Source organism: Spirochaetota bacterium (genome assembly GCA_026415295.1).
Lineage (GTDB): Bacteria > Spirochaetota > JAAYUW01 > JAAYUW01 > JAOAHJ01 > JAOAHJ01.
On sequence record JAOAHJ010000023.1, the window covers coordinates 1 to 115,343 of the forward strand.

Consider the following 115,343-nt stretch of genomic DNA (forward strand, 5'->3'; position numbering starts at 1 on the left):
TTTTATTATCTCAAGAAAAACATCATCAAAATCATCATTTAATATATTTAAAGATTTTATCTGTTTTTTATCCTCTTGTAATAAACCAAAAAAATAATATAAAATAGAATCATCATTAGTTGTTAAATATACCGAAAAATCACCATTATCAGAGATTTCAGTTCTAATAGAAAATTGGTTTTCTAATTTTGTTATTACTTGATCCTTTAAAGGTTCAGAAAAAACAATTTTATAAATTTTTTTAATAAAATATTTCTTTAAGTTATCAACTGTATCCAAAATTAAAAGTTTGCCATTTTTTATAACAGCAACTCTATCACACACATTTTCTATAAACTTCATATCATGTGAAGTAACTAAAATAAAATTATTTTTTTCTTTAATAATATTTTTTATCCACACATACATTTCTCTACATGTTTCAACATCAAGCCCAAGAGTAGGCTCATCAAGAAGAACTATTTCAGGATCTGTAATAAAAGCACATGCAATAGCAACTTTTTGTTGGTTCCCTTTTGAAAGTTTGCCTGCTTCAATAGTTAAATAATTCTTCAGATTCAAAGTTTCAACCAAAAAATCTATATTATTTTTTATCTGCTTTTTCGAAAATCCTTTTAAACCAGCAAAATATATCATATTTTCAACAGGGGTTAATCTCCAAAATATATTTCTTGCACCTTCTAAAACTGCACCCATCATTTCTTTAACTTTTATTCCATTTTTTTTATTATTATAACCTCTGATTAGTATTTCACCACTATCATATTCTATAATATTAGCAATAGACTTAACTGTAGTAGTTTTCCCCGAACCATTAGGACCAAGAAGCCCAAGAATTTCTCCTTTATATCCATCAAATGAAATGTAATTTACTGCAACAATTTCTGTTTTTTTTGAATTATATTTTTTATAAAGATTTTTAACTTCTAAAAATTTTTCCATTTTTTAATTCCTTTAAAAATTCTTATTAAATCATAAATAATTTAATTTATTTATAAAAAATATTATAAATTACAAACAAAATAAAATAATATTGTTTAATTATAATATACTAAAAAATATATAAAAAATTATAATTATTTTAATTTTAAAAAAAAAGTATTACTCGCTATTAAAGCAAGTAATACTCTTAAAATATTTTCATAATGATCTGTTTCTATATTTAAATATTTATTTCAAAAATATTTTAAGATATTTATAATCTTCTATAAATAAAATTTTAGTGATAATTAAATTAATTAATAATCATATTTAGTTACTATATAATTATTTAAGATAATCATCAAAAATGTATTTTAATTATTTATATTGCTCTTCAAATATTTTTCTTAAAATAGGAGATTCATAGAGAAGATTTAATGTAAAAGTAGCATGATCCTTAGCATAGCCATTGCCAATAAGCATATCAACATCTTTACCAACACCCTCTGCACCAAGTGCTGCTTTTGTAAAAGATGTAGCCATAGAGAAGAAGTAAATAATTCCTCTATCTTTAGTACATAAAATTGAACCCATCTCTGTATTTTCAACATTAACACAATTAATAACAACATCACATAACTCGCCTGATGTTTCCTTTGAAACAGCTTCAAGCATATCAAGAGGATTGGTAGCATCAACCATCAAAACAGCATCATAGAATCCTGTTTCTTTTGCTCTTTTTGTGGAGCTTTCAGTATGAGTAATACCTATAACTTTTCCAGTAACTCCAGCTCTCTTTTTTGCTTCATAACCACACAATACTCCAGATTTTCCACCTGCACCTATAATCAAAACTTTATGACCTGGTTTAACTAATCTTGCTACTTGTGGAGCAGCACCTGCAACATCTAAAGCAGCTAAAGCTACAGATTGTGGTAAATCATCAGGTAATTTTGCCCATATGCCAGACTCAAATAAAATAGCTTTGCCTTCTATATCAACCTGATCTTTCTCTTTATTTACTTTTAAAATTTTATCAATTTTGAGTGGAGTTAAAGAAAGTGATACAAGAGATGCTATCTTATCACCTTCTTTCAAATCAATTTTACCTTTTAATTTTTCCCCTATTTTTTCAACAATGCCTATAAACATACCACCAGATCCAGTTACTGGATTGTGCTGCTTTCCTCTTTTGTTAACTGTATCAAGAATTATCTCAGCAATTTTATCTTCATCACCATTAGCTTGATTTTCTATCTGTGTAAATGAAGCTGAATCAACATTTAAGGTTATAACTTTACATAAAATTTCATTGTCATAAACCATATCTACATTATTATCAATTTTCCATGCTGTTTGAGGAAGAACACCCTTTGGTTCTATAACCCTATGAGTTCCATATTTATTACCTGCTGGCATAAAATCTCCTTTTTAATTATTTTAATTTTTATTTTTTTTTGTAAATTTATGAAGATTTTTATTTAACCTATTGATAACATTTTTTTTAATTTTTTCAATTTTTTTGAAATATATTTTGACAAAAAAGAAGTTATAATTATTCTTTAATTAAAACAACACTAAAATAGAATAAATAAAAAAAAAGTAAAATTTTAATTATTATTATAAAAAAATAAAATCATGAAAAGACTATTATAGAAAAATATTATGAAATTTATTGTATATTAAATTAAAAATTGACAAAATTAATTTTATATATATATTTTTGACTGTATGTTTAATTTAATAATTGATTTACTAAATTTTTAAAATTAATATATTATTTTTAGCTAATTGATTATTTTTAAAATCAATCAGAGGAGGAAAATGTGGAAGATAATTTATATAAAAATATAGCTAAAATAATGGAAAATTTTAGTAATTTAAATATTGATTATCTTGAATATGAAGGTGAAAATTTTAAATTAAAATTAAAGAAAAATCCAGTAAAAATTGTTAATCAAAAATTTATAGAAGATCAAAGTTTTTTGGGTTCGGAAATTTCTAAAGATCAAGTCTCTCAACAAATAACAACTCAAAAAAATGGGCAACCAATAATTCCTGAACTCGATGAAAAAAATATAGATAATAATTCAATTCATATTGTAAAATCTCCAATTATAGGAACATTTTACAGATCACCAGCACCAGATAAACCACCTTTTGTAGAAATTGGAAATAAAATAAAAAAAGGTGATATTTTATGTATCATTGAAGCTATGAAGGTTATGAATAAAATTGAATCAGAAGTTAATGGGGAAATAGTTGAAATACTTGTTGAAAATGGAAAACCAGTTGAATATGGAACTCCTTTATTTAAAATTAAAGTTTACTAACTAATTCTTAATCGATTAGTACTTTATTAATAAATAAATTAAAGGAGTTTTATGTTTAACAAAATATTAATAGCAAATAGAGGAGAGATAGCTGTAAGGGTCATCAGAGCTTGCAAAGAGTTAGGAATAAAAACAGTTGCAGTTTATTCTACTGCTGATCGGGATTCTTTACATGTTAAACTTGCTGATGAAAAAGTTTGTATTGGAGATGTATCACCAAAGTCAAGCTATTTAAATATTAATAATATAATCTCTGCAGCTTTACAAAAAGGTGCGGAAGCTATTCATCCTGGTTATGGATTTCTTTCAGAAAATCCTGAATTTGCTAGTATTTGTGAAGATGTTGGTATAAAATTTATTGGACCTAAAAGTGATGCAATAGAAAAATTAGGTAAAAAAGACCTTGCAAAAAAAATAATGATGGAACATGGTGTTCCTGTTGTACCTGGTCCTGCAAAAGGTATAACAGACCCAAATGAAGGACTTAAAATAGCAAAAGATATAGGGTTTCCAGTAGTTATTAAAGCAGTCAGTGGTGGTGGTGGAAGAGGTATAAGGTTTATATTTGATGAAAAAGATTTTGTACCTATTTTTCAAGAAGCTTCACATGAAGCAGATATATCTTTTAATGATCCATCACTTTATATTGAGAAAATGATTCAAAATCCTAAACATATTGAATTTCAGATACTTGCAGATGAACATGGAAATTGTATTCATCTTGGAGAAAGAGACTGTTCGGCACAAAGAAGAAAACAAAAAATTATAGAAGAGACTCCTTCAACTGCTATTTCCAATGAACAAAGAAAATCTTTAGGTTCTAAAATAGTTAAAGCTTTATTAGATATAGGATATACTAATGCAGGAACTGTAGAATTTTTATATGAAAATGGTGAATTTTATTTCATGGAAGTTAATACAAGAATTCAAGTTGAACATCCTGTTACTGAAGTTTCAACTGGAATAGATATAGTTAAAGAACAGATAAAAATTGCTGCTGGAGAAAAACTCAAAATTAAACAATCTGATATAAATTTAAACCTCAATGCAATTGAATGCAGAATAAATGCTGAGGATCCTGATAGAAACTTTATGCCTTTTGCTGGCAAAATCGAAAATATTATTTTCCCGGGAGGTCATGGTGTAAGAGTTGACAGTGGAATATATCCAGGTTCTGTAATTTCACCATACTATGACTCTATGATTATGAAATTAATATGTTTTGGAGAATCAAGAGAAGTAGCTATTGCAAAATCTATAAGAGCTTTACAGGAAATTTATATCGAAGGTATTAAATCAAACATAAGCTTTCTATTAAAAATATTAACTTCTGACAAATTTTTAAAAGGGGATTATACTATAAATTTTATAGAAAAAGAATTGTTAAAAACAAACAATTAATTTAAATATAAAATATTAAAAAATTATTAAAATTTAATAATATAAACAATAAATTAAATTATATAAATTTTTAATTTAAGAGAGATATTATGGCTAAATCAATAGAAAATTTTATTAAACAGATATTTGGAATAAAAACAAAAGAAACAAAACCAACTATACCAGATAATGTTTTTATTCAGTGTCCAGATTGCAAAAAAATGGTTTATAAAAAGAAAGTAGACAATAATTTAGGATTATGCCCAGAATGTGGTTTTCATTTCAAAATATCAGTAGAAGAATGGATAAATATACTATGTGATGAAGAAAGTTTTCAACCAATTTTTGACGATTTAAAATCTATTAATATTTTGAATTTTCCAGAGTATACTGAAAAACTTAATTCACTTTATTCAAAAAAAATAAATGAAGGAATAACATGCGGTAAGGCAAAAATTGATGGAATTAATGTTTTAATTGGAATTATGGATGCAGATTTTATTCTTGGATCTATGGGATCAGTAGTAGGAGAAAGAGTAACTCTTCTTTTTGAAAAGGGCATCTCCCTAAACCAACCTGTCATTATATTAACAAGATCAGGTGGTGCTAGAATGCAGGAAGGGGTTGTTTCATTAATGCAAATGGCAAAAACATCAGCTGCTATTAAAAAATTTTCCGACTCAGGAAACCTCTATATATCGATATTAACAGATCCTACAACAGGAGGGACTACAGCATCTTTTGCTATGCTTGCTGATATTATTCTCGCTGAACCTAAAGCTTTAATCGGATTTGCAGGACCAAGAGTAATAGAACAAACTATTAAACAAACTTTACCCCCAGGTTTTCAAACAGCAGAATTCTTGCTTGAAAAAGGTTTTGTAGATATGGTTGTTACAAGACCAAACATAAAAAATACTATTTCAAAAATATTAAAAATTCATAAATATAGATAAAACAGTTACATAATTGAAACTATTTGAATTTCTGTAATATTAATAAAATATAAAAAATTAACATAAATATTAAAAATTTTAATAAAAAAATTAAAAATTATACTGATTAAATAAATCATTAAACTTAAGGGTATTTTTATGGATTCAATTAAAAACATAAAGAAAACAATAAATGAACTAAAAGAGATTGCAAAAAATCAAGGAATAGATCTTTCAGAAGAGATTAATAATCTAGAAGAAAAACTAAAAACATTAAATAAATTAAATAGAGAGAAATTAATAAAAAATAAAGAAAAAATTTCACCATGGCAAAGAGTTCAAATAGCAAGAAAACTTGAAAGGCCAAAACCACAAGACTATATTAACTTTTTAGTAAAAAATTTTACTGAATTTCATGGAGATAGATATTTTGGTGATGATAAAGCTATAATTGGAGGAATAGGATTTTTAAGAGATATTTCAATCACTGCTATTGGAACATTTAGGGGTAAAAATTTAAAAGAAAATATGGATTGCAATTTTGGAATGCCTCACCCAGAAGGATACAGAAAATCATTAAGATTAGCTAAACAAGCTGAAAAATTTAAAAGACCTGTTCTTTTTTTTATTGATACCCCTGGAGCTTACTGTGGAATAGAAGCTGAAGAAAGAGGAATAGCTGAAGCTATAGCAAAAAATTTATATGAATTCTCTACATTTAAAGTTCCAATTATATCAATAATAACAGGCGAAGGTGGTTCAGGGGGAGCCCTTGCTTTAGCTGTATCAAATCAATTGTACATGATGGAAAATGCAGTTTTTTCTGTTATATCCCCTGAAGGTTGTGCATCTATTTTATTTAAAGATGCATCCAAAGCAGATATTGCATCTCAATCCTTAAAACTCACATCATATGATCTTTATGAATTAGGAATTATAGATAAAATAATAGAAGAATCAGATAATTTTGAAAATAATCCAGAAACTACTTTCAAAAAATTGGAAGAAACAATTTACAATGATTTGCTTGAATTAATGCTCCTTGAACCATCTCAATTAATAAATCAGAGGTATGAAAAATATAGAAAAATTGGATTTTTTGAAAAATTCGAAACTCCCCTTAGAGAACATAATGGTTTAAAAGAAAAGAAACAAAGTTTAACAAGAGAAATAGGAAGATTTTTTGGATTTAAGTAATTTTTTTTTGTTTTATTAATAACTTCTTCACAACTTTATCAAAAAAATAGTATATAACAAAAAAAACAGCTATTATAATCATTATTTTATACATTAAAATTTTAATAAAGTTAGGTTCATTTATATGTATAAAAATTGATCCAACATAAGCATAAAAAATAGCTTGCCCTATTGCACCAAAAACAGTAGTTAAAAAGAAATCTTTAATTTTAATACTTGATAAAGATGAAACGATATTTAAAGAATTATAGGGTGTAATAAAAAACAATCTAGCCCAAAATATATAAAATGCACCATTTTTGTTTATTTGGTTCATAATATAATTAAATAATTTTATCTTTTCTTTTATTTTATCAAAAAATTCTTTCAAAACAAATCTTGCAAATGAAAATGCAACCATAATATTAATAACAGATCCGATATACGCTATTAATGAACCTAAAACAATTCCATATAAAAAACCAGATATAATAGAAAATTGCGCAATAGGAATAAAAATAAAACCTGAAAAGAAATATAAACAGATTATTATTATAAAAGAAATCAATTTTTTATCTTTTATTAAATAAATCTTAGAAATCAAAAAATTTAAATCTATTAAATTATATTTTTTTATTAAATATAAGATAAACAAAATAACTGAAAAAACTATCAGAAAAATAAAATGCTTTTTCATTTAATAATAAATTTTTAACCTTAATCTTATTTATTATTTATATTTATCAATTTTAACAACTTTATATTTCTTTCTATCCTGTTCATTTATAAATGTTTCATTAATTTTTTTATTTAGTAAAGATTGACCTAAAGCAGTTTCATAAGAAATAATATTTTTAGATAAGTCCACATCCCATTTGCCCAGAATAGTATAAACAATCTCTTTATTTTCATCTAAATTTAAAAGAGTAACTTTTGTTCCAATAGAAATCTTAGAAGTATCTATATTATTAAAATCTATTTCTCTCGCTTTATTCAAATCTTCTTGTATTGTCGCTGCTTCTTCATTCAATTCTTGTAATCTTTCCCTCGCTGCTATATATTCTGCATTTTCTCTTAAATCACCTTTCTCTTTAGCTTGCATCATTTCGTTATTTGTTCTTGGAATTTCAACTTGAATAAGATTTTGCAAGTATCTTTGTTTCTCAATTATAGATTCTCTTGTAACGAAAAAGATATTTTCCTTTTCTTCCTTTTCTTCTTCTAGCCCAAGTTCTTTAATATATTCTGTAAAATACTTAGATAAAATAATTTTAAACTCTACTATATGCTCTGCTTTCATATCTTTAATTCTAAAGAATAATTTAGGAATCTTTTTTAATGTATCAATATTCTTTTTTTCAGTATATATTTTTTCAAGTTCTCCATCTTTAAATAAAATTTCAATTATAGAATTATATATCTTTCTATTTGCAACTGTATTTATCTTTTGAATTAAAGCTTTGTTAATATTATCAAGTAAATTTACAAGAAGAAGGATAATTTCCTCTTTATTTATATCAAAACCAACTGATAAATCTTTAAAAAATAAATTCTTACAATACCATATAAATAAATCTGGATTTTCTCTATAATTTTTTAAAACATCTTTTATTATTTCATTGATAGCTGATTTCTCTTCCTTAAAAATTAAGAAGTTTAATGCATATTTTGAACCATATTTTTTAAGATAATTTATAAAAATATTCTTCCAATCAGAAACATATCTGTAAATATTGTCTAAATAGATCTTTTCAAGATAAGGATCAGAAATACTAAAATAAAATTTATTATTAGCTTTTAATTGTTCAAACAATTCTTCAATAGAAAAAGGAAAATTTATATTCAAATCTGGATACATTTTTTTTAAATCTTTAAGTATTAAATATGCAATAACAAAATTTTGTGATACTTCTAAATCTGCACTTATTAATTTATTTAAATAACCTATCATAAAAGAAAAATTTTCAGAATTTAAGTCCCCACCACTATCAATAAATTTTTTGAGCACTTTTGCTTTATCAAATATATCTGATGTTGATTTAAACTCTTCCAATATAGAATCTTCAAAAGAAACAGGTTTATCTCTTAAAAAATATTCATTGTTTTTATCAAAAGATTTTGTAAATAATGGGTCATTTTTTAATATTTCTTTTGCTCTTTCCCATAAACTATTCCAGTTTTTTTCTTCTATGATATTATTCTTAATTAGATATTTTTTAATATCTTGAGAAGTACCTTTCCCTCCAATTGATTTTAGTGTTCTTTTAATAACCTCTCCAGGGTTATTTTTAATTAATTCATTGAGCTCATTCTCTTTCACCTTCTTCATAACTGAAAGATCATCTGAAGGAAGAATAACTAAAGATTTTATAGCCATATCTATATCCATTTGATGATCCTTCTTTATATCAAAATCTATAACTAAAAAATTATTTTTAATATCTTTAATATATCCAACACCAAGTTTTGAATGAAAAACAAAATTGCTTTTGTCAAAAGAGATATATTTCTCAAATATTTCAATTGCATCATAAAGATTTTTCCAAGTTTGATTTAATTGGCTCTTTTTTAAGCAATCTTCAAAATTGGAGTTATTAGTATAAATATTTCTATATGCATTAATAATCTTTTGCCTTAATTCAGTAGCTTTTATATCTTTAAATTTTTGTGGTATATATTTATAAATAGTCTTAATAGTTTTTATAATAATGTCCCAGTTTTTTCCCTCTTCTGCTTTTAATATTAACCCTTCTCCTAATTTTAAAGCAAGACCACTGCCAATATTGATTATATTATTATTATTAGTAATAGTCATAGAGCCTATTTTTTCTAGATAATCAAAAAGAAAATCATTATTTTTTTGACTACTCAATTCTACAATTTTATTCCAATAAGTTTCTATTTCCGATATATTTTTATTTTTTATAAAATATTCAAGAATTTTCCTGTAATAATAAATAGATTTTTCAATTATTTGTTTATCTTCAAAGTACTTTGCTAGCCTTCTTGTAGTTTTTATCTCTGAATAATCAAGTTTAGCAAGCTTTTCAAGATAAGGAATAATTTTATCTTCACTTTCTTTTTCCAACTCAAGTATATTTATATATTCAGTTAGAAGATTTTTTGATGATCCATATTCTAAAAATTTTTCACATAAAAATTTAGCAATATTATTTTTTTTATTTTCTTTAAATATTGAAATTAATTTTTCACAATTAGAAAAGTCATTAAATCCAGTTTTTAGATATAATATTTGAGATATATATAAAGAAATAATAGAATTTGGAAAAACTTTTAGAGAATTTTCACAAATATCCATAGCTTCATCAAGCTTATCTTCTTTTATAATTCTATCAATTAAATCATCATACTTTAAAAAAGTATTTGTTGTTATTTCAGAAATTGAAGTTCTAGCCCATTTTTCTTGTTTTATCAAATCACTCAAATTTTCTAAAACATTAACCATTTTTTGCTCCTGTTAACTAAAAATAGCTTTAATTTTATCATATATTATAGAATCTATATTTTTTATTTTATTAAAATATTGGTCTACTTTATTTAAATCATTTTCCTGGTAAATATAATACTCAATTAAAATTATATAGTTTTTAATTAAAAATGATTTTACTATATCATTTTGCTTTTGATCATCATAAAAATATCTTTCTAATGATACAATATTACTTTTTATTTTCTCAATTTCTTCCTTTTTCATTTCTCTTATTAAGTTAAAAAAACCATCAATATAACCATAAACTGGAATCCAATAATTAACAGCATGCTCTGGGATTTTATCTTTTACTATTTTGTCAATAATTTCAAATATTTTATCACACGAAATATCATCTAACTGTAAATTGTAATAATTTTCAAAAAAAAATAGCTCTTTAAAAAGTAATTTTGAATAATTAAGTTCACCCTTTAAATAATAAACATCAGCAAGATATAATAAAACTTGGGGGTCATGATTTAAGCTATATGTGTATTTTAAGATTTTAATAGCTTCATCAAAGTTTCCAAGTTCTTTATAACATATATATATCTTTATTAAAAGATCTATATTATTATCCCTAAACTCTCCCTCCTCTCTAGCTTTTAGAAAAGATTCAAGAGCTGATTTATGTACATAATAAGAAACAGACTCAAACTCAACAAGTTTTAATACATTACATTTATCAATATATGAACAAAAATTTTTCCACTCTTTTAATAAATATAATCCTTTTTCATATGGATCCTTTATTTTATTAATATAATCCGTTCTATTTATCCAATATTTAATGATCTTATGTTGTACAACAATATTCTCAAAATTATTTTCTTCTTTTATAATTGCATCTATAAGATTATAAGCCTCTCTAAAATTACCATCTCTCAAATATTCATTTATTATTTTACTATCAGACATCTTAAACTAATAGATAAAATTTTTACAAAAAGAAAATAAACTAATTTTTAATTTTGTCAATAATTATAATTATTCTTGATTCATAAAAAATATTCAAATTTTCTGGATTTCCTATCAACATTTCAATTGATTTATTTGATAAAATAAGATCAGTGTTATTTATTCCATAAGAATCTAGGGCACTTATAAAAAAGGGATTTTCTCCTATTAATTCAATAAAATTTTTCAATGCTTTATGATCATATATATATGTAATGTAACCAAATTTAGTTATAAAATTCCATTTAACATTATCAAAACTAAAAAATACTTCCCTATCTTCATTTAATAGCTTCGATTTTAATGAAGGTTTTAAATTATAACCTCTTGCATCTATAACAAGGCCTGTAAATTTTGTTGTATGAATAAAGCTACTCTTATTCCTTATTTGAACAAAATAATCTCTCTTTAAGTTTAATGCTTCGTAAATAGAATAATCTTTTAATAAAAAAGGAAGTTGAAAATTTACTGCTCTATAATCATCTTTAGAAATGATATTAGATTTTTTAGAATAATGAACATATTTATTTATATTTATCTGTAAGTCAGGGTCAATTTTTATCAAATCCAATATATTATATCTTGAATCATATATTTGATAAACAATTAAATTAAATAAATTCTTAAATCCTTCTTCTATGGCTTTCTGGGTTGTTATTAATTCATTTGATGCAAAATTCAAAATATTTTTATCAAAGTAAGCTGCGCCTGTTGATTCGTAATATTTATATGTCCAATTTATATTACCATTTTTTGATTCCTCAATAACTTCATAATTTTCAAATCCAACTATACTATTAAATATAATTATGCTTAGTAACAATATTTTTAGTAAATATATTTTAATTCTCATAACTACTTTAATTTTCGACAAATATTTAAAAATAAAAGTTTTAATAAATAGAAAAGAGAATTATTTTTAAAAATATTTTTATTTTATTACCATAATAGTAATTTAATTTATTTATTGACTAATTTTATTATAAATATATTATTTATATGTAATATTATTAGGGGGACAATATATGAAAAAAATTTTATTAGCAACTGAAAAACCTTTTGCTAAAGTTGCAGTAGATACTATTAAGGATATTTTTAAAAAGGCTAATTATGAATTAATACTTTTAGAAAATTATAAATCTAAAGAAGAATTTCTTAAAGATGTAGAAAATGTTGATGGATTAATTGTAAGAAGTGATATTGTTGATAAAGAGGTAATAGAAAAAGCTAGAAACCTTAAAATAATTATCAGAGCAGGGGCAGGTTACGATAATATAGACCTTTCTGAAGCAACATCTAAAAATATAATAGTTATGAATACTCCTGGCCAGAATTCTAATGCTGTTGCTGAACTTGTTTTCGGACTTTTAATAACTTTAATAAGAAAAAAATATTCAGGAAAATCAGGATTCGAACTTAGAGGTAAAAATATTGGAATACATGCTTATGGAAATGTTGGTAAATATGTAAATTTAATTGCTAAAGGTTTTGGAATGAAAGTTTACGCATTTGATCCATTCGCTGATGAGAATAAAATGAAAGAAGATGGAGTTATTAAAGTTAACAATGCTCAAGATTTATATAAAAATTGTTCAATTATCTCTCTCCATTTACCCAAAACAAAAGAAACTATTAAATCAATTAACTATGATTTATTTAAATTAATGCCAGAAAATGCTGTTTTAATAAACACTGCTAGAACTGAAATAATTAATGAAGATGATTTAATAAAAATTATGGAAGAAAGAAAAGATTTCTATTATGGAGCTGATGTTGAACCAGAAAAAAAACAAATATTCTTAGAAAAATTTGGTGATAGAGTTTTATTCACTGAAAAAAAAATGGGAGCACAAACAGAAGAAGCAAATATTAATGCTGGAATAGCTGCAGCAAATCAAATGGTTGATTACTTTGAAAAAGGAATTACAAAATTTAAAGTTAATTAAAAACTCAATTAATAAATACGATACTTAAATATAAATATAATTTATCAATTTTGTTTTTATTTAATGAAAATTAAATTTAAATTTATTTTTATCTTAATTTTAATTCTTTTACCTTTATTATTTTTCAGTTTGTTTTTATTAAAAATTAATTTAAATGAAATTTTTTATAAAAATATTAATAATAACAATAACAATTTAGATAATATTTTTATTTATAATGAAAAAGATTATGAAGATTATATAAACTATAAAAAACAAGATAATTTTAAAACCCTTCTTAATATTGATAAATTTAATATTTATATTATTAAATGGGGAGATACACTTCTAAAAATTAAAAGGAAATTTAAACTTTCAAATAGTGAATATAAAAAACTAATAGAAATAAATAATATAAAAAATGAAAATTTAATAATTTCTGGACAGAAACTTAAAATACCACAAAAATAAATTCAAATCATTAATTTATTTAAATAAATTCTAAAATCTTCTCATTCTATAAACGAACATATATATGATTCAAAAATATTCTTTATCAATTCATCATAATATATTCTTTTTAAATAATTTATATAAATAAGAAAAGATAAAAGCTTATACATCCTATTTAAACCAAAACTATTTATTTTTTCTATATCATATTTTATTCTAAATCTATTATAATTAATACCAATCTTATTAAGATATTCAATTAAGTTCTCTTCTTTATTTCTCTCTTTTATAATAAATTCCCCGACAACTATTAATCTTTTTACATCATTAATCAGATAGTAAAATAAATTATAAAAACCATCTATATTAGATGCAATATTAAAATATAAATTAAAAAATTGGACTTTTTTTTTCTTGTAAAGAAAATCAACTAATTGATAAATATAAATTTCTCCAGATAAATAAAGAAATTTATTTATTATATCTTTAGTTACACTTCTTATGTTATTTTCCAAACAATATATTTTTATATTTTGTAATATGACACCTAATTCAACTGTATAATTTATAAAAAAAGTTAATATATATTCTACATTTTCATTTTCAATAAATAAATTATTTCTTTTAAAGTATCCTGATATTAATGAATTTAAATTTATATACTTAGGATATATTATATAAATAATATTTTTATCATTAACAATATCCTCATTGGTAAAATTTTCAGTAAAAAATATAAATTTATAATCATCCTCTACTTTATTTATAAGACTCAATATTTTCCTATCAGGGTTACCTTTAATAAAAAATATTTTTTTTAATTCAAATATGTTTGTGCCAATTATTTTTTTGTCAAATTCTTTTTCAAATTCTTTCATATTGTTTTCTCTTAATATTTCAAACTCACCAGCAACCACTAAGTTTTCAATAATACAATTTTCTATAAAATTTGATGAATTCTCTTTAAAGTCATTAAAGATAATTATTTTAGAATTTTTAATAAGTTCTTTTTTTTCTATAAATAACTGTTCTTCAACTATCATAATTGAATTTTTTACTCCATTTTTTAATTGCTTTCCTCTTTTTCTATTTTAATATCAAGAATTTTGGCTTTTTTATATAAGCCAGTTCTATCTATTCCAAGTGATTTAGCAGCTAAAGAAACATTTCCATTAAACTTTTTTAACCTAGCAATAATAACCTTTCTCTCAATTTCTTTTTTTATTTCCTCAAGTGATTTTTCTGATTCTATTAAATCATCTATATCCACTATTTTATTGTTTCCTATTAAGCTCTTTACAAGAAAGACATCTACAATTTTAGATGTAGAAAAAATATTTACCCTCTCTATAAAATTTTTAAGTTCTCTAATATTTCCTGGCCAGTTATAATTTAATATAATATCTAATGCATCTTTTGAAAAATTTTCAAATCTTAATTCTCCTTTTTCCTTTAATTTATTTAAAAAATAATCTATAATTAATTTTATATCCTTTTTTCTTTCCCTTAATGGTGGTAAATAAATTGGAATAACATTTAATCTATAGAAAAGATCTTCCCTAAAATTTCCATTTTTAATCTCTTTTTCAAGATCTTTATTAGTAGCAGAAATTATTCTTACATCAACCTCTATAGTTTCAAGTCCACCTATTCTTGCAAATCTTCCATCTTGGATAACTCTTAATAGTTTAACTTGGGTATCTAAACTCATGTCCCCGATTTCATCAAGAAAAAGAGTCCCTTTATCTGCCATTTCGAACTTTCCAATTTTCCTTTCATAAGCATTAGTAAAACTTCCTTTCTCATATCCAAATAATTCAGATTCTATTAAAGTAGGTGGTATTGCTGCACAATTAATCTCAACAAAATTCTTATCAAATCTATCAGAATTTAAATGAATGAGCCTTGCAACAAGCTCTTTCCCAGTACCATTCTCTCCAAATATAATTACTTTTGAATCTGATTTAGCAACTATTTTAATTAATTCCTTTATTTTAATTATTGATTCATCTTCACCTATAAATTCATCAGGTAAAAATTTCTCCTCTTTTAACTTCTTGTAATCTTCTTTTAAACTTTTGAAATTTAAAACTTTATTTACTGTTGTAATTATATGATCATAATTTAGTGGTTTACTAATAAAATCAAAAGCGCCTAATTTTATAGCTTTTATAGCATTATCAATTGTTGCTTGTCCAGTTATAATTACCACTTCAATTTCTGGATACTTATTTTTGATTTCTTTAAGAATATCAAGTCCATTCTCGTTTTTAAGAAATATATCTAAAAAAATAATACCAATTTTATGCAAAGAAATTAACTTCTCAAGCTCTGAATAATTTTTAGCAACGCAACAATTATATCCATCTGTATTTAAGATTTCATATAGCAAATTCCTGATATCTGGTTCATCGTCAACTATAGCAATATAGAAATCACCTTTAAACTTTTTCATAGAAAATTAACTCATTACTCCAAGATCTATTTTAAAATGAACACCAATTTTTCTATCATAAACAATTTCAATATTATAGCCATATTTACTTAATATAGATTTAATTATAGATAGACCAAGACCCGTTCCATTATCTTTTGTAGTATAAAAAGGTTCAAAAACTATATTTGAAATCTCTTTTGGAATTCCAGGTCCATTATCATAGTAATTAATAACTAATTTATTATTTTCTTCATTAATTTCTATCTCAATTTCTAAGCTTTTTCTTTTAGCTTCTATTGAATTTATTATTAAATTAGAAAAAATTGAATTTAAACTTTGTCTATTTATAAATATTTTAATTTCATTTTTATCATTAATTTTATTTTTTAATAATATTTTAACATCTTCTGATTCCCATTTGTTTATTAAATCCTGAAAAAACTGAATCAATTCAATTTCTTCATTTTCTCCAGTTTCTAAATTTTCTATAAAATATAACTTTTCAGAAATCTGTTTAATTTGATTTAAATGGTTTAAAGCAACTTTTATCTTTTCTTCAAGATAAGATTTAAATTCATCATTATATGGATATTTTTTTAATATTAGTTGTAAAGAAAGAGTTATTGGTGTTAGAGGATTTTTTATTTCATGTGCTATTTTATGTGTTATTTTTTTAAATGATTCATATTGACTTTTATAAATTGAAAGAGTTTTTTGTCTTAAAAGTTCTTTTTGCATTGAATTAAAGCTTTCTATTAAATAATAGATTTCATCTTTTGATTTTTTAGTTTCAATAAGTTTAAACTCTTCATATGTAAGATTTTCAAAACCTTTCAATAAAAGATTTAGTGGTTTGTTAAATTTATTAACATAATTTATAGCAATAAATATTTGAATAAATATTAAAGGCATAAATATTGAAATATATATTAATATGTGAGCTAAAGGAGAATAAAGAAAATTATTATACTCTTTCTTGAAATTTGTATTTAAATTGAAAAAAAGACTATTTAACTTATATAAATCTTGATTAACAGGATGGAATACAATTACTATATCTTTATAAAGTGAGAGAATCAAAAAATTGTTTTCAAGCTCTATTAAATAAAAATTAAATTCAAGATCATTTTTCAATTTCAAATAGTTTTCAAATATATAATTTTTTGTATTCTCATCTAATAAATTTAAAATTATTACATCTTTATTTTTAATAAAAATTAAGTTTTTAAAATTAATTCTTGAATTATTAATAATATATTTTTTCAAAAGCAATAAATTTTTAGAACCAATTTCATTTTTATATATAAACTCAAAGATATTTTTTATTTCTTCTTTATCTTTATTGATGAATTCATTCAAATTATAATTTATTTTTTCTATATTTGAATTAATATTATAAAAATTATTTCTCTTTTCTTTATTAAAATTATAAAAAAAGTTAAAAGATGTAAAAATTATAAAAGTTATAACAAGATTTATTAAAATATAATTTAAAATTCTAAATTTAATCAAATTACCAAAAATTCTTTTTTTATATAAAATAAAACCCTTTATGTAAAAAGTTACTAGATATGAAAAAATTACACTTTCTATAACTAAAAATGAATAGGTAATATAACTTTTCAAATATATAAATCTTGAAAATCTTTTAATTAAATAAAAAAGAAAAACAAAAGTAATTAAACTTACAAATAAAAATAAAATTTGAAAAATAATGTTATTTTTGTTCATATGAAATAATGTTACTGATTAAATTATCAACCTTTATACTATAAATATTTACAAAAATTAAAATAATAGAAAATGGTGGTAGAAGTTTTATTGTATCAAAAGAAAAATAAAACTTCACATAATAACTTCCATGTTCTTTTAAGAGAAAAATATTATCTATTTTTAACCTAAAGATATATTCTTCAACCTTTTCAAAAGATTCAAAATAAATCATACTATTTTTATTATAAAGTTTAAGTTTATTATTCTCATAAGCTAAATTAAAATTTAATGAATATTTAGTAATATATACATCTCCTAATGAAAAACCTTCTGATTTTTTAAATAGTGCAAAATCATATAAAACATTTGCTTCATATCCATTAATTATTAAATTCCTAATTTCATTGTTAATTTTTTTATTTAAATAAACTTCACAATTTAGCTTATCTTTATTTAAAAGAATTTTAATAAAATCATTATCCCCAAATATATCAATAAAAAAAATCGTAGAAATTAAGAAGAATAAAAATTGTAAAAAAATTAATTTTTTTTTCATCAAAATTTTAATATAAACAATTATTTTAATACCCTTAAAATCTAAGGGAAAAACCCAAACCAAAAAAATTGTTATATAAAATTGGGAATAAAGAAAAACTATAAAAATTATTTACATAGGTTTCATTTTTAGAATTTATTTCTTTAGCTTTGTTATAAGCAAATATAGAAGAAAAAACCCTTTTACCAATATCAATGGTTAAATAAGAAATTATTACAATCTTAGTTTGTAAACTTAAATCATTAAAATTAATGTTTTCGATATTATTTAAAAGATCCAATGGTTTTTCAGCATTTGGAAATTGTGAAACAAGAATTCCAAAAAGATAAACTTTTTGCAAAAAATCAATCATTACAAAAATTGAACCTAAAAAATAATCTTTAACAAAAAATTGTCCGCTTCCTGGATAAAGCCAAGACATAAGTCCAGCAAAAAAAGGAGAAACAGAGATTTCTTTACCATAATCAATATTATTTTTCAAATTATAATTATACGCTGTAAAAGCTGAATCTATAATATTAAAAATCCTAAATCCAATCCATAAAATCCCTAAAAGACCAACATCTTGTACTCTATTAAAATCAAAACCCTTCAAATCAGTAAAACCAAAAAGATTAAAGCCTATAATTTGGTTCACAGATACCTTAAAAGAAGCTATCTTAGAAATAATGTAACCTAGAAGAAAAGTATCAATAGAGTAATAAACAAATCCTTTTATAAAAGATTCTGAATAAATAAGACCAAGACCAGGCATATACCAAGAAAGTAAAGCAGCAACTAATGGATCTTTTCTTTCTACATTTATATTATCATAATTATTTTGACTATAACATTCTATTCCTCTCAAATTTTGAGCATTTATACTATAACAAAAAAAAGATAAAATGATAAATATAAAAATAAAATAAAACAACTTTTTCTTCATTTTTCAATCCTGAAAGTTATTTTCAACAAATTTATATAAACTTTCAACTGCTTCCTCTTCATCTTCTCCTTCAGCTTTTATAGTAATTTTAGTTCCATAAGTTAATCCCAGCATCATAATACTCATTATTGATTTCGCATCAACTTCTATATTATCTTTAATAATTTTTATTTTAGATGAAAAACTGTTGGCTTTTTCAACAAACATGGCAGCAGGTCTAGCATGAACGCCATCTTCAATTTTTATAATTAAATCTTTTTCAACCATAAAAACCTCAAATAATTTTTATAAAAATAAATTTAAAAAATACAGTTTAAAATTAACAACTTAATAAATTATATAAATTATTATAATAATATCAACAAATTTTAAGTAAAAATTATTTTACTAAAATAATTTTAAAAATAATTTAATTTAAACTATCAAAAGAATTTTCAACCTGTTTTTCCTTTTTTAGAAAATCTTTCAATTTTTTATTCATTTCCTTAGCTGAATCAATGCCCAACTTTTTTAGCCTAAAATTCATTGCTGCTGTTTCTATTATAGTTGGAATATTTCTACCAGGTCTAATTGGCAATATAATATAAGGTATTGTAATACCAAGAATTTGAGTTGTATTTTCAACAAGACCAGTTCTATCATAAGCCTTGCTTTTCTGCCACTCCTCAAGATGAACTTGTAATTCAACTCTTTTTTTATCTCTAACTACACCTATTCCATAAAGTCTTGAAATATCTATAATGCCCACTCCTCTTATTTCCATATAATGTGGGGCAATTTTTGATCCATAACCAAAAAGAAAATTACCAGACATTCTTTTTATTGTAACAAGATCATCAACTATTAATCTGTGGCCTCTATGAATTAATTCTAAAGTTGTTTCTGATTTCCCTATTCCAGAATTTCCTGTAATCAAGATACCAACACCAAAAACCTCAATAAAATCACCATGAATGACGGCTAATGGTGCAAATTTATCCTCTAAATAGATCATTAAAAATTTTTTAATTTCAATTTCATTTATATTTGTTTTTATAACGCAAATATTGTTAGTTTTACAAATATCTATAAAAATTTTAGATGGTTGATTATCATCAGTAAAAATAATTAAAGAAATATTTTTGTTATTTAAAAAATTAATATTTGAATCTTTCTTCTTTTGCAAATATAAAAACTCTATTTTACCAAATAAAATAATAGAGTTTGGAATAAACCCTTCTGAAAAATTTTCCATTAAAGGAATAGGTGACAAAATATTTTCATTATCAATATAATTGTTAAGCCCTACAGAATCAGTCAAAACCGTTATATCATTGCCTTTTAGCCTAGTATAAAAGTCAACTAAAATATCTTTAATATAAAGCTTCATTTTTATAAAATAATAAAATTAAAAATATTTTATATTAATTAAATAAGGCAAATATTATACTTTTCACTGTTTTTAGTTAAAAATACCAACTTACCTGAGTCTTTATCAATAAATAATGAATAAATATTTTTATCTATTTTATCAATCTCTTCTAAAATATTACTCTCTTTAATCTCTTCTTCTTTTTCTTCTAACTTTATAATATTTTTTTCTTTTTTATAAACTTTTTTAACTAGTTTATTAGCTATATTTCTTTTTTCATAAACTAGATAATGATTTTCTTTTTTTATAGCTAAATTTACCAATAAATCATCAGTTTCAAGGTTTTCATAATTATAAAATACAATAAAATTTTTTTCTTTTTCTTTATCAAGTAGAAAAAGTGCATCATCAATAGCTAGTGGTTTCTTATATAGGGCATTTAAGTCAACTATTTCAAATTTTTCAAAATCATTTACAAAATTTTTCTGTTTTAATTCTAAAACTTTTGAAGACTCTGCTTCTTTATGATTTGTAATTTTATCTTTATATTTATTAACATTCTTTTCTATTCTATCTATAACATCATCTATTGCTTTATACATATCAGAATCTTCACCTGTAAAACAAACTGTTTTCCCTTTTCTAAAATCTATAACAACTTCAACTTGGTTTATGTATTTGTCAATAGAAAAATAAACATCAATAAAATTAATAAGATCTTCATATTTTGTAATTCTATCAATTCTTTTTTCAAAATAAGTTTTTAATTCTTCAGTAATTGTTAAATTTTTTGCATTATAATTAATAGTCATAGTCCCTCCTTAAATTATCAGTTTTTTTATTTTTTTATCTTTCTTAAGTTAGCAGGTAAAATGCCTAACTCACTTCTATATTTTGACACTGTCCTTCTTGCTATATTTAACCCTTTTTCTTTTAACTTTTGAGATATCTCAATATCTGATAATGGTCTCTCCCCTTCATTCTCTATAATATTTTTAATATTTTCAATAATATCTTTTTTTGAATATTCTATGGAATTCTTATTCTTTTTATTCTTAACAGTTTGAAAGAAAAATTTTAATGGAAATATTCCAAAATCAGTTTGTATATATTTGTTAGATACAATCCTACTTAATGTAGAGTAGGATACTCCTATTTTATCAGCAAATTCCTTCTGAGAAATCATTTTAATATATTTAATACCTTTTTTTAAAAATTCTTGTTGATACAATACAAAGTATTCTATAAAATTCTTTATTATTTCTTCCCGCAAATTAATAGAGTTTTTTATATTCTCATATTCTTTATACTTGTCCTTTAACTCTTCATTAAATACAAAAGATTTTAATTTATCATAATTATGATTTTTTAATTTAAAATAGGAATTAATTTTAATATTGAAATCACTACCATCATAATTAACAACTATATCAGGCACAATATAATTGGAGTTTATTCCTTTAAACTCACTTAATACATCAAGATCTACAATATTTTTTAAATTTTCTATAATGTTGTTAATAAAATCTTTTGTGTATCCCTTTTTTTCAAGAACTGACAATCTTAAATTAATAAAATCATCCCAATTTTCATTGATAAAATCATAGTAAATATCTGATAGAGAATCTCCTTTTAAGTGTATTTGCACAAGAAATAATTCTTTCAAATTTAATGAACCTATTCCTTTATTTTCAATAGTCTGTAAAACCATTCTTAAATTTTCAAATTTAAATTTATCTATTTCAAGGTCATTAATTATTTCTTTTTCTTTTTTAATAAATATCCCATAACTATTTAAATAAAATAAAAAAGAAATTATTATATTTTTATCATCATTATCAATTTCAAAATAATTAAGATAATCTTCTATCTTATCAATAATCGTTTCCTCATTTTTCAATAAATCTTCAATAATATCTGTAGTCGAAATCTCTTTCCTTTTATTACTATATTTAGCTTTAATAAACTCAAATTCCTCAAAATTTATCTCATCTAAATTTTCCTTTTCTCTATTTTTTTTTAAATCTTCATATAATAAATTTTTATTTTCAAGTACTTCAATAAAAGGATTTTCTTCCTCCTTCTCTTTTAAAAATTGATACAATTCAATATTATTTAAATTCAGAATATTCATAGAGAGAACAAGAGAAGGAGATAAAATAAGTTTATTTTCTAAATTTTGATTTAAATTTATCTTTTTTTCCATTTTCTAATTATTAAAAAAATTATATATAAAAATCCTCACCCAGATAAAATTTTCTTGCATCTTCATTATTTATTAAAAAAGTTGAATCACCTTCTATAAGAATTTTGCCTCTATATATAATATAACCTCTATCTACAATTTTTAAAGTTTCTCTAACATTATGATCTGTTATTAAAATACCAATATTTTTATCTCTAATTCTTTTAATTATTTCCTGTATATCTTTAACAGATATTGGGTCAACTCCTGCAAAAGGTTCATCAAGAAGTATAAAAGAAGGCTCATTTATTAAAGATCTAGCTATTTCAACTCTTCTCTTTTCACCACCAGATAAATTTTCTCCTAATTGTTTCGCAAGATATTTAATATTAAACTCTTCAAGTAGTTTGTCTTTAATGTACATCATTTCTTTTTTTGAAAGTTTTTTCAACTCCAAAATAGATAAAAGATTATCCTCTACAGTCATTTTTCTAAATATTGAAGTAGTCTGCGGTAAATATCCGATACCAAGTCTTGCTCTTTTATACATTGGATATCTAGATACATTTATTCCATTGATATAAATTTGTCCACTGTCTGGTTTTAAAAAACCAACTATCATATAAAATGTCGTAGATTTCCCAGCTCCATTAGGTCCCAGGAGCCCGACAATTTCACCTTTATTAATTTCAATAGAAATATCATCAACCGCTTGTTTATTCCCAAATTTTTTATAAAGATTTTTTGCTTCTATTTTGTTCATATAAATGAAATTATTTTATAATAATATATTCTTATAAAAAATATTATAAAAATTAAATAATTCAAATTTCATAATCAAAAATTTATCAAAAAAATTATTTAATTTTATCTTTGACTTTTAATCACTTTTAAATTTAAGAACTTCAAGACTTATAGGATTAAATTCAATAAAAATATATTTCTTTTTTTCATAATAATTTTTTTTACTATTGAAAATAAAATCAACATTACCATTTCTTACCACAATTTTATAGGTAGAGTTTTTACAAAATAAATCAAATATTTCTGAATCAATTTTAATATAATATTTCTCATTAAAAAAATCAAATTTAGTATTCTCTGAACGAATATTCATTTTATTGTTATCAATATAAAAGCTCATTTTTTGACCTGAAATAAAATTATTATCAAAAACAATTTTGGAATTATATTCTGAATTTATATAAAAACTATTATTGAATTCTATAAAAGCTTTATTTGAAATAAATACAATTTTCTTATAAAAATTTAAAAAAGAAAATTTATTTTTCGCTTCCTTAAACCTTTCATTAAAATAAAGAGTAATAATTGAATCATCATTAATAAATATTTTTTTTGATAAAAAATTAAAAAATAATTCCTTTCCTTTTATTTCAAAATCTTCAATAAACCTAGCTATAAAATCAGTGAAATATATATTTTTATTTTTAAAATCATATATAATTTTATCTAATTCAGCAAAAAAATTATTTTCATAATCTAAAATTAAAACCTTTTTTATACCATAAAGTATTGTTGATGTTTTATAATTTTCAATTAATAATTTATCTCCTTTAATAAAAATAGATTCTTTTTCTTGATAATAATCTTTATAAAATAAAATATAACCTTCCTCAACAATCAAATCATCTTTAATAATTTTAATTTTTCCTTCAAGTATAATTTTTTTAAAATATTTATTTGAAAATGAAAAAATGTTAGTTTCTTTAAATTTTTCTTTTTTTTCATAAAACCTTATTTTTTCTTCTATATTTATTTTCTTTTTGTAGTTATAACTTGAAAAATAATAATTATAAGAAAAAATACAACCAAAAATAAAAATAAAAAATATTATAAAAATAAAAAAAAACTTCTTTAAGTAAATAAAATCAAATTTTATAAATTTAATCATATAACTTTTCCTTTCAAAATATCGTGAAAATGAATAACTCCTATTATATTATTGTTTTCATCTTCAACAAGTAAAAATGAATACTTATTTTCCATTTTCTGTAAAGCTTCAAAAGCAAAACTATCATGTTTTATCCTCTTTGGTTCCCTTATCATTATTTCATAGCACCTTTTATTAACTAAATCTGGATACTTCAATAATAACCTTTTCAAATCACCATCAGCCAATATTCCAGTTATATTGTTATTTTTATCTTTAAATAAACAAACACCTCTACTACCTAATGAACTAAAATTAACCATTTGATCAAGAGCTTTTATTACAATTTCATTTTCATCAACAACAGCAAGATCAGATATGTCTGTCATTAAATCTTTTACTTTTTTTAATTTTTTCCCCAATGAACCTGCAGGATGAAATATTGCAAACTTTTCTGGAGTAAAGTTCTTTGCTTTCATTAAAGCTACAGCAATAGCATCTCCTAATACCAGAGTTAAAGTAGTTGAAGTTGTTGGAGCAAGATTCATTGGACATACTTCACATTCAGAAGGAATTAATAAAGTAATATCAGCTATTTTTGATAATGATGATTCTTTATTTTCAGTAACTGCAATTATAGGCACACCTATTCTTTTAGGATATGGAAGAATTGCTAATAATTCTTCCGTCTCTCCAGATTTACTTATTGCAATAATTAGGTCTTCTTCCATTACTACACCTATATCTCCATGAACCCCTTCAGCAGGATTTAAATAAAAAGCTGGAGTTCCAGTAGAAGAAAGAGTTGCTGCAATTTTACCACCAATATGACCAGATTTACCAACTCCTGTTATTATTAATTTTCCAGAACAATTTATAATTAATTCTAGCGCTTTTAAAAAGTTTTCATCAATATAATTAACAAGTTTTGCAACTGCTTCTCCTTCTTTTTTAACTGCTTCCTTAGCAATATTAAGAATCTCTTCTCTATTATAATTCAAATCTATTAATTTATCTTTATACATAAAATGCCTCTTATTATTTTCAAAAATAAAAATTTATCAAAGTAAGCATTAAAATATCTCTTTTCTAACAAACTCCCCTAATTTTATTAATTTAGGAATTAACTTCTCAAGGTCATCTAATAAAATTAAATTAGAAGAATCTGATTTTGATTCTTTTCTAGAAAAGTGTGTCTCGAAAAATAATAAATCCACATAAGAAGCAACTCCAGCATAGGATAGATTATCAATATATTCAGGTTCCCCCCCTGAACTTTTCGCCATTCCTGGTAATTGACAGGAATGTGTAACATCTAAACAAAGTGGAGCAAACTTTTTATATATAGGGAAATATTTAAAATCATTTACCAATCTATTATATCCAAAAAAAGTGCCTCTATCTGTTATGAAAAAATTATTATTTTGAGCCTCTAAAACTTTATTAACAACGTGTTCCATTTCAAAAGGTGATAAAAATTGAGCTTTTTTTAAATTTAATACCTTACCAGTGATTGCAGCACTATAAACCAAATCAGTTTGTCTTATAAGAAAAGCCGGAATTTGAATCACATCAACAACTTCAGATACTATTTTTGCTTGATAAGACTCATGTATATCTGTTAAAACTGGAATATTAAACTCTTCCTTAACCTTTTTTAATATATTAATACCTTTCTCTAATCCAACACCACGAAAGGAATTATAAGAAGTTCTATTTGCTTTATCAAAAGAAGCTTTAAAAATAAAATTAAAATGGTATTTATCAGATAATTCTTTTAATTTTTCAGCAATTTTTAATGGTACTATTTCATTTTCAATAACGCATGGACCTAATATAAATGCTAAAGGATTATCACCTCCTATTCTGAAATAACTACCAATATTAATTTCTCTAGATTTAATTATCATAAATTAACCTTTTTGTTTAATTAATTATTTTTTAATTATTGTATTTGTTTTTTTTATATTTCAAACCTTCTTCAATAAGATTTTTAAATAAAGGATGTGGATCAAAAGGTTTAGATTTAAATTCCGGGTGAAATTGAACTCCTATACCAAAAGGATGATCAGGCCATTCTACAACCTCAACAAGATCCAATTCCTCATTAACTCCAGATATTATTAACCCATTTTCTTGCAATAATTTTCTATACTCATTATTAAATTCATATCTATGTCTATGTCTTTCATATATAATTTCTGAATTATATACTTCATATACTTTACTATTTTTAGCTAATCTACATGAATAAGCTCCTAATCTCATTGTACCACCAAGATTCTTAACATTTTTTTGTTCTTCCATTAAGCATATCACTTTATTTTTTCCATTTGTTTCAAACTCTTCAGAATTAGCATCTTTAATATTAGCAACATTTCTTGAATATTCTATTGTCATGCATTGCATTCCAAGACATATCCCTAAAAAAGGAATCCTATTTTCTCTTGCTAATTTAATTATCTTTATTTTTCCTTCTATCCCTCTAGATCCAAAACCTCCTGGAACTATAATTGCATCTGCCTCTCTTTTAATATGATCCAAAATTTCAATATTTGTTTCAACATCTTCAGTATCTATTTTATGGATTTTAATCTTTGTTTTATTTTTTAAACCAGCATGTTTAATAGCCTCGTAAATAGATTTATAAGCATCATTTAAATTAACATATTTACCACAAAGAAAAAGATTTATTGATTCCTTTGAGTCTTTTATAGACTTAGAAATTTCTTCCCATTTTGATAAATTTATACTTTTTGGTTCAATATTAAATTTTTCAAGTATTTTAACATCAATTCCTTGATTGTAATATATAAGAGGTAGTTCATAAATATTATCAACATCAGGTGCTTCAAAAACATCATTAAAATCAACAGAACAAAAAAGAGATATTTTCTTTTTCATTTCTTTTGTAAGTTTACCAGAAATTCTTGTTAATATAATATCTGGAACTATTCCTATTTGTCTTAATATACCTACAGAATGTTGTGTAGGTTTTGTCTTATATTCACCAGCAACTTCTATTTTAGGTATTAATGTTAAGTGGATAAATAATACATCTTTTTTTCGAGAAAGAAAAAATTCTCTAGCTGCTTCAAGAAATGGTACTGATTCTATATCCCCTACAGTACCACCAATTTCAACTATATGAAAATCAGGCTTTTCCTTTTCATTTAATTCTTCAATCATTAACTGGATCTCATCGGTAACATGTGGAATAACTTGTACTGTCTTTCCAAGATATTCACCTTTTCTTTCTTTTTCAATTACAGATTTATAAACTTTCCCTGCTGTAATTGAATTTAAACTGGATAAAACCATATTTGTAAACCTAGAATAATTTCCAAGATCAAGGTCTGTCTCAGCACCATCATCGGTTACATAGACTTCTCCATGCTGAAAAGGTGACATGGTCCCAGCATCAACGTTTAAATATGGATCTATTTTCTGTAAAACTATTCTATAACCTCTACATTCAAGCAATGAAGCAATAACCGATGAAGCTATGCCCTTTCCTAAAGAAGAACATACTCCACCTGTAATAAAAATAAATTTTCGCATAAGTATATACCTGCTTTTTTATATGTTTTTAAATAAAATTATTTGCTCATTTTTTTAATTATATTAGTCGTTGAATAACCATTAATATAAGGAATAATCTTTAATTCTATTCCCATTTTATTTAATATGTCATATTCTATAAGATCTTCAGGTTTATAGTCACCACCTTTTACATGTATATTGGGTTTTATAATTCTTATAGTTTCAACTGGATCATTTTCTTCAAACCATGTAACAAAATCTACAAAAAAAATTGATGCTAAGATAAACATTCTATCTTCAATAGCATTAATAGGTCTGTTGCTTCCTTTCAATTTTCTTACTGATAAATCACTATTTAATGCTACAACTAAAATATCACCAAATTTTTTACATTCTGATAATAAAATTAAATGCCCTTTATGCAAAATATCGAAACATCCATTTGTAAAAACTACCTTTTTGCCGTTATATTTTTCTTTTAGCAATAAAGCTAATTTTTCTCTTTCAAATATTTTTGAATTTATTCCATTAATTAAATCATTCATAAATAAAAATTAACAAATAATATAATTTTGTCAAAAGTAGAAGACTACAAATTAAACAAATTAAATTATTAATAATCTATTAATATTTGATTTTTCTTTTGTTAAAACTATATTTATATAAAGGAGTATTTTATGCAAAAGAAAAAAATCTTAATGCTTTATGTTTTAGCAGGTGAAGGACACCTTGCAATATGTAAATCAATAAGAGATGCACTTAATACTTATTATATTAATGAATTTGATATTAGAATAGAAGATGCAATTCCTCCAAAAAATAAATTGTTAAAATTTATCTCTGAAGATACCTACCAATTTTTATCTTCTTATGCAACTCCCATCTACGGTTTTATTTATTATTTCTCACATTTAAATTTAATAAACAATATAAATGTATCTATGATTTCAAAACAATTAAAAAATTATATTTCAGAATTAATAAAAGAATTTAATCCTAATCTAATTATTGTATCTCACCCTCTTATAATCCAAGCAGTTTATGAAGCATGTAAGTTAGTAAATTTAAATATTCCTATAATTAATACAGTTTTAGATTTAAAACCAGGTCCATGGTACTTTAATAATAAAAATGTAATTTCAATGGTGCCTAATAATGAAATAAAAGAATTAGCCATCAAAAAATATAAAATACCAGAAACAAATATTGTAGTTATACCTCCACCACTAAAAAAAGGATTTTATGAAGTATGGTCTAAAGAAGAGAGAAAAATCCATAAAGAAAAATTAGGATTTAGAGGCGATAAAAAGCTTGTTTTACTTGCAGGAGGTGGAGTTGGTTTGCCTTACGGAGAATTCGTATTCAAAGAAATATTGAAAATTGATGCAGACATTGATATAGCTCTTGTCTGTGGAAGAAATAATATTTTAAAAAAAATTGCAGAAAAACTTTACAAAATATTCAATAAAATACCTGAAAGAGTTGTAAAAATATATGGATTTATTGATTTTATGCCAGAACTCATGCATTGCTCAGAACTTGTAATAACAAAAGCTGGATACTCAGGTATATTTGAAGCTCTTACATTAAGAAAACCTCTAATTATTTCTTATTACATTCTCGGACAAGAATCAGGAAATGCTGAGTTTATTAAAAAACATAAGGTTGGATATATTATAAAAAGTGCAAAAAAAATTGCTCAAAAAACTAAAGAAATCTTAACAAATGAAAATTTAGAATTAATGTTAAGGGAAAATATAATAAAACTAAATTTAGAAAACGGCTATGAAAAAATTGCTAACCTTGTTAAAAAACTAATCGAAAATAAAATATAAAATTTTCAATTTAATTTTAATATAAATAAATTTCTTATATATTAATCTTAAATATATTTTAAGTAATTTTTAAATAAATTATAAGCAAAAAATTAAATTAAAATTAATCAAAAGGAATATAAAAAAGGAGATCAGATGGATAAAGATTTAAAAGCATGGATAATTTCAGTTGAAATGGGACTTGGACATAAAAGAGCTGTTTATCCATTAAAATATCTTGCAAATGAAAAAATACTTCTTCTTGGAGAAGATGAAACATCAAACTTATCAGAAAAAAAATTATGGACAAGGCTAAGAAATACTTATGAATCTTTATCAAGAATTAAAAGCTTACCTTTAATTGGTGAATTTTTATTTAAAATAATTGATAAAGCTCAAGAGATCCCTACAAGATTTCAATACAAAAATTTAACAGCTCCAACTGTTCAACTTGAATTTATTTATAATTTTTTAAAAAAAGGGCTTGGTAAAACATTAATGGATAAAATAAAAAGCTACCCACTACCAATTATAAGTTCTTACCCTATCGCTGCTTTAATTGCTGATTATTATCACTATCCAGTAAATTATTGCATTATTTGTGATGCTGAAATTTCAAGAGTATGGGTAGCTAAAGACCCTTATAAGAGCAAAATTAGATATTTTGCTCCTTGTGGAAATGCTGTTAGAAGATTAAAAAGTTATGGAGTTCCTGATGATAGAATCTTTTTAACTGGATTTCCATTTCCAAAAGAATTATTAGGTAATAAAGAATTAAATATATTAAAATACGATGTTGCTCAAAGACTTCACTATTTAGACCCAAAAAACAGGTTTTTCCCTTTACATGAAAAAGAACTTGAACATTTTTTAGGAGTAGATAATTTAAAGTTTGAAAGAAAAAGAAAACTTTCAATATCATTCTGCATTGGTGGTGCTGGTGCTCAAGCAGATATTGCTGAGAAAGCATTAAAAAGCCTTAAAGAAAAAATAAATAATGGTGAGCTAAATTTTAATATAGTTGTTGGAAAGAGAAAAAATTTATATGAACATTTTAAAAACTATATAAATGAATTAAAAATTGATCCCGAGGGTACTTATATATTATACGGAGAAAGTGATGATGATTATTTTTCTAAGTTTTCTCAACTAATTAGAGTTACTGACATCTTATGGACAAAACCTTCTGAATTATCATTTTATGCTGGCCTTGGATTACCTATATTAATAGCACCAATTATAGGTTCTCAAGAATATTATAACAGAAAATGGTTACTCGAAATTCAAGCAGGCATTTTGCAAGATGACCCAGAATTTACTCACATATGGTTGTTTGAACTTCTAGAGGATGGGAGATTTGCAGAAGCTGCTTGGGATGGTTTTTTAAAAGCTAGAAAATACGGAACATATAAAATAGAAGAAATAATTGAAACAGGTACAATGATTAGAGAAACAAATGTTTTAAAAAGATAAAGAATTTACTAAAATAATAAAAAAAATTTATATTTTATTCTGTAACTCCTTTGAATAAGCATCAAGTATTCCATTAATAAATTTATAAGCATTTTTATTTGAATAAGCTTTGGAAATTTCTATAGCTTCATCTATAATAATTTTATGCTTCAATTTTTTATCTTCCATCATTTGATAAATTGAAAATTCTAGTATTATTTTATCTATTAAATCTATTTGATCAAAAATTCTTTTTGAAAATTTTTTAATAATATTATCTATTGCTTCTTTATTTCTAATTACACCATAATATAACATTTTAGAGTATTGAAAAATAAAATCATTATAACTTTTCTTTACCCATTTAAAACTCCCTATTTCATCAACAAGCTCAGGTAAAAAATAATATTGATAAAGAGCTTTTAAAACAAGAATCCTAGAGATTCTTCTATCAGGAATAATTATTTTATTTTCTTCTAAATTTTCTTTAATTTTTTCAAAATCAATTTCATTTTTATCCATAATTAAATATTTGTAAATTAATCTTCATATTTTAAATATTCATGGTTAATTTTCATAATATTATTGATCAATAACATCTCTTCTGTACCATATTATAATAGCTTCCTCTTTAAGTTTCTTGATAACATTTTCATAAGTTTTCTGCATATTTTCTTGCTCAAGATAATTATAAATTTTACTCTTAACATCTTCTAATGGAATAAAATCAATTTTATCTTTGCTAAAGAGATAAACAAGATAATAATCTTTTTCATAAATAAATACATCTGATAAATTATCAGGTAAAATAAAAATAAATTTTGATATAAACTCTTTAATTTCAATCTCAGGATAAATATTTTTTAATTCATCATTTATAACAATTTTATATTTTTCAGCAATTTTTTTTATAAGCTCTTTAATAGCTTTAATATTTGCTTTATTATACAATTTTTTATCTGACTCAATTAAATTTTTTATCTCTAATAAGGCTTTTTTAGCGTTTATCATATCCTGTAATTTATAATTTTCTGGAAGAACGGTCTTAACTAATAGGATATTATATTTATATGTTCCTTTATATTTATCCTTATTTTTCTCATAAAAACTTTTAACTTCTTCATTTGTTGGTTTTGGGGAAATTTTATTTATATATTCAAAAAAGAATCTATATTTTATAAAACCAAATTTTCTTTCTTCAAAAAATTCTTCATATGAGTCATAACCCATATATTTAAGTTGGTTAACAAATTGTTCTTTAGTCATATTATTATCTTTTAAAATTCTTTTTATATCATTTTCTACCTCTTCATTCTTAACTGATATACCAATTTCAGAAGCCTTTTGTTTAATTAGTATCTCATCGATCATTTCATTAATAACATCTATTTTTTTAAACTGAGGAATCTGTCCTTGTTTATAATAATAATACATTCTATCATATTTTTTTATAAATTTTAACCATGTAATAGGTTCAGAATTAACAGTTAATATTATAAAATCAACAGTCGATGAAAGTAATAAAATTAAAAACAGAGAAACAAACAAAATTTTTAATATTTTTTTCATAATTACCTCATAAATTTTTTTAAATATTTTTCAAAACTTAATTTTCTAATTTGTGTAATCCCCAATAACTATTTTTTCATAACCATAATTTTTATTTAAAATTAATTTTTCCATTAAATTGAAACATCCACTATCATCAGAAAAATAAATTTTAACATTTCCTCTTATATTTGAGTTATTAAAGTAATTATTTTTTTCTAAAAAATTAAAAACTATCCTTGAAGTGCTTTGAGATGAGTCCACTATTTTAACTTTCCCTTCAAAATAATTCTCTATTTTTCTTTTTATGATTGGATAATGTGTACATCCTAAAATTAATACATCAACTTGATTTTTTAGTTCACATAAATATTGGTCTATTACAATATCCATTACTTTATTATTTATCCAACCTTCCTCTATTAAAGGTACAAAAAGAGGTGTTGCTTTTTGTATAACATTAATATTCTTATTTTTACTATTAATTATTTCTTTATATTTATTTGAATTTACAGTAGCTTTAGTCCCAATAACACCAATACTTTTAGCAAAGCTAAAACTTAAAGCTTCTTCAACTGCTGGTTCAATAACTCCAATTATAGGTATATTGAATATGGATTTTAAATAATCTAAAGCTATAGCTGTTGAAGTATTACATGCAACAACAAGAAGTTTTATTCCTTTTTCTATTAAAAAAGCCGTATTCCTAAAGGAAAACTTCTTTATTGCTTCAGAAGATTTTGAACCATAAGGCAAATGTGCAATATCTCCAAAATAGATAAAGTTTTCATTAGGTAATAATTTTATAAGCTCAGAAAGAACTGTTAGCCCACCAACTCCAGAATCAAATACTCCTATAGATAAATTTTCCATCAAAAAAACATTATAAAATTAAACTATTTTGTCAAATTAAAAGTTATAAAAAATAAAATATTTAATAAAACTGTTTTTATAAATAATTATTCTTCCAACTCCATTGTTGAAACTATATTAACCCCTGAACCTTCAAAATTTTCTAAAATTATCTGTCCTTCTTTAATTGGAACCTTTAAATTAAGAGAGTATAAAGTATTTAATAGTCTGTCTATATATTTTTTTTCTATAGGTCTATTAGTTTTTACTGAAACTCTATTTTGGAATTTTGAATTTATCTTACAAGTTGCTGTTACTACTCTTTTAGGCATTAAGATTTCTTCTGTTCCATATATAATACCTCTTGAACATTTATTCCCTATAATATTTATATCTTCACTGTTCAAATCAGTCTTATTATCTGGAAAAGATATTTTTAATCTACAACCTAAAGGGCATGAAATACACACAATCTCCTTTTCCATAAGTTCTCCTTATATTTAAAATATATTTTATTCTAATCTAAATTCTAAATTGTTCTCATCATAGTTATAATTATTTAATACTGTAATCAAATCTTCACTCTTTATTTTTACATTTATCATTTCTGAAGGCTGAACATGGTTTAATTTAATAGTTTTAATAATGTTTCCATTCAGTTTTATTTCTAAATTAGCTCCATTTTTCACAACCATTGATCTCATATAAAAGTTATTATCAACTAATGGATCAAATTTATTGGGGCAAACATATCTTATATTAGATCCAGCATAAACAGGAAACTGTTTTTTCCCTTTTAATTCTCCTTTTAAATATTTGCAAACTGATTCGCCTGTCTTAATTCCCTCATAAGCAACATAATCAACTAAATCATGGACATGTAAAACATTGCCGCATGAAAATATACCATCAATATTAGTCATTTGGTACGCATCTACAAAAGGACCATTAGTATCAGGATTTATCAAAACTCCACATTTTTTTGATAATTCATTTTCCGGAATAAGTCCAACTGATAATAAAAGAGTATCACATTCAATATGAAATGTTTTTTCCTCAATATATTTACCATTTTCAAGAGGAGTAACATCAACACCTGTTACTCTATCCTTACCGTATATTTTGGAAACAACATGTGATAAGTACAAAGGTATATTAAAGTCGTGTAAACATTGAACAATATTTCTTGTTAATCCTGAAGGGTATGGTTGTATTTCAATTACAGCTTTAACTTTACATCCACTCCATGTTAATCTTCTAGCCATAATTAATCCAATATCCCCAGAACCTACAATTACAAACTCATTACCTGGAATATATCCATCAATATTAATTAGTCTCTGGGCTAAACCAGCTGTATATACACCAGCTGGTCTAGACCCAGGAGTACCAATGTTTCCTCTATTTCTTTCTCTACAACCCATTGCCAATACAACTGCTTTACTACTGAATCTTAATACCCCATGTAATTTAGAATAACAACTTAAAATCTTATAGTTATTTTCTACTTCTATATTTGTCACAGTAGTTTGAAGATAATAATCTATGTTTTCAAATTTTTTAATATCTTTTATAAATCTTAAAGCAAACTCAGGACCTGTAAGCTCTTCTTTAAAATAGTGAAGCCCAAAACCATTATGAATGCATTGATTTAATATTCCTCCTAATCTTTCTTCCCTCTCAACAATAGCAATCTTAAAATTTTCCTTTGCAATAGCATAAACTGCTGATAAACCTGCTGCCCCTCCTCCAATTACAACAACATCATAATTTTTTTCTTTCATATTTACCTCTTAATTTTTATGTGAAAATCATTTTTATTCTAATTAATTATTATTATAAAAAATTTTAACATTAATTAATATATATACAAATAAATAAAAATATTTATTTTAAAGTTTTTTGAATATAAGTCTTGAATCTCCTCCTCTTTTTGTTATTTGAGTTAGATCCATTTTTGTTTCTTCACTAATAATCTTTAATATTTTATAAGAACAAAAACCTCCCTGACATCTTCCCATGCCAGCCCTTGTATAAAATTTTATTCCATCCAATGTAATATGCCCTTTTCTAATTGCTTCCCTAATTTCAGCTTCAGAAACTTGCTCACATCTACAAACTATATTTGCAAAAGTAGGATCATTTTTATAAAGCATATCAACCTCAAAATCTTTTAAGAATCTAACTTTAGGAAAATCATCAATAAAAGGATCCCAATCTTTTTTTTCAGTGAGTTTAATATCCTTTTCTTTCAGTAAATCTTTAACATAATTTGCTATAGCAGGTGAAGCTGTTAAACCAGGTGATTGAATTCCAGCAACCTGCAAAAAATTTGGTGCTTTTTGTGACCATTTAATAAAAAAATCATTTGAGTCTAAAGCAGGTCTATTTCCTGCAAAAGATGTAATTATATCTTTTTCAGAAATTTGTGAAATAATTTTTTTGGTTAAATAAAGAATTTTTGTTAAATTTTCTCTATTAGTTGAAACATCTTCTTTATCATCTACATCTTCTGCTGTAGGACCTAAAAGACAAGTTCCCTCAACAGTAGGTATAACAAGTATTCCTTTTGATACAGAAGTAGGAACTGGAAATATAACTTTTGATGGGATATAATTAGCACTCTTGTCTATTAAAAAATATTCCCCTTTTCTTGCTTTAATCTTAAAATCTTCACCACTAAAAATATTTGAAATCTCATCAGCAAATAAACCTGCAGCATTAATTACAAATTTTGCTTTAATAACTTTACCATCTTTAGAAAAAATTGAATATATATTATTTGAAAAATTCGCTTTAGAAACATAAAAATCAGTATAAATTTCAACTCCATTTTTCTTTGCTGATTCAATTAATGAAAAAACAAATCTATAAGGTTCTATTATTCCACCAGTTGGTGCATATAAGCCACCAATAACTTCTGTTCCTAATTTAGGCTCAAGTTGTAGTATTCTATTTCTATTACAAAGTTCCAATCCTATAACTCCATTTTCTATTCCCTGATCATATAATTGATAACAAGATTTCATTTCTTCCTCTGTAAAAGCTACAACTAGGATACCACATCTTCTAAAAGGGAAATGTAATTCCTTTTGAAGTCTATCAAACATTAGATTTCCTTCTATTTCTAATTTAGCTTTTAAATATTTTGGAGAATGGTGAAACCCTGCATGAATAATTCCAGAATTAGCTTTCGATACACCAAAAGAAACATCAGCCTCTTTTTCAAGAACACAAATACTTAAATCATAGGATGATAATTTTCTTGCTATATTTGCTCCAACAACTCCAGCACCAATAATAGCAATATCATATACATCTTTCATAATAACCTCTTTTGTTTTTACTAATTTAACAAAATAAATTTTTCTTTTAATTAAATTTTATTATTATTTTATTTTAACTTATTTAATCTTGTATTTACTTATATATACCAATTTCCTAACAAAAAATAAAATTTAAAAAATTTTAAAAATACTATTTATATATCAATATATAAAAAATCTCTTTATAGATATCAGTTATAAAAGATGTTTTAATAAAAATACTATACTTATTATTAATGTAACTGGTGATATCTCTTTGTATTTCCCTTTAATTAATTTTATTAACACATATGAAATAATTCCAAAAATTAATCCCTCAGCAATACTATAAGTCAAAGGCATCATTAACAAAGTTAAAAAAGCAGGTATACCAACCTCATAATCATTAAAATTTATCTCTTTAATTGAGCTTATCATAAAAAAACCAACTATGATAAGTGCAGGAGCAGTTGCAGATGGTGGAATTATCAAAAATAAAGGAGATAAAAATAATGAAATAAAAAATAAGATTGCTACAGTTAATGAAGTTAAACCAGTTTTACCTCCTTCTGCAATTCCTGCAGCACTTTCAATATATGAAGTTACAGTGGAAGTACCAAAAATAGCACCAACAGTTGTTCCAATAGCATCTGAAAGTAATGCTTTCTTTACATTATATATATTTCCATTTTTATCCATTAATCCAGCTTCTGAAGCTAATCCAGAAAGTGTCCCAACGGTATCAAAAACATCAACAAATAAAAAAGTAAAAAATACTACAAAAAAATCTAAAGTAAAAATTTTATTAAATTCAAAATTAAAAAATAATGGAGGGGCTGGAATAGAGAAGAATTTAAAATCTGAATTAATTACAGTAAGTTTCAATGGTATACCAATTAAAGTTGTAATAATTATACCCAATAGTAATGCTCCTTTAATTTTTATCGTTATTAAAATAATAGTTATGACCAAACCTATAATCGTTAGTAAAGCAGGGCCATTTGAAATATCCCCAATAGTTTGTACAATATTAAAAACATTACCATCTTTTGGCAAAATAAAAGTAACTATTCCTGAATTCTTTAACCCAATATATGCAATAAACAATCCTATACCACATGCCGCTGCTTTTTTTATTTCAATAGGAATTGATTTTATAATAGATTCTCTAAAATTAATCAAAGATAATAAAATAAAAAAAATTCCTTCGAGAAATACTGCAGTTAAAGCTAACTGCCATGAATATCCCATTCCAATAACAACTGTAAATGCAAAAAATGCATTAAGCCCCATTCCAGGTGCTAAAGCAACTGGTAACTTAGCATACAAAGCCATAAATAAAGTTGCTATTGCTGATGATATACAAGTTGCTGTAAATACTGAACCTGAATTCATCCCTGCATTAGATAATATTGATGGGTTAACAGCTAATATATAAGCCATAGTCATAAAAGTAGTAATTCCTGCAAGAATCTCTGTCTTTAAATTTGTACCTTTTTCTTTTAAACCAAATATTTTTACCATAAAAACCTCAATTTTTATTATAGAATAATTATTTTTCTTTCTCAGATTTTATTAATAATTTTTTTTTTTTATTTTTCAATATAATTTTTTTTTAATTTAAGATTAACTATAAATTATAATCAAATTTTCTATTTTTAATTTTTAAAAATTTTATTTTTATGATAAGATTATTTTGATATAAAAAAAAATGGAGTTATAAATATATATGATAACTACTCCTTTTATTCACCTACATAATCATACTGAATTTTCTCTACTTGATGGTGCTTGTAAAGTTAAAAAACTTGTTAAAAAAACTATTGATTTTGGCATGCCTGGAGTAGCAATTACTGATCATGGTAATATTTTTGGAGCTATAAAATTCTACGAAGAATGTAAATCAGTTGGAATTAAACCTATAATTGGTCAAGAGTTTTACATTTCAGAAAATTCAAGGTTTGACAAATCAAAAGACAATAAAACATTTCATTTAGTATTAATTGCATTAGATAAAGAAGGGTATAAAAATTTAATTAAGTTATCATCTTTAGCTTATATTGAAGGATTTTATAAAAAACCTAGAATAGATATAGAATTACTTAAAAAATATAATAAAGGTCTTATATGCTTAACTGCTTGTCTATTAGGTGAAGTACCTTATTATGCTAAAATTGCTTATGAAAATAAAAATTATGAGAACAAATTAAAAAATGTAATTTCAAAATATCTAGATATATTTGGTAATGAAAGATTTTTTCTCGAATTAATGGACCATGGTATTGAAGACCAAATAAAAATAGGAAAAAAGTTTTTGGAAATTTCTGAAATATATGGTCTAAATATGGTTATAACAAATGATAATCATTTTATTTCCAAAGAAGAATCTTCTTTTCATGATTTAATGCTTGCTGTACAAACTCAAGATAATATAAATAACAAAGATAGATTTAAATTTGAATCTGATCAGATGTATTTTAAATCTTATGAAGAGATGAAAAACATATTTAATTTCTTACCAGATAATGTTAAAAATGAAGCATTTAAAAATACTATAAAAATCTTTGAAATGGTTAATTTGGAACTTGAATTTGGCAAATATTTTCTTCCAGATTTCAAAGTTCCGGAAAATTTATCACAAAAAGAGTATTTAAGAAAAATTGCTGAAGATGGGCTCAAAAAAAAATATAAAGAGATAACTGATGAAATAAGAAATAGATTTGAATACGAATTTTCTGTTATTGAAAAGATGGGATTTATTGGCTATTTTTTAATAGTTTGGGATATTATCAAATGGTCAAAAGATCATGGTATTCTTGTTGGACCAGGTAGAGGATCTGCTGGAGGATCAATATTAGCCTATGCTTTAGATATTACTGATATAGATCCAATAAAATACAATCTCTTATTTGAAAGATTCTTAAATCCAGATAGAATTTCTATGCCAGATATTGATATTGATATTCAAGATACTAAAAGAGACAAAGTTATTCAACATCTTAAAGATTTATATGGAGAAAATCATGTTTGCAATATAAACGCATTAAATAAACTTAAAGCTAAAAATGCTATAAGAGATGCAGCGAGAGCTCTTGGGTATTCTGCAGAAGAATCACTATATATTACAAAATTGATGGGTGATGATGATTTATCTACAGAATATGAATTAAATGAACAATTTAGAAATTATATTGATAAAGATGAAAAAAATAAAAATCTATTTGAAAATGCTAAGTTTTTAGAAAATCAATATAGGCAAACATCACTTCATGCAGCTGGCGTAGTAATAACTCCAGATGAAATTACTGAATTAATACCAGTATATGTTTCATCCCAAGAACAAAAAATAATCGCAAGTCAATATGATAAAGATGATCTTGAAAAACTTGGTTTTCTAAAAATGGATATATTAGGGCTGGGGAATCTAACTATTATAGAAGAAACAATTAAAAATATAAAAATAAACAAAAATAAAAATATTGTTTTATCTGAAATAAATTTAAATGATGAAAAAACATTTAATTTATTAAAAGAAGGAAATACAATCGGTGTTTTCCAGTTTGAATCAACAGGAATGATTAAACTACTTAAAAAGCTGAAACCAGATTCAATTGAAGATATAAGTGTTGCTTTAGCTTTATATAGACCTGGTCCTATAAAATCAGGTTATCTTGATATGTATATAGAAAGAAAACATGATAAAAGTAAAATTGAATATCCATTTGAATCATTAAAAAGTGTTCTTCAAGAAACATACGGAATTCTTGTTTATCAAGAACAAATAATGAAAACTGCTATGATTCTTTCAGGCTTCACTGGAGGGCAAGCAGATATTCTTAGAAAGGCTATTGGTAAAAAACAGGGAACTTTAATAGAAAAATTAAAAAAAGATTTTATTGAAGGTGCTGTAAAAAATGGGTATTTAAGAGATAAAGTTGAAAAATTGTATAATGATATAGAAAATTTTGCAAGTTACTGTTTCAACAAATCACATTCAGTTGCGTATGCTCATATAAGCTATATTACAGCTTACCTAAAAGCAAACTACCCATTAGAATATATGACAGCAATACTTAATTATAACCTTGGAATTAAAATCGAAGATTTTAAAATTTATTTAGAAGATACAAAATTGCAAAATATTAAGATCCTAGAACCAGATATAAATAAATCTGATATAATTTTCAAAATAGAAGGTAAAAACATTAGATACGGACTATCTGCAATAAAAGGTGTGGGAGAGGCTGTAGCACAATATATAATAGAAGAAAGAGAAAAAAATGGTTTATACAAAAATTTTATTGATTTTATAAAAAGAGTCAATAAATCGAAAGTAAATAAAAAAGTACTTGAAACGCTTATTTCAATTGGTTCCTTTGATTTTTGTAACATAAGGAGAGAAATTTTACTTGAAATTCTTCCAGAAATTCTTGAATATTTTGAAAAAAATGAATCAGAAAAAAATGATCTCTTTACCAGCATTGACATAAATAAAGATGAAATATTTTTTAAGAATTTAGTTAATAGTTATAAAAATAAAGTAAAATTATGGGACCAACAAAAGTTTTTTGAAATACAACTTGAATATTTAGGTGACTTCATTACAATTTCACCTTTTGACAATTATTTGAGAGAAATCTTTTATTATAATTCATATGAAATTGATGAATTAATATATGATGAAAATTATAACAATAAAAAAATTCAAATGATAGGCTATATAGAAAAAATCCAGAGAAAAAAAAATAAAGATAATAAAGAATTTTTTATAGTTTTTGTTAATTTTTATTTTTTTAAAACAAATATTTTTGTATTCCAAAATGGAGATAATAGCACTTACAACAAAATTAAAGAATTAGAAAAAGAAAATGATTATTCATTATGGAACTTTGAAATTAATATAAAAAGAATTCCAGAAAGAAAAGAAGCTATGCTTATTTTATCAAACATTCATGATAAAGATTCAATTATAAAAGCCCCATTAAAAAAAATAAAAATATTAATTGATAAAAATTTTGAAGAAATGGATATTAAAAAAATCAAAACTATTATAAAAGAAAACCCAGGAAAAACAGAAGTTTATTTAAAAGTAGAAAACGAAATTGGAATATTAAAATTGAATAATAGCTTTGATGATTCAAAAATAAGTTTATTTGAAAACATTAAATCAATCAAAGAACTCATTAAAAGTTAGCTCTTATAAAAAATCAACTTAATAGCTCTTTTTTTATAGTCTCCACAGTTATCCTTAAAACACTATCCTCTTTTATAAGTGAATCTATTTTAGAATAAGCATGTAAAATAGTTGAGTGATCTTTTCCTCCAAAAGAAAGGCCAATTTCAGTAGTAGAGTAATTTGTAAGTTCTCTCGCTAAATACATTGCTACATTCCTTGCTAAAGCAATAGATTGATTTCTTTTTTTAGATTTAATATCAACAGTCGAAACTTTGAATGATTCTGCAACTTTTCTTATAATATCATCTATAACTATAACTTTTTTATCATCAACATATTTGAGTTGATCTTTTAATATTTCAGAAGCTTTTTCTGGGTTTATTTCTGATGTATCAACTGCAAAAATATCACAGTATGCAATTATTTTTATAAGTGCAGATTCTAAATCCCTTATAGAACTTTTAACATTTTTAGCAATATAGTGTATCAGTTCATTTGAAAATTTTCTTCCTTCAATTGATGCTTTTTTGTTAAGAATAGCTACTCTTGTTTCAAAATCTGGTGATACAATTTTTACAGTTAACCCCCATTCCATTCTATTTCTGACCCTTTCTTCAAAATCTTGCAAATCTTTAGGTGGTCTATCACATGTAAATACCATCTGTTTTCCAGCTTGATGAAGAATATTGAAAGTATGAAAAAATTCTTCCATAGAAGCATCTTTCTTTTCTAAAAATTGAATATCATCTAGTAGTAAAATATCAGCTTTTCTATATTTCAATCTAAAAAATTCCATCTGCTTATTTTGTAAAGAATAGATAAATTCATTAACAAATTGATCTACAGGTATATAAACCACTTTCAAATCAGGAAAATGTTCTATAATATAATGTGCAATTGCTTGTAATATATGGGTTTTCCCCAAACCAACAGAACCATAAATAAATAAAGGATTAAAATTCTGACCTGGAAATTTTGCAACTCTTAATGCAGCTGCAGCACAAAATTTATTATTATTTCCAATAACAAAATTATCAAAGGTATATTTTGGATTTAAGTGAAATGCTTGATTATAATTTAATATAGATTCTCTATCATTCTTTTTATTATTATCTTCCTTTACTCCAATCTCATTAATTAAATTTTTCACTTTTTCATCTAAATTTTTACCTAAATTATTTTCTTTTAAATTGATATTAATTTTTTCTTTTAAATCAGAGCTAACTTTTTTTTCTTTTACTTGTAATTTAATTTTTGGATCTTTATTAATTATCTCCTTCAAATTTTCATAAAAACAAATAAAGAATTCTTTTTCAAATTTATCCTTCGAAATAATGGAAGGAAAATATAAAATAAATTCCTCACCATTTTTTTCAAATTCTATATTATTAAACCAAACATTATAAGAAAACTCATCGATTATGTTCTTTGAAATCATATAATTAATCAAATCTGAAAAAATTTTATCCTTTACCATCTCTGACATAAAAAATTCCTTCACAAGTTATTCACAATTAAAATTTTTAAAATTATAAAATTTTATAAATTTAAATTATAATATTTTATACAATCCTTAAATATCAATAATTTAAGGAATTCAAAAAAATAAAAAATAATAAATCTTTATTGATTATATAAACTAATAATTTATTCACATTTTATTCACATTTTACTTTTTATACATTGTTTAAATATTATATTATATTTAAAAAATTTGTCTATAAAATTTATTTAAGAATTATTTAAAATAAATTAAATTACTATTTGCAATTATAAAGATTTATTAAAATATATTGAAAAATATTAAGTTTTCCAGAATTTATAATTCTATAATATAATAAATGCAATTTAACTAATTAAATTCTTCATAAAACATTTTATAAAAACTAAATGTTTCATATAAATCTGCTTTAGAAATAATTTCAAACGGAGCATGCATTCCTAGAACTGGAACACCAGCATCAATAGTTGAAATTCCAAAAAAAGATATATATTTTGCTACAGTGCCACCACCACCTTCATCAACCTTTCCTAAAGTTGCATATTGCCATAAAATATTATTTTTATTCAATAAATTTCTTAACTTTGCAAAAAACTCAGGATCTGCATCGTTTGATGCACTTTTACCTCCTGAACCAGTATATTTAAGCAAAGATACCCCATGAGACAAATAAGGAGTATTTTGTTGATCAAAAACAGATTTATATAATGGATCAAAGGCTGCTGAAACATCTGAAGAAATGCAATAAGATTTTCTTAATGCTTTGCTTATACTGTATGGTGAATCTTTTTTAAATACCTTTGCCAATATAGAATAAAGATGGTATAAAATCATAGAATCAGCACCAGTCATACCACTGGAGCCGATCTCTTCCTTATCAAGTAACAAAGCTATTGATATTTTTTTAACTTTATTTGATTCGATTAAAGACTTACAAGCAAGATATGAACAAACTCTATCATCATGCCCATAACCACCTATTAAACTTCTGTCAAACCCGACATCATAAGCTTTTAGAGCTGGAACAACTTCTATTTCAGCAGATATAAAATCCTCTTCTTTAATACCATAATCTTTATTTAATTTTTCAAGTATATTTAATTTTACTTTTTCTTTAATCTTTTTATCTTTTATTGGAATATTGCCAGCAATTAGTATTAAATTTTCTCCTTCTATACCATTTAGTAATTTTTTTTCACCTTGAACCTTTTGTGCTAAATGTGGAAGAAGATCAGATATTACAAAAACAGGATCATTTTCTTTTTCACCAATAGTAATTTCTACAGATTTACCATTCTCTAAAAATACTATTCCATGCAAAGCAAGTGGAATATTTAACCATTGGTATTTTTTAATACCTCCATAATAATGAGTTCTCAATAAAGCAAGTTCACTATCTTCATATAAAGGATTCTGTTTAAGATCAAGTCTTGGAACATCATTGTGTGCAGCTATTATATTTAACCCATTTTCAAAGTCCTCTTCCCCTACTCTTCCTATTATTAAAGCTTTATTTATAATATTTAAATAAAAACCATCTCCTTTTTTTAGTTGGATATTCTCATCTTCAATGTTAATGTAAGATTTTTTTTTCAAAATATTTAGAAAATAGTTAACCACCTCTCGTTCAGTTTTACATTCAGAAAGAAATCTTTTATAATCTTCTGAAAGTTCAAAAGCTTTTTTTATTTCTACATCTTCTTTAACTTCCCAAAAATTTTTAGATTTATAAGACAATTCCTCATTAAGTTTTTCATAATAAGATTTTTCCTCATTTTTAGTTTCTTTATTATTCATAAAATTATTCTCCTCTAAAATTTTTTATATGTTAAATCTTTTATTAAAAATTATTAATTTATTATTCCAAGAAGTTTTGCTCCTTTTTCAAAAACATCCAAAGCATAATCTATCTGCTCTTTTGTATGAGTTGCTATATAAGATGTCCTAATGATACATTGATTTGGTTGAACAGCTGGAGGTAAAACAGGATTTACAAACAGGTTATTGTCTGCAAGATATCGCCAAAACTTTAAGGTTAAATCTCTATCTCCAACTTTAATCGGTATTATTGGAGTAATAGAGTTTCCAATATCAAATCCTCTTTTCAAAAAACCTTCTCTAGCATAATTTGTAATATCCCATAAATTTTTAATTCTTTCAGGTTCTCTTATCATTATATCAAGAGCTTTTGATGCAGCTGCAACAAGTGCTGGTGCAAGTGAAGCAGAAAATATAAAAGGTCTTGAAGTATGCCTTATATAATCAATAACTTTTCTATCACCAGCAATGAAACCACCTTGAGAAGCAAGAGATTTTGAAAATGTACCCATAATTATGTCAACTTTATCAGTTAAACCAAAATGAGCAGCAGTCCCTCTTCCTTGAGGTCCCAAAACACCAATGGAATGAGCATCATCCACCATAATTCTAGCATTATATTCTTGACAAATTTCAACCAACTGTGGAAGTGGTACAATGTCTCCATCCATTGAATAAACTCCATCAACTACAACCATCTTTGGTTCATCTTTAATTGATTTAAGAATTCTTGCAAGATCATCCATATCATTGTGTTTGAATTTCAATACCTTAGCAAACCCTAGTCTTGCTCCTTCAATTATTGAGGCATGATCAAGCTTATCAAGAATTATATAATCTCTTCTACCGGCTAAAGCTGAAATACAACCTTGATTTGCAAAAAAACCTGTAGAATAAATTATGCAATCTTCTTTACCAACAAATGCAGCAAGTTTTTTTTCTAATTCTTCATGTATATCAAGAGTTCCATTTAAAAACCTTGAACCTGCACATCCAGTTCCATGTTCTTCTATAGCTTTAATAGATGCTTCTTTAACCTCTGGATGCGATGTTAAACCAAGATAAGAATTTGATCCAAGCATTAAAACTTCTTTACCATCAATTATAACAACTGTATCATTTTTTGAATGATGTGCTCTAAAATAAGGATATATATTAAGTTGCTTTGCAATATCTGGATCATTATAAGCATAGCATTTTTCAAAAATGTCCATAAAGCCTCCTAAAAACTAAAGTGGTGAAAGATCATTAACAACATTTGAAATTGTACAAATATAAAAAAAGTTACTATCGAAATTTTATTTGTCAAATATTTTATTCTTTATATTAAACAGTCAGTTAAATATAAAATTGTTATCAATAAATGATTTGATTTTTTTAAGAAATGAAAAAACATTTTTATTTCTTACAAGAAAAAACGAAATAAATCCAAAATTTTTGCACTCTTCAAGAGCATCTATATCACCTTCAAAAGCAATGATTTTATCAGGTGTTAAATTATCTAATCTTATTTTTTCATTTAAATAGTACCAAAATTGAGGATCAGCTTTTGATATTTTGAAATCGGATGAAGTTAATAATTTAATATTATTTTTATAGAAATTTTTATAAACCTTTTCTTGAAGATATTTATCTATTTTTTCTTTGTGTAAATTATCAAAATTTCCCAAAAAATAGATTATCTCTAATTTGCCAAAGGAATTCAAGAACTCAACTAAACTATCCATATAATTTTCATTTATTTTTAAAATATCAATATAACAATTTATAATCTGATCCCTTTTTTTAAAATATTTTTCATTTAATCCAAAACTTATATAATTTAATGATTGAAGAAAAAAATTATCAAAATTGTATCTACCTATTAAAAAATGATAATATGAATCAGAAAATAAATATTCAACAATTGTTTCTTTTTTAACTTTACTTAAATCTTCAATACAATTAAAAAATTTTTCCCATTCAAATTCTATAAATGGATAATTTAAATCAAATATTATAGAATTTATTCTTAATTTATTTAAATAAGACATATTTAAAAAATTAGATATATAATATATTAGTTAAAAACTTTTTATATAATTTTTTAAAAATATTAATTAATTTATTTAAATTATTTCAAACAAAAATTTTAAATTCTATAAATTTTCAAGTTTATTTATTTTTTCAATTCTTGTTTTATGTCTATCACCTTCAAAGTTCGAATTTAAAAATGCATCAATCATTTTTGCAACAATATTTATATCCATAGTTCTACCACCGAAGCATATAATATTTGCATCATTATGTTTTTTTGCAAGTTCAGCCACCTGCTCATTATACAATAAAGCAGCTCTTATGCCTTTAATTTTATTTGCAGCAATACATATCCCTATTCCTGTTCCACATATTAAAATCCCAATGTTATCTTTACCTTTTAAAACCTCTCTCGCTACTTTCTCAGCTATGTCTGGATAATCAACTCTATTTTCAGAATATACACCTAGATCAGCAAATTTCAAATTTTTAGATAAAAGAAAATTTTTTATATCTTCCTTTAACTTAAACCCAGCATGATCAGAGCCTATAAAAATCATAATACCTCAACATTTTTATTAATTTTTCTTATATATTTATAATAATTAAGATTCTTTCCTAACTAAAATAATAATCTATCTTTTGAGAAAGCTCATCAACCAATTCTTTTTCACCTTCAATTATTACTCTTAAAATCGGTTCTGTATTCGATTCCCTAACATGAATAAAACCATCTTTCAAGTTAAATCTTGTTCCATCTAATTTATTTATATCTTTTATATATTCCCCAAAGTTCAAATAGATCATTCTTTCAAATCTTTCCATATGAAAATTTTCTTTTGAGTATTTTTTCTTTATCATCTTAATATTTTTAAATTTATCATACAATCTATAAAGATAATCTCTATCTTTAGCTAAAAATTCTAAAATAAAAGATGTTGCAACTAAAGAGTCCCTTGAATTAGATACATTAAAATATATTACTCCTCCATTTCCCTCACCACCAAATTTAATATTATTTTCAATCATTTTTTTTGTAACATTTATTTCTCCAACTTTAGAAAATAGTACATTTTGTCCTGCTTTATCAGCAAGTTTTTTAATCATATTTGAAGTTGATAAATTAATAACAATATCACTTTTCTCTTTCTTTAGATAATAAGCATATGAAAAAAGAAGCACAAATTCTTCTGATATAATTTCTCCATCCTTTAATAGAACTGCAACTCTATCACCATCAGGATCATACACAAAACCTATATCATAATCTTTGCCTTTCATAAATTCTGATAAATATTTCATAGTATTTACATTAGGTTCAGGTTCTCTTTCAAATGCTTTTTCTGGATTATTAAAAATAGAATCGAAGGAAACTCCAAACCTATTTAATAATTCTGGAATTGCAAAAATAGTTGTACCATTACAAAAATCACATGCAACTTTAAGTTTAGCTTTTCTTATAGAATCAACATCAAAATTATTTTCTATTTTATCAATATGGGCTTTAATTATAGAATCAATTTTATTATAATTACCAAATTTATCTAAATAAGAATAGCCATTTTGGATAATTTCTCTCTCTTTTTCAGAAATATAAACTTTAAATTTTTCAATATCATTTTCATCAAGAAAATATCCACCTTTTTTTATAAGTTTTAATGCATTATATTGAATAGGGTTATGAGAGGCAGTTATCATTATTCCACAATCAATATTCATATCCTTTACTCCAAATAAAAGAGAAGGAGTAGGTATAACGCCAAAATCAAATATATCAACACCTTTAGACAAAATTATAGATTTAATAAATTCTTTATATATAATTGAAGATGGTCTTGTATCTATTCCAATAGCAATTTTATTTGGATTCATAAATTCAATAAATGAATTAACCAAATCAAATAATATTTCAGGATTTAAATCTTCACCAATTAGACCTCTATATCCTGAAACATTTATTTTTTGAATAATTTTATCTAATGATTTCAAATATGTCCTCCCAAAAAATATTAATTCCCTTTTATAATTTTAATTCTTACTATATTGTTATTTATTTTTCATTTTTATTTTACTATATATTATTTCTTTTCTTCTTTCTTTACAGATTTTTTAGATGATTTTTTTCTTTTGTTTTCTTTTTCTTTTTGTTTAGCATTTTTTTCAATTCCTTCATATTCAACTATAATATTTTTTTTACCATCATCATCAATTAATTTTCCATTATAAAAATCTTCATCACTTTTAAAACTTGGTTTTTCTAAACCAACAAGTTCATATATTTGGTCTGCTGTTAAAGATTCTTTTTCTAATAAACTATTTGCAATTTTATCGAGTTTATCTTTGTTTTCAATTATTAATTTTTTAGTCTTTTCATAACATTGAGTAACTATTTTTTTTATCTCTTCATCTATTAATTTAGCTGTATTATCTGAATAATTTTTTTCTTTAATAAGATCTTTACCTAAAAAAACATCTTCTTTAGACTCTCCGAATTGAATAGGTCCTAGTGATGACATTCCCCATTTACAAACCATATCATGAGCAATTTTTGTTGCCCTTTCCAAATCATTTTCAGCACCAGTAAATGTTTCATTAAAAATAAGTTCCTCTGCAACTCTTCCTCCAAGAAAAGAGCAAATTGTATCTATATAAAAAGATCTTGAATAGTGATGTCTATCATCAACAGGCAAATTCCAAGTAATACCTAATGCCATCCCTCTTGGAACAATTGTAACTTTATGTAAAGGATCTAAATTTTTAAGCAAAAGATGCATAAGAGCATGTCCTGCTTCATGATATGCTGTAATTTTTTTCTCTTTATAACCTATAACAAGAGATTTTCTTTCAGGTCCTAAAAATACTTTATCTCTTGCTTCTTGAATTACCTCATTATTGATTTTTGATAAATTTTTTCTTGCTGCAAGAATAGCTGCCTCATTTACAATATTAGCAAGATCAGCACCAGACATACCAATAGTAGCTCTTGCTAACTCCCATAGATCAACATCTTTATCAAGTGGTACTTTTTTTGTATGAATTTTTAATATCTCATACCTTCCCTTAACATCAGGTCTATCAACAACAACTCTCCTATCAAATCTTCCTGGTCTCAATAAAGCATTGTCTAAAATGTCTGGCCTATTTGTAGCTGCTAAAACAATTACGGAATCAGTAGACTCAAATCCATCCATTTCTACAAGTAATTGGTTTAATGTTTGTTCTCTTTCATCATGCCCTCCGCCTAGTCCTGCTCCTCTAGACCTACCAACAGCATCAAGCTCATCAATAAAAATAATTGAAGGAGCATTTGATTTAGCTTGCATAAAAAGATCTCTGACCCTAGCAGCTCCAACACCAACAAACATTTCAACAAAATCTGATCCTGAAATTGAAAAAAATGGAACTCCAGCTTCACCAGCAACTGCTTTTGCAAGTAAAGTCTTACCACATCCTGGAGGACCAACTAGCAATATACCTCTTGGGATTTTAGCTCCTAAAGCTTGAAACTTTTGAGGTTTTTTAAGATACTCTACAACCTCAACAAGTTCTTGTTTAGCTTCTTCAACTCCTGCAACATCATTGAAAGTTACATTTGTATTTGTTATTTTTCTAGCTCTTGCTCTTGCAAAATTGAATGCTTGATTATTTGCTCCTCTTATCTGTCTATTAAACATATTAAAAATAAGTATTAAAAAAATAATAGAGGAACCTATTAAAAAGATAGTATACCAGAAACCTGAGGAATCTTTTACTTCTGATCCCTTAATTACTTCAACCCCAGAACTTCTTATTCTATTTAGCAAATCTGGATCGACATAAGGAATATATGTTTTATATCTATAATTAGAAGTTTTTGATATACAAAATATCCAATTTCCCCTTATTTCAACTTCTTTAATTTGATTATTCTCAAGATAACTTAAAAACTCTGAATAAGGGATATCTACATAATTTGTAATAGTTGTTTTTGAAAGATTAAAAAAAATAAAAATAAAAGCAGCAAGTAAAAGTATAATAAAAATAATCTGTCCAACTTTATTTTTGTTTTCCTCATTACTATTAAAATCACCCATAAAAATTAATCCCTTCTTTTATATCAATTTTTATAACAAATTTTGTTTTATTATCTACATAAAATTTCTTAGAGAGAAAATACCTCTTATTAAAGTAGAAACCTACTATCTCTTCTTTTATTACATTTTCTTTTTTATTTAACTCTTTATTTTTTTTAATATCTTTATTTTTATCTAATTTCTTAATTACTAGAACAAATTTTCTTAAAAACCATGGTATTTTAAACTCATTAAAAATCTTTTTTAACTTCTTTTTTTTATCAAAATCATAAAATATATAATCACCTTCTCTCCATAAATCAACAACCAATATACCATTTACCTTTTCTTTATCAATAAAAAATGAATCTTTTAAATTTAATATTTCTTTGCTATCAATTTTTTCTTCCTTATAATATAAATAATAATAAAAAAATTCATTTTCTCCAAGATTTAAATTTTTACAATAATTAGGAATAGAGTTTAACAATTTTAAGTAAAACATTCTTTCATAAAAATAAATATTACCTAAGGAGTAAAATATTATTATTTTTTTATCAGAATAAACAATTTTTTTACCTATATTTTTATTTTTCAAATAATTACTGAGTAATTTTTCAATTGAGTCTATAATACTTCTTGTTACACTCTCTTTATCCCTTTTATTTTTAATAATGTTAATTATTAAAAAGTAAAACTCTATTTTCTCAAGTCTAATTAATTCATCAATTTCAATAAAACTTCTATTTTTAATTAGCTCAATTTTACTACTCAATTTTTTAATAAAATATTGATTAACCTCTTCAACTATATCAACAAAATTTGAAATATGAATTTTGTAATTTTTAAATCTATCACCTATATTTTTAAGCAAAACATTCCTAATATAATTTCTTTCATAATTAATATCAAAATTTGTTTTATCCTCAAAATAAAAAATTTTATTGTCTTCCAAATATCTATAAATCTCTTTTTTTTCAATATTATAAAAAGGTCTTATAATTTTATCATCTCTTATCTTTTTTATTCCAGTTATTCCATTAAGACCAGTTCCTTTGAATAATCTCATTAAAACTGTTTCACATTGATCATCCAAATGATGCGCAGTAAATAGATAATCTATATTAAAAATTCTCATAAAATCAAATATGTTTTCATATCTAACTTTTCTTCCTATCATTTCAAGAGATTCGTTAGAATTTATTTTATATTTTTTACAATCAAATCTTAATATTAGATAATTTATTTTTAAGTTATCAAGTAAATTTTTAATATAAAGTTCTTCTTGTAAACTTTCTTCTCTAATAAGATGGTTCAAATGAAAAACAGAAATTTCAAAATTAATTTCTTTCTTTAGTTCTAAAAGACAAAAAAAAAGAGCTGTTGAATCAGCTCCTCCAGAAAAAGAAACACCTATATTTTTATTCTTTATATCTATTTTAATGTTAGTCAAGTTCTGGTAAAGTAGGTTCTTTAGAAAGCTCATCTTTAATTATTGGTTTAACCCTTATTAAGTTTTTAACTGCTTCTTCATAACCATTTAATATAAAACCTTTAATAACCTCAAAAGCATTTTTAAAAATAATATTTTCAAGCAAGTATTGCTCAACAAGAGTAAAATCTCCTAGGACATATTTAATAATCTCTTCTCTGTCAGTAATTTCATTCCCATCTTTATCCTTAGGTCTTCCAATTCCAATTCTTAGCCTTGCAAATTTATCTCGCCCTAATAATTGTTGAACTGATCTTACTCCATTATGTCCTGCATCAGATCCACTATTTTTTAATCTAATGTCTCCAAAATCAAGATCAAGATCATCATAAACCACTATTAATTCGTCTTCTTTAACTTTCATAAAAGCAGACATGAAAAGAATAGCTTCCCCTGAATTATTCATAAAAGTTAACGGTTTAACTAGTGTAACTTCTTTAGAATTATATGTAAAACTTAAATAATCACATTTCTTTTTTTTTGTAATAAAATCAGATACTTGTAATCCAAACCTCTTTGCAATATAATCTATAAAAGAAAAACCAACATTATGTCTATTTTTCTTATATATTTCACCAGGATTACCTAATCCCGCAATAAGTATCATAGCCTCTTTCTTTTAATTTAATAAAGAATAAAATACTAGTCAAATATTTCAGCAGCTTTAGCAACTTCTTCTGCAGAAGGACCTTCTGTAGTAGTTATTGTCTCTTCAACATGACCCTTAATTACAAAAATAACTTCATCTTTAGGTGATAATATCTTTATATTCTCAGGTAGTTTTAAATCATATACATGCATTTTTTTACCAATATTAAAATTATCCATATTAATAGTAATAGATTCTGGTATATCAGAGATCAAGCCTTCAATTTCAATATGATGCATAAATTTTTCAACTATACCTCCTGCTTTTTCCCCTGCAGAAACACCTTCATAAATAATAGGAACAGAAACTTTTACACTGTGCTTTGTTGAAATTTTATAAAAATCAACATGATACAATCGTGATTTTAATGTATTATATTCAAAATCTTTTATTAAAACATCATATTCTTTATTTTCCATTTTAACTTTAATCTTATGATTTTCGCCAAACTCTTTTAAGATTTTTACTAAATCATTTTCTTTCGCAACTCCATAAACATTGTCTTTAATATCTGGACCATATATCACAAAAGGAGTATAACCTTGCATTCTAAATTTTCTTAGTTGCGATTTTTTTGATATCTCTCTTTTTTTTGCATCTAAAACTGTGACTTCTTTGTTTTTCATCTTAATTCTCCTAGAAAATAAAATTAGATTTTATACCCTTAAAATTTTATATTATAAATATAAAGTTTTTCAATAGATAGATATAAAAATTCTAAATTTAGATAAATATAAATATATTTTTAATTATTTTTAACTTTGAATCTGGGGAGGTAGGATTCGAACCTACGAATGCCAGAGCCAAAATCTGGTGACTTGCCACTTGTCGACTCCCCATCTTCAATTATAAAACAATTCAAAAAATTATACTTTAACTATTGTCATATGCTTCAGATATAGCATTAGTTAAAAATTCTCTAAATTCATTTACAGTTGGATGTGCTACATCTTTATATTCACCTTTAGAGGTTCTTCTTCTTGGCATTACTATCTTTCTACCTTTATCTGTGTCATATAATGCAATATTGTGCACTACAAAACAGTTATCAAAAGTAACAGAAACATAACCTAATAATCTGTTCCTTCCATTTACTTTAGTTACTTTAATGTTAGTGATCTCCATTTTAGCTCCTTGAAATTTAGTATTTGGTAAATATTTTAACCTTAAAAACATTATTCCTTTTATCTATATTTTCAAGAGTATCAATTTCGATATCAGGACTTTTAATTATATTTATAAAAGAAGATCCTGATCCACTTAGGATACTCTTTAAAACACCTTTAACATCTAAAGAATAATGTTCCAAGGTTATATTAAAAAGTTTTAAAAAAATTGTTTCAAAATCATTATATAATTCTTTCACATATCTATAATCATATTTTATTAAATTTTTCAAGATTTTTTTTTGATTTTTTATATTTTTTAAAAAAATTTCTTTTATTTTATTTTCATTTAAATTAGCTCTTTCTTTATCAAGTTCATTGTACATAAGAGATGTTCTTGAAAAAATATTATTATTTAATATAATAAAGTAATATTTAAGGGGAAAATTTTTAATTATTTTAATTTTGTCACCAAATCTTGATATTATTGCTGGTCTGTTAAATAGAAAAAAAGGAACATCAGAGCCAATTTTTAGTAAAAAATTCTTATTCTTTAATTTTTTCATATTTATATAAGAAAAATAATTTAATATTTTTAAATATGTAAAAGCATTAGAAGAGGCCCCTCCAAGACCACCTCCAATGGGTATGTTTTTAATTATTTTAATACTCAATTTGGGTTTAATATTTAATAATTTATTTATTTTTTCTATGATGCAATTTTCAACACTTATTTTTTCACCACTACTGGAATAATAGATTATATTAAAAAAATCTGATTTCTCAACATAAAAAGTATCAAAAAGATCAATAGGTATAAATAAAGAGTAAATTTTATGAAGTTTTTTATCTTTTACATATGGACCTATAATTAGAAATAAATTTATTTTTGCGTTAGAATACCATACATAAGTATTAAAAATTTTATTATCATATTTTATGAGCATTTTTTTTAATTATACCTACTTATTATTAAAAATAATAATATTTAATCAATTTATCAATATATTTTTAAGAAGCCTTTTAATGATTAATTTAATTATTAATAGATCAATAATTTAAAATTATTATAAACTTTATTAATTAACTTTGCATTTGAAAAACTACTAAAAAATTTTTCCATCTATTATTCTATTTTTCAAATATCAAATTTTTAATTGTATTATAATATTTTTTCTCACCATTTTCGTTCCATATTAATAAAGCTTCTATTTTATTTTTATTTATAAAGTCAATAGCATGGATTTTACCCATTGCAAATATTGCTGTTGATAAAATATCCGCATCTAAACAATCTCCAAAAACAATTGTAACTGAAGCCAAATCAGAATCAGGGACTCCTGTAAAAGGATTTAATATATGAAAATATCTTTTCCCATCATAATAAAAAAACCTTTCATAATTACCAGAAGTAACTATACTTTTGTTAGTAATCTCATCAATTGCAAATATTCTATTTTCTAAAAATGGGTCATTTATTCCTATTTTCCAAATTTTTTTACCATCTGAGGAAGCCCTAATATCTCCTCCACAGTTTATTAAAAAATTATCATAATTTTTTTCCTTTAATTCCCTGAAAATTAAATCAATTAAAAAACCTTTCAAACTTCCACCAAAATTTAAAAAAGCATCACCTTTTATTGATATTTTGTCAACATCTAATATAATCTTTGACAAACTAATTTTTCTTACCTCTTCTATTAATTTATCTTTACTTGGTGGAATTGAATTAGGTTCAAAATTATTATATAAAAGTGTAAGATTCCCTATAAAAGGATTAAAATAACCATAAGTCTTATCCATGTAATCAATATTTTTTTTAAAAAAATAAAAAATATGATTTTTTATATCATTTGAAATTTTAAAAAATTCATCATCTTCTTCAACCAAATTAGAAAACCTTTTTTTAAATTCACTTTCAAGAAGGCTAATTGTTATTGCTTTATTTTTATTCAAATAAGTTAAGATTGAATCATCTTTATAAAAATCAAGTAAATCTGCTATTTTTTCAATTTTTTTAAGAATTATTGAAATATCTTCAGATACTTCTTTTTCTCTTTTTTTACTTAATATCTTTATATTTAAATATGTTGAAAATTTTATAAAATCAAAACTATATAAATTTTTCCTTATTAAATTAGAAAAAGAAAGAAAGCATAAAAAAAATATTAATAAAAAACCTATTAAAATTATTAAAATTTTCAATTTATTTTTCATATTATTTTTTAGCTCATAAAATTTTTTTATCTCATATCTTTTAATTTCTTCAATAATATCTAACTTTTTCTATTTTTACTAAATTCACATCCACAATATTTTTGCCTATAAAGGTTTAATGCTTTAGATATCTTTATAGACTTATTATACCAATTGTTTTCTGAAAAATTTTTATCTAAAAAATAAAAATTTAAATCTAATAATTTATTAAACTCTTCAATTTTATTACTAAATACTTTTTTAATTTTTTCAAAATTCTTATATTTAGAGATTGAAAGAGTTGTACTTATATAAGATTTTGAATAATAGAATTCAGATAAAATTTCATCTTTACAAAAATTATTAATAGAGTTTGTAAGTAACTTTTTACGAAATAAATAGTTTTGTTCAATTATATTTAATACAATTAAAATCCTATATTGAAAACACAATTCACATCTAAATCCACCTTCTTGTTCAGATTCATATCCTTTTATAGAATTAAGCCATTTATTGTGTTCATATTCTTTTATAAAATAATTTTTAATATTATAAAGTTCAACTACTTTTAAGAAATTTTCTTTCCTTAACAAAAATTCATTTTGAGTATCTATGTTATCACCTTGAAATATAAAGAAAATTGAAAAATATTTTCTTATTTGTGGATAAACCCCTACTAAACATGGGCCACAACAAACATCTAAAATTATTTTATTTATCATTTATCACTTTATATAATTTTTTATTTTTTCTACCACTTTCTCTATTTTAAATGGCTTTACTATAAAGTCTTTCGCTCCCATTTTTAATGCTTTTAATACATCTTCTTTCTGATTTCTTGCAGAAATCATCAAGATATTAGCATTCTGAGCAAATGGATTTGTAGCCAATTTTTCTAAAACTTCAAACCCATCCATTTCTGGCATCATAATGTCTAAAAGTATAACATCTGGTTTATCTATATTGCCATTTTCATTTAAATATTTAAGTAATTCATAACCAGAAGAAAATTCTCGAACTATATATCCCTGTTCTTCAAGCCCCATTTGTAATAACCTTCTTATATACATCTGATCGTCTACTACAAATACTTTTGCCATATTACACCCCTTCAAGCAATTTTTCAGCAAAACTTAAATCTTCTATCGAATTTATACCAATAAACTCTTTTTCATTTTCACTAATTAAAGCATCAACCTTTTTGCCTTTTTCTAAAGCAATCTTTACAAGATCTGTTAAATAATATTCTTTTTGATTATTATCATTTTTTATCTCTTTTAATAAACTTAAAGTATCTGATTTGTATATTCCTATTCCAGTATTTACTTCTCTGATTTTTAACTGGTCCTCATCAGCATCTTTTACTTCTATAATTTTTTTTATTTTTCCTTGATCATCCCTAATTATTCTACCAAAAGAAGATGGTAAATTAACTATTGTAGAAAGTATAGTAATATCATTTTTATTTTTACTATGATAGTCTATTAAATTTAGTATTGTATTTTTCCTTATAAATGGCATATCACCCATCAAAACAAGTATATCTTCATTGATATTTTTATAATATTCCTCTGCCATTCTTACAGCATGACCTGTTCCTAATTGCTCCTTTTGCAAAACATAAGTATATTTATCACCTAAAAAATTTATTACCTTTTCCCACATAAATCCTACAACTATAATAATATCTCTTTTTTCAACAAAATCAATTTCTTTAATAACATAGTCAATTAAAGGTCTCCCCTTTAGCTCTCTTAAAACTTTTGGCAAATTAAATTCTTCTGAATGTAACCTTTTACCTTTACCAGCTGCTAATATTATAATTTTCATTCTAACCCCTATTTTTTAATATTTTGAAAATAAATACTTATATAACTCAAAATTATTCTCAAATGTTCTTCTTAATCTATTAATGCCAAATACCATACCATTTATATAAATTTCAAGATGAAGGTGAGGCCTTACTCCCATATATTCAACTCCTGTATTTCCCATGTAGCCTACAATATCTCCAACCTTAACCTTATCTCCAATTTTTATATTCTCATTAACCTTATTTAAATGAGCATAAATAAATAGAATTGAACCATTAATAATATAAACTTGATTACCCCTAAAAAAGTCAAGATAAATATCATCAGTATAATTATTTTCAGCAGTAATCTTTCTATATATTTCAAATTTAAATCTATCAGAATAAGCTTCATAATCTTTTTTTATATTAACTATAATCCCTGGATATACCACTTTAACTGGTTCATTTATAGTAGCTATAGAACCATCTTCTCTATCTGAAAAATCAAACCCCCTATGAATACCATGCCTATAGTATCTTGGAGCTCCTGGATATATTGCACTGTCGTATCTAAAAGTGTAATTTTTAATCGGTTCCCCAAACTTAATATTTTGAAAAAATGATGGTGGAATTTCCCATTCAAAAAAAGTATAAATGTTCTTAGCAAATTCTCCTTTTAATTTAATATTGGCTTTAATCCTTGGATAAATATTTAATATTTCATTTTTATTTAATTTTAAAGTCTTAAGAATCCCTCCTATATTTTCAATATCAAGCTCTTTATTTAAATCAAGAAGCATATTAAAATTATAATTAATTCCTTTAATATTTAAATTTAAAATTCTATTTGGTTCATTTAATTTTAATAATAAAGCCTCACTTTTTATTTTAGTTAAATAAAAAGATAAAATTAGAAAAAAAATGGAAAAAATAAGTATAAATATCGTAAATATTTTTTCTTTATCAAAAAACATAAAAATCAATATCTGAGTCAAATTTTTGAAACTTTATAACATTTAATTAATTAAACTTAAAAAATCTTTTATTCTCTTAATACCCTCTGTTATAGTTTCCAGCTTATAAGAATATGAAAGTCTCATACATTCAGAATCTCCAAAAGCTGAACCTGGGACTAAAGCAACTTTAAATTCATTTAATAAAATATTGTAAAAATCATTATCATTTTTAATTTGTTGATCTTTATATGATTTACCAAATGTTTTAGAAATATTCATAAAAATATAAAAGGCACCATTTGGCTTTACAATCTCAATATATTTATTATCTTTTAGTTCATTTAGAATATAATCTCTTCTCTTTTCAAAAGTAGTCCTCAAAGTTTCATAAAAAGAACTACCTAAAGAAAATGCTTTCAATGCAGCATATTGAGAAATTGATGAGGTGTGAGAAGTCATATTAGCTTGTATTTTTTTCATTATATCACTTATTTTTTTAGGAGCAGCTGAATAACCCACTCTCCAACCAGTCATTGCAAAAGATTTTGAAAAACCATTAATTACAATAGTTTTTTCCCATATCTCTTTTGATAGAGAAGCAATAGATATATGTTTCATATTATCATAAATTAGTTTTTCGTAAATCTCATCTGAAATAATATAAATGTTATTCTCTAAACAAAATTTTGCTATTTCCTTTAATTCATCTAAATTATATACTGCACCTGTTGGATTTGAAGGTGAATTTAAAATTAATACTTTACAATTTTTATTGTAACTTTTTTTTAATATTTCATAATTTATTTTATAATTAGTTTCTTTTGTTGTTTTTATAATGTTTGGTTTCCCCCCACATATTTCTACCATTGCAATGTAAGATACCCAATATGGAGAAGGGATCATAACTTCAGCTTTATTATCTATTAAAGCTAAAAGTGCATTTGCTATATTTTGCTTTGCTCCACACCCAACAATAATTTCATCTGGATTATATGTTAAGTTATTATCTAATTTTAATTTTTCTACAATTTTTTCTCTTAATTCAGATATTCCTGCAACATTTGTATAATGAGTATAGTTGTTATAAATAGCTTCTATTGCAGCTTGGTTAATAGGTTCAGGTGTATCAAAATCTGGTTCACCTGCAACAAATGGAATAACATCTATCCCTTTCCTTCTAAGTTGCATTACATCATTATTAATTTTAAGTGTTTCTGAATCTGCAATTTCAGCTCTTTGAGCAAATTCATTCATAAAAAACTCCTAAAAATGATTATTTGTTTTATTTTATTAATAAGATTAATCTTTCGTTTTTATATTTATTTTTATACTATTTTTTAAATTTATTCTAAATTTTTTATATTTATTCTAAATTATATTTCCTCAATTTATGCAATTTTATTGTGACTATTTTAACATCTATTTTATAGAATCTTTAATAACTTTAGATAGTCTTTTAACTCCTTCTTCAATTTGATCAAATGAAGGATAAGAAAAATTCATCCTAAAATGATTCTTCTCTGGATATTCAGGATAGAAAGCGGAACCAATAACATAAGCAACATTATTTTCTATAGCCTTATAAAATAATTCATCACAATCAATATAATCAGGAAGAGTCATCCACAAAAATAAACCACCTTCAGGCTTAGTCCATTTAACTTCTTCAATACCCCCTAGATATTTATCAAGTATTTCAAGCATAAACTTTCTTTTTTTTGAATATATTTCTATATTTTTTCTTATCCTTTCCTCAAGAAGACCTTCTTTAATATAAGCTGCAGCAATTGCTTGATTAAAAGGAGGAGTACATAAATCCATAGCTTGTTTAGCAATAATAACTTTATTTATTACTTCTTCAGGAGCAACTATCCATCCTAATCTTAATCCCGGGCAAAAGATTTTAGAAAAAGTATAAAGAGAAATAACCCTTTTCCCGCCATCAAGTTCATATAGTGTTGGTAATGTAACTCCTTCATATCTTAATTCTCTATAAGGAAGATCTTCTATAATTAAAAAATCATATTTATTTGCAAGCTCAACAATTTTTTTTCTTTTCTCAAGGGATGTTGTAACTCCTGCTGGATTCTGAAAGTCAGGTATTGTATAAAAGAATTTTATTCTTTCAGCTCTTTTATTATAAAGTGTATCAAGTGTTTCTTCCAATTCTTTAATACATATACCATCATCTTCAAGAGTAACTCCAATAATATTAGCCTTGTATGAATTAAAAGCACTTAATCCTCCAAGATAAGATGGCCTTTCTGTAATAATTTTATCACCTGGATCAATAAATATTTTTCCTACTATATCTAATGCTTGTTGAGATGCAGAAACTACAAGTAAATTATTAACAGTTAATGGCATTTTCATCTGCTTGCTAATTCTTTCTGTTAATAATTTTCTAAGTTCACCGTATCCTTCAGTTGCTCCATATTGTAAAATTTTAGCTCCCTCTCTCTCTATTAACTTATTTATGATAGGGATAAGATCATTTACTGGAAAAGTTTCTGGGGCTGGTAATCCACCTGCAAAAGAAATAATTTCAGGTTTTTCTGTTAACTTTAGAAGTTCTCTAATAACAGATTTCTTCATTATCTTCGAAACAGATGAAAAAAATTCATCATAATTAAAGCCCATAAGTTACTCCTTAATAGATTTTTTTAAAAAACTCTTAAGTCCTAAATTAATGTTTCTGCTTGCCAATTTAAAGATATTTTTCTCGTTTAAGCTTCTTTTTGGGAAATAAACAGAAATTAATTCAAAGTTTGAAAAAAAGTTAGACTCTCTTTGAATCTCTGAGTTTATAATAGAATATTCTAAGACCAAAGTAGTCCCCTCAGGTATATAATAAGATTTTAAATGTGGATTAAACTCTTTTATATATTCTATTATTTTAATATTATTTTTCAACTCTTTTTTTAAATCCAAAAATTTTTTTGATTTGTAAACAACATATAAACTATCAGATTCTACAATTGATTCTATTAACTTTGAATTATTTCTTGCCCACATAATCAATCCATAAAATTTTGGAACATACTCTTTTGTTTCTTTAGGAATAAAATTTTTATCAGCTAACTCCCAAAAATTTTTACTATTACCAGTTTTTATAGCAACATTTAATCTACCATGCCCACAATTATATGCTGCTAAAGCAAGATCTAAGTTCCCTTTATAATAATTATACAAATATTTAAAATGTTTTGTAAACCCATAAGTCGAAGAAATTAAATTTTTTCTTTCATCAATATATTGATTGTTATTCAAACCTAGCAAAAGTCCAGTATATTCCATAAATTGCCACAAACCTGAAGCTCTAGCAGAGCTTAAAGCATGAGATTTAAATTCTGATTCAATGTATGATAAATATATAAACTCAGAAGAAAAACCTCTATCTACTAAAATATCAGAAACTATATTATAATAAATGCTAAAACTTTTTAACCTTTTAATAAAATATTCTTTATATTCATTTTCAAATTTTTTATAATATTTTCTAATTTCATTATTATTTTCATCAAAATTTATTTTTATAAAAGTATCATTTTTATAATCATAATTAAAATTCAGCAAATTGAAATAATCATGGGATTTATTTATATAATAAACATAGTATAATGTAATTATAAGTAGAAGTATTAAAAACAAAAGAAAAAATACCTTTATTTTTCTCATCTTAATCCTTTTTTTTTTAATTTGACAAACTTATTAATTATTGCAATTATTTTTTTTTTAAATATAATTTAATCAAAATATTAATAAATAATAATTTAAAATTAATAACTAATTTATATTTGCTTAATTGGAGGTAAAATGGATATAAGAAATATGAAACTTGAAAGTGGATGGTATCCAAAAGATAGTATTTCCATTAAAGAAAAATTTAAACAACTTGAATTAAATTATAAAAAATTAAAATTTGATTTTAAAGAAAAAAATAAAAATATAAACCTTTCTATTCTTCCTCATGCTGGATGGTTCTTCACTGAAGATTTAATATTTAATAATTTAAAATTAATTTCTGAACTAAATCCACAAATTGATGTTATAATTATAATTGGTGGACACCAAGATGATATGGGGGTTCCCATAATCTTAAATTATAAATATCTTTCAACCCCCCTTGGCAATATTGAATGTTTAACAGAATTAATTGATAAAATTAAAGTAACATTTAATATGAAAGATGAAAATGATTATATGTTTGATAACACTATTGAGATTTTTTTACCATTTATTAAATATTTGTTCCCAAATTCAAAAATTGTATCATATTATCCATTAGCTAATGAAAAAGCTTTTCTTATTTCAGACTATATCTACAATGAATTAAATAATAATAGATTAAACTTTATTGCAATTGGCTCTGCAGATCTTACTCATTATGGACCAAATTATGGTTTTTCTCCTGCTGGAGTTGGACCTAAATCTTTTGAATGGGCAAAAGAAAATGATTTTAAGTTAATTAATTATTGTTTAAAACTTGATTTAGAATCTATTTTAGCAAATTATAAAGAAATGAAGTTTACATGTTCTCCTAACTCTATAATTTCAATAATTAACTTTGCAAAACTCTTAAATAAAAATGAAGGATTTTTGATAGAATATTCAAACTCCTATTTAAAAATGAAATCATCTTCATTTGTAGGTTATGCATCAATTGTTTTCTAATATTAATTTTTTAAATACAAAAGTATTTTATTAAAAATAATAATAATTTGACATTTAATTAAATTTTTATAAAATTTCAAAAAAATATCTTCTATGAACAATATAGATCCAAATGAATTTATTTATCTTTATAATTCTGAGAATGCAAATTATTTTTTAAAATATATTCCAGGCTTGAACTTCACATGTCATAAAGGAAATTTTATTTTCCCTGAAAATTTAAAATGGGGCGAAATAATAACAACTAACAAAGGGTACAAATTTTTTGTATTAAAGCCTGGAATAATTGAATTTTCAATGAAAGTTAAGAGAAAAAATACTATAATTTATCCTAAAGAAGCATCAAGAATCATTTTTGAACTGTCAATATTTCCAGGCAAACAAGTTGTTGAAATAGGCACCGGCTCAGGAGCTTTTACTTACATTCTTTCAAAATATGTAGGCAAAGAAGGAATGGTCTACACTTATGAAAAAGATAAAGAATTTTTAGAAAATGCTATTAATAATTTAAAAAAATATGATTTAGATTTTAATAATATTATTTTTCATAATACTGATGCTTCAAAAGAACAAATTATTGAAAAAAACATTGATGCTGTTTTTGTTGACATTCCTGAACCATGGACAGTTGTAGAGAATGTTTACAATTGTTTAAAACCTGGATGCCCTGCTGGTTTTCTCAGTCCTTGTATTGAGCAAGTCCAAAAATGTGTAGAGAAAATGTATGAAATTGGATTTAGAAATATTAAAACTTTAGAACTTTTCGAAAGATACTTAAGAGTAAAAAAAGATATGACAAGACCCCTTGAACATATGATTGGACACACAGCATATTTATATTTTGGATATAAAATTACTATTTAATTAAGTCACATGCCTTTAAGTTTATTAAATTTAGACAGAGAACCAACCTATTTAAATTATTCTAAAGAAACTATAAAAGATTTAATGCTTGATAAAACATTTGAAAACATAATTTATGATAAAAAATATGAATATATTAAGGAGTACTATTTTAAACCTTTAAATGATTTAGAATATATTGAATACAGAAAGAATATTTTTAGTGATATAATTAGGTTAAAATTAAAAGAAAAAATTATAAAATTTAATGTAAATATAGAAAAAAGTTTAAGCTATTTTAATTTTAGTCAAAATCTTCATTACAATAATTTCAAAAAAATATTTTTTTTAAAATCAGCTTTAATATATTGCAATGAAATTATTGAGTTTGCTAATTATATTAATAATTTCGAATTTAACTCCATAGGTTTAATCAATTTAAAAAATTATTTAAACAACTATATAGAAAATGAAGGCTTTAAAAAGTTTTCAAAATATGCTTTTGATCTAGAAAATGAAATTAAAAGTATTAAATTTATACTTATTATTGATTATGGAAAAATCACTGTTAAAAAATATAAAAGTTATCCTCCTTATAAGGATAAAATTTTTAAAACATTTAATAATTTTATTTGTAAAGATAACAATATTTCTGAAATTAAAATCCTTGGTGATAATTTTATCTTAACAAATACAAATGTTAACCATATTGAAGAAAATATCTTAAAATTAGTATTTAAATTGTACCCCCAAATTTTTAGCAAGCTAAATAATTTTTCTGAAAATTATTTTAACTTTTTTGACTCAACTCTGATAAATATTTCACAAGAAATTCCTTTTTATTATTTATATATTGAAATCATTGAAAAACTTAAAAATAAAAATCTATCTTTTTCAATCCCTGAATTGAACAAAAAAAACAAAATTGAAAAGATTATAAATTCATTTGATATTAATTTAGCTATTAATTCAATAAATAAAGAAAATAAAATTGTTTTAAATAGTTATTATTTAGAAAATAATAAAAATGTTATTTTAATTTCAGGTCAAAATGGCAGTGGTAAAACTACCTTTGCCAGAATGATTGGACAAGTCCATTATCTTGCATCTCTAGGCTTACCTGTTCCTGGGGAATATGCATATATATTTATTCCAGATTCTATATATACCCATTTTGAAAAAGAAGAAAATGTAATCGATATTAAAAGTAAACTTGAAAATGATTTATATAGAACTAAAGATATTATATGTAAATTATCAAATAAAAGTTTAATTATATTAAATGAAATATTTTCATCAACTACATATTTTGATGCTCAAATTCTAATAAATAAAATATTAAATATTTTAGATAAAATTGATTGTGTTTCTATCTGGGTATCTTTTGTTATAAATCCTTTTATTTACAATCAAAAAGTAATAAGCATGGTTTCTCAAGTTAATGAAAGCAATCCCGGAATTAAAACATTTAAAATTATTATTAATGAACCAAAAGAAAAAGCATATGCTAATTTTATAACTAAAAATTATAATTTAACTTTTGAAGATATTCTTAAAAGATTTAATAGCAAAATATGAAAATAAGACTTTTATTTAAAGAAAAAGATTTCATTGAAAAATTTTTTTATAATTTAAATGACTTAAAACTTTCAGAAAAAATAAATGATGTTTCTTTGGAAAGACTAAAAGATTTAGGATTAGAAATTGTTTTATCATATATGAGTAAAAATGATAAAACAATTTATGAAGTATCTAAATTCTTATTCTGCAATATAAAAACTAATGTTGAGACAATTAGATATAGACAAGAAATATTAAAAGACATTATAGTAAATAGAGAATTGATAAGAAAAATTTATGACATTACTTTTAAAGTAAAAGAAGAAAAAATAAAAAATTGGTTAGGAATTTTTGGAATAAAAACACCGTCAAATATCGTATATAATTCAAGGGAACTTTTACAAATATTTATTTTATATTTAGAAAAACTAAGAGATATTGCAAAAGAAAATATTAATAAATTTAAATCTTCTGGATTAAAAAATTTTTTTACTATGTTATTGGAAAATTTTAGTGACTCAAATTTACTTGAATTAAAGCAAATGTTAAATAATTTAAAATTTGAAAAAGGATTATGTGCCTCTGCAAAAATTATAGAAAATATTGATCTTTTTAATTATGAATTAGTTTATCTTGAAGAAAATATGAATTTTAATATACTAAAACAGAAAAACAGTTTTTATTTTAAAATAAATCCAAAAGATGAAGCTGGAGCTAAAATAGTTGAAAGCATAAAAAATACAATATTGAAAGATATTGCTAATATACTATACAATGCATCATTAAATATCGAATTATTTTTTAATAAACTTCAAATAGAATTATCTTTCTATATAGGAGCATTAAATCTAATTGAATTTCTCGAACAAAATAATTATTACTATTGTTTTCCTGATCCATTAAACAGTATTTCAAATAAAATTGAATTCGAAGATCTATTTGATCTGAGTCTTTTTTTAGTAACTAAAACAAAATTAGTTGCTAATTCATTTAAATCTGATAATAAAAACATATTTATAATTTCAGGTGCTAACAAAGGAGGTAAAACTACTTTTTTAAGAAGCATAGGTATAGCTCAAATCCTTATGCAATCTGGGCTTATTGTGCCGGCTAAGTTATTTAAAAGTAATATTTATTCAGATATATTAACCCATTTTAAAAAAGAAGAAGATAAAAACCTTACTAAAGGTAAATTCGAAGAAGAAGTTTGCAGAATAAATAATATTATATCTAATCTTAAATGTCCTTCTTTACTTTTATTTAACGAATCATTTTCATCGACAAATGAAATGGAAGCTTCTGAAATAGCTTACAATATAATTTTAGCTTTGTCTCATTTAAATAACACCATATTTTATGTAACACATCTTCATTCTCTACCAACAATGTTAATAGATAACAACAGAACATGTTTTTTAATTGCAGAAATTTTGAACAACAAGAAAAGAACTTATAAAATAATAGAAGGAGCTCCTTCTAAAACTTCTTATGCTATTGATCTACTTGAAAATATTTTCAAATCTTTACTTAATTAAAAAATCTAGTATATTTGCAAGATAAATCTTCTTTAATAAATATTATTTTCTTTCTTTAATATTTAAACCAAATTCTCCAGTGTATTCTTCTTTTGCACCCCAAACAAAAATATATACTTTATCCCCTTCTGCTTTAACAACAGCAGCTGGTTTATTCTTATCTTGAGGAGTATATCCACCATCTCCTAAAGTTTTCGAAGTATTTGGTTCAGTATATATTTCCTTTGGATAAGCTGTATCTTTTGTTTCACCTTTTCTAACCTGAAACCAGAGAGCTTTTAATGTAAAATCTGAATTATAAGAATCATAAAGCCATATTTCGTAAGTTTTACCTTTTACAGCATCAAAGAAGAATAAAAATTCTCCACCTTTCTCCATTTTAAATTTCAATAATTTACCAATTTCTACTTTTTGAGCAGAAGTTCTACTTTGAGCTAATGTAGAAATTGAACTAAAAATAGTTAAAAGAGCAAACAAAAGTACAAAAATGGTTAAAAATAATTTTAATTTTTTCATAATAACACTCCTCCAAAATATTTTTAATAACTATCTATAACTACTATAATATATATAAAAAATATTTCAATATTTTTTATTTTTTATTAATAAATTTTAAAAATCAAATTTTATTATTTTTTTTTTTATTATTATTATATTATTTTTATTTTATATTATTGATTATTTGTTAAATTTTGTTAATATTTTTATAAGTTGATAGTTTTCTCAAATAAAAAAATATTAATAAATTTTTGGGAGGAAATAATGAAAAAAAAACAGTTTCTTTTTACTATACTGATTATAACTTTTATTTTTATTATTTCATGTAAAATGCCTCAATCATCATTTAAAATCACTTATGGCGAAAATAAAGGATCTCTTGTTATTATTGGTGGTGCATTAAAATCTACTAACAAAAGTGTGTATAACAAAATTATTGAACTAGGTGGAGGTATTTTTAAAGCTAAAGTAGCTATTTTCCCTACTGGTTCAGGCAATCCAGCAGACTCAGGTTCATATTACAAGTCTGTTTTTATGAATTATGGAATACCAAGAGAAAACATATGGGTTGTTCCTCTTGCAAAAAAAGATGATCCTTTAACAACAGAGATTAATGAAAAAAACTGGGCTGAAAATGCAAAACCTGAAAATGCTATTAAAATAGCAAATAAATTAAAAAAATACAATATTATTTTTTTTACGGGTGGGGATCAAATTAGAATTAGAGATTTATTAATGGATAGAGCTGATGGTAAATATGTTGATAATGCTATCTTAAAAGCAATAAGAGAAATCTACAAAAAAGGTGGTGTTATTGCAGGAACTTCAGCAGGAGCTGCAATTATGACAAGCCCAATGATAGGTGGTGGAAATAGTCTTGGAGCTATGCTACAAGGTTTTACCTCTATTGATAATTATGATATACCAGATGATCAAAGAGTATTTATTACAGATGGACCTGGTTTTTTACAGAAACCTGAAATTGCTATCGATCAACATGCTATAAAAAGAGGCAGATTTGGAAGATTAATTGTTTCAATGATAGCAAATAACCAAAAACTAGGATTTGCAGTGGATGAAAATACCGCTTTAATTATAAGAGGTAACATAGCTGAGGTTGCTGGAGAATCAGGAGTTTTAATTATTGACCTTTCTGAAGCTAGTTATTCAAATAGTTTTCCTCTATCAGCTAAAAATATTAAAATATCTTATATAGAAGAATTAGATATATATGATTATGTAAATAAAAAACTAATTAAAAAAGCTTATTACAAAACATTACCAACCAAAAATAATGAATATTATACTCATCTTACAAATATTTCTGCTGCAATTTTAGAAGCTGATGTTATTAAAAGACTTTTAATAGAAGATTTAGTTGATCATGCAAATAATGATTTTGTTATTGCAATTGCTTTTGATGGCCTTGGAAAATTAAAAGGAATAAAGCCAGGAACTGGCGTTAAATTAATATTTAGAAAAGGTTCTGATACAAACGGATGGGGTGGAAGAGACCTTATATCTGGTGAATGGAAGACTTCTGTATTTAATGTTTACCTTGATATTGAACCCACTCAAGTTTCAATAAAAGGTGTTAATCAATAAAAATAAAATATTTTAAAGGAGTATATTATGGTAGCAAATAATAAAAAGTATAATACAATAAACTCTTATGCAATTATTTTTTTTATTGTTATTTTTATATGGTTACTTACTTATATTATACCAGTTGGAAAATTCGAAAATAGAGCTCAATATTATTTTGACAAAAAGCATCAAGAATTGAATATTATAAATGTTATAGATCCTGATTCTTATGAAATGTTAATAGATGCTAATGGTAAACCACAAAAACTTGAAGTTCCTATTTTTGGAGAATTTACCGGTATTGGATTACTTAACTATATATTTGAAGGTGGTAAATCTGCTGTATCTATTATCCTTTTCATTCTTATTGTTGGTGGTTCTTTTGGCATTATAATGAAAACTAAATCAATTGATGAAGGTATTTTAAGTATAATCAACAAATTTAAAAGTTTTGATATAATATTAATACCTATTTTATTTTTCCTCTTTTCCTTAGGTGGAGCTGTATTTGGAATGGGAGAAGAAGCTATCGCATTTGCCATTATTGTTATCCCTATTTTAGTATCTTTAGGATATGATGCAGTACTTGGAGTATTAATAACTTATGGTGCAACACAAATTGGATTTGCAACATCATGGATGAATCCTTTTTCTCTAGTTATTGCCCAAGGTATAGCTAATGTTCCTATTTTATCAGGAGCAACACTCAGAATTATTATATGGTTCCTTTTTACAATAGGGGGAATAATTTTTTGTATTATTTATGGAAATAAAATTAAAAAGGATCCTTCAAAATCGCTAAGCTATGATACTGATAATGAGTATTTCAGAAAGCAATTAAATTCTAATAATATTGAAACTAAATTTACAATTGGTCATCTTTTAATTATTTTAACACTATTTATTGGTATTATTTGGATAATTTATGGTGTTGTTGTAAAAGAATATTATATAGGAGAAATAGCTGCTCAATTTTTTACAATAGGTTTAATTTCAGCAATCATAGCTTTAATATTTAAGTTAAATAATATGAATATAAATGATGTATGTGATGCTTTTATTACTGGTGCTAAAGATTTACTACCAGCCGCATTAATTGTAGGAATGGCTAAAGGTATAATTATCATTATGACATTAGGAAATCCTTCTTTAAGTGCAACTTCTCCAAATATATTAAATACAATACTTTTTTATACTGGTAATTCTTTGAAAAAGCTTCCTACTTTTATTACTATATTTTTTATGTATCTATTTCAATCAGTATTTAACTTTTTCGTACCATCTGGTTCTGGGCAAGCATCTTTAACTATGCCAATATTAGCACCTATTGCCAAAATGTCAAACATTTCAAGGCAAACTGCAATACTTGCATTTCAATTTGGAGACGGTTTTACAAATTTAATAGTCCCAACATCAGCTGCTTTAATGGGAGTTTTAGCAATAGCTAAAATAGATTGGTCAAAATGGTTTAAATTCATGTTAAAAATTCAAATTGCTATTTTCATAATCTGCTTTTTCATTCTTTGTTTTACAACTATTCCATTTTTTGCTAAAGCTTTAGGGAGTGATTGGATTGAACCAGAAATGATAATTAATCAACAATTAAAGAAAGAGGTAAAGCCTAATGTTTTATATGAATATAATTTACCCGAAAAAAATGAATTTTACATAAAAATAAATGTTAATGAAAATAAAACTTATGAAATATATTTAATAGACTCTTTTAATAACTCTTTCCATAAGACAAAATTTACATTAAAAGCAATATACTTCGAAATATATAATAAAAATAAAACTGAAATATATAAAGATATTTATACTGAACCCGCAAAATCAGGAGGTTATACTCCAGAATCTGAAAAACCAGCAGCTATAATCACTCCAAAAGAAAATGTTATTTATATTAGAGTTAAAGGTGATAAAGATATTTATAGTGGAACATTTGGTTTAATGATCAAAGAAAAAAAATAAATTTATCAATTAATTAAAATTAAAAATATACTTAAAAAATTAGGGTTGCCTTTCACAGGCAACCCCTTTTATTTTATTTTCATCAAATTAATATTTAATAATTTTTTAATTATGTATACTATAAATATAAAATAATTATTTAACTATTTTTAATTTTGTAAAATAGAATTTACTTTAATCACTTTTTTATTTTTAACAAAAAATTGATATGAATATATATTGCCAAATTCATCAATTCCATATCTACCATATAACCATATTTCAACAGTAGAATCATTTTCATCAAGAGAAATACTATCTGGATACCCAAGTTCAAATTCAAGATCTTCAGTAGATTTACCAAGTTCATCAAATTTTTCTAAATAGTAATGATCAAATGATTTATACTGGGAAGGATGCTGAAATACTTTTTCTGCATTAAACATTATATTCTTTGCTTCTTCAGTATTTTGAAAATACCATTGCTCAATCTTTTCATCATATTCCATTTCTATATAATTTCCTTTAAAATTGATTTTTACAACTCTATCAAAATCATCAGAATAACTATCAATTTGAACTATATAAAGATTTTTTTTAATTTCTAATATTTGAAAAGTACCAGCTCCATTGTATCTATAGCCTTCCTTTCTAAATTTCCCATCTTTAAAAAACTCTATTGTATAAAACAAATTTGAACCTGGTAATTTATAATACCACTTTCCTATAAGCTTATTTTCTACTTTTTTATTACAAGAATAAAAATTTGTAAATACAAACAAAATGATTAGAATTATTAGTATATTATTAACAATGTTATTTTTGAGTAATTTCATAAGTCCATCCTTTAATATATTATTATAGTTTTTTATTGTACTAAATTATAATTAATAATTATAAATAATTAAATTTATATTTTCTTAATTAAAAACAATTTTTAAAATAATTCAACAATATATTTTTAAATTATTTTATAAACAATAAAATAAATTTTGAATTTTATTAATAGGCTAAATATTTATCTATATTAAATTTTTTTATTAATTCAAATTATTTATTTTTTAATTTAATTTTTAATTTTCTATATATGTATTATTTTATTCATTTAAAAATATATTTAAATCTATTTATATGATACACCAGAAATTATATTTTTAAACCTAGCAGGAGATGCTCCATGTGTCATTCTCATAATTTGAGCTGGTTGTCCCTTACCACAATTCATTACACCCCAACCTACCCAATGATTTTCATTCGCAATCATATCACATGACTGCCAGAATTCAGGGGTTATTCCTTGATAAGTAGGATTTTTAACAACTTCTTTTATTTTACCATTTTTTATTACATATCCAATTTCACATGTGAACTGAAAATTAAGTCTCATCTGATCTATACTCCATGTTTTAACTCCATCTACATAAACACCATCATCTGTTGCTGAAATAATCTCATCAAATTCTTTATCCCCAGGAAGTAAAGAAATATTAACCATTCTTATGATAGGAATTGAAGAAAAAGAGTCAGCTCTATTACATCCAAAACTTCTTTCATATCCTGCATAATGACAAAATTCCCTATTTGTTAGATAGTTTTGATATAATCCATCCTTAACCAAAAACCATCTTTGAGCTCTAACACCATCATCATCATAACCAAAAGTTCCAAGCCCATTTGGTAAAGTTGAATCTGCAACAATATTTACAATATTTGAACCATAATGAAAATTTTTAAAAATATTAGTTTTTAAAAATGAAGATCCTGCATAGTTTTCTTCCATTCCGAGTACCCTATCAAGTTCTGAAGGGTGTCCACAAGACTCATGAATTTGTAAGGCAAGTTGAGAACCACCAATTATAAGATCTCTTCTTCCGTATGGTAAATCTTTAGCTGTTAATAATGATACTGCTTCCTCTCTTATTCTTTCAGCATTTTCTAAAAATTTTAAACCCTCTATTATTTCCCATCCACCTTGGCAGAATTGTCCTTCAAAAGATTGAGGATAAGACCTTCTTTGGACTATTCCACCTTCAATAGCTGTTGCTGAATATCCTCCCCCAGAGACAAAAAAAGTTTGTTTTATCATAGAACCTTCTGAATTAGCAAAATATTTTATCTCTTTCTCAAAACCAAGAGTTCCTTCTGCTATTTTTATTTTTTCATCTTTTCTTAATATTTTATCAACTTCGAGTAATAATCCTAATTTTTTATCGAATGAAACCTTAAATGGATCAACTTGAATTAATGTTTGCCAAACATCATTATAAGGTGGTTCATAAGCTAATTCAACATATTTATTTCTTAAATAAGATGAAGATTTAGCTATTTGACATGCATATTTAGTTATTCTATCTATTTCTTCTTCATTTAAAACAGAAGAAGCAGCAAACCCCCAACCACCATTAACAATAACTCTTACCCCAAAACCTAATTTAGTATAATATTTATAATTATCAACAAGGCCATTTTTAACTTTAATCCATTCACCAGTAGTTTCAATAATTCTAATATCAGCATAACTTGCCCCATTTAATTTAGCCAAATTCAATGCTCTATATAAATAATCTTTCATATTTATCTCCTTTATTTTTAAAATATTTTTCTCTTAAAACTCTATTTAATTAATTGATTATTGTTAAAAATTTGTTACTGAAGTAAAATTAAAATCTTTTATTTTAGCATATGGAACTTCAATAAAACTCATTTCAAAAAAAGAAACATTTTTTAGTTCTGAACTTAAAACTTCTATTCTTTTAATAGCTTCAATAATTGATTCAGTGAATCTTAGGTTGTTGGTTGCTCCAACAATTTCTCCATTTTCTATAAGGAAAACCCCATCTCTTGTCATTCCAGTAACTGAAAGTTCCATAGGATCTATAATATTCATATAATGAAAATTATTAATAAATAATCCTTTTTTTGTATTTTTAATAATTTCTTTATAAGCTGTATTACCTTTTTCTACTTTTGGGTATATAGGGAAAACTTCTTGAGATGGAATTGAAAACCCATTTCCTGTATTTGGGACATTTAACTTTTTAGATAAATATCTATTTGTTAAAATTGTGCAAGGAATTCCATTTTTAATTAAATATTTAGTTTGAACTGGTATTCCTTCGAAATCAAATGTATAAACTGGATTCCCATTATTTAATGGATCATCTATTAAATTAAAAAAATCAGGAAATATTTTTTTATTTAATTCTTTAACAAGAAAGGTTCTATTTTCAAGAAAATATTTACCAGAAAAAGAAAACCATAACATATAACTTAAAAACTCGCCAAAAGCATCAGGGGTTAATATTACATCATATCTTCCTTCTTTTATATTTATCTTGTTATTCATCCAATTTAATTTCTTTTTTATATTTTCATAAATCTCTTTTGGATTAAAATTTTTCTCATCGAAGCCTCCAATTTCTTCTCTTGTAAAATTTTCTCCCTTTTTAGAAGATATTGAAAAACTAAAAGTACCATTTATATTTTCTCCATAAAGATTTTTGGAGTTAGAAAAAATTAATTTTTGTTTATTATTTGAAATTATACCAGCTGAAACAATATTTTCTTCTTTAAGCTTATTAACTATTTCTGCTACATTATCGGCTTTCCATTGTGGAGTAATATTTGAAAGTTTTTCATCAAAACTAATTTTTGTTTCATAAACCTTATTTCCCTCAAGTGGAAATAATCTTTCATCCTCAGGCTGAAGATCTATAATTTTCTCCAATTTATTATATGCATTTTTAATAGAAACATCAGAAAAATCACTAATATAAATAGAAGCAGTTTTTTTACCTTTAATAACTCTAATTTCAGCTGTTAAATTTCTTGATGAAACATTTTGACTTATCTCATTGTTTCCAAATCTAGTTAGTTCTTTAAAATCCTCATAATATGTAACCTCAGTTTCATCAAATTTTGAAAATGAAATTATCTTATCAACTAATTTTTTTTCATTAAACATATAATTACTCCTTAAAATAAAATTAAAATTTAATTAAATAAAAATTCTTAATTTTTGTTTAAGCTTTTATTAAATTTGAAATTAAAATACAACAATTTATAAAAAAAACAATTAATTTTTTTTAACTATCTATATAAAAATAATAAGGCATTAAAATTAAAAGCTAAAATTTTATATTTTTTAATGAACAATAAAACTTTAATTTAAAAAGCTATATTATTAAAAGTAGAGCTAAATAATTTTGAAAAATTTTTCAAAATTAAATGAACAATTTATTGAAAAATTTTAAAAATATTTTTTTTAATTTAAAGATTTAAAAGTATATATCCGATATCTTGAATAGAAATTTTTAAAAGGAGGAATAAATGGCAGAATTTAAATTTCATTTACTATTGTAATATTTTTACTACATTTATTATTTCGTATATCTAAAAAATACTTTAGTTAAAAATTAAAAAAAATTTTAAAAACAAGGATGTAAAAAAATTCAAGGAGGAGGGTATGATAATAAATCATAACATATCTTCTTTATTTGCTAATAGGCAATTAAAGTTTAACACCTGGAATGTTAACAAAGAAATACAAAAACTATCTTCAGGTGAAAGAATCAATAATGCTGCTGATGATGCATCAGGTCTAGCAGTATCAGAAAAGATGAGATCTCAAATAAGAGGTCTTTTGCAAGCTGAAAAAAATGCTGAAAATGGAATTTCATTTATTCAAACAGCTGAAGGATACTTAATTGAAACAACTGAAATTCTTCAAAGAATAAGAGAACTTGCTGTTCAATCAGCAAATGGAATCTATTCTGAAGATGACAGAATGCAGATTCAAGTTGAAGTTGAGCAATTAGTTGATGAAGTTGATAGAATAGCTTCTCATGCTCAATTTAATGGAATGAATATCTTAACTGGAAGGTTTGCTGATGTATCTAAAGGTGGAACTCCTGTTGCATCTATGTGGTTCCATGTTGGAGCTAATATGGATCAAAGAATAAGAGTTACAATTGGAACAATGACTTCTAAAGGTTTAGGAATTAGAACAATCACAGGATCAGCTTTATCAATTTCAACTGTTGAAAAAGCAAACATGACTATAGGACAAATAGATAAAGCTTTACAATTAGTTTCAAAACAAAGAGCTGATCTTGGTGCTTATCAAGAAAGACTTGAATTCTTAAGTAAAGGTCTTTTAATTGGAGCTGAAAACATGCAAGCTGCTGAAAGTAGAATAAGAGATACAGATATGGCTTTAGAGATGTCTTATTTTACAAAAGATCAAATTTTAGTTCAATCTGCTACAGCAATGCTTGCACAAGCTAATGCTCAACCTCAATTAATTTTAAGACTTTTAGGATAATATTTTCTAGTCTGCCATTTATTCATTATAAAAGGTATAGGAGTTTCAAACTCCTATACCCTTTTATACTTTTAAAAGCTCTTTAAAATTTTTATATTTTCAACCAGGATTGGAGGATAAATTTTAATTTAATTTTTTCTTTTTTATTCTCTTTTCCTGGTTGTTAAACTGCTTTGCACGTGGGCAGTTTGCAGCCTTATAAGAGGAGATTTTACAAGGAGGGTGGTATGATAATTAATCATAATCTTTCCAGCTTGTTTGCTAATAGACAGGTTAAATTCAGAAACTGGGAGATTCAGAAGAACATTGAAAAACTTTCATCCGGAGAGAGAATCAATAAAGCTGGTGATGATGCTTCAGGATTAGCTGTTTCTGAAAAAATGAGATCTCAAATTAGAGGATTAAGACAAGCTGAAAGAAATATTCAATCAGCTGTATCATTTATGCAAACTGCTGAAGGATACTTAGCTGAAACAACAGAGATCTTACAAAGAGCAAGAGAACTTGCAATTCAAGCTTCAAATGGAATTTACACAGAAGATGATAGAGCTCAAATTCAACTTGAAATAGCTCAACTTGTAGATGAAATTGATAGAATTGCATCTCATGCTCAGTTCAATGGTTATAATATTCTTACTGGAAGATTTGCTGCTGAACCTACAACAAGCCAAACAAATTCTATTCAGCAACCTGTCTTCTTTCATGTAGGCCCAAATATGGATCAAAGAGAATATGTAACCATTGGTACTATGACTGCAGCTGGGCTAGGTATCATAAGTAGTACTGGAGAAACAATATCAGTTTCAACAGCTGATAAAGCAAATCTTTCTATTGGAGTTATTGATAATGCCTTAAGAAAAGTAACAACACAGAGAGCTAAGCTTGGAGCATATCAAAACAGATTTGAACAAGCTCTATCCGGGGTTTCTATTGCAGCAGAAAACCTTACAGCAGCTGAATCTCAAATAAGAGATACCAATATGGCTGAAATAATTTCTGAGTTTACTAAAAATCAGATAATTATCCAGGCAGGTACATCAATGCTTGCACAAGCAAATAATATACCTGCCCTGGTTCTTCGGCTTTTAGGCTAAGTTAGCGGATTTCAATCTTCCCTTCCAATTAATTTAATTTAATACCTGGGAGAAATGATGGTGATTGGCTAGCCCACATCTTTTCTCCCAAAGGAATAAATCAGGGAGGGAGGTTTTATATGATAATTAATCACAACATGTCCGCTAATTTCGCCAATCGTATGTTGAAAGCACAATACAGAGGCTTTACAAAATCTCTTGAAAAATTATCCTCCGGAGAGAGGATAAATTCTGCAGGGGATGATGCCTCTGGGCTTGCTGTATCTGAAAAATTAAGATCTCAAATAAGAGGATTGATACAAGCTGGTAAAAATGCTCAAAATGGTATCTCTTTTATTCAAACTGCTGAAGGTTCGCTCCAGGAGGTTCATTCGATACTTTTAAGGACTAGAGAATTGGCTATACAGGCTGCAAATGGAATCTATTCAATTGAGGATAGAAACCTAATCCAACTTGAAGTTGCTCAGCTTGTTGATGAAATTGATAGAATTTCTACAACAGCTGAATTCAATAAATTCAAGATCCTTGATGGAAGCTTGAAATCATTGAGACTTCATGTTGGACCAAATGCAGATCAAGCCTTCTCTATTCCTATTAGTACAATGACCTCACGTGCCCTGGGGCTTGAAGGCATATCTATTTCAACTGTAGAGAAAGCAAATGAAGCTATTGGTAGAGTTGATAATGCCGTAAATATAATTTCAACTCAAAGAGCTTCTTTTGGTGCAGCTCAAAATAGGTTGTTTCATACAGTTGCTTCTCTTGAACAAGCTGCAGAGTCTCTACAGGGGGCAGAATCTCTTATTAGAGATACAGATATGTCTTCAGAAATTTTAGAATTTACTAAATACCAGCTCTTAACGCAATCCTCAGCATCAGTATTAGTTCAGGCTAATCTGATGCCAAATATTGTGCTTCAACTGCTTGGCTAGCCATTTGGGGGGAAGTTTAATTACTTCCCCCTTATTTATTCTTTCTTAAATCAATTTTAAGAGATAATGTATAAAATTAAAAAAATATAAACTTAATTTTATCCATTTTAAACTTGATTTTTAATTATTTAATATTTATAATAATATCAAATTTGAAATTTAATAAATTTAGTAAGGTTTAAAGTCTATGAAATTAAGATTAAAATATTTATTATTATCTGTTATTTTGCCTATATCTATTATAATAATAATATTTTTTCTTCTTTATATAAATATTTCAAAAAACTTTTATTCATATGTAATATCAAGATATCAAAAAGAAGCTGAAATGATTGAGTTAACAATAAGAAAATATCTTTTTGATAAAGTTAATAAATTAATATCTTATTCAAATACATATGATGTTTATTATTTATTAAAAAATATAAACTACCGAGAAGAAGAAAAATTTGTTAATGATAAAGAATTTAATTCATATAAGATTACTACAGAAAAATTTGCAAAAAGTGATAAAGACATTCAATTCTTATACACAGGATCTCCATTAACTAAAACAGTTTATTCCTTTGTAGTTATTGGTTTACCTAAAGATTTTGATTGTACCTCTAGACCTTGGTATCAAGGAGCTATTAATAATAAATCTTATTTTATAACTGATCCATATATTTCTGCTGATGCAAATAAAACATTTATACTTTCAATTTCCTATCCAGTTTTTGAAAAAGAAAATATAATCGGTGTAGTTGCAATTGACCTTGAAGTTAATTATATTTCAAATTATTTTAATGAATATAAAATTGGCCAAAAAGGGCATATTTTTCTTTTTAATAATAATGGCAAATTAATTTTGTATCCAAAAAATAAAGAGTATGTAGAAAACAACTTGTTTATTAAATACCTTAAAAATGGACTTGAAAAATTCAACGATATTTTACTAAAAAATGAAAATGGAATAATTGAAGATGCAATTATTGATAAAGAAAAATCTTTTGTATTTTTTAAAAGTATTGAAGGTACTGAACTAAAAATTGGAATGATTGTTAATAAATCTGAAGTTTTAAAAGATTTTAATACAACTATTAAGTTAATAGTCTATATTTTTATAGCCTTAATAATTATTTTATTTATAATTCTTCAATTATCTTTCGTAAATATTTTTAAAAAGCCCATTTATAAAATTAAAAATAAGTTTGAAGAAATAGCTGAAGGTGAAGGTAATTTAACTATAAAGCTTGACCATAAATCAGATGATGAACTTGGTGAAATATCTAATTTATTTAACAAATTTCTATCTTCTTTAAATTCTATTATTTATAAAATAAAAAATGAAACACATAATTTGATTGAAAAAGCATTTACTCCTTTATCTGTTAATATTGAGGAAACATCTTCTGCAATAAACCAAATATCTTCTAACCTTAATTCTACATTTAATATTTTTAACAGCCAAATTGAAAAATTAAAATTAATAACAAATAATATAAACCAATTAACTAATTCATTTAAAAATTTATCTGATCTTATAGAAAAAGAGAATTCAAACATATCCATATCTTCAGCTTCTATTGAGCAAATGGCATCTAATATTAATTCAGTATTTAATAGTGCTGATAATTCTACTAAAAGTGTTAAAGAACTAAAAGAATCTTCAAATTTTGCCAAAGAAAAAATTGATAAAGTTCTTAACTTACTAGAAAATATTTTTAGGGATTCAGAAAAACTTTTAGAAGCAAATAAAATTATACAATCTATCTCTGATAAGACTAATCTTTTAGCTATGAATGCAGCTATAGAAGCAGCTCATGCTGGAGATGCTGGTAGAGGATTTGCTGTTGTTGCAGATGAAATTAGAAAATTAGCAGAAGTTTCTGCAGATCAATCTAAATCAATTGAAAATAATTTAAAGAATATAAAAGAATCTATAGATATTGTATATAAATCTTCTAAAGAGACTGTATCAGCTTTTGATGAAATAATTAAACATATAAATAATGTTGAAAAAATAGTAGAAGATGTAAAAGTTTCTATGGATGAACAAAATAAAGGAAGTAAAGAGATTTTAAATTCAATAAAAGAACTAAAAAATATTTCAAATAATATTGAAAATATAACTAAAAATATGGAAACTTATACAGATTATATAAATAATGAAATAGAATCCTTTTATAAATTTAATGAAGAACTAAAAATATCATTTGATGAAATAAAAACTGGAAATAATGAGATCAATATATCTATTAATAATATATCTAAACTTAGCTCTTTAAGCAAAGAAAGACTTCTTGAAATAAATAAAATAATTTCTAAATTTATTGTAGATGAAAAAAAATAATTTAAGAGTCACTAAGATTAATATTATAAAAGGTATATTATTAGCTATAAAAAAAATATTTTTATTAATTAATAAAATAATAGATAAACTTATCCTAATATATGCTGATAATAAATGTTTCCTTTGTAATAATAAAGATAAAGTTTCTTCAATTTTTAATTTTTCAATCTGTTTTGATTGTCTAAATAAAATTATTGCTTTTCATGATATTAAAAACAATTGTAATTTTTGCTATCACCCTTTACCTAATAATTTTATCTATAATCAGAAAGGATGTTCAAATTGTAGCCATCTTTTTACTAATAAAACTTCATTTTTCGTTAAAAATATATCACTTCTTCCGCTAGATTATAGTAACAGAGATAATATTATTGAAGCAAAATATTATAAAAACGATATCTATCTTAAATATATTATAGCAATTTCAAATTATATTTTTTCTAGAAATGACCATATTGTAAAATATTTTACTAACTGTGACTTTATAACTTGTGTACCAATATCTTTTAGAAAGAAAATATTAAGAGCATATTCTTTACCTCAAATATATTCAAAATTTTTATCAAAGAAATTTAATAAAAAAGTTTATAATATTTTCACTGAAAAAGGATTAAAATATACTCATTTAAAAAAGGAGAGTAGGTTTGAAATAGATAAAGATAGATACTTCCTTAAAAAAAATAAACTTAAAAAATTAATACAAAAATTTTTTCAATATAGTAAGGAATTAAAAATAATTATTATTGATGATATTTTTACAACAGGATCAACAATAAATTATTTATCAGAATTATTAGAAAGTAACATAAAAGAAATATTAAAAGAATTAAATATTAATGAGTTTACAATTAACATTTATGCTTTTACTATTTTTAGAAAAGTAAAAAATAGTTAAAAATTTATTAAAATTTTATTTTTGAACATATTTATAGGCTTCATACGCTGCTAAGGCACCTTCTCCTACAGAAATAGTTACCTGTCTCAATTCTTTTTCCACAACATCTCCACAAGCATAAATACCACTAACATTTGTTTTCATATTTCTATCAACTTTTATAAAACCTTCATCTGATAACTCAACTTTACCTTCAAATATTTTAGTATTTGGGAGGTGGCCAATAAATATAAAAACTCCATCAATTGATAAATTTGAAATTTCCTCTTTATTATCAGCTAAAATTTTCTTTATTTTAACACCTTTTATTAATTGTTCACCATAAAACTCAAGTGGAACACAATTAAATAAAATCTTAATTTTGTTATTATTAAAAACTTTTTCTTGTAATATTTTTTGACCTTTAAATCTATCTCTTCTATGAATCAGATAAACTTTTTCCGCCCATTTACTTATTATTATTGACTCTTCCAATGCTGTATCTCCTCCACCAATCACAGCAACCTTTTTCCCTTTAAAAAGTGGGCCATCACAAGTTCCACAAAAAGAGATCCCTCTGCCGATATATTCTTCTTCACCTGGAATAAACAATCTTTTTGGATAAGCTCCTGTTGAAATGATAACAGTTCTTGAGCTATATTGATTTTCATTTGTTTTTACTATCTTAATTTCTTTACTAAAATCAACATCTATAACTTCTTCATAAATAATTTTAGCGCCAAATTTTAAAGCTTGTCTCTCCATTTTTTGTGAAAGCTCATAACCAAATATAGGTTCATCGAAGCCTGGATAATTTTCTATTGACTCTGTTAAATTTATTTGACCACCTGCTGCTTGTTTTTCTAATACTAAAGTTGAAAGACCAAATCTAGCACCATATATAGCTGCTGTTAAGCCCCCAGGACCTCCGCCAATTATTATTAAATCATACATACTGTATCATCCTTGATTTTTATTAATTAATTAAAGACAGTTTAAAAGAATATAATAAAAAATTAACCATTAATAATTTTAACCCAAACTTCTCTTTCTCTTGGACCATCAAATTCACAAAAAAATATATCTTGCCATCTGCCAAGCATTAAATTTCCATTTTCAACTATTACAACTAAATTATTTCCAATTAAGCTTGCTTTAATATGAGCATCAGAATTTCCTTCGATATGTTGAAAATTGTAATTTTCAGGAATAAGTTTTCTTAAGTAATTTAATATATCAGATTTAACATCTGGATCAGCATTTTCATTGATTGTTATAGCAGCAGTTGTGTGAGGGATATGGAGTAAAATAATACCATTCTTAATATTATTCTTTCCCAAAATATTTCTAATATGAGAAGTAATACTTATCATCTCTTCTCTTTTGTTTGTTTTAATTCTAAATATTTCCATTTTTTAATCCTAATTTAAATATTAAATTCTATTATTTTATTAATTTTTTCATCTCTTCTATAGCTCTTATTAATTGAGGATCAAAATCAAGATTATAAAACATATCTACATTATTAATATTAATTTGATTAAAAATTAAATATCTTAATAAATAATCACTTAATTTCAACCCTTTACTATTTAGTTCTTTTTTAAGGTTTTCAAAATCTTGTGTAGAATAATTTTTTCCATATTCTTTAACAAATTTTTTAATATAACCATCCTGCAAAATTCTTGAAACTATTGTCTTCTCTTGATCTGTAAATTCTATTCCTTTTATTTCTATATCAGGAGATACACCTTGTTTATGTATAGGATAATTTCCTGGTGTAAAATATTGTGAAATTGTTAGAAATAAGGCACCACCATCCCTTAAATAAAATATTTGTTGAACTACACCTTTGCCAAAAGATTTAACACCTAAAATTAAAGCTCTTTTATAATCTTTCATAACTGCAGCAAAAATTTCAGAAGCTGATGCTGATCCATTATCAATTAAAACAATAATAGGAAATTTTTTGTCAACAAGTACTCCTTTATTTCCAGTATACTTTTCTTCGAGATTTTTATTTCTTCCCTTAGTATATAAAAGTAACTCATCATCAAAAAAATAATCAAGAATATTTATAACTTCATAAAGATAACCCCCTGGATTTCCTCTTAAATCGATAATCAAACCTTTAATATTTTTATTTAGAAGATTCTCTAAATGTTTCTTAAAATCTTCTGAAGATCTTTCTCCAAACTGCTCAATCTTAATAAATCCAATATTTTTGTTTAAAACATCTGATTTGACAAATTCTATTTTTATAACTTCTCTGACAATATTAAATCTTATTAATTCATTAACTCCTTCCCTTTTTATAGAAATTTGAACTTCTTTCCCAGGTGTTCCCCTTAACATACCAACTACAGCATCTAAAGAAAGGCCTTCTATATTTTTTCCATCAATTTCAATAATTTCATCCATTGGTAAAATACCTGCTTTAGCTGCTGGATACCCTGGAATTGGTTTTAAAATATAAATTTTTCCATCTCTTTCTCCCACCCAAGCTCCGATACCTCCAAACTCACCGCTTAAACTTTCCATTCTCTTTTTAAGTTCATCTTTATTGTAATAGTCAGAATATGGATCATTTAAAGAAGAAACTATACCTTTCTTAGCCCCTGAGAGCAAAATTTCATTTGAAGGAGGTTCTATATAGTAATTATTCTTAATAATACTAAAAATTTCCTGCATTTCTAATATATTATTAAAATCCGTAGAAAATTGTTTTGGTCTAATAAAATTTAAACTATTAGATAATATACTTATAAGTAATAAAATAAAAAACAAAATAGCTAATGTTTTCCAAATTTTTGTTTCATTAAAATTCATAATTATGAACTCCTTATATTCTTAAAAATAAATTATCATTATATTTCTTTTTTTAGTTTTATTTTCAATATTCATTTTAGTTATCTTTTTTATTTAATAAAAGAAAGTTTAAAATTTTATAAAAAAATTTATATTAATATTACATTATATTTTTTCTTAATCAAATATAAATTAAAATGAATATTTTGTAAATTAATTTATTTATTAAGAAAATTTAGTAATAAAAAATATCATTCTCTTCAAATATAGATTTTGGAAAATATTGAAAACTGTCCATTAGAAAAAGATCTCTTTTTATATCAGGATGTAAAACACTTAAAGAATTTATATAACTCTCTGAATTTACTACAGCATTTGGATTCAGCCATGAATATTCTTCTTTAGATTTAAGAAAATATTTTAATGCTTGATTCGCATAATCTTTATTTTTAGTTTCTTTATAAAGGTTGTAATAAGCTACACCAATATTATTATATAGACTTGCTAAATTTAATAAAGTATTTCTAACATCTGGATTACTAATATCTATTTTTTTTACTTTATATTTATTTAATTCCCAATATCCTATAGCAGCCTGAAAATAACCAATTGCAAGTTCAGGTTGATTTAGCTTTATAAAATTAAGTCCAAGTGCATGCTTTAAATTAACATTATCAAGGTATTTATTATGCAAAAATATAAATGTCTTTAATGAATCAAGATAGTTTCCAAGTTGATATTCTATCCACCCTAATATATAATCAAGATAATCAGAACTATATCCATAGTTTTTAGCTAATTTCATATATTCATATGCTTTTTTATAATCATTTATTTCAAAATACATTATTTTTCCTAAATTATAATAAGCTTTTGCAAATGTTTTATCTTCTGATATTGCAAGATTAAACTTTTCTGAAGCTAAAGAACTGTCTTTATATCCTTGATAACCAAAATTTATAATTATTTCACCTTGAAGATTATATATATATGGCAAAAGATTTTCTGTTGCTTTATTTGTTTTAACTAATCTTTCAGCAATTTGTAAATTTTTCATTGAAAGATTTACATCTTTTCTTTTAATATAATAAACACCAAGAAAATAGTAAGCCTTTGGATATTCTTTTCTTTTCTTTAAGACTAGTTCTACTATCTCTTTTCCTTCAGTATCATAATTATTTCTCATTAGTAAAAAGGCATATTCAGTAAAAACTACCTCATCAATAAAATTTTTATCTTTCTTCTTTATTTTATTATAATAAATATCACTACTTTTTAAATCTTTTAACTGAACATAATTTTTTAATATACCAAGTAAAAATTCTATCCTTTCCCCAATAACTCTATTTCCATCCTGATATACAATAATAGCATCTTTATAATTTCCTAGCCTTTCATATTTTTTAGCATATTCTAAATAAAGTCTAGGGTCCTTTGCAAACTTAACATTTGCATAAAGTGATTCCAATTGTTTCAATGCTTCATCTGTTTTCCCCATTTCAAAAAGTGCATCTGAAATTTTAAAATAAAACCTTATATCATCTGGATAAAAAACAAGTCCTGGATTTTTTAAGATATCTATGGCAATATTAAAATATTTTCTATTAATAAGTTCATCTGCATACTTAAGAATCCATTCTGGATATAATTTTGTTTTTGTAGCAATTCTAAAGTTTTCCATTGCTTTTTCTATTTTTTCTTCTTTTAAAGCTTGATAACCAATCTGGTAATATTTTTTTGCTTCTTGTGGTATATAAATATAAAAGTAAAAAAGAACAAGAAATATCATTAAAGTAAAAAATGAGATTGCAGTCCACTTTATATAAGGCCAAAGAATTTCAAATTGAGAAGGAATATATATCTGTTCTTCAACTTCTGCTTCAGGAGTAACTTTTATGTTAAGAGTCTTTTCAAGATAATTAACTACACTTTTATAAGGAGCAAAGGTAATAAGCATATCTAGTAAAGTTTTCAATTCATCAGGAGATAAAGCATCATTTAAAATAAGATTTTTTATATTTTTTGAAAGCCAAACTGGATAGGTTTTTAAAGCTGTTTTTATAGCCTCAAGATCATCATCTGTTAATTCTATATCATATTCTTGCTTTCCTGCTTCTTCCTCTGTATAAGCAATTTCAGAGAGGTCTGTAAGATCTATAACTTCATCTTTATATGATGGTATTTCTTTTTTTACAGATGTCTTTTCTTCAGCTTTTTCCTTTTCTAATGTGCCTAATTCATCAAGAGTCAATTCACTTTCTTCAATAGAAAAAGCTTCTTGTTCAGCAATTTTTTCTTCTTCTGGAAATTCAAACTTTTCTTCTTGACTCAATTCACTCTCTTCAATCTCAGCTATTTTTTCTTCTTTCAATTCCTCCTCTTTTTGAAGCTCAGATTCTTCAATAAATTGTTGTTCTTCAAATTTCGAAGTCTCTTTCTCTGGAGATTTATCAAGCTCCTCTTCTTTATATAAATCCGAAATATCAATTTCCTCAACTTCTCCTTTTACTTCCTCTTTGCTTTCAATTTTTTCCTCAATAGTCTGCTTCTCTAAATTTTCGCTTCCTATAACCTCTTCTCTTTCAGGAGCTTTTTCAAATTCCATCAAACTTTCAAGCTCCCCTAATCCACTTTCTTCAATTTCACCAAGGCTTTCTTCTTCTATTTTTTCTTCTTCTAAGCTTTCTTTTTCTTCAATAAAAGGCAGTTGTTGACTTTCAAACTCTTCATGTTTGGCACTTATTTCCTCTGTTTGTAAAGATTTTAAATCATCTCCTAAAATATTATCAAGGTTTAATTCTTTTTCTAAATCCTCTTCTATATTTAAATCTTTCTTTATTGTATCTAAAAATTCTCCAGATTCTTTAGAAATCTTCTTTTCAATATCACTAATGGTTCCTTCTCCTAAATGCTCTAAAATTTTATAAACCTTGTCTATTCCCATAAAGATTAACCCCTATACCCCTAAATTTTAATAAAATCAAAAAAAAAATAAAGTTTATTTATTAATTAATAATTTACATATCAAAAAAAAAATATAAAATAGTAAAAAATAATTTCATTTGGAGAAAATTATTATTGAATTAAATAAATCTATATGTAAAATAATATTTATTTTTTATTTTCTTTTTTACTTTTTGATATCAATTATTCTTTTACCAATTTTTCTTATAATCGACCTATTATTTAATATCAATAGAAAAGATTTAACTTTTTTTATTTATTCAAGGTATATTTTTCCTTTAAAATTAATTTTTAAAAAATTAAATAAAAATATTTCAAAAAATAATAATATTTTTATTTTTGCAACATCAGCTGGAGAATTAAAAACTATATCCAATAGTATAAATAAAGTAAATTTATACACTAAATACAACATAATTTTCTTTTACACCTCATTAACTGCTAAAGAATACTCTCAAGAGATTAATTTTATAAACCAAAATTTTTACCTTTTTCCTGATAATTTCCTTTATAATTTAATATTCTTTTTTAAATTTAAACCAAAAAAAATATACTTTTTTGAAAGTGAAATTTGGCCAGGAATTTTAATTTTTTCAAAGATTTTTAAAGCAACTTCATTTTTTTTACAAGCAAAATTACCTGATAACATAATTTTAAGTTTTTTATATCTTTTTCTTATTTTAATCTTATTCGATTTCATTATTCCTCAAGATAAATTAGAAGAAGAGAAAATAATTAAACTAACAAATTTTTTAAAAAGAAATAAAAAAATAAATAGTTATAATTTTTTTAATACAAAAATATTAGAATCTTTTAATTTTAAGTTATCTATAAATTTTAACAAAACTAATCCATATTTTCTAGAATCAATATTTAACAATAAAATAAATTTAATTACCTTTGCTTCAACTCACGCAATTGATGAACCTATTTTTTTTGAATTTATAAACATATTCTTGAGCATGGATTCATTTTCTAAATATAAAATTAATCATTATGAAAATTCATATAGAAATATATTCGTAATAGTTCCAAGACATCCTCAAAGAGCTAATGAAATAAATAATGCTTTGAATAAGTTTTTTAAAAGTAAAAATTCTAATTTTACTAATATTAAAAATCTTTCTGAACTCAAAAACTTTCTAAATTTAGTTGAAAATATTTTTATTAATGAAAATAATATTGATAAATATCAAGATTCTAAAATAAATTACTATAATATATTGAATAAAGCTATTCAAGAAATCGATCAACAAAATCTTATTATAATATGTGATAAATTTAATATTCTTAAAAACATTCTTGCAATTACAAAAATAACATTTTTAGGTGCAACTTTTTTTTGGCATGGTGGTGGACATAATATTATAGAACCTTTAATTTACAATAATCTCCTAATTTGTGGCCCTTATCTATTAAATCTTAAAGATATTTTTGAAGAAGTTTCAATAAAATTTGGAAAATCTTTAATATTTACCCCACCTGATGCTACAAAATTTATACAAAAAAAATATTTAAAAAAAAAGATAAATTATAATAAAAATATTATTTATATAAATAATTATGATGACTTCATTAATTTAATATTAAATTATCTTCTAAATATAAATAAAAACAATATGAGTTTCAACAATTTGTACACTTATTTTGAAAATCTTGACAAAAAAAATTTTGACAAATTAATTAAAATATTTGATTTATAAAATAATTTATCTAACTTCTTATGCTATTCTCTTCTAGACAATTCTTAACTAAGTAATTTTCTATTAAATTTTTTATTTTTTTATATGATTCTTCAAGATTATCATTTATTACAACATGTTTAAAAAAATAAGATTTTTCTATCTCTTCTTTTGCTTTTTTAATTCTTATATTTATTTGATCCTCTGTATCTCCTTTTCTATTTCTTATTCTTCTTTCAAGTTCTTCGATAGAAGGGGGCATTATAAATATTGATAATACATTAGGATACATATTTATAATTTTTTCACTCCCTTGAACATCTAACTCAAGTAAAATATTTTTTCCAGAATCAATAATATTTTTTATATAACTTTTAGAAGTACCCTTAAGATGTCCATAAACATTCGCCCATTCAATAAATTCTTCATTTCTAATCATTTCTAAAAACTTCTCCTCACTAACAAAAAAATAATCTCTGCCTTCAACTTCATCATTTCTTTTGGGTCTTGTATTATAAGAAACAGAGAAAACAAGTCTATCACTAAAATCTCTTTCTATCATTTTTCTTATTGTAGTTTTACCACTTCCTGAAGGTCCAGAAATTAAAATAATCTTACCCTTTAGCATACTTTTTACCAATATTGTTAATCTATTTTTAAATTTTTTATTCAAAAATTTAAATTCTTATTTTTAAACTAATTAAAATCATGTCAAATATTTTATAACATTTTCAGTAATTGCTTCCCAACCTAATTTATTTGATAAGCTTTGAAATTTAAATAGGAGATTAAACCTTTCTTGATTGTTTTTTGGCAAAACATTAAAAATAATATTTGCCATTTTATTAAACAACCTTCTCTCAATTAAAAACCTAGTTTCTTTATTTAAGGATAATGGATCAATTTTATTTTTTTCTAAATCCAAATGCCCTTCGCCTATAAAATCAAAACCAATAAAAGGTAATATTCCTTTTTCATTATTAAAAGAACATTTTAACAAATAAAAAGCTCCACAAGAAGTAGATAAAAAACTAAATCCTCCAAAAGGTATTGTTTCAAGCTGAGCAATACCAAATGGCTCGTAAATAGAAAAACCAATTTCAGCATCTGATCCTACTCTAAAATGCAAAAACTCAGCCTTTTCAGAAACTCTAAAACCACACTTTCTTCTTGAAAAACCAAACTGATTTATAAATATTCCTTTTATAGCTTTTGATTTTTCATTAAAAACTTCTAAAAAACTATTGATTTCAATTTCCATACCAACTAAATCAGGCCATCCCTCTTTGTGATAAACTGGCCAACCATACTCTTTTTCCATATTAAATATTTGAGATGAATCCCTTCCAGTACCTATTAAAGATGAAAGAAGCAAAAAAAATCCCTTACCCCCTGCACTTTTAACAATTTCATCCAACTCAAAAAGAAAGGTAAAATCCCTGTAAAATGCTTTACTTGGAACCATTCTAGCTACATGAGTAAATATAAAATCAGGCTCAAAATTAAAAAGATTTTTACAATAATCAATAAGAATATTCCTTGATTCTTCTTTTTCTCTTTGCTCTATAAATTTTATTGGTATACCATTATAAACAACTTTAACTTTGCTTTTATCAATTTCTGGATTTAGATATATATATTCATCTCTAACTAAATCAGAAACAGCATATATTAAGTCAAATTGTGTAGTCTTTTTAATAAGTATAGTTCTAGGATTTTCACTTTGTTGAGGATATCTTTGTAAAAGATCTACATTGTTTTTTTTGTCTTCTTCCATTTTAAGGTAAAATGATATATCATGGCCTTCAATCTTTTCTATTATAGATCTGACAGGTGATATCTCATGCGCATAATATATAGTCTTAGATTTATAAAAGGAAGGTTTTAAGAGAGTTGAAAGACAGGAAATAATCCCCATAAATTCATGAGAAAAGTGATAAAACTCATTTGACTCACCATATAAAGCTTGCAATAATTCAACATAAGGAATCCCTATTCTTAAATATTGTTCATAATCCCAATCTGATTCAAATTTAATAGATTCAAGTTTAAATCTTTCCCACAACTTATACTTAAATATATCTATCTCATTTTTATTCATTCCATTTATATCTACTAAAAGAATATCAACTTCAAGACTTTTTAGTGGATTAAACTCATTTGACAATATTCTTTTACCATAAATAATATTTATATTATATTTATCAATAATTGGTTTAAATCTATTTTCATAATTATCTTCATCATAGTAATCTCTATTTGAATAAAATACTTTTCCACCCTTTCCTAGTTTTGAAAAAATATCTCCTGGATTATAGAACAAAGGACCATAAAGAAGAGTTTTATTAAAAAAGTTTTTATATCTGTCTGAAGAACATAAACCATTTAAGACAGAACCAATACCTCCTATCTTTTGAACAGCCTCATGAGTTATATGTACTCCTATTTTCACAAATTCTCCCTGAATTTATATTAACTTTTAATATTGTTTTATTATAGTTGATATTTCAGCATCTTGGGTTTTTGAAACTTCTTTATTATAATAATCAATATATGCAATATACTTATCATTAAATTTAACCTGTAAATCAAAAGATATAGATGCTGCAAATAATGGAGATAGAATTATTTCATACTTATCGTTATAATTCCTATAGTATGGTAAATCTTCCCTTTGAGTAGGACCATATTTTTCATGCAATACTTTTTTAACTTCTAAAAAAAGCTTTTCAAGAAAACTTCTTGTAGTCTTAGTCATCAATGTATAAGTAATTTTTATAAATATTGGTTCCTTCTTTTCATTAAAAAAAATATAAACACTTTCATTATAAGTTTGATACTGTTTTTCAAATATAAGTAAAAATTTCCCAAAAATAGAATTTATCTCTTTCTCAGTAAATTTATAACCATTATTAGTAGCTCCAGATTTTAATGCATCATAATTTTTTGAAAAAGAAAAGAACCCATATGTAAATTCAGTAGGTGTTTGAGTTTTTTGTGATGCCTGAGAACTAGTTTGAGATGTCCCTGTTTGTTGTCCAGAAGTTCCTGTAGATTGTGCTTCCAATAAAAAATTGAATTGACAAACTATAATTAATAGTAAAAGTATAACAACATATAAAAGCTTTATTTTTTCTTTTATTATAATTTTCATATTTATCAGCCTTTTAATGTTTTTTAAGTTTTATTAAGTATTTAAATATATTTTTTAATAATTAAATATTCTGTTTTAAAAATCTTCACTTTCTTCTTTTAACCTTATTTTTTTATCATCTGAATTATCTAAATCTGGTAAATCACTTATAAACTCCTCTGGTTCTTTTAAATTCTCTTCATCTTTTAAATCCATATTATTTTTTGATTTTTTTTCAATTTTTTCCTTAATTTTTTGTAACTTTTCTCTTCTTTGTTTAACTTTATCATCTCTTAATGGGGTAATTTTTTCTTGTTCATCTGAAGTATCTTTGTTCTCTTTTTTCTTATAAGTAAGAGCTTTTAGCTCTTCCTCTTTAACTAAAATATTAATTTTCTCTTCCCCTTCTTTTTCAAGTTTAAAGAAATCAATCTCTTTTTCGTTTCTTTCAGATAATTCTTTAATTGTAATGCCTAATTTAGAAATGTTATTAATAGAAGAATTTATATTTGATATACCATGATCTATCTCAGTAATGCTTGTCTTTACTTCAGCACTTATTGTATTTAATTTCATAATTGCTTCATTTATCTGCTTTGTTCCCTCAGACATTTCATAGCTTGATGTTTTTACAATTGAACTTATTTCATTCATTTTTTTAAGAGCTTCCAAAACCTGTTTCCCTCCTTCATTTTGCTCAATCATAGCCTGTCTTACTTCTGCTACAACATTATCTACAAACTTTACATTTTCAGATAACTTATCAAAAGATTCATTTACATTTTTAGAAGTTAAAACCATTTTATCTATATTGGTTTTTATCTCTTTTAAGTTTTTTTCAACTTCTTTTGACTGATTCCCAGCAATCTCAGCCAATTTTCTTATCTCATCAGCAACAACTGCAAAACCTCTACCTGCATCTCCAGCATGAGCTGCTTCTATAGCTGCATTCATTGATAAGAGATTAGTTTTATTCGCTATGCTTATAATAAGGTTATTTGCTTCAAGAAGTTTTTCTGATTGTTTTGCTATTAAATTTATAATACTTTGCAACTCAATTACACTCTTTTTACCTGTTTCAGAAGACAATACAAGATTATCAACTGATTCTTTAGCTTTATTTGAAGAAGTTGTAACTGATGCAATATTTGCAATCATCTGTTCAACAGCAGATGATGATTCTGTTATGCTTGCAGATAGATCTTCAACAAGTTTTGAAAGATTTTCAATACTCCTTGTCATCTGCTCAACTGAAGCTGTTGTCTGAGTTACTGATGTTGCTTGGCTATCTATCTCTTCTGATGTATGTTTTATATTCGATGTAATTTGATTTATAGAAGCTGCTATTTGTGAAAGATTTACAGATAAAGTTTCAGAAGATTTTTTAAGTTCAGTAGACTCTTTTTTAAAACTTCTAATAACTTGATTTAGTTTTTCAATTGTGAGATTAAAGTTATAAATTATATTGCCAAGTTGATCCCCTGATTTTAGCATAATATATGATGAGAGGTCCCCTGATGAAAGTCTTTCTAAACCAACAAACAAAGCTTTAACTTTCCTAATTATTTGTTGATTAATAGTTATAATTAAGAAAACAAGAATTATTATAATTGATAATGCTGTTTCTATAATAGAGTTTCTTATTAATATAGTAGCTATTTCTTCGACTTCTTTCTTATTTATTGTCGCTGCAATAAAAAAATCAAACTTTTTTGATAAGTTATAAACACAAAATTTAGGTGTACCTTTATAAGTATAAGGAACTATTCTATTTGTCACATTATCTTCCAATTTATAAGTATTTGTTATCTTTATATAAAATTCCTCTTTTTTTACATCATTCCATAGCAACTCATTTTTTACATGAAAAAGTGTAGCTCCATCATATCCAAGAACAAAAAAATATCCAGATCTACCTATTTTATGTTTCCCAAAAATCTGTTTTCCTGCTTCAAAAAGATCAATTATATAGATAACATAAATCTTTTCTTCATTTTCTCTCTTTCTTTCAAAACTTCTTACAATTATTGGATTATTATTTAATTCAGATTTAAAATAGTTTCTTGGTGTTAAATTACCTTTTAAAATTTCATTAAAATAATCTCTATCTGAAATATTTATTCCTATTCTATCATTCAAATTACTCCACAACACTTTTCCAGTCGACTCTGCAATTATGTATTCTCTTATAAATTGGTATTTTGAAACTAATGTATAAATTCTTTCTCCAACAGCACCAGTATCTGGTCTTCTCCCATTTATGAAATCATTAAAATGCTGACCTGTTGAAATTAACGAAATAATAAAATCAAAAAACTCTATATTTTCATCAAAATTCTCAACAACATATTTAACTTTTTCATACATTTGCTCAAATCTTAATTTTTTTGTCTCTGATCTAACAAGATTCTCTATTGGTAAAATTAAAACTAAAGCAAAAATTAAAATAAAAAAGAAAAGCATAAAATTTATTTTTAAGCTGATAGACAAACCTTTTTTAAATTTATGAAATTTACTATTTTCCATATTTACCTCCATTTTATACAAACAATTAATATAATATAATATTTAATTATATCTCATATATTTTATAACTTATATCACCTATTCCTTTTTTATAACAATAATCTATAAGTTTATAGTAGTCAATATTTTTTCTAAATTCTATAAAAACATCTTTACCTGAAAATTCTTTTAATATATCAACTGATGCCTTATCAATAGCAACAGGGTCATATGAAAAAAGTATTCCTACATCAGAAGCAAGGGGATATTCTGAAAAATCCATACAATCACAATTTGGAGTTATATCTACTATAAAATTAATATAGAGAATTTTTTTATTTAATTCTTTTATATAATAGTATGTTACTTCCCCCATTTTTTCAAGAAATCTTTCAATAGATTCATTCCATAATATTCTTAAAGCTCCCTTTTTGCAAACTACTATACAATCAGCACACCCTATACAACTTTCATAATTAAAATTTGCAATTTTTTTTCCATCAACTACTTGAAAAGAAATTGCACCAGATGGGCAATATTTAATGCATAAACCACATCCTATACACTTTTCTTTATTTAAAGTTGGTTTCACATCTCCATGCATCTGTTGTTTTGTTGATCTGGGGGCAAAGCCCATACAAATATTCTTTATTGCCCCTCCAAAACCTGCTGCAATATGTCCCTTTATATGTGATACAACTACAATCTCATCAGAGTTGTAAATATCTCCTGCTATCCATATTTTTTTAAAAAATTTGGAATCTTCAGTATTTATCTCAACCCTATTATTCGATCTTAATCCATCGGCTATTATAATCGGTACTCCGGTAGAATCATACCCAAATCCATTGTAAATTGCTGAGTTTAGAAAGTCTACAGCATTCGTCCTTGCTCCTCTATAAAGAGTATTTGTGTCTGTTAAAAACACCTTACCACCTTTATTTTTAATATTTTCAACTATTCTTCTAATAAAAACAGGTCTTATATAACTTGTATTTCCAAGCTCTCCAAAATGCACTTTACATGCAACTATAGAATCTTTAATTATATTATATTTTATTTTATCAAAAGCATTATCAATATAGTTTAGAACAGATTTATTAATTTTTCTTAAATTAATAAAATAAACTTCACTCATAATAACCTATCTTTTAATAACTTTTATTATTTATAAATATATTTAATATTAAAATTATTAAAAATCAAATAGAATTATTTGACAAAAGGATAAAATTAAATATATTTGGTTAAAAAATGATATAGGAACAGCTAATTATGAAAATACTCAAAGTCGAAGAAAAATCAATAAAATCAAATTTCTATCCATTAATAAATCCTTTTTCAGAAATAAATAGAAATTTTTTGCCAGAACTCTTAAACTTTTCATATCAAAATATTGACTATATTAAAATCAACGATGAAGTTAATTTAAAAGGAGCTATACATAGGATAAGATTACTACCAAACGTATGTTTTATTATATTAAGAACAGATAGATCTTTAGTCCAACTAATAGTTGAAGAAAGTGATTTTAATAAATTAAATATAAATAACTTTATTGAAGGTGATTTCATTGAAGTTAAAGCAAAAAAGAGAGAAGCACAACTTAAAGACAAATCTATATTTCCTAACAATTTTGAGTTTTTAGTAACTGAAATAAAATTAATCCATAGACCAAAAGAGGTTCCACCATTTGAAATAAATAAAAAAGAGTTAAATGTTAAACCTGACACAGAATTTGATTACAGACCTATAAGTTTAAGACATCCTAAAAAAAGAGCCATTTTTAAGATAGCAGAAGCAATCTCAAATGCTTTTGGATTTTACCTTTCATCTCTTGGTTTTACAAGAATTCATACTCCAAAAATTGTTTTTGCTGGAGCTGAAGGTGGTACAAATATATTTAAACTTCCATATTTTGATAAAGAAGTTTTTCTTGCCCAATCTCCACAATTTTACAAACAATATGGAGTTGGAATATTTGGTAGAGTTTATGAAATTGGCCCTGTATTTAGAGCAGAAAAACATAATACTTCAAGACATTTAAATGAATATATTTCTCTCGACTTTGAAATGGGATATATTGATTCTTTTTATGATGTAATTCAAATTGAGATCGGATTTTTAAAATTTCTTTACAGTTATTATTTGCCAACTTTTTATAAATTTGAAATAAATCTACTTGATATAAAACTCCCAGAAACAGATAAATTTCTTGCACTTACTATTAAAGAGATTCATGAAATAGTATTTAATGAAACAAAAAAAGACTATAGAAATGAACCAGACCTTTCACCAGATGAAGAAAAATATATTTGTGATTGGGCATACAAAAATTATCAAACAGAATTTGTTTTTGCTACAAATTTCCCAACTTCTAAAAGACCATTTTACACAATGGAAACAAAAGATGATCCATCAGTAACAGAATCTTTTGATCTCTTATTTAGAGGACTTGAAGTTACTACTGGAAGTCAAAGAATTCATGACTATGATATGCAGGTTGAGAAACTAAAAAGATTTGGATTAAATCCAGATGATTTTGAATCTTATCTTCAGATACACAAATATGGAATACCTCCACATGGCGGATTAGCAATAGGTCTTGAAAGATTAACTGCAAGAACAATAGGTCTTGAAAATGTTAAAGAAGCTTCAATGTATCCAAGAGATATTAATAGAGTTACACCATAATAAATTAAAAAATTAACTATATCATAAATATTAAAATTTATTTGATTCAAAAATATAAATATTATTTATATTTTATTTTAAATAATTTTTTATTAATTTTACTAAATAGAGAGAATTTATGGAAAAATTTGTAAATTTTGAAGGTTTGACATTTGATGATATACTTATTCTTCCTCAGTATTCAGAAATTTCACCATCTAAAGTTGATGTCAAAACTAGTTTACACGAAAAAATTAATTTAAACATACCTTTACTTTCTGCTGCTATGGATACTGTTACTGAATCTGAAATGGCAATTGCTCTTGCATGCCAAGGTGGTATTGGAATAATTCATAAAAACATGTCCCCAGAAGAACAAGCAAAAGAAGTTTATAAAGTTAAAAGGTTTGAGTCAGGGATAATTAATAATCCAATAGTGGTACATCCTGAAACAAGGTTAAAAGAAGTTTTTTTAATAATGAAGGAAAATAATATCAATGGGTTTCCAGTTGTTGACAAGGATATGAAACTTGTAGGAATGCTTACAAATAGGGACATTAGATATATTGAAGACGAAAACCTCGAAGTTTATAAAATAATGACTCCTTTCGAAAAACTTATATATGCTTATGAACCAATTAATCTTGAAGAAGCAAAAAATATAATGAATAAATCCAAAATTGAAAAATTACCAATTATAAATAAAGATAGAGAACTTAAAGGACTTGTAACATATAAAGATATACTTAAAGAAATAAATTATCCAAATGCATCAAGGGATTCAAAAAATAGACTTCTCGTAGGTGCTGCTGTTGGAGTTGAAGAAGATGCCAAAAGGAGAGTTCCCTTATTACTTGATAATGAATGTGATTTAATAGTTGTAGATACTGCACACGGACATACAAAAAATGTTGGAAATACTATAAAATGGATAAAAAAAAATTTCGAATGTGTTGTTGTTGGAGGTAATATTGCAACTTATGAAGCTGCCCTATTTTTAAAAGATTGTGGAGCCGATGTTGTTAAAGTTGGAATAGGACCAGGTTCTATTTGTACAACAAGAGTAGTGGCAGGAATTGGTGTTCCACAATTAACTGCTATTCTTGAAGTTTCAAAAGCTCTAAAAGGTTCTAATATAAAAATAATAGCTGATGGTGGTATTAGATACTCTGGAGATATTGTAAAAGCAATAGCAGCTGGGGCTCATGCAGTTATGCTTGGAAACCTATTTGCTCAAACTGAAGAAGCCCCTGGCGAACTTATACATATCGGGGGGAAAAGATATAAAATATATAGAGGAATGGGTTCAATAGATGCTATGATTAAAGGAAGTAAAGATAGGTATTTTCAAGATTCTGTTGAAAATGAAAAACTTGTTCCAGAAGGAATTGTTGGATCTGTCCCCTATAGAGGAAAAGCTGAAGATCTTATTTTCCAACTTATTGGAGGGCTTAAATCAGGAATGGGTTATATAGGAGCTAAGAATTTAGAAGAACTAAGGGAAAAATCAAAATTTATCAAAATTACTAATTCAGCATTAAAAGAATCCCATCCTCATGATGTAGATATAAGGAAAGAAGCACCAAACTATTTTTTAAATTAACAAATTCTATTTAAAAAAACCAGCTTAATAAGTAAATATAAAATTTTCCTAAAAAGTATTACCAGTGAACTTTGAGGATTACTTTAGATCCATTATTTTCAAAAGAAAGTTCGTCAAATATAATTTTAACCATATAAAGTCCTCTACCAAAATATGTAGACGTATTATACAAATTTTTTATATCTTCTTTATTCAAAAAACCTTTCCCATTATCCTCAATAATAAAAATTGCATAATTTTCATAAAATTTCTTATTAATGTTAACATATTTTTTCTCTTTATTTACTATTTCAGCCCTTTTTTTGAACTCTGATTCCAATTTCCCCTCAATAATAAGCCTCTGCTTTTCCTCTGGTGTTATACCCAAATTTCCATGTTCCATAGCATTTGTTATAATCTCTGAAAGCCCTACAACTAAAGAATTTATTCTTGTATCAGGCAAAATATCTACCAATTCTTCAACACACCAATAAGAAACTGGCAAAATATTATCTAAATCATTTTCGATTGTTATATTAGCCTCAAGATATTTATACTTTATGCTTTTTTTACTTTTCTGTTTTTTCTCTATAATAATAGGAATAATTCTTTTAATATATCCTATAAATTCTCTCCAATTAACTGGCTTCTCAAAAAATTTATCAACACCTAGATTTATTAATTTGATAAGAGTTGTTTCTTCAATATAGCCAGATATAACTATTATAAAATTGACTAATTTCTTTTCCTTGAGTTTTTCTATTATTTGTATTCCTGATAATTTTTTTGTAAACCTTATATCTATAATCAATATATCAATTAAAGCTTTCGATATTTCAATCTCGGAAAGAAATTCATAAAACTCATCATCTGTTGAAATTGTCTTAAATTCTATATTCTTTAGTATAGAAAAAATATTATTAGCTATACTACAAAGTGACTTATCATCATCAATAAATAATATTTTTATACTCAAATAATATCCTTTTTATTATTTAAATTTTTATTATAAATAATATAATAACTTTTATCAATTTTTATAAATTTAGTAAAATATTTACTAAATATTTCGTTTAATTTTTCATAGTATTTATATAAAAGAGGAACATATTCATAAAGGATAATGCCAAAAAATATTCCTCCCAAAATATCAACAAAATAGTGAGCATAAATATAAATAGTTGATAAAAATAAAGTAACAGTAAAAGGAAAATATAAAGGAATTAACCATCTATTTAATTTCCTGTTTAATAATAAAGCTATTAATGAAATTGCAACATGAGATGAAGGAAAAGCAGCTCCCCCAAGATTTGCAGTATTAAATATTTTTTTCATAAGATTAGTAAAAAAATAACCTTTAAAATGCTCATACCACAATTGATTTAACTCAGAAAAATAAAACTTAGGACCCTTAACAGGAAATATAACATAAAAAATATATAGAAAACAAAATGAAGTTGTAGTTAACCACAAACCAAACTGAGCTTGTTTTTCTTTCTTTCTTAAATACAAAAACCACCATCCAGAAGTAATCATAAAGTAGTAAAAAAAATATGAGAAAAAAAACAGCTCATTTACCCATCTAACACCATAAAAATCTTTAAATAAATGTAATGCAGGTTGATAATGAAAAATTATATAATCAATATCAGCAAATATCTTATCTAGTGATTTATTATTGTAGAATAACTGTGATAAAGTAATACATTCATTAAAAAAAATAATATAAAAAGCTTGTGGATAAAAAAATCTGAAAAATCTTATAAACCTATTTTTACTATTATTTGTTAATTTAATAAAAATTATTTGAAAAATAATAAGAATAATAAAAACAATTGAATAGAATAATCCTCTATCAATTTTAATATTTAAAAAATTTATTTTTATTTTACCAAAATTAAGAATTGAGTATATAGAAAATATAAAAGAAGTAATTAAAATTGAAATATCAGTAGGAAAGAAAATTCCATTTAATTCTCTTTTTTCCATAAAAATGAATATATTTTTTAATTTACATACAGTGATATTTTTAATACAAAAATTTAATTTATCAAGTTTTATTTCCTACTAATTTAAACAGATTGCAATATATTTCTATTATATAAATCAACGAATTTACATTAGTAATTTGATTTTTATCATAACTTATAAATACACAGTTTTCATTTTTATTTATATTCAAATTTTTATCTATCATATATTCGTTTAAAAATCTCTCATTATAAAGATTTTTAGAAATCGCTATATAAGAGTAACCTTTATCTAAAACTAAGAATATAAAATCATAATTGTTTAGCCAAAGATCATAAAACAATCTTTTATAAATATCTTCAAAAAAAAATCCATAATAAATATTTCTATTATTAATTTTCAAAAAATTAACATTATTTAAATTAAAACTATAATAATTTAAAAAAAGAGTCTCAAAGATAAAGTAAACATAAAATCTTTCATTAAAATAGAAATAAGAACAAATATTAAAATTGTAGAGAAACTTTTCTTTCAAATTATAAAAAATTTGAAAAATATCCTTTTCATATTTTCTATCACAAAAATCTAAAATAATATAACCACAATACTCTGTAAAAAAAAAGTTGTAATTAATTTTATAGAAATATTTATTAAACTCATTTTCAAAAGATTCAAAAAATTTATTTAATTTAGAAATTAAAATTCTTTTTTTTAAATCTATTTTACAAATTAACCTTTTTTCTATTAAATCTGAAGGAATAAAATCATAGTAATTTGAATTACTTATATGTAATTTATTGCCCCCAAAATATATAACTTTTTCTATTTTATATTTATCAATATATCCAATATCAGAAAAATTACTCATTTTCATTGGAATAAATTGAGAATTTTTTAAAATGAATGTTAGTTTATCATCAAAGTTTAATATTTCTTCAACCTCTGATTCAAATATAATTGAATTTTTAAAAACCATATTTATAATATTAATTTTAATTTTAATTTTATTTCTATATATATTTTAATCAAATTATCTTTGCAATTTTTATTTATATAATTTTTCCAAAAAAATAATTTTTTTTTAATATTTAATTAACTAAATAAATAATAATTTACTATTTTTCTTGAATTTTATTTAATCATATCAGCAGAAACATTAAAAACTCTTTCACAATAAAAACATTTAAAATTTTTTTCTTTTTCATTTTCAAGAATAAACCTTGTTTCAAGATTTTCAACTGTAGAAATACAATTTGGATTAGGGCACCTAATAATATTTTCAAGAACCTCTGGAAGATTAATTTTTCTTTTCTCTATAACTTTACTATCTTTAATTATATTGATAGTAGCTCCTGGAGCTATTAATGCTAATTTATCTGTTTCTTTCTTCTCTAGAAATTTATTTTCATATTTTATTAAATCCTTTTTACCCATTTTATTTGAGTCAAGATTCATACCTATTGCAATGAGACCATCAGTTTTATGTCCTATAATCTCTATTACTTTTAAAGCTTGTGCTGCAGGTATGTGATCTATCACAGTTCCATTCTTGATTTTAAATACTTTAAATTCTCTTTCATTTGTCTGCATAAAACCTCCAAATTATAATTTAATTCAAATTATAAGATTTTTCATAAAATTCTTCTATAAAAATATAATCTTCTACTTAATTGTTCCTAAAACAAGACCAAGTAAAGCTTCTCTTACATAAACTCCATTTTCAGCTTGATCAAAATAAATTGCTCTTCTATCATTATCAACTTCAGGAGAAATTTCATCAACTCTAGGAAGTGGATGCATTAAATATGTGCTTTCACCTAAATATTTTAAATCTTCTTTAGATATTTTATAAGAACCAGCTACCTTTAAATACTCAATAGGATCAGAAAATCTTTCTTTCTGAATTCTAGTACAGTATAAAATATCTAAATCTTTGGAAATTTCTCTAAAATCTTCATGAATATAAAAATTTACATTTTTCTTTTTAAGAAAATCATAGTAATAATCTGGAACTCTTAACAGCTCTGGAGATATAAAATGAATTTCACAATTATAAAAACTTAAAGCCATTAATAATGAGTGAATGGTTCTACCAAACTTCAGGTCTCCCATTAGTCCTATTTTTAAATTATTTAAATGTCCTTTAACTTCATTAATAGTAAAAAGATCTAGCAAGGTTTGGGTTGGGTGCTGGTTTGCACCATCTCCACCGTTAATAATAGGTTTATTTGAAACCTCTGCTGCTCTTCTAGCTGCACCTTCAACCGGATGCCTCATAACAATAGCATCAACATATCTGGAAATATTTTTAATTGAATCACTCAAAGATTCTCCTTTTTTTGTTGAAGAAACATCAGATGAAGCAAAACCTATAATTTGCCCATTTTGTTTTAATATAGCAGTTTCAAAAGATAATCTAGTTCTTGTTGATGGTTCAAAAAATAAAGTCGCAATTATTTTGCCACTTAATGTATTTTTCCATTTACCTTCTTTGACTTCCTTACTTTTTACGAGAATATAATCCAACTCTTCTTTATTCATGTCATTTATTGATATTATTGATTTACCTACAAAATTCATATAAACTCCTTTTTTAATAAATTTCCAAATTTTTTAAAATGGGGAAAAAATATTTAAAAAAAAACCAGACCCATTAGGGTCTGGTTTGAAAAACTATTTTACAATTTCCCTTAAGTCTTTCCCAGGAACAAACTTTGGTACTTTTGTTGCAGGAATTTTAATTTTTTGACCAGTTTTAGGATTTCTTCCTTCTCTAGCTTTTCTTTCAACTACTTTGAAAGTACCAAATCCAACAAGTTGAACAGTACCTTTTTTCTTAAGTTCACCTTTTACAACATCAATAAAAGCATTAATAACATCTTCTACAATCTTTTTGCTTGGAGCATCTGCTTTTTTCTTAATAGCAGCAATTAAATCTGCTTTATTCATATTATCTCCTTAAGGATTTTTTAGCTTTCTAAAATTCTTTTAACTCAAAAAACTATATTTGTCAAGTTTTTTTTTAAATTATTTTAAAAAATATTATTGTTTTTCTGTAAAAATTAATAATTTTTTAATTCTTTGTGAATTTCTTTTCTATAAATAAAAGAAAGAGAGTAAAAATTTCCACCATTTTTTATATTTAATATATCATTAATAACAACTATATTTTTATTTGTTAAATATTTCTTAAAAAAATCAAAATCTTCTAAATATAGTTTATTTATATTAAAATATTTTTTATTTGTAACTAAGCCTATTGCTTTTAGAAATTCTTTCTTTAATGAAATTGAACTAATTGAAATTTTATTATTTTTAATTTTTTTACCAAAGTTATCATTTAAAAAATTATTCATAAAGTTTTCTATTTTAAATTCTTCCTTTTTGTTTATCCAAAAGTTATTTCTTACCCATCCTTCTTCATTTATTACTCCATCAATTAATATTTTTTCTTCATATAAATCAATATGCTTTTTAATCTTAAACGGGGTAAAAATATCATCTGAATCAAGAAAAAAAATTATATCACCGGTAGATTTTTTTATACCTATATTCCTTGCATATGAGACACCAAAATTATGTTTTAATTTAATTATTTTGAGATTTTTCATTAATAAATTCTTGATATACATATATAAAATTCTATTTTCATTATAACTTATATATATATTTTTTTTTACATCTTTGATTATTCCACAAAATTTAAAAATTGAATTATACTGATCTTTTAACCAACCTGGAAAGTTTGAAGCAAAAATATAATCAATAAATTTATCAAATTTTATAAGATAATTATTTTTTATAAAATGTTTTCTTAATTTTTTTATTACTGTATTTGCTTTAATAATTTCTGAACCATCATCAACTATTAATATCTCAAAATCAATATAATTAATTTTTTCATCTTTTTTATTATTTTTTTCTCTTAACTTAAAGAATTGATTAATAAAAATAGATTGGAAAAAAATTGAATATAGACAAAATAAAAATAATTTATACCTATTATAAAAAGGTATAATAATAGATATTTTTTTTATTTTATTTGAAACTAAATTATTAAATTTATAATTAAAACTTATTTTGGAATCAAATTTATTTGAACTTTTATAGTTACTATTATTAATGGTGATGTAAAAACTATTTTTTTTTCTAAATAATAAAAAATAAATTAAATCATAAAAATTGTTGAAATGAAAAGTAAATTCAGAATTTAAAATATAATCAACAAAAATTGAAACAATATTATAAATTTTTTCACTTAATTTATCATTATTATTATCTTTAAAAAAATGCTCAAAATTAATAATTTGGAATAAATTCTCAGTTTCTTTATAATTTATAAAATAAAATTTTTTATCGTTTATAATTTTGCCAACTTTTATAATAGATAAAGTTTCTCTTTTTAATTGGTTATTTTTAGAAATATAATTTAAATCACTATACTTAGTTTTTTCCAAAATACTATTTAAAAAATTATTCAATTTAAGAATATTAAAATTTTCTATAAATTTTTTATAAAAAAAATTTAGCAAAAAATTGAATAATCTTTCAAAATTGTAAAAAACAAAAATTTCTTCCCTTGACAAATTAAAATCCTTGAAATTTAAGAATGTACTTCTAAAAGCTTCTTTTTTCTTATAAAAAAGATTTTCTTTCTGGGAAGGTGTAGGATAATAGATAGAAATCCCTATGTTGTTACCAGAAGAAAGTATAAATAAAAAATTATTAAAAACTTCAATAATATTTTGATTTTTAAATGGTGTAATAAAAAATATTTGAGAATCAATTTTATATTTTTTTAGTAAATTAAGTATAATGTTACGACTTTTGAAGCTATCATTATCCTTATCATTGAATTCATTAATAATTTCACTTTTATCTAAACTTAAAAAATTTGTAATAAAAGGCCTATTGATCTCTTCTTGAGTTTTTATGCCAACAGATCCAATTGAAAAAGTGATAAATTTTACTATTTTAATTTTACTTAAAAATTTTAGATCTTTTTCTTCCAAATGATGAAAATTAAACCCATTATAAAAATATAATTCTATTTTTTTATTGAACTCTTTTTGTATTTTTCTTAAAAGTTCATAAGAAAAATCTTTATCATAAAAAAATGTATCATCATCAATATTAAATTTTGTAAAACCATTTTTATGAGCTATCTCAATTTCCTCAAGAATATTATCTATTTCCCTCTTCCTATAAGGTATATTAAAACTTTTGTTATAACAAAAATTACACTTATATGGGCAACCCCTTGAAAAAGTCAAGGAAAAGTGAGGATATATTTCTGTTATTCTTTTAGCATTGATACCAAAATATTCTTCTAAATTTATAAGAAATTTTCTAAATATATCTTTATTTTTTATTGATTCAATCTCAAAATCTTGTGGAAAATTTATTCTAAAATGAATCGAGTATTTCTTTGAAAATAAGTTACTGATATTATCTTTAAACTCTTTTCTCTCAAAATTATTATAATTCTCAACAAATTTTTTTATTGAAACATCAGCTTCAAGTATAAATATAAAGTCATATAAATCTTTAATATCAATAATATCTTCATCCTCTTTTTCCAGATATGAAGATCCAATTCCCCCTGCAACCAAATAACCTTTATAAATATCTCTTATTTTTAATGAAAGTTCATCTCCATAAAAGGAATAAGGATAAGCAAAATTTGAAATCCCAATAAAAATAGGTTCCCCTATTTTTTTCATTATATTTTTAATAATCTTTATAGATTCATTTATATCAAAACCAAAATGATAAAATTTATTAAAAGAAGAAAAAGAGGAAACATCTTTCTTATAAAATTTTTTTAAATCATTATAGTAGATTGGTAAATCTACTGATTTTTTCTTAAGAATAGACAAATCAAGAATCTTTACATCTATACCCATATTTTCCAATATTGAGCCTATTAAAAACAATCCATAGGGGAAATTTCTATTTTTTGTATAATAAAAATCTCTAAAGTAAGGTTTTATTAAAATAACATTTTTCATAATAAGTTTTTTTGACAATTTTACCACATAAAAATATTAACTAAACTATATAATAAAATAATATAAATTATAGAAAATAAATAAAAAATTATTATAAAAAATAATTTTAAATAAAAAATTGATCAAAAAAGTTTAATAATATAATTTTATAAGTTTAATATTTATCTCAAAATTATTGAATTATTCTATAACTCTATTTATAATTTTTTTGTTTTATTGTCAAATAAATTTAAATTTTACAAAATATTTTAAACTTGAAAAATTAATTTTTTTTAATAGATTATTAAAGTAATTGGTATTATTCATTTAATATATTGGAGTTAATTATGACCAACTTAGAAAAAATACTCGATGATAATATAAGAAAAATTCCAGACTTCCCCAAAAAAGGGATTTTATTTTATGATATAACTTCCATTCTTATGAATCCATATTGTTTAGAACTTATTATTAATGAAATGGAAGACTACTATAAAAACATTAAAATTGATGCAGTTATTGCAGCTGAATCTCGTGGTTTTCTCTTTGCCTCACCATTTTGTCTTAATAAAAAGTTACCACTAATTCTTGCTAGGAAAAAAGGAAAACTACCTGGGGAAACTATTTCAAAAACATATACTTTAGAATATGGTGAAGCTACAATAGAAATTCATAAGGAAGACTTAAAAAAAGTTGATAATATTTTAATTATAGATGATTTAGTGGCAACAGGTGGAACTTTAAAAGCTATAGCAGATCTTGTAGAAGAAAATGGTAAAAAGGTTATTGGTATTTTTTGTGTAATAGGTTTACCTTTTTTAAACTACAACAAACTTTTGGGAAAATATGATGTAAAAACACTTATTAACTACCACTCAGAATAAAAACTTGACTAAATAAAAAAATAATTTATTTTTGATACACAGAAATAATTAGTAGTAGAATAAAATAAAACAATTAAATATAATAATAATATTATTATTATAAACTAAAAAACAAATATTAAAAATTAATTAATAAATAATAATCTAATTTATGAATTGTAAATTGAAAAAAGAAATAATACTTTTTATAAATCAATAATATTATAAATTAATTGTAATAGAGAGGAGAATATGAAAAGAACTTATCAACCACATAATACTAAAAGATTAAAGACTCATGGATTTAGAAAAAGAATGCAAGATAAAGATGGAAGAAAAGTTTTATCAAGAAGAAGAAGAAAAGGAAGAAAAGTTTTAACTGTTTCATCCGTTAAAAAAGCAAAATAAATTTTGTATAAATTTAAATAAAAATAAATTATTTTTAATTATAAATTAAATATTAAATTATAATTTAATTTCCTTTTTATTTAAAATCTTCAACATTTTTGTTTGATTTATTTATATAAATATAATATTTAAATTGTTTATAAATAATAATATTAAATGTAAAGTATATTTTAACACAATTTATAAAAATTCTAAAATTAAAATAATGTTAAATTTTAAATTTAATAAAAATGAACATTTAAGAGATCCTATTTTAATAAACAAATTAATAAAAAATAAAATAAAATTTAAAGGTAATTTTTTACATATTTATTATAATAAAAATTATGAACTTTCATCTAAGATGGCAGTATCTGTATCTAAAAAACATGGCAATTCTGTGATTAGAAATTATTATAAAAGAATAATAAAAGAAGTTTATAGAAAAAATAAATATTTATTAAAAAATAATTATAATTTTCTTTTTGTGTTAAAAAATAAACCAAACAATTACAAAGAAATTGAAAATGAGATTTTGCAATTATTTGAAAAATTATAAAAAATATATACCTAATTTTATTAACTTATTAAATAAAACATTTTTCTTTTTAAGCAATTTAATTAATAGCTTTTTCATTTTATTAATTATTTTTTATAAAAAGTTTATTTCAATACATTTATATCCTTCTTGTAAATTCATACCTTCTTGTTCAACATATGCTTATGAAGCATACAAAAAATATAATTTCATTAAAGCAACTATATTAACTTTAAAAAGAATATTAAAATGTAATCCATTTAACAAAGGAGGATATGATCCTTTACCCTAATTTTTTTAAAATAGATCATTTATTTTATAATAGTTTTTTAATAAAATAATACCATTATAACACTAAACAAAAAATTATAATAAATATAACTATCACAAAAAAACCAATAAATAAAAAAATTAATATAAATAAAATATATTAACAATAAGAGGTAAAAATGCAAAAAAATTTCATTTTATTTATGGTATTGACATTTATATTTACATTATTATATTTTACATTTATTGTTCCGAAATTTTTTCCAGAATCACAAATTACAAAACAATCTCAAAATGAACAAATTTCAAAAAACCAAACTAAACAATCCAACCAAAATGAAACACCAAATATTAATAAAGAGGAAACAAATAAAATTGAAAGTAAAAATGATGAATTAGTCAAAAAAGAAATAATAAAAAATTTTCCAGAAAAGCTAATTAATCTTGAAAACGAGAATATCCTAGCAACTTTTTCATCTATAGGAGGTAAACTTATCCATTTTGAACTTAAAAATTTTAAATCTGACAAAATTTCAAATAATAATATGATAATTAACAACAAAAAGGAACCAAACATATCACCTCTTGAAAGTTGCTTTATATCTCTAAACAATATGCAAAAAGTTGAATCTATAGACTTTGAAGTTATTGAAGAGAAAAAAGATAGAATAGTATTTAGGAAAGTTATGTCTGATGCTAACAATAATCCAATAGAATTTATAAAAATAATAACTCTCGGTAAAGATGATTTAGAAATTGATTTGCATTTTAATGGACTTAATAATAATATACCTATATTAAATGATAATAATTATATTAACTTTTTAAGTTGGGGATATACTTTAGGGCCATCAGACATTATTGAAAATAGAAATAATAAACAAGAAGTTTCTTTCTATTTCGGTGATACTTATAAAAAACTCAATTTAAAAGATAGAAACATAGAGACTATAAATAATTATAAATGGATTTCAGTATCCAACCTCTATTTCACTTTTATTTTAAAAAGAAATGATACTCTAAAATATAATTTATATTTAACCCAATTTAACAAAAATGAACATGAGATCATAATAGCACCACAAAAATTTGAATTAATAAAAAATGAATATAAAATAAATGTTTATTTTTTACCCAAAAAAAGATCTACTCTTTCTTCTATAGACAAAAGTTTTACACACATTGTAAATTATGGAGGAATATTAAATCCTATTGTAATCTTTTTTAATGCAATTTTAGAATTTTTATACAAATTTATTAAAAATTATGGAATAGCAATAATATTAGTATCTCTATTAATAAAAATAGTTCTTTATCCATTAACAAGAAAATCAATAATTTCAATGAAAAAAATGGCAGAGCTTTCACCTAAAATTCAAGAAATTCAAAACAGAAATAAAAATAACCCCCAAAAAGCACAAATTGAATTATCAGAACTTTATAAAAAAGAAGGTGTAAGCCCCCTGTCTGGTTGTTTACCAATTTTACTACAACTTCCATTTCTTATTGCTTTTTATAATTCAATTATATATAATTTAAATTTAAGAAATGCAAAATTTTTATGGATTAAAGATTTATCATCCCCTGATGTTCTATTTAAACTAAATTTTAGTATTCCTTTTATTGGTAATGAAATAAGACTTCTACCCATAATAATGATAATAGTATCAATTGTTCAAACAATTATCCAATCAAAAGGACAAGTTTATACTACTCAAGAGCAAAAAACCCAATCACAAATAATGTCGTACCTTATGCCTATACTTTTCTTTTTTTTATTTTATAATTTTTCAAGTGGACTTGTACTTTATTGGACCACACAGAATATTTTCTCAATTATTGAAAATTATATAACAAATATTAATAATAAAAAATCATAATCAAAATGTTATAAAGGAGAGCAAATAAAAATGGATGGACAACTTATTTTTGAAGGGAAAAATCTTGATGAAGCTCTCGAGAAAGCTTCAAATGAATTAAAAATTAACAAAAATATCATAAGGTATAAAGTTATTGAAAAAAAGAAATCAATTTTTGGTGAAAAAATCTTAATTGCCATAGAAAATTTGAATAATTTAGAAAATCTTGAAGATAAAATTTACAATTTTGTTCAAGAATTCTTTAATTTATATTTTTCTTTTCTTGAAATAAATGGAAAAGTTGAAAAACCTATTTTTGAAAATAATTATGCAATAATTAAAATAACAACAAATAATGACAATTTATTTTTAACAAACCAAGCTGAAGTACTCCTATCAGCACAAAAAATTTTAAATACTATTGGAAAAAATTATATTGGTGTTGAGCCTAGAATAGTACTTGATTGTAAGGACTATAGAAAAAAAAGATCTATTATTTTAGAAAAAATTGCTTTAGAAAAAGCCGAAGAAGTAAAAAAATTTAAAAAAGTTTTTGTATTTAAACCTTTAGAACCATATGAAAGAAAAATAATTCATATGACTTTGCAAAATCATCCAGATGTTTATACAGAATCTGAAGGAACTAATTTTTATAAAAAGTTAAAAATAATACCAAAAACTAAATAGTTTAAAAGTGGTCAAAAATAGAGAATATGATATAATTTTTGCTAATTCTTCTGGTGCAGAAAGTACAAAAGCTATATCTATTTTCAGATTATCAGGTGGAAGAAATCTATTATTTAAAATACTTAATTTTATTATTTTTTCAAAAAAAATAGAAAACAAATTAATAAAAGATCTACAAAAAAATTCTAAGGAAGAATTAGAAAATACAAATTTAGAAAATTTTAAAATTAAAAGAATCAGAAAATTGCAAAAACTTATTAGACCAAGATATGCTTATTTTGTTAAAATAATAAATCCATTTTATAATAGCCAAATTTTAGAAAGTAAAGAATATGAAGAACTAAAAAAAATAAAACTAATCGATGAAGGAATTTTTATATTTTACAAAGCTCCTTATTCATATACTGGAGAGAACATGGTAGAACTCTTTGTACATGGATCAAAAATAATTGAATACATCTTAACAAAACTCTTTATTTTAGCAGGTTTTTCTATTGCAAAAAATGGAGAGTTTACTAAAAGAGCTTTTTTAAATGGGAAAATTGATCTAATACAAGCCCAAGCTATAAATAATTTAATCAACTCAAAATCTTTAATTTCATACCAAACTTCTTTAAACAATTTACAAAAAAAGTTTTCAAATAAAATTTTTAAAATTAAAAACTACCTTTTTGATGCCATATCCTATCTTGAAGCTTCCTTAGATTATCCCGAAGAGGAATTATACGATAATATTGAAATGATTGCAAATATTAAAAATTTATTAAACCAATCATTAAATGAAATAGATAAATTATTAAAAAATTCATCTTTTTTTAAAATTATTAATGAAGGGATAAAGATTGTTATATCAGGCCCAACAAATACTGGTAAATCTTCATTTTTTAATCTTCTTTTAAATGAAGATAGAGCTATTGTTTCCGAAATACATGGGACAACAAGAGACTATTTAGAAGGAAATATAAACATAAAAAATATTGCTATTAAAATATTTGATTCACCTGGAATTAGAGAATCTTATGATCCTGTGGAAATAATTGGAATTGAAAGAATTCAAAAAATTATAGAAGAAGCTGATCTTATTTTATTTTTATTATCACCAGATGAAAAATTAAACAAAAAAAACATTGAAAAAATAATTAATCATAAGGATAAAGTTGTTTTTATATTAAATAAATTTGATCTTATTGACAAAGTTGATAATTTTTTAAAAGAGATAAAATTAAATGCAAATATTGAAGATTTTCAAAGCAAATTAACCATTGAAAAATTTTCATTTTTAATCAACAAATACATGCATAATACTTCATTTTATGAAAATTTAACTTATAATATTGATTTTATTAAGCAAAATTTTGGTACCAAAAAAATAATAATTCCTTCTTCTACTATAGATTCAAAAGAAAAGACAATAGAAATTTTTAATTATCTAATATCTTTTATTTTTAATTTTGATAATATAATTAATGAACCTCCTTATATCCAAAATGAAAGAGAAATTTTTTTCCTAAATAACTTAAAACTTTCTATTACAAATTCACTAGATTTGTTAGAAAAAAATCAATATTTTGATATGATTGCTGAAGAATTATCTTTAGGTTTGAGAAATATATTGGAGCTTACAGGTGAAGATTACAATGAAACTCTATATGAAAATATTTTTAATAAATTTTGCCTTGGTAAATAGATATGAAAAAATATAACTTTAACAAAATTATTAATAGAAAAAATACCTGCTCTATCAAATGGGAAGGTAATAAACTTTTTAATAAAAAAGAAAATCTTATACCTTTATGGGTTGCGGATATGGATTTCCCTATTCCAAAAGAGGTTGTTAGAGAAGTTAAAAAAAGAGCTTCTCATCCAATTTATGGATATACAATAAGACCAAATTCTTATTTTGAAACTATTATAAACTGGTTTAATATAAATTATAATTTTAAAATACAAAAAGAATGGATTATTTCAACTCCCGGAATCGTACCAGCAATTAACTTTGCTATTCAAGCATATACAGAACCTCAAGATAAAATTATAATACAAACTCCTGTTTACTACCCATTTAACGATTCAATCATTAATAACAATAGAATTCCTATTCATAACAGTTTAATTTATAAAAAGTTAGATAAAAATAAAGAAGAAAATATTATAAATGAGCTAAAAAAGAGATTTATAAATCAAAATTATAAAAAAAAAGGTGAGTTAAAATTAAATTTATATTCATGGTTTATAGATTATGATGACTTAATCAATAAAATTGATGATAAAACAAAAATGATAATACTTTGCAATCCTGCAAATCCAGTTGGAAGAGTTTGGACTTTCGA

At 23.9% G+C, this 115,343-nt stretch carries 99 protein-coding genes and 1 tRNA gene (1 of these 100 running past the window's edge); 31 read left to right on the top strand and 69 right to left on the bottom strand.

The features are described from left to right. Both N3A58_04910 and N3A58_04915 read right to left on the bottom strand, forming a co-directional pair. Positions 1-942: ABC transporter ATP-binding protein (locus N3A58_04910; protein MCX8058732.1), on the bottom strand; the 942-nt coding region annotated here is incomplete at its 3' end. 357 nt (positions 943-1,299) lie between these two features. Continuing rightward, positions 1,300-2,340 (bottom strand): L-erythro-3,5-diaminohexanoate dehydrogenase, encoded by a 1,041-nt coding sequence (locus N3A58_04915; GenBank protein ID MCX8058733.1) that lies wholly within the window; start codon positions 2,338-2,340, stop codon positions 1,300-1,302. Between the two features lie 407 nt (positions 2,341-2,747). Between N3A58_04915 and accB the strand changes: the two genes are divergently transcribed. The 4 genes from accB to N3A58_04935 all read left to right on the top strand — a co-directional run bounded on the left by accB (position 2,748) and on the right by N3A58_04935 (position 6,766). Next, entirely contained in the window at positions 2,748-3,254 is a 507-nt protein-coding gene (gene accB, locus N3A58_04920) for an acetyl-CoA carboxylase biotin carboxyl carrier protein (protein MCX8058734.1), read from the top strand. Between the two features lie 51 nt (positions 3,255-3,305). Beyond that, positions 3,306-4,655: an acetyl-CoA carboxylase biotin carboxylase subunit gene (accC, locus tag N3A58_04925; GenBank protein MCX8058735.1), complete on the top strand. Its 1,350-nt coding sequence runs from the start codon at positions 3,306-3,308 to the stop codon at positions 4,653-4,655. 89 nt (positions 4,656-4,744) lie between these two features. Continuing rightward, positions 4,745-5,590, top strand: coding sequence for an acetyl-CoA carboxylase, carboxyltransferase subunit beta (gene accD, locus N3A58_04930; GenBank protein MCX8058736.1), 846 nt, complete (start codon positions 4,745-4,747; stop codon positions 5,588-5,590). Positions 5,591-5,728: 138 nt separating this feature from the next. After that, entirely contained in the window at positions 5,729-6,766 is a 1,038-nt protein-coding gene (locus tag N3A58_04935; protein MCX8058737.1) for an acetyl-CoA carboxylase carboxyltransferase subunit alpha, read from the top strand. Here the strand turns inward: N3A58_04935 and N3A58_04940 are convergent. The 4 genes from N3A58_04940 to N3A58_04955 are packed head-to-tail and all read right to left on the bottom strand — an operon-like array spanning position 6,759 to position 12,045. Further along, positions 6,759-7,442, bottom strand: a complete 684-nt coding sequence (locus tag N3A58_04940) for a VTT domain-containing protein (protein MCX8058738.1) — start codon at positions 7,440-7,442, stop codon at positions 6,759-6,761. The two genes, N3A58_04935 and N3A58_04940, sit on opposite strands and share 8 nt — an antisense overlap. Positions 7,443-7,475: 33 nt before the next feature. Further along, positions 7,476-10,211: a GreA/GreB family elongation factor gene (locus tag N3A58_04945; protein ID MCX8058739.1), complete on the bottom strand. Its 2,736-nt coding sequence runs from the start codon at positions 10,209-10,211 to the stop codon at positions 7,476-7,478. Between the two features lie 12 nt (positions 10,212-10,223). After that, entirely contained in the window at positions 10,224-11,153 is a 930-nt protein-coding gene (locus N3A58_04950; protein MCX8058740.1) for a hypothetical protein, read from the bottom strand. 40 nt (positions 11,154-11,193) lie between these two features. After that, the gene (locus N3A58_04955; GenBank protein MCX8058741.1) at positions 11,194-12,045 is read right to left on the bottom strand and encodes a hypothetical protein; all 852 of its coding nucleotides are present in this window, start codon (positions 12,043-12,045) and stop codon (positions 11,194-11,196) included. Between the two features lie 172 nt (positions 12,046-12,217). Here N3A58_04955 and N3A58_04960 point away from each other — a divergent pair, with 172 nt between their 5' ends. Beyond that, positions 12,218-13,138, top strand: a complete 921-nt coding sequence (locus tag N3A58_04960) for a 3-phosphoglycerate dehydrogenase (protein ID MCX8058742.1) — start codon at positions 12,218-12,220, stop codon at positions 13,136-13,138. A gap of 63 nt (positions 13,139-13,201) precedes the next feature. After that, the gene (locus N3A58_04965; protein MCX8058743.1) at positions 13,202-13,588 is read left to right on the top strand and encodes a LysM peptidoglycan-binding domain-containing protein; all 387 of its coding nucleotides are present in this window, start codon (positions 13,202-13,204) and stop codon (positions 13,586-13,588) included. A 41-nt stretch (positions 13,589-13,629) separates the two neighbouring features. Here N3A58_04965 and N3A58_04970 read toward each other — a convergent pair whose 3' ends face one another. From N3A58_04970 to rfaE2, 15 genes are all read right to left on the bottom strand, one after another. Continuing rightward, positions 13,630-14,613: a hypothetical protein gene (locus N3A58_04970; GenBank protein MCX8058744.1), complete on the bottom strand. Its 984-nt coding sequence runs from the start codon at positions 14,611-14,613 to the stop codon at positions 13,630-13,632. 23 nt (positions 14,614-14,636) lie between these two features. Further along, complete coding sequence (locus tag N3A58_04975) at positions 14,637-16,025, bottom strand: sigma-54 dependent transcriptional regulator (GenBank protein ID MCX8058745.1); 1,389 nt, start codon at positions 16,023-16,025, stop codon at positions 14,637-14,639. Between the two features lie 6 nt (positions 16,026-16,031). Next, positions 16,032-17,738 (bottom strand): ATP-binding protein, encoded by a 1,707-nt coding sequence (locus N3A58_04980; protein MCX8058746.1) that lies wholly within the window; start codon positions 17,736-17,738, stop codon positions 16,032-16,034. Then, positions 17,725-18,276 carry a hypothetical protein gene (locus tag N3A58_04985; protein ID MCX8058747.1) on the bottom strand — a complete coding sequence of 184 codons (552 nt, stop codon included), beginning with the start codon at positions 18,274-18,276 and terminating at the stop codon, positions 17,725-17,727. Before N3A58_04985 ends, N3A58_04980 begins: the two co-directional genes overlap by 14 nt. A gap of 34 nt (positions 18,277-18,310) precedes the next feature. Further along, positions 18,311-19,201 carry a hypothetical protein gene (locus N3A58_04990; GenBank protein MCX8058748.1) on the bottom strand — a complete coding sequence of 297 codons (891 nt, stop codon included), beginning with the start codon at positions 19,199-19,201 and terminating at the stop codon, positions 18,311-18,313. A gap of 3 nt (positions 19,202-19,204) precedes the next feature. After that, positions 19,205-19,468, bottom strand: a complete 264-nt coding sequence (locus N3A58_04995; protein ID MCX8058749.1) for an HPr family phosphocarrier protein — start codon at positions 19,466-19,468, stop codon at positions 19,205-19,207. Between the two features lie 142 nt (positions 19,469-19,610). Next, positions 19,611-20,570 (bottom strand): HPr(Ser) kinase/phosphatase, encoded by a 960-nt coding sequence (gene hprK, locus N3A58_05000; protein MCX8058750.1) that lies wholly within the window; start codon positions 20,568-20,570, stop codon positions 19,611-19,613. Positions 20,571-20,608: 38 nt separating this feature from the next. After that, entirely contained in the window at positions 20,609-21,364 is a 756-nt protein-coding gene (gene raiA / locus N3A58_05005; protein ID MCX8058751.1) for a ribosome-associated translation inhibitor RaiA, read from the bottom strand. Between the two features lie 26 nt (positions 21,365-21,390). Next, entirely contained in the window at positions 21,391-22,758 is a 1,368-nt protein-coding gene (locus N3A58_05010) for a helix-turn-helix domain-containing protein (GenBank protein MCX8058752.1), read from the bottom strand. A gap of 19 nt (positions 22,759-22,777) precedes the next feature. Then, a complete protein-coding gene (gene lptB, locus N3A58_05015; GenBank protein ID MCX8058753.1) occupies positions 22,778-23,500 on the bottom strand; it encodes an LPS export ABC transporter ATP-binding protein in 723 nt (240 codons plus the stop codon). Between the two features lie 117 nt (positions 23,501-23,617). Further along, the gene (locus tag N3A58_05020) at positions 23,618-24,649 is read right to left on the bottom strand and encodes a hypothetical protein (protein MCX8058754.1); all 1,032 of its coding nucleotides are present in this window, start codon (positions 24,647-24,649) and stop codon (positions 23,618-23,620) included. Beyond that, complete coding sequence (locus N3A58_05025) at positions 24,646-25,653, bottom strand: KpsF/GutQ family sugar-phosphate isomerase (GenBank protein ID MCX8058755.1); 1,008 nt, start codon at positions 25,651-25,653, stop codon at positions 24,646-24,648. Before N3A58_05025 ends, N3A58_05020 begins: the two co-directional genes overlap by 4 nt. A gap of 48 nt (positions 25,654-25,701) precedes the next feature. Further along, complete coding sequence (kdsA, locus tag N3A58_05030) at positions 25,702-26,538, bottom strand: 3-deoxy-8-phosphooctulonate synthase (GenBank protein ID MCX8058756.1); 837 nt, start codon at positions 26,536-26,538, stop codon at positions 25,702-25,704. A 31-nt stretch (positions 26,539-26,569) separates the two neighbouring features. Beyond that, positions 26,570-28,195, bottom strand: coding sequence for a CTP synthase (locus tag N3A58_05035; GenBank protein MCX8058757.1), 1,626 nt, complete (start codon positions 28,193-28,195; stop codon positions 26,570-26,572). 32 nt (positions 28,196-28,227) lie between these two features. After that, complete coding sequence (gene rfaE2 / locus N3A58_05040; GenBank protein ID MCX8058758.1) at positions 28,228-28,716, bottom strand: D-glycero-beta-D-manno-heptose 1-phosphate adenylyltransferase; 489 nt, start codon at positions 28,714-28,716, stop codon at positions 28,228-28,230. Between the two features lie 132 nt (positions 28,717-28,848). On the opposite strand from rfaE2, the gene N3A58_05045 reads away from it, so the two are divergent. Continuing rightward, positions 28,849-30,006 carry a hypothetical protein gene (locus tag N3A58_05045; protein MCX8058759.1) on the top strand — a complete coding sequence of 386 codons (1,158 nt, stop codon included), beginning with the start codon at positions 28,849-28,851 and terminating at the stop codon, positions 30,004-30,006. A 135-nt stretch (positions 30,007-30,141) separates the two neighbouring features. Further along, entirely contained in the window at positions 30,142-31,458 is a 1,317-nt protein-coding gene (locus N3A58_05050; GenBank protein MCX8058760.1) for a hypothetical protein, read from the top strand. A 27-nt stretch (positions 31,459-31,485) separates the two neighbouring features. Here N3A58_05050 and nusB read toward each other — a convergent pair whose 3' ends face one another. The 7 genes from nusB to N3A58_05085 all read right to left on the bottom strand — a co-directional run bounded on the left by nusB (position 31,486) and on the right by N3A58_05085 (position 38,666). Beyond that, the gene (gene nusB / locus N3A58_05055) at positions 31,486-31,959 is read right to left on the bottom strand and encodes a transcription antitermination factor NusB (GenBank protein ID MCX8058761.1); all 474 of its coding nucleotides are present in this window, start codon (positions 31,957-31,959) and stop codon (positions 31,486-31,488) included. A gap of 60 nt (positions 31,960-32,019) precedes the next feature. After that, positions 32,020-33,006 carry a SurA N-terminal domain-containing protein gene (locus tag N3A58_05060; GenBank protein ID MCX8058762.1) on the bottom strand — a complete coding sequence of 329 codons (987 nt, stop codon included), beginning with the start codon at positions 33,004-33,006 and terminating at the stop codon, positions 32,020-32,022. Positions 33,007-33,051: 45 nt separating this feature from the next. Next, positions 33,052-33,858, bottom strand: coding sequence for a glutamate racemase (gene murI / locus N3A58_05065; protein ID MCX8058763.1), 807 nt, complete (start codon positions 33,856-33,858; stop codon positions 33,052-33,054). An 86-nt stretch (positions 33,859-33,944) separates the two neighbouring features. After that, positions 33,945-34,322: a DUF1667 domain-containing protein gene (locus tag N3A58_05070; GenBank protein MCX8058764.1), complete on the bottom strand. Its 378-nt coding sequence runs from the start codon at positions 34,320-34,322 to the stop codon at positions 33,945-33,947. A 27-nt stretch (positions 34,323-34,349) separates the two neighbouring features. Continuing rightward, positions 34,350-35,621 (bottom strand): NAD(P)/FAD-dependent oxidoreductase, encoded by a 1,272-nt coding sequence (locus tag N3A58_05075; GenBank protein ID MCX8058765.1) that lies wholly within the window; start codon positions 35,619-35,621, stop codon positions 34,350-34,352. A gap of 108 nt (positions 35,622-35,729) precedes the next feature. Then, the gene (locus tag N3A58_05080; GenBank protein MCX8058766.1) at positions 35,730-37,163 is read right to left on the bottom strand and encodes an FAD-dependent oxidoreductase; all 1,434 of its coding nucleotides are present in this window, start codon (positions 37,161-37,163) and stop codon (positions 35,730-35,732) included. A 195-nt stretch (positions 37,164-37,358) separates the two neighbouring features. Next, positions 37,359-38,666, bottom strand: coding sequence for an NCS2 family permease (locus N3A58_05085; GenBank protein MCX8058767.1), 1,308 nt, complete (start codon positions 38,664-38,666; stop codon positions 37,359-37,361). Positions 38,667-38,871: 205 nt separating this feature from the next. Between N3A58_05085 and dnaE the strand changes: the two genes are divergently transcribed. Further along, the gene (gene dnaE, locus N3A58_05090) at positions 38,872-42,336 is read left to right on the top strand and encodes a DNA polymerase III subunit alpha (GenBank protein MCX8058768.1); all 3,465 of its coding nucleotides are present in this window, start codon (positions 38,872-38,874) and stop codon (positions 42,334-42,336) included. A gap of 13 nt (positions 42,337-42,349) precedes the next feature. Here the strand turns inward: dnaE and dnaA are convergent, their stop codons facing one another. The 21 genes from dnaA to N3A58_05195 all read right to left on the bottom strand — a co-directional run bounded on the left by dnaA (position 42,350) and on the right by N3A58_05195 (position 63,577). Beyond that, a complete protein-coding gene (dnaA, locus tag N3A58_05095) occupies positions 42,350-43,804 on the bottom strand; it encodes a chromosomal replication initiator protein DnaA (GenBank protein MCX8058769.1) in 1,455 nt (484 codons plus the stop codon). 366 nt (positions 43,805-44,170) lie between these two features. Beyond that, positions 44,171-45,616: an aminopeptidase gene (locus N3A58_05100; protein ID MCX8058770.1), complete on the bottom strand. Its 1,446-nt coding sequence runs from the start codon at positions 45,614-45,616 to the stop codon at positions 44,171-44,173. A gap of 53 nt (positions 45,617-45,669) precedes the next feature. After that, the gene (locus N3A58_05105) at positions 45,670-46,851 is read right to left on the bottom strand and encodes a pyridoxal phosphate-dependent aminotransferase family protein (protein MCX8058771.1); all 1,182 of its coding nucleotides are present in this window, start codon (positions 46,849-46,851) and stop codon (positions 45,670-45,672) included. 120 nt (positions 46,852-46,971) lie between these two features. Further along, on the bottom strand, positions 46,972-47,670 hold the full coding sequence (locus tag N3A58_05110) for a hypothetical protein (protein ID MCX8058772.1): 699 nt from the start codon (positions 47,668-47,670) through the stop codon (positions 46,972-46,974). A gap of 105 nt (positions 47,671-47,775) precedes the next feature. Then, entirely contained in the window at positions 47,776-48,216 is a 441-nt protein-coding gene (gene rpiB, locus N3A58_05115; protein MCX8058773.1) for a ribose 5-phosphate isomerase B, read from the bottom strand. A 55-nt stretch (positions 48,217-48,271) separates the two neighbouring features. Then, positions 48,272-49,642: a hypothetical protein gene (locus N3A58_05120; protein ID MCX8058774.1), complete on the bottom strand. Its 1,371-nt coding sequence runs from the start codon at positions 49,640-49,642 to the stop codon at positions 48,272-48,274. An 89-nt stretch (positions 49,643-49,731) separates the two neighbouring features. Further along, positions 49,732-51,726 (bottom strand): ATP-dependent zinc metalloprotease FtsH, encoded by a 1,995-nt coding sequence (gene ftsH / locus N3A58_05125; GenBank protein MCX8058775.1) that lies wholly within the window; start codon positions 51,724-51,726, stop codon positions 49,732-49,734. Next, the gene (gene tilS / locus N3A58_05130) at positions 51,719-53,191 is read right to left on the bottom strand and encodes a tRNA lysidine(34) synthetase TilS (protein ID MCX8058776.1); all 1,473 of its coding nucleotides are present in this window, start codon (positions 53,189-53,191) and stop codon (positions 51,719-51,721) included. Before tilS ends, ftsH begins: the two co-directional genes overlap by 8 nt. Then, a complete protein-coding gene (gene pth, locus N3A58_05135; GenBank protein MCX8058777.1) occupies positions 53,151-53,804 on the bottom strand; it encodes an aminoacyl-tRNA hydrolase in 654 nt (217 codons plus the stop codon). The genes tilS and pth overlap by 41 nt, the downstream gene beginning before the upstream one ends. A 35-nt stretch (positions 53,805-53,839) precedes the next feature. Beyond that, entirely contained in the window at positions 53,840-54,472 is a 633-nt protein-coding gene (locus N3A58_05140) for a 50S ribosomal protein L25 (GenBank protein ID MCX8058778.1), read from the bottom strand. 141 nt (positions 54,473-54,613) lie between these two features. Next, a tRNA-Gln gene (locus N3A58_05145) sits at positions 54,614-54,685 on the bottom strand. 34 nt (positions 54,686-54,719) lie between these two features. After that, on the bottom strand, positions 54,720-54,971 hold the full coding sequence (locus tag N3A58_05150; GenBank protein ID MCX8058779.1) for a SpoVG family protein: 252 nt from the start codon (positions 54,969-54,971) through the stop codon (positions 54,720-54,722). A gap of 16 nt (positions 54,972-54,987) precedes the next feature. Beyond that, positions 54,988-55,899 (bottom strand): hypothetical protein, encoded by a 912-nt coding sequence (locus tag N3A58_05155; protein ID MCX8058780.1) that lies wholly within the window; start codon positions 55,897-55,899, stop codon positions 54,988-54,990. Between the two features lie 184 nt (positions 55,900-56,083). Continuing rightward, positions 56,084-57,169: an FAD:protein FMN transferase gene (locus N3A58_05160; GenBank protein MCX8058781.1), complete on the bottom strand. Its 1,086-nt coding sequence runs from the start codon at positions 57,167-57,169 to the stop codon at positions 56,084-56,086. 59 nt (positions 57,170-57,228) lie between these two features. Further along, positions 57,229-57,870 carry an epoxyqueuosine reductase QueH gene (locus N3A58_05165; GenBank protein MCX8058782.1) on the bottom strand — a complete coding sequence of 214 codons (642 nt, stop codon included), beginning with the start codon at positions 57,868-57,870 and terminating at the stop codon, positions 57,229-57,231. A 3-nt stretch (positions 57,871-57,873) separates the two neighbouring features. Further along, positions 57,874-58,248: a response regulator gene (locus N3A58_05170; protein MCX8058783.1), complete on the bottom strand. Its 375-nt coding sequence runs from the start codon at positions 58,246-58,248 to the stop codon at positions 57,874-57,876. 1 nt (position 58,249) lies between these two features. Continuing rightward, a complete protein-coding gene (locus N3A58_05175) occupies positions 58,250-58,978 on the bottom strand; it encodes a sugar phosphate nucleotidyltransferase (GenBank protein ID MCX8058784.1) in 729 nt (242 codons plus the stop codon). A 15-nt stretch (positions 58,979-58,993) separates the two neighbouring features. After that, positions 58,994-59,917, bottom strand: coding sequence for a M23 family metallopeptidase (locus N3A58_05180; GenBank protein MCX8058785.1), 924 nt, complete (start codon positions 59,915-59,917; stop codon positions 58,994-58,996). A gap of 42 nt (positions 59,918-59,959) precedes the next feature. Then, positions 59,960-61,153: a pyridoxal phosphate-dependent aminotransferase gene (locus N3A58_05185; protein ID MCX8058786.1), complete on the bottom strand. Its 1,194-nt coding sequence runs from the start codon at positions 61,151-61,153 to the stop codon at positions 59,960-59,962. A gap of 165 nt (positions 61,154-61,318) precedes the next feature. Next, positions 61,319-62,539: a PLP-dependent aminotransferase family protein gene (locus N3A58_05190; GenBank protein MCX8058787.1), complete on the bottom strand. Its 1,221-nt coding sequence runs from the start codon at positions 62,537-62,539 to the stop codon at positions 61,319-61,321. A gap of 3 nt (positions 62,540-62,542) precedes the next feature. Continuing rightward, complete coding sequence (locus N3A58_05195; GenBank protein MCX8058788.1) at positions 62,543-63,577, bottom strand: lytic transglycosylase domain-containing protein; 1,035 nt, start codon at positions 63,575-63,577, stop codon at positions 62,543-62,545. A 138-nt stretch (positions 63,578-63,715) separates the two neighbouring features. Here N3A58_05195 and amrB point away from each other — a divergent pair, with 138 nt between their 5' ends. From amrB to N3A58_05215, 4 genes are all read left to right on the top strand, one after another. Further along, a complete protein-coding gene (gene amrB, locus N3A58_05200) occupies positions 63,716-64,573 on the top strand; it encodes an AmmeMemoRadiSam system protein B (protein MCX8058789.1) in 858 nt (285 codons plus the stop codon). 93 nt (positions 64,574-64,666) lie between these two features. Beyond that, positions 64,667-65,437, top strand: coding sequence for a tRNA (adenine-N1)-methyltransferase (locus N3A58_05205; protein MCX8058790.1), 771 nt, complete (start codon positions 64,667-64,669; stop codon positions 65,435-65,437). A gap of 9 nt (positions 65,438-65,446) precedes the next feature. Then, positions 65,447-66,994 carry a hypothetical protein gene (locus tag N3A58_05210; protein ID MCX8058791.1) on the top strand — a complete coding sequence of 516 codons (1,548 nt, stop codon included), beginning with the start codon at positions 65,447-65,449 and terminating at the stop codon, positions 66,992-66,994. Continuing rightward, positions 66,991-68,511: a DNA mismatch repair protein MutS gene (locus N3A58_05215; protein ID MCX8058792.1), complete on the top strand. Its 1,521-nt coding sequence runs from the start codon at positions 66,991-66,993 to the stop codon at positions 68,509-68,511. The genes N3A58_05210 and N3A58_05215 overlap by 4 nt, the downstream gene beginning before the upstream one ends. A gap of 42 nt (positions 68,512-68,553) precedes the next feature. On the opposite strand, the gene N3A58_05220 is transcribed toward N3A58_05215, so the two are convergent. Next, a complete protein-coding gene (locus N3A58_05220) occupies positions 68,554-69,027 on the bottom strand; it encodes a hypothetical protein (protein MCX8058793.1) in 474 nt (157 codons plus the stop codon). Positions 69,028-69,273: 246 nt separating this feature from the next. Here N3A58_05220 and N3A58_05225 point away from each other — a divergent pair, with 246 nt between their 5' ends. Beyond that, complete coding sequence (locus tag N3A58_05225; protein MCX8058794.1) at positions 69,274-70,614, top strand: cyanophycinase; 1,341 nt, start codon at positions 69,274-69,276, stop codon at positions 70,612-70,614. Positions 70,615-70,641: 27 nt separating this feature from the next. Then, positions 70,642-72,567, top strand: a complete 1,926-nt coding sequence (gene yfcC, locus N3A58_05230) for a putative basic amino acid antiporter YfcC (protein MCX8058795.1) — start codon at positions 70,642-70,644, stop codon at positions 72,565-72,567. A gap of 149 nt (positions 72,568-72,716) precedes the next feature. Here yfcC and N3A58_05235 read toward each other — a convergent pair whose 3' ends face one another. The 3 genes from N3A58_05235 to N3A58_05245 all read right to left on the bottom strand — a co-directional run bounded on the left by N3A58_05235 (position 72,717) and on the right by N3A58_05245 (position 76,510). Continuing rightward, positions 72,717-73,382 (bottom strand): hypothetical protein, encoded by a 666-nt coding sequence (locus N3A58_05235; GenBank protein MCX8058796.1) that lies wholly within the window; start codon positions 73,380-73,382, stop codon positions 72,717-72,719. A 287-nt stretch (positions 73,383-73,669) separates the two neighbouring features. Then, positions 73,670-75,118 carry a TldD/PmbA family protein gene (locus N3A58_05240; protein MCX8058797.1) on the bottom strand — a complete coding sequence of 483 codons (1,449 nt, stop codon included), beginning with the start codon at positions 75,116-75,118 and terminating at the stop codon, positions 73,670-73,672. Positions 75,119-75,181: 63 nt separating this feature from the next. After that, positions 75,182-76,510, bottom strand: a complete 1,329-nt coding sequence (locus N3A58_05245) for a TldD/PmbA family protein (protein ID MCX8058798.1) — start codon at positions 76,508-76,510, stop codon at positions 75,182-75,184. Positions 76,511-77,011: 501 nt separating this feature from the next. Here N3A58_05245 and N3A58_05250 point away from each other — a divergent pair. From N3A58_05250 to N3A58_05270, 5 genes are all read left to right on the top strand, one after another. Then, the gene (locus N3A58_05250; protein ID MCX8058799.1) at positions 77,012-77,869 is read left to right on the top strand and encodes a flagellin; all 858 of its coding nucleotides are present in this window, start codon (positions 77,012-77,014) and stop codon (positions 77,867-77,869) included. A 227-nt stretch (positions 77,870-78,096) separates the two neighbouring features. Beyond that, positions 78,097-78,963: a flagellin gene (locus N3A58_05255; GenBank protein MCX8058800.1), complete on the top strand. Its 867-nt coding sequence runs from the start codon at positions 78,097-78,099 to the stop codon at positions 78,961-78,963. Between the two features lie 119 nt (positions 78,964-79,082). Next, positions 79,083-79,895 carry a flagellin gene (locus N3A58_05260; GenBank protein MCX8058801.1) on the top strand — a complete coding sequence of 271 codons (813 nt, stop codon included), beginning with the start codon at positions 79,083-79,085 and terminating at the stop codon, positions 79,893-79,895. A gap of 187 nt (positions 79,896-80,082) precedes the next feature. After that, entirely contained in the window at positions 80,083-82,227 is a 2,145-nt protein-coding gene (locus tag N3A58_05265; protein ID MCX8058802.1) for a methyl-accepting chemotaxis protein, read from the top strand. Continuing rightward, the gene (locus tag N3A58_05270) at positions 82,214-83,122 is read left to right on the top strand and encodes a hypothetical protein (GenBank protein MCX8058803.1); all 909 of its coding nucleotides are present in this window, start codon (positions 82,214-82,216) and stop codon (positions 83,120-83,122) included. Before N3A58_05265 ends, N3A58_05270 begins: the two co-directional genes overlap by 14 nt. Before the next feature lie 15 nt (positions 83,123-83,137). On the opposite strand, the gene trxB is transcribed toward N3A58_05270, so the two are convergent. The 4 genes from trxB to N3A58_05290 form a co-directional block, all read right to left on the bottom strand. Continuing rightward, entirely contained in the window at positions 83,138-84,055 is a 918-nt protein-coding gene (gene trxB / locus N3A58_05275) for a thioredoxin-disulfide reductase (protein MCX8058804.1), read from the bottom strand. A gap of 62 nt (positions 84,056-84,117) precedes the next feature. After that, the gene (locus N3A58_05280) at positions 84,118-84,513 is read right to left on the bottom strand and encodes a secondary thiamine-phosphate synthase enzyme YjbQ (GenBank protein ID MCX8058805.1); all 396 of its coding nucleotides are present in this window, start codon (positions 84,511-84,513) and stop codon (positions 84,118-84,120) included. Between the two features lie 31 nt (positions 84,514-84,544). After that, positions 84,545-85,930, bottom strand: a complete 1,386-nt coding sequence (locus tag N3A58_05285; protein ID MCX8058806.1) for a S41 family peptidase — start codon at positions 85,928-85,930, stop codon at positions 84,545-84,547. 214 nt (positions 85,931-86,144) lie between these two features. Beyond that, complete coding sequence (locus tag N3A58_05290) at positions 86,145-88,853, bottom strand: hypothetical protein (GenBank protein ID MCX8058807.1); 2,709 nt, start codon at positions 88,851-88,853, stop codon at positions 86,145-86,147. A gap of 118 nt (positions 88,854-88,971) precedes the next feature. Between N3A58_05290 and N3A58_05295 the strand changes: the two genes are divergently transcribed. Next, positions 88,972-90,576 (top strand): hypothetical protein, encoded by a 1,605-nt coding sequence (locus N3A58_05295; GenBank protein MCX8058808.1) that lies wholly within the window; start codon positions 88,972-88,974, stop codon positions 90,574-90,576. A gap of 10 nt (positions 90,577-90,586) precedes the next feature. Here N3A58_05295 and gmk read toward each other — a convergent pair whose 3' ends face one another. The 5 genes from gmk to N3A58_05320 all read right to left on the bottom strand — a co-directional run bounded on the left by gmk (position 90,587) and on the right by N3A58_05320 (position 97,331). Beyond that, entirely contained in the window at positions 90,587-91,183 is a 597-nt protein-coding gene (gene gmk / locus N3A58_05300; GenBank protein MCX8058809.1) for a guanylate kinase, read from the bottom strand. A 78-nt stretch (positions 91,184-91,261) separates the two neighbouring features. Next, positions 91,262-93,007 carry a hypothetical protein gene (locus N3A58_05305; protein ID MCX8058810.1) on the bottom strand — a complete coding sequence of 582 codons (1,746 nt, stop codon included), beginning with the start codon at positions 93,005-93,007 and terminating at the stop codon, positions 91,262-91,264. A gap of 27 nt (positions 93,008-93,034) precedes the next feature. Further along, positions 93,035-93,709 (bottom strand): hypothetical protein, encoded by a 675-nt coding sequence (locus N3A58_05310; GenBank protein ID MCX8058811.1) that lies wholly within the window; start codon positions 93,707-93,709, stop codon positions 93,035-93,037. 75 nt (positions 93,710-93,784) lie between these two features. Beyond that, positions 93,785-96,214: a methyl-accepting chemotaxis protein gene (locus tag N3A58_05315; GenBank protein MCX8058812.1), complete on the bottom strand. Its 2,430-nt coding sequence runs from the start codon at positions 96,212-96,214 to the stop codon at positions 93,785-93,787. Positions 96,215-96,260: 46 nt separating this feature from the next. Then, positions 96,261-97,331, bottom strand: a complete 1,071-nt coding sequence (locus N3A58_05320; GenBank protein MCX8058813.1) for a DUF362 domain-containing protein — start codon at positions 97,329-97,331, stop codon at positions 96,261-96,263. Positions 97,332-97,468: 137 nt separating this feature from the next. On the opposite strand from N3A58_05320, the gene aspS reads away from it, so the two are divergent. Then, the gene (gene aspS / locus N3A58_05325; protein ID MCX8058814.1) at positions 97,469-98,887 is read left to right on the top strand and encodes an aspartate--tRNA(Asn) ligase; all 1,419 of its coding nucleotides are present in this window, start codon (positions 97,469-97,471) and stop codon (positions 98,885-98,887) included. Between the two features lie 118 nt (positions 98,888-99,005). Beyond that, the gene (guaB, locus tag N3A58_05330; protein MCX8058815.1) at positions 99,006-100,469 is read left to right on the top strand and encodes an IMP dehydrogenase; all 1,464 of its coding nucleotides are present in this window, start codon (positions 99,006-99,008) and stop codon (positions 100,467-100,469) included. Between the two features lie 58 nt (positions 100,470-100,527). Here guaB and N3A58_05335 read toward each other — a convergent pair whose 3' ends face one another. From N3A58_05335 to N3A58_05365, 7 genes are all read right to left on the bottom strand, one after another. After that, on the bottom strand, positions 100,528-101,424 hold the full coding sequence (locus N3A58_05335) for a response regulator (GenBank protein MCX8058816.1): 897 nt from the start codon (positions 101,422-101,424) through the stop codon (positions 100,528-100,530). After that, positions 101,421-102,437 (bottom strand): phosphatase PAP2 family protein, encoded by a 1,017-nt coding sequence (locus tag N3A58_05340; GenBank protein MCX8058817.1) that lies wholly within the window; start codon positions 102,435-102,437, stop codon positions 101,421-101,423. The genes N3A58_05335 and N3A58_05340 overlap by 4 nt, the downstream gene beginning before the upstream one ends. Positions 102,438-102,498: 61 nt before the next feature. Further along, positions 102,499-103,395, bottom strand: a complete 897-nt coding sequence (locus tag N3A58_05345) for a hypothetical protein (GenBank protein ID MCX8058818.1) — start codon at positions 103,393-103,395, stop codon at positions 102,499-102,501. 155 nt (positions 103,396-103,550) lie between these two features. Beyond that, positions 103,551-104,009: an aspartate carbamoyltransferase regulatory subunit gene (gene pyrI, locus N3A58_05350; GenBank protein MCX8058819.1), complete on the bottom strand. Its 459-nt coding sequence runs from the start codon at positions 104,007-104,009 to the stop codon at positions 103,551-103,553. A 72-nt stretch (positions 104,010-104,081) separates the two neighbouring features. After that, a complete protein-coding gene (pyrB, locus tag N3A58_05355; GenBank protein ID MCX8058820.1) occupies positions 104,082-104,999 on the bottom strand; it encodes an aspartate carbamoyltransferase in 918 nt (305 codons plus the stop codon). 93 nt (positions 105,000-105,092) lie between these two features. Continuing rightward, on the bottom strand, positions 105,093-105,368 hold the full coding sequence (locus N3A58_05360) for an HU family DNA-binding protein (GenBank protein MCX8058821.1): 276 nt from the start codon (positions 105,366-105,368) through the stop codon (positions 105,093-105,095). Between the two features lie 113 nt (positions 105,369-105,481). Next, positions 105,482-108,430, bottom strand: a complete 2,949-nt coding sequence (locus N3A58_05365) for a glycosyltransferase (protein MCX8058822.1) — start codon at positions 108,428-108,430, stop codon at positions 105,482-105,484. 326 nt (positions 108,431-108,756) lie between these two features. Between N3A58_05365 and N3A58_05370 the strand changes: the two genes are divergently transcribed. The 8 genes from N3A58_05370 to N3A58_05405 form a co-directional block, all read left to right on the top strand. Beyond that, complete coding sequence (locus N3A58_05370; protein MCX8058823.1) at positions 108,757-109,293, top strand: adenine phosphoribosyltransferase; 537 nt, start codon at positions 108,757-108,759, stop codon at positions 109,291-109,293. A gap of 231 nt (positions 109,294-109,524) precedes the next feature. Continuing rightward, the gene (gene rpmH, locus N3A58_05375) at positions 109,525-109,680 is read left to right on the top strand and encodes a 50S ribosomal protein L34 (protein ID MCX8058824.1); all 156 of its coding nucleotides are present in this window, start codon (positions 109,525-109,527) and stop codon (positions 109,678-109,680) included. A gap of 205 nt (positions 109,681-109,885) precedes the next feature. Next, complete coding sequence (gene rnpA / locus N3A58_05380; protein MCX8058825.1) at positions 109,886-110,218, top strand: ribonuclease P protein component; 333 nt, start codon at positions 109,886-109,888, stop codon at positions 110,216-110,218. Next, positions 110,205-110,489: a membrane protein insertion efficiency factor YidD gene (yidD, locus tag N3A58_05385; GenBank protein ID MCX8058826.1), complete on the top strand. Its 285-nt coding sequence runs from the start codon at positions 110,205-110,207 to the stop codon at positions 110,487-110,489. Before rnpA ends, yidD begins: the two co-directional genes overlap by 14 nt. Before the next feature lie 157 nt (positions 110,490-110,646). Further along, complete coding sequence (gene yidC, locus N3A58_05390; protein ID MCX8058827.1) at positions 110,647-112,347, top strand: membrane protein insertase YidC; 1,701 nt, start codon at positions 110,647-110,649, stop codon at positions 112,345-112,347. Positions 112,348-112,377: 30 nt separating this feature from the next. After that, complete coding sequence (locus tag N3A58_05395) at positions 112,378-113,013, top strand: Jag N-terminal domain-containing protein (protein ID MCX8058828.1); 636 nt, start codon at positions 112,378-112,380, stop codon at positions 113,011-113,013. A 7-nt stretch (positions 113,014-113,020) separates the two neighbouring features. Continuing rightward, positions 113,021-114,700 carry a tRNA uridine-5-carboxymethylaminomethyl(34) synthesis GTPase MnmE gene (gene mnmE / locus N3A58_05400; GenBank protein ID MCX8058829.1) on the top strand — a complete coding sequence of 560 codons (1,680 nt, stop codon included), beginning with the start codon at positions 113,021-113,023 and terminating at the stop codon, positions 114,698-114,700. Between the two features lie 2 nt (positions 114,701-114,702). Then, positions 114,703-115,343, top strand: partial view of a pyridoxal phosphate-dependent aminotransferase gene (locus tag N3A58_05405; GenBank protein MCX8058830.1) — the beginning only. The gene runs 682 nt beyond the window's last position; only the first 641 of its 1,323 coding nucleotides appear in the window; its start codon is at positions 114,703-114,705; the stop codon falls past the right edge of the window.

Bases quoted from the DNA above. Each gene is read 5' to 3' on its own strand.
- N3A58_04915 (MCX8058733.1), bottom strand. From the start codon at position 2,340: ATGCCAGCAGGTAATAAATATGGAACTCATAGGGTTATAGAACCAAAG.
- accC (MCX8058735.1), top strand. From the start codon at position 3,306: ATGTTTAACAAAATATTAATAGCAAATAGAGGAGAGATAGCTGTAAGG.
- accD (MCX8058736.1), top strand. From the start codon at position 4,745: ATGGCTAAATCAATAGAAAATTTTATTAAACAGATATTTGGAATAAAA.
- N3A58_04935 (MCX8058737.1), top strand. From the start codon at position 5,729: ATGGATTCAATTAAAAACATAAAGAAAACAATAAATGAACTAAAAGAG.
- N3A58_04940 (MCX8058738.1), bottom strand. From the start codon at position 7,442: ATGAAAAAGCATTTTATTTTTCTGATAGTTTTTTCAGTTATTTTGTTT.
- N3A58_04945 (MCX8058739.1), bottom strand. From the start codon at position 10,211: ATGGTTAATGTTTTAGAAAATTTGAGTGATTTGATAAAACAAGAAAAA.
- N3A58_04950 (MCX8058740.1), bottom strand. From the start codon at position 11,153: ATGTCTGATAGTAAAATAATAAATGAATATTTGAGAGATGGTAATTTT.
- N3A58_04955 (MCX8058741.1), bottom strand. From the start codon at position 12,045: ATGAGAATTAAAATATATTTACTAAAAATATTGTTACTAAGCATAATT.
- N3A58_04960 (MCX8058742.1), top strand. From the start codon at position 12,218: ATGAAAAAAATTTTATTAGCAACTGAAAAACCTTTTGCTAAAGTTGCA.
- N3A58_04965 (MCX8058743.1), top strand. From the start codon at position 13,202: ATGAAAATTAAATTTAAATTTATTTTTATCTTAATTTTAATTCTTTTA.
- N3A58_04970 (MCX8058744.1), bottom strand. From the start codon at position 14,613: ATGATAGTTGAAGAACAGTTATTTATAGAAAAAAAAGAACTTATTAAA.
- N3A58_04975 (MCX8058745.1), bottom strand. From the start codon at position 16,025: ATGAAAAAGTTTAAAGGTGATTTCTATATTGCTATAGTTGACGATGAA.
- N3A58_04980 (MCX8058746.1), bottom strand. From the start codon at position 17,738: ATGAACAAAAATAACATTATTTTTCAAATTTTATTTTTATTTGTAAGT.
- N3A58_04985 (MCX8058747.1), bottom strand. From the start codon at position 18,276: ATGAAAAAAAAATTAATTTTTTTACAATTTTTATTCTTCTTAATTTCT.
- N3A58_04990 (MCX8058748.1), bottom strand. From the start codon at position 19,201: ATGAAGAAAAAGTTGTTTTATTTTATTTTTATATTTATCATTTTATCT.
- N3A58_04995 (MCX8058749.1), bottom strand. From the start codon at position 19,468: ATGGTTGAAAAAGATTTAATTATAAAAATTGAAGATGGCGTTCATGCT.
- hprK (MCX8058750.1), bottom strand. From the start codon at position 20,570: ATGAAGCTTTATATTAAAGATATTTTAGTTGACTTTTATACTAGGCTA.
- raiA (MCX8058751.1), bottom strand. From the start codon at position 21,364: ATGACTATTAATTATAATGCAAAAAATTTAACAATTACTGAAGAATTA.
- N3A58_05010 (MCX8058752.1), bottom strand. From the start codon at position 22,758: ATGGAAAAAAAGATAAATTTAAATCAAAATTTAGAAAATAAACTTATT.
- lptB (MCX8058753.1), bottom strand. From the start codon at position 23,500: ATGAACAAAATAGAAGCAAAAAATCTTTATAAAAAATTTGGGAATAAA.
- N3A58_05020 (MCX8058754.1), bottom strand. From the start codon at position 24,649: ATGATTAAATTTATAAAATTTGATTTTATTTACTTAAAGAAGTTTTTT.
- N3A58_05025 (MCX8058755.1), bottom strand. From the start codon at position 25,653: ATGTATAAAGATAAATTAATAGATTTGAATTATAATAGAGAAGAGATT.
- kdsA (MCX8058756.1), bottom strand. From the start codon at position 26,538: ATGATAATTAAATCTAGAGAAATTAATATTGGTAGTTATTTCAGAATA.
- rfaE2 (MCX8058758.1), bottom strand. From the start codon at position 28,716: ATGAATGATTTAATTAATGGAATAAATTCAAAAATATTTGAAAGAGAA.
- N3A58_05045 (MCX8058759.1), top strand. From the start codon at position 28,849: ATGCAAAAGAAAAAAATCTTAATGCTTTATGTTTTAGCAGGTGAAGGA.
- N3A58_05050 (MCX8058760.1), top strand. From the start codon at position 30,142: ATGGATAAAGATTTAAAAGCATGGATAATTTCAGTTGAAATGGGACTT.
- nusB (MCX8058761.1), bottom strand. From the start codon at position 31,959: ATGGATAAAAATGAAATTGATTTTGAAAAAATTAAAGAAAATTTAGAA.
- N3A58_05060 (MCX8058762.1), bottom strand. From the start codon at position 33,006: ATGAAAAAAATATTAAAAATTTTGTTTGTTTCTCTGTTTTTAATTTTA.
- murI (MCX8058763.1), bottom strand. From the start codon at position 33,858: ATGGAAAATTTATCTATAGGAGTATTTGATTCTGGAGTTGGTGGGCTA.
- N3A58_05070 (MCX8058764.1), bottom strand. From the start codon at position 34,322: ATGGAAAAGGAGATTGTGTGTATTTCATGCCCTTTAGGTTGTAGATTA.
- N3A58_05075 (MCX8058765.1), bottom strand. From the start codon at position 35,621: ATGAAAGAAAAAAATTATGATGTTGTTGTAATTGGAGGAGGGGCAGCA.
- N3A58_05080 (MCX8058766.1), bottom strand. From the start codon at position 37,163: ATGAAAGATGTATATGATATTGCTATTATTGGTGCTGGAGTTGTTGGA.
- N3A58_05085 (MCX8058767.1), bottom strand. From the start codon at position 38,666: ATGGTAAAAATATTTGGTTTAAAAGAAAAAGGTACAAATTTAAAGACA.
- dnaE (MCX8058768.1), top strand. From the start codon at position 38,872: ATGATAACTACTCCTTTTATTCACCTACATAATCATACTGAATTTTCT.
- dnaA (MCX8058769.1), bottom strand. From the start codon at position 43,804: ATGTCAGAGATGGTAAAGGATAAAATTTTTTCAGATTTGATTAATTAT.
- N3A58_05100 (MCX8058770.1), bottom strand. From the start codon at position 45,616: ATGAATAATAAAGAAACTAAAAATGAGGAAAAATCTTATTATGAAAAA.
- N3A58_05105 (MCX8058771.1), bottom strand. From the start codon at position 46,851: ATGGACATTTTTGAAAAATGCTATGCTTATAATGATCCAGATATTGCA.
- N3A58_05110 (MCX8058772.1), bottom strand. From the start codon at position 47,670: ATGTCTTATTTAAATAAATTAAGAATAAATTCTATAATATTTGATTTA.
- ftsH (MCX8058775.1), bottom strand. From the start codon at position 51,726: ATGGGTGATTTTAATAGTAATGAGGAAAACAAAAATAAAGTTGGACAG.
- tilS (MCX8058776.1), bottom strand. From the start codon at position 53,191: ATGAGCTTTCTAAAGAACCTACTTTACCAGAACTTGACTAACATTAAA.
- pth (MCX8058777.1), bottom strand. From the start codon at position 53,804: ATGATACTTATTGCGGGATTAGGTAATCCTGGTGAAATATATAAGAAA.
- N3A58_05140 (MCX8058778.1), bottom strand. From the start codon at position 54,472: ATGAAAAACAAAGAAGTCACAGTTTTAGATGCAAAAAAAAGAGAGATA.
- N3A58_05150 (MCX8058779.1), bottom strand. From the start codon at position 54,971: ATGGAGATCACTAACATTAAAGTAACTAAAGTAAATGGAAGGAACAGA.
- N3A58_05155 (MCX8058780.1), bottom strand. From the start codon at position 55,899: ATGCTCATAAAATATGATAATAAAATTTTTAATACTTATGTATGGTAT.
- N3A58_05160 (MCX8058781.1), bottom strand. From the start codon at position 57,169: ATGAAAAATAAATTGAAAATTTTAATAATTTTAATAGGTTTTTTATTA.
- N3A58_05165 (MCX8058782.1), bottom strand. From the start codon at position 57,870: ATGATAAATAAAATAATTTTAGATGTTTGTTGTGGCCCATGTTTAGTA.
- N3A58_05170 (MCX8058783.1), bottom strand. From the start codon at position 58,248: ATGGCAAAAGTATTTGTAGTAGACGATCAGATGTATATAAGAAGGTTA.
- N3A58_05175 (MCX8058784.1), bottom strand. From the start codon at position 58,978: ATGAAAATTATAATATTAGCAGCTGGTAAAGGTAAAAGGTTACATTCA.
- N3A58_05180 (MCX8058785.1), bottom strand. From the start codon at position 59,917: ATGTTTTTTGATAAAGAAAAAATATTTACGATATTTATACTTATTTTT.
- N3A58_05185 (MCX8058786.1), bottom strand. From the start codon at position 61,153: ATGAATGAATTTGCTCAAAGAGCTGAAATTGCAGATTCAGAAACACTT.
- N3A58_05190 (MCX8058787.1), bottom strand. From the start codon at position 62,539: ATGGGCTTTAATTATGATGAATTTTTTTCATCTGTTTCGAAGATAATG.
- N3A58_05195 (MCX8058788.1), bottom strand. From the start codon at position 63,577: ATGAGAAAAATAAAGGTATTTTTTCTTTTGTTTTTAATACTTCTACTT.
- amrB (MCX8058789.1), top strand. From the start codon at position 63,716: ATGGATATAAGAAATATGAAACTTGAAAGTGGATGGTATCCAAAAGAT.
- N3A58_05205 (MCX8058790.1), top strand. From the start codon at position 64,667: ATGAACAATATAGATCCAAATGAATTTATTTATCTTTATAATTCTGAG.
- N3A58_05210 (MCX8058791.1), top strand. From the start codon at position 65,447: ATGCCTTTAAGTTTATTAAATTTAGACAGAGAACCAACCTATTTAAAT.
- N3A58_05215 (MCX8058792.1), top strand. From the start codon at position 66,991: ATGAAAATAAGACTTTTATTTAAAGAAAAAGATTTCATTGAAAAATTT.
- N3A58_05220 (MCX8058793.1), bottom strand. From the start codon at position 69,027: ATGAAAAAATTAAAATTATTTTTAACCATTTTTGTACTTTTGTTTGCT.
- N3A58_05225 (MCX8058794.1), top strand. From the start codon at position 69,274: ATGAAAAAAAAACAGTTTCTTTTTACTATACTGATTATAACTTTTATT.
- yfcC (MCX8058795.1), top strand. From the start codon at position 70,642: ATGGTAGCAAATAATAAAAAGTATAATACAATAAACTCTTATGCAATT.
- N3A58_05235 (MCX8058796.1), bottom strand. From the start codon at position 73,382: ATGAAATTACTCAAAAATAACATTGTTAATAATATACTAATAATTCTA.
- N3A58_05240 (MCX8058797.1), bottom strand. From the start codon at position 75,118: ATGAAAGATTATTTATATAGAGCATTGAATTTGGCTAAATTAAATGGG.
- N3A58_05245 (MCX8058798.1), bottom strand. From the start codon at position 76,510: ATGTTTAATGAAAAAAAATTAGTTGATAAGATAATTTCATTTTCAAAA.
- N3A58_05250 (MCX8058799.1), top strand. From the start codon at position 77,012: ATGATAATAAATCATAACATATCTTCTTTATTTGCTAATAGGCAATTA.
- N3A58_05255 (MCX8058800.1), top strand. From the start codon at position 78,097: ATGATAATTAATCATAATCTTTCCAGCTTGTTTGCTAATAGACAGGTT.
- N3A58_05260 (MCX8058801.1), top strand. From the start codon at position 79,083: ATGATAATTAATCACAACATGTCCGCTAATTTCGCCAATCGTATGTTG.
- N3A58_05265 (MCX8058802.1), top strand. From the start codon at position 80,083: ATGAAATTAAGATTAAAATATTTATTATTATCTGTTATTTTGCCTATA.
- N3A58_05270 (MCX8058803.1), top strand. From the start codon at position 82,214: ATGAAAAAAAATAATTTAAGAGTCACTAAGATTAATATTATAAAAGGT.
- trxB (MCX8058804.1), bottom strand. From the start codon at position 84,055: ATGTATGATTTAATAATAATTGGCGGAGGTCCTGGGGGCTTAACAGCA.
- N3A58_05280 (MCX8058805.1), bottom strand. From the start codon at position 84,513: ATGGAAATATTTAGAATTAAAACAAACAAAAGAGAAGAGATGATAAGT.
- N3A58_05285 (MCX8058806.1), bottom strand. From the start codon at position 85,930: ATGAATTTTAATGAAACAAAAATTTGGAAAACATTAGCTATTTTGTTT.
- N3A58_05290 (MCX8058807.1), bottom strand. From the start codon at position 88,853: ATGGGAATAGACAAGGTTTATAAAATTTTAGAGCATTTAGGAGAAGGA.
- gmk (MCX8058809.1), bottom strand. From the start codon at position 91,183: ATGCTAAAGGGTAAGATTATTTTAATTTCTGGACCTTCAGGAAGTGGT.
- N3A58_05310 (MCX8058811.1), bottom strand. From the start codon at position 93,709: ATGAAAATTATAATAAAAGAAAAAATAAAGCTTTTATATGTTGTTATA.
- N3A58_05315 (MCX8058812.1), bottom strand. From the start codon at position 96,214: ATGGAAAATAGTAAATTTCATAAATTTAAAAAAGGTTTGTCTATCAGC.
- N3A58_05320 (MCX8058813.1), bottom strand. From the start codon at position 97,331: ATGAGTGAAGTTTATTTTATTAATTTAAGAAAAATTAATAAATCTGTT.
- aspS (MCX8058814.1), top strand. From the start codon at position 97,469: ATGAAAATACTCAAAGTCGAAGAAAAATCAATAAAATCAAATTTCTAT.
- guaB (MCX8058815.1), top strand. From the start codon at position 99,006: ATGGAAAAATTTGTAAATTTTGAAGGTTTGACATTTGATGATATACTT.
- N3A58_05340 (MCX8058817.1), bottom strand. From the start codon at position 102,437: ATGGAAAAAAGAGAATTAAATGGAATTTTCTTTCCTACTGATATTTCA.
- N3A58_05345 (MCX8058818.1), bottom strand. From the start codon at position 103,395: ATGGTTTTTAAAAATTCAATTATATTTGAATCAGAGGTTGAAGAAATA.
- pyrI (MCX8058819.1), bottom strand. From the start codon at position 104,009: ATGCAGACAAATGAAAGAGAATTTAAAGTATTTAAAATCAAGAATGGA.
- pyrB (MCX8058820.1), bottom strand. From the start codon at position 104,999: ATGAATTTTGTAGGTAAATCAATAATATCAATAAATGACATGAATAAA.
- N3A58_05360 (MCX8058821.1), bottom strand. From the start codon at position 105,368: ATGAATAAAGCAGATTTAATTGCTGCTATTAAGAAAAAAGCAGATGCT.
- N3A58_05365 (MCX8058822.1), bottom strand. From the start codon at position 108,430: ATGAAAAATGTTATTTTAATAAAACCTTACTTTAGAGATTTTTATTAT.
- N3A58_05370 (MCX8058823.1), top strand. From the start codon at position 108,757: ATGACCAACTTAGAAAAAATACTCGATGATAATATAAGAAAAATTCCA.
- rpmH (MCX8058824.1), top strand. From the start codon at position 109,525: ATGAAAAGAACTTATCAACCACATAATACTAAAAGATTAAAGACTCAT.
- rnpA (MCX8058825.1), top strand. From the start codon at position 109,886: ATGTTAAATTTTAAATTTAATAAAAATGAACATTTAAGAGATCCTATT.
- yidC (MCX8058827.1), top strand. From the start codon at position 110,647: ATGCAAAAAAATTTCATTTTATTTATGGTATTGACATTTATATTTACA.
- N3A58_05395 (MCX8058828.1), top strand. From the start codon at position 112,378: ATGGATGGACAACTTATTTTTGAAGGGAAAAATCTTGATGAAGCTCTC.